Origin of the sequence: Vibrio sp. 1557, from assembly GCF_033340175.1 — a bacterium.
In the GTDB taxonomy this organism is placed as follows: domain Bacteria; phylum Pseudomonadota; class Gammaproteobacteria; order Enterobacterales; family Vibrionaceae; genus Vibrio; species Vibrio alginolyticus.
The window spans coordinates 173,015-288,357 of the sequence record NZ_JAWOVZ010000002.1 but is presented as its reverse complement, the minus strand read 5'-3'; the positions used below and the strand labels follow the sequence as shown (position 1 = coordinate 288,357).

Here is a 115,343-nt window from a genome sequence, read left to right as displayed (position 1 = left end):
TAAAACTGTTGGTGCAGGATTTAACAGAGTGGAATTTACAGGTGGTGCATTCGCTGCAAACAGAAATATAAAGGATTTCCAGAAGAACATTAGAATGCCAATGGAGATGCTTCGCTTTAAAGAAACACGATACAGGTGGTATGAAGATGCAGATAAATACACCTACTACACGCTAGAAACTCTTAATGATGCGGACATTGCTGTCTGGAATGACGTTGGGTTCTACGAAAAAGTCGACTAACACCCTACCTAGTTACACATAAAATGACACATACCACTAACCGCCTTCGGGCGGTTTTTTTACTCCCACTCGCATTCAATTAAGTTTTCTTATATTTTTCTTGCAAGATAAAAGTAAGTTTACTAATATCTTGGCAAGTAAGTTTTCTTACTAACGATATCAAACGACTTACCCCAGCAGCTGGTGGGGCGAATAACCACTGCACCGGAGCGTTTCTGCCTATGTCTGTCTTACGACGAAAAGTGAAACGGTGACCGGAAGTGACTATCCAAGGATGGGAACGGGAATGCCCTTACTAAGGGCACAACCTAAAGCCTTTCTGAGCAAGGGTTTTAGGGTGTGGATAACCAATCTTGAGGAACGAATCATGAGCCAAGAAGCAGGCAACCTAAGCATAGAAGACCGTACAACCAACTTTCCCAAATTGATGCAAGAGCTAGATGGCGGCGTCATCTCCAACGTTATTGGCCTTGCACTCTCTAACGTTTCACGCGCTGTTTCGTACAGCGATAAACAAGGCGAAGTAAAGCTGAACCTAAAGCTCAAGCCAATGGGTACCAACAACGAAATGGTAGAAATCACCGCCAATATGTCGGTGAAGGAACCTAAAACGGGCTTTGGTGCCAAGAGTGAGGACTTTCAGTACACCTCTATCGCCTACGTCGGCAAAGGCGGAAAACTCACCTACGACCGACCAAAAGAAGACATTCACGGCCAAGCCGTTATTGAAGAAGGTCAGCTTCGCGAAGTGCGCGGCTAACCCAGTCCACCAGCAATCACTCTAAAGAGAGAACACAGAAATGGATAAATCAGCAATCCAACAGATTCAAGAATCAGCGAATGCCCCACAGTTCTTAGAACAGTTACAGAAGGCAGGTTTCCCTGTTGCAGCTCTACCTGAGTCATTCGATTTACATGACTTAGAGAAGTACATGCCAAACCGCAATCAATTCCGCGGCTTAATGCGTACCGCTAACATCGATGAGTTCGTACGCTATCACGAGCATTACCAAACTGAAGGTAACCAATGCTTTATTGACGCTGAGCAAATGGCAGCAATGACCATCTTTGACCTTGGAACTCATAACTTCCCTGGTCACTGTAAGCACCAGGCTAAATTGGTGTTGCGCCAAACGGCTGCATTTAAAGCGCTCATCAATATGGATGAGAAAAAGAACAACCAAAAACAACTGGCTGAATGGGTCGAAGACTACAGTGAATTTGTTCAGGTGTTCTCTACTACTGGTGAGCTGATTGAAAACTCTGTGGCTTCAGCTGCTATTCGTAACATGAAATTCGAAGCGAAGGCTGGCCGTGAATCGAACGTGGATGATTTTAGCCACCACCAATCTGAGTACGAGTCCATTGCCGTTCGAACTAAAGAAGAATTCCCAATGCCTGCTGTCTTCAAGTTCACCTGCATCCCGTACTTAGGCTTAGCAGAGCGCACCTTTGAAATACGTATGAGCACTATCGGCAATGAAATCCTAGTGCTACGCATCAAGAAGCTTGAACAGCACGAAGAAGAAATGGGCGAAGAGTTCCAAACCAAACTTCAAGCCTGCTTTAAAGACGGCGAGATCGAGATTGATACCTTTATCGGTTCGTTCTCCAGCTAATCACGTTGGCGGTGACGAACGTTGCCGCCAGCTTTCAGAGCAAGATTTGGTTTAGTTCAGCAAACGAGGAAAGCGATATGAAAGAGTTACAAGAAATTGTCAGCAACAAAGTTAACGACATGGTAAACAGCGGTGTTGTAGAGAAAGCTATCGAAGACGCCGTTAGTAAGTGCATCACCAAAGTACTTGAAGATCAGTTCCGTTCCTACGGGGAACTGAGCAAACAAATGGAAAAAGTCATTCAAGACAAGCTACGAATCGACCCTGATAGCATTTCTATTCCAACTTATGAAGACCAAATGATCAAAGTGATGAATAGTACTTTGAACAAGTTCATTACCAGCGAAGCAATGGTTCGCTTTGAAAAAATGGCAGAAGATAAGTTCGGAGCACTTCCAACTGAAATGCCTGTTACTGACTTCATCAATAATATCGTTGAGTACTGGCGTGATGGTGATGACTTCGACAAACAAGATATGTCCGAAGAAGCCGAAGTGCAGCTCGAAGCTAGCCCATATGGTAAGAGCTCATTCACACTAAAAATCAACAGCGGAGAAGTCACTCCACGTTACTCTTCTTATGCACGAGCAGAGGAAGAAGTCGAACTATACATTATCGATGGAAAGATTCGCTGCAACCACTCTTTCGATCCTTACAAAACCCGTGATGTTGAGTCATTTATCTACCGCTGCTACGCGCAAGGTGTGGTTCTGACTGGTCTAGCTGACTTCAACGAGTCTGACTGCAACCTAATCATTAAAGAGAACGAGTGGGATTAACGGCTAAGGGAATCACTTCGGATGGCACTTACCAAGGAACAATACATCGAAGCACAACGCATCGTTGGCTCAATACAGGGTAATGGAAGATCAAAAGCGGTGGGAAGGTACTTGCTTGAACATCCAGGCAGAAACTCAACCTATCAGATTAGTAGTGATTTGGGCGTCAAACCTCAAGTGATTTGCAAAGCCGTCTACTACCTGCGTGGTAAGGGGTTAAAAATCAAATCTGAACCTCGATCTATTTATCCTTACTACGAACTAACTATGGACGAGAAGGACAAGGTGCCAAGCAAGAAAACGCCTGTAAAAGGCGCTTCTAATTGTGAAGGCTTCCGCTTTGTCAAAAAAGCCCATCCGTTCAAGCCAAATGTTTTATTACCGCAATGGAGAGCGTGAAATGTCAGAGAAGAAAAAGCCAAACGAACACTTTGTTAAGCGTCACTTAACCAACAAGCTCCAAGCACAAGGCATCTCTGGCCACCAGCTGGATGAAGCCATCGAACGTGGCATTCAGTACTACCACTACGGTATTTACGACAAAGCAAACACCATCCAATGCTGTGTTAACCATGCACTGCAATATGTAAAAGGAGAACTTACTCATGGCTAATGCAACTTTCCAAACCGAACTGGGCGCGGTGACAGCAAAAGGCCCCTACTTCAGCTTTATTCAAGGTCGTGAAGTTATTCAACTGACCTTCATCAAACCAGAGAACGAAGAGAACGGCTACGGGGTATGTAAAGAGTTCCCGAGTGATATCAGTCTATCACCCGAGTTCATGACCGACTTCGCCGAGCAATCAGTAAACCTGCTTTAGCCTCTCGGCCAAAGTTCATTTTGTGTAGTTCGCCTATGCCCCATCTCTTGATTAAGGGGCATTGCAGGATTTTTATTTTCATTATTTATTGGAGGTTTTACCGATGAGAACATTTACGGTGATTCAACTCGAGCCTAGTCGCTGGGTTAAAGAAGATCTTTTGATGGATTTAACAGGGATGTCCACCAATGAAATCAAAGACTATCGTCAGTTTCGCTGGATTGAAGGTGTTCACTTTAAAAAAGCATCCGGTAAGAGTAGTGGTGGTGGCAAAAGTTTTAAGTACGACCGTGTTGCCATTGATGAGTTTTCAGCAAGAGAAAGGGTTGCGTAATGAACACACCAGAAGGTGTAGAAATCCGCGGTAAGTCTATCCGCATTAGTTTTACTTACCGCGAGATGCGTTGTCGGGAGACGCTAAAAGGTTGGGAAGTCACCAAAGGCAATCTCAAAAAAGCAGGTCATCTACGCGCTTCTATACTTTCTGAAATTTCATTAGGCACATTTGATTACTTATCTCGTTTTCCCACTTCAAAGAAAGCGCAACTCTTCGCGACGCCAGAACAAAGAGGTAAGAACCTAACCGTTCGTGAGTTGTTTGATGACTATATTCAACTGAAGCAAACCACAATGGCCTCACAGTCACTCTACGTATTGAGTACGACAGCAAGAGCATGCTGCTTGTTTGTTGGAGAAGAACGTACTATCTCAACCATTACGATCATGGATGCACTAAAGTGCCAAAAGTTAATGGTCGACTCCCCTACTCGCACTGGCGCATCACGGAGCGCAAAGACGATCAATAATATGATCAAACTTCTGCGCCGATGCTTTGACTTAGCGGTGAAGTCAAAGTTTATCGACGACAATCCATTTCTGCATGTGGAGTTGCTTAGTGGTGGCTCTGGTGAACCGGACCCACTAGAGCTAGATGAATTCCACCAGCTAATAGAATCAACGACCAACTTGCAGCAGCGGAATATGTTCACCTTGGCCATTTATACTGGCATGCGAACTGGTGAACTTTGTGCATTAGCCTGGGAAGATGTTGATCTAGATAAAGGGACGATCGAGATTTCTCGTAATGTCACGATTGAACGAAAATTCACAACACCCAAGAATAAGAAGTCAGAGCGAACCATTCACTTACTTGAGCCTGCACTCCTCGCCCTTAAATCTCAAAGAGAGCTAACCATGTTTAGCCCGGTTAGAGATATTTTTGTGGAAGTAAAAGGATCAAACACCTTTCGCCAGGAAAGCGTTCGGTTCGTGTTTATTCCAGAACGTCGCAATGGCCAAGCACCCAGTGAAACCTACAAGACGACAACATACAATCGACTATGGTCACGCGCACTAAAGCGAGCTGGTATTCGCCATCGCTGCTCATATCAATCTCGACATACCTACGCTTGTTGGTTGATCACCAAAGGCGCAAACCTGTCATTTATCGCAGAACAGATGGGACACAAGAGCACGATGATGTTGGAACGCGTTTACGGCAGGTTCATGAAGTCACATTCGCATGAACAAGTCGAATACTTAAATGGGATCATGGCTTCAAATAAATAAGGCTATTCGGCTTATGATGTGCATTTCAATGTGCGAAACAGAATTACCCCATTTCAATTTATAACCATTACCCCAAGCAGGACATTTCTTCTTTTCATAACACATGAACCTTATGTGTTAAGTTGACTATTAACCTGAAAGTGGCATGATTAATCTTATTATGACGATATGATCCACATTTATCTAAGTCCTTCTGGTATTTAAGCGATAAACCAGATGGTTACATTAGATGTATCCATATTTTCATCTTGGAAAAATGCGGACATCGTCGACTGAAAAAACACTGTTATAAAAATTTATTGAGGTTTCGATGTTGAAAGAAAAACCAAGAATGGGGGCATATGCTGATTCAGATGGCTCATACGAGCAAGTCTTGAGGTTACTTACACCTGTTGTCGATCCCGGTGATGATGTAATCGTGGAGCAGTTATTTACTGGTTATGGTGAAATAAAGCATGCAAAGTTGACCTTTTATCCAAATGATGATGTTTTCTTTCCTGAAAAATCTTATATTCTCAAGGGATTATATGAGAAAGAAGCAAACCTTTGGGCATTCGGGAAGGATAAGCATAAATTTGAAAATACAGGTGTCACGTTTGATTTTGGTGGTATGAAAACAGACTCGTGGGATGAAAGCACATTATTCTTTGACGTTGGCGGTGATGATTCGCTACAAATACTTACAGAAACAAAGCAGGATGAGGCTCCTTTCAAGTATGTTCTAAGAACAAAGAAAGATCTAAAGCCTGGATTCTATTCGTTAGAATATTATTTTACGTATTTTAATGGTTCTTCTTGGAAGTCTTCGACCCGTAAAATTGACTTTAAAGTAAGAAATTTCCTCGAAAGGCATGATGTAATGATTGGTAGCATTGCTATAGCTGCATCAATTTCTGCGTTAGTTAGATTTGCGGTTTTACCCTTAGGTCAATGGCTTTGTAGTTTCATGTAAGCATTTTTATAACAAAGCGTTTAAGACGGATTCCCAACGCTTGGCGCTTTCAGTTCAAAGATATGCATCAGTGTTTATGGCATAATGTCTTGAGTGCAGTGGTAGCGCTGCTCACCACTTAACGCGGCGTTACTGAATTTCAATCCTAAATTGAAATTGTCCAATTTTGAGTTTCGATACCAGCAGTTCGACAGTAAGACCCAGTGGTGAATTACCAGTAGATGTGTAAGAGCGAGTATAAGTCACTACAATTAACGCTCAGCTCTTCACACACGAACTTTCATCCGTATAACCATAAATAATTCTTAATTGTCCCACCAGCGCCCCACTTTAGTCTAGGCGTGATAGCTACTAATAAAAACAATCACTTATATCGTGGGTGTATATACCACGCAAATCTATACTCACGTTATCGAGCGCGGGGCTGGTGGTGTGTTGAGTCCATTATCCAGCCTTTAGAAAAACAAAGCCACCTCGAAAGGTGGCTTTGTTTTATAACTCTTTATTGACGAACACCGAGTTTCACATTGCCTTTTGAATCAAACCAAAGTGCTTGCGAACGGCGACGTCCTATTAGTATCGGACCATCGTCATAAAAGAGAAAGTTCTTCCAGTGCTTTTTAAAAATAGACCATTTCGTTTCGATGACATTGTACTTCTCGTAGCAAAAGTAAACGGTTACATCGTCTTGCCAATCGATATGTGCCTCAGCTTCCACTGGCATGTCAGGATCGTCCGACTCCCACGCAGCCATCCAATCCACAGTTTCAGACCAATTCGCCTCATTCATTGGCCAGTCTTGGGAACTAAGTCTATCCATATCAGGGCTTTGAGCACTGATATTTTCTTTCCAAAATTGTGCTGAGCGGGCTTGGCTCATCGGCTTAATAAAAGCCAAATCTTCTTCTGGCACAGGCATCGACTGATGCGTAAAAATCCATTTTCTTTGGTATTCGTCCAAAGGCAAATAAGACATTCAGTCTCCTTTATTACGATTTCAGCCAACCTTTCTCTGTGGCTTCTTCAATCAACTCTTTCGCTTTGTCCCATAAGGTAACAGAGCCAAATTCAATTCGTTTATTAATGGTAAGTGCTTGTTCGCGTGAGACACCATGTTCCTTCCAACTCTGACCATTATTATGGTAGTTCAAGAGCATTGGAATTAACCGATCGAGTGCTTTTGCATACTTAGCATCATCGGTCTGCGCGGCTTCAAATTCATGCCAAAGCGCCAATAGCTCTTGCTCCTGATCGCTGGGTAACATACCAAACAAGCGCTCTGCGGCTCTGATTTCTTTTTCTGCTTGCTCTTGAGACGCAGCAGTATCATAAACAAAGGTATCGCCCGCGTCGATCTCTACTACGTCATGTATCAATAACATTTTCATCACTCGGCAAATATCAACAGGTGCATTCGCATGCTCTTCCATCAATATTGCCATCAGTGGGACATGCCAACTATGCTCACCACTATTTTCGAGGCGCCCTTCAGCACTTTTAACTCGAGTTCGGCGCAAAATGCTTTTGAGTTTATCGAGCTCGATTACAAGTGCTAACTGCTTTTCCAATCGTTCCATACTATCGCCCTTCTGGCTGCCAATTCGGATTAATAAGCGACGTTAGAACGTGGTCTTGCCACTCACCATTAATCAAAAGGTAATCTTTTGCATACCCTTCTCGGTTGAACCCTACATGCTCTAGCACAGATTCACTGCGTTTATTGTGAGGCATGTAGCCAGCTTGAATACGATGCAGTTTCTGAACGTTAAACATGTAGTCGCAAGCCATGGTTAATCCACGACGCATATAACCATGCCCTTGCGCTTTTTCAGCGAGAGAATATCCGACGTTACAAGAATAAAAAGGAAAACGACTCAAACTACTAAAGGATATCGTACCTAGCATTTCACCCGAAGAGGCTCTGACTAAAAGGCAATAATACCCCAATCCCATTCGATGCAGCTCATTGAGCTTGATAAGCTTTTGCAACCAACCGTTCACTGAGAAAAAAGCCTCTTCACGTTTCGGTTCAAACGGTTTCAGGTATTCTCGGTTGGCTTGAAAATATTCGGCAATCATATCTGCGTCAACGATTTCAGCGGTACGAAGAAGCAAGTCACCGTCCAACTTATGAACGGCGATAGATGAGCTGTTATCTTCCATTACAAATGATTAATTCCGTCTTTTCGTTCAATTCGATTAATTCTTACGTATACCGTAATCACGCAGTTTATTAGCGATTGAGGTATGCGATACATTCAAGCGCTTAGCAAGCTTGCGGCTTGATGGGAATGACTGATACAAACGTTCCAGAACTTGAGATTCATAATCACGCATGATCTCATCCAAAGAACCGTCGATGTTAAGCGTTGCACTACCAGCGCCGACTGACTGAGGCTGAGGTAAATTGAAGTGATCCGCGTTTAGTATATCACCATCCATTTCCGTGAGCGCTCGAAGAACCATGTTATCCAGCTGGCGCATGTTTCCTGGCCACTGATAATTTGCAAGGGCATCAACTAGACCATCATCAAACTCTGGCTTATCAATCCCAAGCTGTTGAGCATGTTTCGCCACAAACAACTCAAGCAATGGTGCAACGTCGTTTGAGCGCTTACGTAACGGAGGAATGCTGAGCGTAAGTACGTTGAGACGATAATACAAATCTTCACGGAACATTCCTGCTTCAGAAAGCTCGGCAAGGTTATGTTTTGTTGAAGCGATGATACGAACATCGACATGCATCTCATCTTCTGCACCGACACGACGGAAATTACCATCCTGTAGAAAACGTAACAGCTTGATTTGAAGGTGCGAACTCATTTCACCGATTTCATCAAGAAATACCGTGCCGCCATTTGCTTGCTCAAAGATGCCTTTGTGGCCTTGTTCATGATTGAATGAACCCGGCGCATGACCAAAAAGTTCGGTTTCTGCTACATCGTCAGGCATCGAAGCACAACTCAAAACTAGGAATGGCTTGCTCGCGCGGCTAGAACGGCTGTGGCAAGCTTTAGCAAGCATTTCTTTACCAGTCCCCGTTTCGCCCTCAATCAACAATGGTTGGTCAAGCACAGACAGCTTTTTAGCTTGGTTCATTAGTGCTTTATGACGGTTCGATATACCAACAAAGTGCTCAAAACCCAGAGGATTATGCAGCGGTAGTGCTTCTTCAATTCTGGCAACTTGCTGACTAGAGCGAATCGTCATTAGAGTACTCGCTAGAGTCGAGTTTTGCGCTTCGTCTCGGATATAAACGGGCATCAACTCTAGAACATAGTCCAAGCCATCAATCACAAGGTTTTCCCGCGTTCGACCATTAACACCTTCAGACCAACGAGAGAAACGAACACTTGGTAACAAAGCACCGATTTGAGTACCAATCACTTCTTGCTTGTGAAGGCCAAGCAATGAAAGTGCAGACATGTTTGCCATGTCTACGGCACCTTTAAGATCAATGGCAAAAACCGGATCGGGCAAGTTATCAACTAACGAGAGCAGCTCCGTATTGTGGCGCTCCATCGGCATAAACTGGATTTTACGTACGTCTTTCACCCCCGGAATACGGCGGATTTCAGCCATCAGCTCACTAAACGTATCAAAATCAATATCTGGGCAATTCAAATAGATAATACCGCTAATATCGATTTCGATACCACGCAAGTCGATGCTTTTAGACGCTAAAATATCGAGCAGTTCTCGGGTCAAGCCGAGTCGATCTTCACATAAGACTTCAAGACGCACTTAAAATATCCCAATTCACAACTGTCAGGAAAAGTTGACAGTAGTTTCTATCATGCTTGGAATGGCGTCAAGCAATCCTATCCATCAAAGTTGATATTCGTTACGGTTTCATCGTAATTGATGCAACTTTCGCCGCCACTGCCTTGCGTATGGTGCCCAACTTAACCTGACGGTCAGGATACCAGGGTAGTGGACGCAATAAGGTCATCGCTTTCAAGCCCAAACGTGCCGTTAGAATACCAACACCTAGTCCCTGCCCCGCACGAGCAGAAACTTTGCCAGCAAGATCCATCGACATCAAATCCATACTGGCATCAATAGCGAGCTCACTGGCACCAGCCGCCGCCATATTGACAAATACCGCTCTTAGTAACTTGATGCGAGATGCATAACCTAGCTCTACCCCATATACCTTGGAGAGGTTGTCGATCATTTTGAAATTTCGCCAAGCCACCAGCAACATATCAGCGGCAGCCAGAGGGCTCACGGCGACTAGGGCCGCACACTCGGTTGCGTGCTGTGATACGATTTTCGTTGCCAACTTGTCTTGTTGGCTCACAACCATCGAGTCATACATATCAAGAATTTCAGCGTCACTATGAGCAGGGTTAATACTGTTCTGCCAACGATCAAAGCCCGGATTCTCTGCCATCACACCACTTTGTTCTGCTACGGTTTCGCAAAAGGCTTTCCCTTTCCCAACGCTCTCACTATTAACAAGTGCTTCTGCTTCTTCTTGAACACTAAAATGATTTCGTAGTTTTCGCAGTTTCCAAAGCTCTTTACCCATAGCTCCTAAACCAAGCGAAGCGATCGCAGCAATAAACCCCGTCCAGCTTAAGGCTAGCCAATCAGAAGCCTGAATTGCGGTTATAACCGAGTCCACCGCTTGCCAGCCAACCAGACCAGCAAAAGTTGCAAATGCGCCAGTCGCGAGCCATTTTCTGCCCGATTTTGGACGAATGACATGCTCGAGTTGCAATTCCTGTTCGGTCTCCTGGTGCGCTTCTTTAACTTCAACAGGTACAAATGTTTCTTTTTCGCCGAATGTTTGCTGCGCCGTCAACTCCGGTTGATTCGATTGCTGCTCTTTTTCCATTACCTTTTCAGAGAAAACTTGTTTTTGCTTCAACTCACTCATTTCAATTTATCTCCAATCAGGTAATCCAATGCTTTGTCTAAGCGTATGTGCTTCATTGGCTCATCATTCGGTGAGGGCATCGGACGAAACGACGTAAAATCAAACCCGTTGTTTTGCCAATACGCTGCATTTGGTAGCTTTTTCGGCACCTCTCCGGGAAACATAGTCATCGGCTCACCACCCAATGTTGTTCCTTGTAACGCCGGGATGGTCTTATCTCCAGAGGAAATAAACCCCGTCGTGGTTGCTTGGATGGAAGCGATACTCATGCAGCTCATCTCAATATTCTCGTAGGCTGCCGTTTGCCACGCTGGATGCACCATTTGTTGGAGCAGAGACACCAAATTTGGGTGCTGATCGGGCGTGATATGATCCGCTTTTGTAGCAGCAAACAACACTTTGTCGATTTTTGGTGAGAACAAACGACGCAAAAAGCTACTACGACCATAACGGAAGCTATGCATGATCTGTTCTAGCGCTTGGCGCATGTCGTAAAACGCTTCATCACCAGCATTGAGAGGCTGCAAACAATCCACCAGTACAATCTGGCGATCGAAGGTCGCAAAATGATGCTTATAAAACGCTTTCACGACTTTCTGTTGGTATTCCTGAAAACGGGCTTCTAGCATCGCTAAGTTACTGCCCTTGGGCGCTTTGCTTTCTGAATCAACACGACACGGAAAAAACTGTAGCACCGGCGCGCCTGCTAGCTCACCAGGTAATACAAAGCGGCCAGGCTGAACCCAATGAAGGCCAGCGTCTTTACAGGCATGAAGGTACTCTGTGTATGTGTGTGCAACTTTCTCAAGTAGTTTCTCATTCACTTCTGCATAGAGGTCCACTTTCTCTAGTTCAGAAAGCCAAGCTTTGGCTAAATCGCCACGCTGGCCTTTAAGTGCATCAAACTGAGTTTGCGACCACGTTGCAAAGTCCATGTCCAATAAAGGCAGGTCGAGCAACCACTCTCCTGGATAGTCGATAATATCAACATTTAAAATTGCGGTTTTACTCAACAGCTTTTTCGTGGTTTTATTTGGTTTGTACTTGAGCGCTAAGCGAATCTCACTCACATCACGTGTCGGTACTGGCCACTGAGGTGGAGTAGCATGAATTTGGCTCATCGCCTCATCGTAAGCAAAGCGTGGCACCATCATATTCGATTGAGGCTCACGTTTCGCTCCAATAAGGCGCTTATCTCTAGCCGCAGTCAAAAGAGGCAAATTGTCATGGGTTGCAGTATGAAGAAGCTGATTCACTAATGACGTGATGAATGCCGTCTTACCGGCACGAGAAAGTCCGGTGACAGCAATTCGAACATTAGAGTCCATACCTCTGTTGATAAAGTCATTAACTTCTTTCTTTATTCTCTTCATTACGCTTCTTTATCTTACTCCACTTTAAAACAACGTTGTCAGCGACTTCGAATTTCGAGCTATGAATACTGTTCTATCCCGAATCCTATGAGTTTAACTTTATATACCTTAATAAAAGATGAACAAAACATCCGGCTTAATGCTGTGTTAAAAAAGAAAAGCCCCTGAGTGGTTCAGAGGCTTACTTAATCTACAGCATTAGTAACTCTATATGCGCTGATTACTATGTTAAACAGGAACCCGCTTTCTTTAAGCCTAGTCGTCTTCGATTAACTTATAGATAACAAATAGAGCGATTTCTAAAATCAACCACAACACACATGTGATGGTCACGTACTTTTCATCAAAGATGCTGATACCGTGAAGAATCAAGTCATAGCCAACAAAGCCACCTATCACTACAGCAAGAATAATTTGTAGAATCTGAATAAAACGAGGCATGCCGTCTCCTAATTATTGTTCGCATAACGTTTGATTGCTATGCCTAAAGGTTTATATCCTTAATTATATAGACAAAAAGTGCAGGTTTCGCTGCACTTTTGTCAATTGTTTGCTAGGTAAATCAGCACCTTGTCACATTCTCTCTACTGAGACGCAGCAAGATTGCCCTTTGCCTTATGCTTCCATCTCTTGAATTTTCACTTTCCAAGTGTCTGGACCAATTTGGTGCGCGTTAACACCATTTGAGTCGACAGCCACTGTTACTGGCATATCTTCAACTTCAAATTCGTAAATCGCTTCCATACCTAAATCTTCAAATGCGACAACGCGAGCTTTCTTGATCGCTTTCGCCACCAAGTACGCAGCGCCACCGACAGCCATTAGGTAAACCGCTTTGTGATTCTTGATAGATTCAACCGTTGCAGGGCCACGCTCAGCTTTACCGATCATGCCCATGATGCCGGTCTTTTCTAGCATCATGTCGGTGAATTTATCCATACGCGTAGATGTTGTTGGGCCAGCAGGACCAACGACTTCATCACCAACTGCATCGACAGGGCCTACGTAGTAAATGAACTTACCGTTTAGATCTACGCCTTCAGGTAGACCTTCACCGTTATCTAGCATGCCTTGAATACGTTTATGCGCAGCATCACGACCAGTCAGAATTTTACCTGATAGAAGAACCGTTTCGCCTGTCTTCCACTCTTGTACTTCTTCTTTAGTAATTGTGTCTAAGTTTACGCGACGCGTATTTTCGCCCGCTTCCCAAGTGATATCTGGCCAATCTTCTAGTTTAGGTGGTGCTAGCTCTGCTGGGCCGCTACCATCAAGCGTGAAGTGTACGTGACGAGTCGCCGCACAGTTCGGGATCAAACAAACAGGCTTAGAAGCCGCGTGCGTTGGCGCAGTTTTGATTTTAACGTCGACAACAGTCGTCAAACCGCCAAGACCTTGCGCACCGATACCAAGTTTGTTCACGCGATTGAAGATATCCAAACGAAGCTCTTCTTCTGCGTTTTGTGGACCACGGTCGATAAGCTCTTGAATATCGATGTGTTCCATTAGAGATTCTTTTGCCAATACCGCTGCTTTTTCAGCCGTACCGCCGATACCAATGCCAAGCATGCCAGGAGGACACCAGCCCGCCCCCATAGTTGGTAGCGTTTTTTCTACCCACTCAGCAATATCGTCAGATGGGTTTAGCATCACCATCTTAGTTTTGTTTTCGCTACCGCCGCCCTTCGCAGCGATCTGAATTTCAACTTTATCGCCCGGTACCATGTTGATATGTACGACGGCAGGCGTGTTGTCTTTGGTATTAATACGTTTACCAGCAGGGTCCATAAGTACTGACGCACGCAACGGGTTATCAGGGTTCGTGTACGCTTGTCGAACACCTTCATCTACCATCTGCTGAACCGTCATGTCGGTCGAATCCCATTGCACGCCCATACCGATGTTGACGAAACACGTCACAATACCAGTATCCTGACAAATTGGACGGTGACCTTCTGCGGACATTCGGGAGTTAATTAGGATCTGAGCAATCGCGTCTTTCGCGGCTTGACTCTCTTCGCGGTGATAGGCTTTTTCAAGAGCTTGAACAAAGTCTAGCGGGTGGTAGTAAGAAATATACTGTAGCGCATCAGCGACACTGCTGATCACATCCTGCTTGCGTATTACCGTCATTACATGCCTCGTTATAGTTATGCTTCCATTATTGGCTTAGCTTCAATCGTGTTTGTTGAGCTTATTGCTCTTTTGAGCTTCGTTTTTTATAAACAATTGTCGAACGGCTGATATCGACACACGAAATGCTGAAGTTGCCTACTTGTAAACCATCTCAAAACCCTATGAATAGAGGGAGTTTGGCTACACAGAGGAATATGATACTCTTGCTGCCCATGACATGCCATGCAGTGAACGATCTCTTTGTCACAAATTACACAAATGAACAACATGGACAATCAATTCATTGATTTTAAAGCGTTGGAATACGCACCAGAGTTTGCTCTTCACCTTTTTTCTCGCATTCAACACCTACCTTGGGCGATGTTGCTGCGTTCTGCATCAAAAACGCATATCGATAGCCGCTTCGATGTGTTGGTCGCCAACCCGATTGCAACGTTAGAAACCACTGCCGACAACACACAAGTTGAAACGCCATCGAATGCCTATTCAACTCAAGATGACCCATTCACGCTGCTTCATCAATTGCAAGAACAGTGGCTTCCTCACGTAGAGTTAAATAAAGAATTGGATTTGCCTTTTGTTGGTGGTGCGCTCGGTTACTTCAGTTACGATTTAGGTCGCCGCGTAGAAACGATGCCAGAAGTGGCAGAAAAAGATCTCAACACGCCGGATATGGCGGTAGGTCTGTATGAATGGGCCGTTGTTGTTGACCACAAGCTTAAAAAAGCATGCCTAGTTGGTCAGAATATCGAGCAAGCTTGGCAGTGGTTAAACGAGCAAAAAGCAGAACAAACCGTTGACTTCGCTTTGTCTGGTGCTTGGCAGTCAAACATGACGAAAGAGAGCTACGCTACTCGCTTTGACAAGGTGCAAGAATACTTGTTGAGCGGTGACTGTTATCAGATAAATTTGGCGCAGCGCTTTAACGCACCGTATCAAGGCAGCGAGTGGCAAGCGTATCTGAAATTGGAGTCCGCCAACCAAGCGCCATTCTCAGCGTTTATCCGTATGCCTGAGTCTTCGATTTTGAGTATCTCTCCAGAGCGCTTTTTAGAGCTCAAAGATCGCGTCATTGAAACAAAACCAATCAAAGGTACTCGCCCACGCAGCGAAGATCCAACGAAAGATAACGCTAATGCCCATGACTTGCAGACAGCGGAAAAAGATCAGGCAGAAAACCTGATGATTGTCGATTTGCTGCGTAATGATATTGGTCGAGTTGCATCACCGGGTAGCGTCCACGTGCCAAAGTTGTTCGATATTGAAAGCTTCCCTGCCGTGCATCATTTGGTGAGCACCATTCGTGCAAATTTGGATGAACAATACGCTCCTGCGGATTTGCTGCGAGCGTGTTTTCCAGGCGGTTCAATTACGGGAGCACCTAAAGTTCGCGCAATGCAGATTATTGAAGAACTGGAGCCGTATCGACGCAGCGCGTATTGCGGCAGTATTGGCTACATTTCACGCCATGGTCGTATGGACACCAGCATTACTATCCGAACTCTTGTAGCGGAAAAAAACAAACTTTACGCTTGGGCTGGCGGCGGCGTCGTGGCAGATAGCGATTGCGCCTCTGAGTATCAAGAAACGTTGGATAAGCTTTCAAAGATTTTGCCAGCGCTGCAATCGTAGGTTTCAACAGCACACAACGCCGCTTTAATGCTATTGACGAAAACAATCTAAAACGCCTCCAGAACGGATAATGCCGCTCATTTAACAGCGAGTGGCATATTTCTGTATCTCATCACCCTGCACAGCGACGAAGGAGCGTGATACAGGTTCTTCTATTCAAGCACTTTGTGGTCAAATTTGTTTCATTACCCGCTCATCGTGTTGCTACTAGATTCTTAGTCTCGCCAAGGCTCGCTAGAATGACCCAAAAAACATCGTTAAACGAGCGGCATTATCCAGTTTGGTGCGTTTTTTTGTGTGTTTTATTTGCATGTACTTTAGCTTTTAGCCGTTGGCCAACAAACATACTTTTTAAGAGGCAGCGTCTACTGCTCAAGCCACTTACACATAATCTGTTCGATATCGGTTGCGGTGTACGGCTTAGTGAGTATGTCGTCCATGCCTGAATCAATGCACTTTTGACGCTCTTCGATGGTAGTGCCAGCGGTTAATGCAATAATAGGATGAGTAAAGCCACGCTCTCTCAGATACATCGTCGCCTCATAACCATCCATTTCTGGCATTCGGCAGTCCATGAATATCAGTTCGTAGTCTTTACTTTTCACCGCTTCTAATGCTTCTTTTCCGTTGGCTTTTAAATCAGGTGTAATGTCGAGTTTTTTCAGCATTTGAGTAACAATGACTTGATTCATTCTGATGTCATCAACCACTAATATTGAGCGTCCTGCTAAATCGCTTCGCTCTATAGTGACCAATTCCCCCTCTGCTGTGCCTTGTGCTTGCCCTTCCTCAAGAGGAATAGCAACTTTAAAAGTTGTCCCTTTGCGCTCTTCACTCTCAAAGCTAATTTGACCTTGCATCAAATCCACGAGGTTTTTACAAATCGCGAGACCTAAACCTGAGCCTTCAAAGCTGCGTTTCGCCGAGCGATCAACTTGGACAAATGGGTCAAAGAGTGACGGCTGTGCTTTTATTGGGATGCCAATACCAGTGTCTTCAACCTCAAAATAAGCCGTGCCGTTAAGCCATTCCACACGTAACACGACACCACCCAAGTGAGTAAACTTAATCGCGTTTCCCACCAAGTTAACCAAAATTTGTGTAATGCGCTCTAAGTCACCGACTAAAAATTCAGGGATCCCCAGCTTTTTGTCGATAGAGAAATGGATGCGTTTTTCCGCAGCCTTAGCTGCAAATACACCCATGATGGCTTTTTCAAGCTCCTCCCAGGCAAAAACTTTATGTATGATTTCCATCATACCGGCATTCATCTTACTGAAATCAAGAAGATCATTAATGATAACTCTCAATAAGTCCCCTGATTGAGTCAAATTGCTCAAGTATTGACGCTGCTCTTCTTCTAATTGGGTTCGACTCAATAACTCCGCACTACCCAATACGCCATTGAGAGGAGTTCGCAGCTCATGGTTAATCATGGCGACAAACTCCTTCGTCGCTTTCTCTGATTCCTCAGCCCGCTTTCTCAGCTCGACCTCTCGCTCTAAACTTAAGTGTCGACCAATAACACCATGAACTAAGTCAGACACGAGCTCCATCTGTTTGGAAATAAAAGACTGATCGATTTGATCTTGCAACACAGAGAAAATCAACTCCCCAACCGTTTCCCCATCAATGATAACTGGCAAATGCAAATTCTCTCCCTGCCAATTAGGAGTGGTGAAAATCTCGTTGTTATGACGAAGCTGTAAGTGACCAAAGTGATGACGACGTAATGAGCTCAGCTTTGTAGCGTCAAGAAACAAGTAAGCCGCAGAAATGATCGAGTTAGAAGTGAGCTGCTCAATAAAGCTCGCTATCATTGCTTCATCGAACGTGCTCGATAAAAAAGTACGACCGAACTTAATCAACGTCGCATCAATTTGCTCTTCAAACTCAAACTTACGCAGATCCTTTTTAGATTTCAGCTCTAGCTTTTTCAATGCAACACTGAGTTGCTGGTTGGATTCATATAACTCTAAGCTTTTCTGTTCCAACAGCTGCTCAGCTGCTTTTCTTGATGCAACTTCTCGTTTGAGTTTCCTTTCTAATGAGGAACTTCCCGTCATATTGTTCTTATTGAGCCTCTAACCAAAAACGTACTTTGCTGCCATCTTCTGACTGGTTTTGATGTTTGATATGAACTACCTCACCAAAATGTGCAGCACAGCCTTTTATCAATCCTAAGCATACGTGAGACATACATCTTGCGCTGTGGTAGTCAAATACCAATTGGGATTGGTTTTCACTAATGAAATCAAATTGCGGAGGGTTAGCATCAGGATAGAGCTTCTTAACTTCGACATGAATAAAGTCTTCAACATGGCGAACAAATTGAAACGTCGTTTCACACTGTTGCAAACTGGCGTGACTAGGAATGGAGCGAAGTAAATTCAAAAAGACGCACTCTCCAAACACTTCTTGCAGTTGCTCGGGGGGAACACCAGATACTTTACTGAGATTCACGATCAACTTAACCAAGTCTTTGTGATCGTAACTACCAACAGCGGTGTAAACACCTTCATCGTTAGAAAGATCGAGAACTTGGTCTAACACATCAAGACCGAATTTCTCTTCCACTAACTCCATGAACTCGGTGAAAATAATCCCTTTCATTGGTCAATGCTTGCCCTATAGTGACGTCCTAAAATAAAGAATGGTGTATAACCTTATAAGTTTCAAATTAATATGTTCAAGCAGAGTGAGACACACAACACAAAGAGGGAAAGTGCTGGCGAGTGTTTTAATGCGAATGCTTTATTTGGTAACCAGTAACGATAACGCCATACGCTTTGCCGTCTTTGAGTATAATAAATAATGGTTAGGCACGATAAATAAGGACCCAGTTTGGTTATCGACAAAACTCATTTACTACAGAACTTTCAATTTCGGCTTCCAACGGGCTACCACAAAGAGTCCCTTGCACGACTGAAATGGATGAAAGAAAAGTCCCTGAGAGATGCGGCAGTCTTAATCGGTTTTGTGGAACGCGATGACGGGTTACAAGTCATTCTGACTAAGCGCGCAGCCCACTTACGCCATCATCCGGGACAAATCAGCTTTCCCGGTGGCAAATATGAGCAGGAAGATATTCAGCTCGTGAATACCGCTTTAAGAGAAACCAAAGAAGAAGTTGGGATAGAAGATGAGCATATTCATGTGTTTGGTCAACTGCCTACACTACCAACGATTAGTCAGTTTAATGTGACACCTTTTTTGGCTTTTGTTTCTCCGGAATATAAAACGCATATTGACCCAAATGAAGTAGAGTCAGTTTTTGAGGTTCCAGCCAACCATATTCTGAACCCCAAAAAATTGTATAGCACCAAATTTGACCTAAAAAGAAGCAGTCATCGTGTATTTGCTATCCCATATAGACAGCATTTCATCTGGGGCATGACGGCACAAATTATCGAATCAATGCAAAAACATATTATTTCACATTAAACAGTTGTTGATATCGGTGCTTTTATAGGCGCGATCATTATGCGCATCAATATTAATAAAACGTTGCTTCATAAACATTCATTCACATTAGATTAATTTTCCATTTTCACCGCAAACGCTTGCGGTGAAATAAATTTATACAAACAGCCCTATTGATAAGTTTTTCTAATTTTACTCATTAGCAGAAATCACGAGTAGCACATCATTTTCGTGATAAAAAGCAGGTTTTTGACATATCATTCAATAAGCGTAAGCAATAAATGATTTAGATCTAATTTTCCTAGTGTAAAATCTTGCAAAATTACTCCCGACTTATTTCCTGTTCCCAAAATGAGTAACTAAAAAATGAATACAACTACTTCTTCGGTTTCTACCGCACAATCGTCTAGTAAGTTTTCTTACAAAGACTTTACCTGGTGTCTGTCCCTTTTTGGTACGGCAGTAGGTGCAGGTGTACTGTTCCTTCCTATTAAAGCAGGTGCAGGTGGCTTCTGGCCATTAGTAATCCTAGCCCTAATTGCAGCACCAATGACTTGGTTCGCACACAAATCTTTAGCTCGTTTCGTTCTTTCTGCGAAAAACCCTGAAGCGGACATCACCGACACAGTAGAAGAGCACTTTGGTAAGACTGGCGCAAACCTTATTACGTTCGCTTACTTCTTCGCTATCTACCCAATCGTACTTATCTACGGTGTTGGTATCACAAACACAGTTGACTCTTTCCTAGTTAACCAAATGGGCATGGAATCTATTCCTCGCTGGCTACTTTCTGGTGCACTTATTGCTGCAATGACAGCAGGCGTAGTATTCGGTAAAGAGCTTATGCTGAAAGCAACTTCAGCAATGGTTTACCCTCTCGTGTTCATCCTACTAGCACTGTCTGTATACCTAATTCCTGGTTGGAACACTTCAATGATGGAAGTGTCGCCTGACTGGGGTGCAATGCCAGCTATCGTTTGGCTAGCAATCCCTGTTATTGTGTTCTCTTTCAACCACAGCCCAATCATTTCTCAATTCTCTAAAGAGCAACGTCGTGTATACGGTGATGACGCAGTTAAGAAAACTGACACTATCACTGGTGGCGCAGCAATGATGCTGATGGGCTTTGTTATGTTCTTCGTTTTCTCTGTTGTACTTTCTCTGTCTCCAGAGCAACTAGCAACAGCGCAAGAGCAAAACATCTCTGTTCTTTCTTACCTAGCAAACGTGCATGAATCTCCACTGATCTCTTACATGGGTCCATTGGTTGCTTTCGCAGCGATCACCTCTAGCTACTTTGGCCACTTCTTAGGCGCGCACGAAGGTCTAGTTGGTCTAGTGAAATCTCGTTCAAAATCACCAGTAAGCAAGATCGAGAAGATGTCTCTAATCTTCATTGTAATCACAACTTGGATCGTTGCTATCGTTAACCCAAGCATCCTAGGTATGATTGAAACAATGGGTGCACCGATGATTGCGGCAATCCTATTCTTGATGCCAATCTTCGCAATGCAAAAAGTTCCTGCGATGGCTAAGTACAAAACTTCAGCACCTGTGCAAATTTTCACAGCAATCTGTGGTCTTGCTGCAATTAGTTCTGTAATCTACGGCGCTCTTTAATCATCTCTGCCCAGTGCAGTATGATTAATCCAAAAATATAACGATAAAATTAAGCCTCCCAACTCCCCTTGGGAGGCTTTCTTCTGAGGTAATCGATATGATTAGTGTTTTTGATATCTATAAAATCGGTGTTGGACCTTCAAGCTCACACACTGTAGGCCCAATGAAAGCGGGTAAAGAGTTTATTGATGATCTTCGTGCAATGGGAAAACTGCGCGACATCACTAAAATCACCGTTGACGTTTATGGATCACTATCACTGACAGGGAAAGGTCACCACACAGATATTGCTATCATCATGGGTCTTGCAGGCAACACTCCTGAGAAAGTTGATATCGATTCTATCCCGGGCTTTATCGCTCGTGTAGAAGAAACTGAACGCCTTCCTGTTGGCATGCACTGTCACACAGTATCGTTCCCACGTGAAGGTGGAATGAACTTCCACAAAACAAACCTAGAGCTACACGAAAACGGCATGCAGATCCACGCTTGGATTGATGACGAAAAAGCGTACTCAAAAACTTACTACTCTATCGGCGGTGGTTTCATCGTTGATGAAGAAAATTTCGGTAAAGAAGCTGAGAACCCAGTAAAAGTACCTTACCCGTTTACAACGGCAGAGGAACTGGTTAACCAATGCCACGAAAGTGGATTGTCCATCAGCGCACTAACCATGAAGAATGAGCATGCGCTTCATTCAGATGAAGAAACTCGTACTTATTTCGCGAACATCTGGCGCACAATGCGCGAGTGTATGGATCGCGGTATGAATGAAGAAGGTATTTTGCCTGGTCCACTACGCGTGCCTCGTCGTGCAGCAGCACTTCGCCAGCAGCTACTTACTTCAGAAAAGACGACAAACGACCCAATGTCTGTTGTTGATTGGGTAAACATGTTTGCTTTCGCAGTAAACGAAGAGAACGCAGCAGGTGGCCGCGTTGTTACAGCACCAACTAACGGTGCGTGTGGCATCATCCCTGCGGTACTGGCTTACTACGATAAGTTCATCCAAACTGTGACTGAAAAAGATTACATCCGTTACTTTGCGGCTTCTGGCGCAATCGGTGGTCTTTACAAGCGCAACGCGTCTATCTCTGGTGCTGAGGTTGGCTGTCAGGGTGAAGTTGGCGTGGCATGTTCTATGGCAGCAGCAGGCCTTGCTGAGCTTATGGGTGGTAGCCCAGAGCAAGTGTGTATGGCAGCAGAAATCGCGATGGAGCACAACTTAGGTCTAACGTGTGACCCAGTTGCAGGTCAGGTTCAGGTTCCATGTATTGAGCGTAACGGTATTGCGGCAGTAAAAGCAATCAACTCTACTCGCATGGCACTACGTCGCTCTTCAGCTCCAACTGTTTCTCTAGATAAGGTTATCGAAACCATGCTAGAAACAGGTAAAGACATGAACGCGAAATACCGCGAAACATCTCAAGGTGGTCTAGCAATCAAAGTGATTTGCTAACACGCCTTTCTGAATACCAATCAAAACCCGAGTTTATGCTCGGGTTTTTTATACCTAAAAAATCCAGGAAAATGCGTTATCAGGACAAGTAAAAAAAACCTAAAACGTTGAATATATCCAAATATTATGGATATCTCAGTAAAAAATCACATCTCTTCCCTAGCTTTATTGATAACGTAGCCAAAAATTAAACTTGGAGCACATCAACACATGATTAGGTTTGAAATTGGAAACCAAATCTGCGTTTGCTTGTCCGAAAACGAAATATCTCTAGAGCTCAATCAGTCACTCCACCACTCCATTCCTGTCAACCCAAATGAGTACGCCATTCTGTCAACTATCGCCACATACGGCAGTTTAAATACGCCGATTAGTCAGCGGTTAATAGAAAGCAAAATCACTCAACAATACAAAATGACACTGCCTGAAAATGGCTTTAAAAACGCGGTGGCCGCTCTAAGAAAGAAATTTCGCAAGCTCACGGAAGAACACTTAACCACTAACAAAAACATTATCGAAAACATTCACCGGACCGGATACTTCATCCCTTTTACTATGCAAAACAACCACCAGAATGGCATCGAACATCAACAGAAGATCAATCAATACACAACCAATAGTCTTCGAAAAGCACTTCGTATTTGCCTGCGTAATAAAAAGATCTATTCAGAAGCGATGTGGGTTGTGTTGATCACTGCGATCATTTTCTTTGCTATCTGTTACTACGCGATAAACAGCATCGTTAAACATAATTATCTGGATAACGCCTTCGAAATTGCAGAGAGCCTTTCCCGCAGGAGTTGCTTTGCTAATGAAAGCGAACTGAAGTCACTATTTGATAATGTGAAGTTGGTGGAATCGAGCATGATGCTAGATCGTTTCAATATTCGATGCTTAGTCACTCCAGAAACCGTTGTCCCTGTCAGCAAAAAAGCCTTTGAAGAGTGGAGTAACAATAACAATTACACCACCCAATCATTTGACTTAAATAACGCAACCGTTTTGGTTCGTGTTAAAAACATTAACTTATCCGACAATGTTGAAAATCATATTTCACGTTTTTTTCTTTCTGGTATGAAGCTATCAACGAATACCGGAACGTCGTTAGAGATTGGTAACACCAATGAACGCTTTTTCAATTATCACGTAAAGAATAGTGGCTATAAAGAGGTGTATTACATCTCTGGACCGTTTCAAAGTATCATTCTACTGAGCTTACTTTTTCTCATTATACTGCGTCACCGCTCCCTACAAGCCTTTATGGCTTACTTGTGCGCAATTCGACAATTCAAAATAAAACTAGAACCGATTTATAACACTTCGGCACAAAAGATTGTGCACTACGAAGCCCTCTCCCGGTTTAAGGTAAAAAATACGCAACGGTTTATTGAAACACTGATCCGCAATGGATTGCTGCTAACTCATACCTTGCTGGTGATTGATTCCATCTACACCAAACAAAAAGCGTTGCCCATCCCTATCAGCATTAACGTTTGTCCTTCTTTGCTGCGAGGGCGTAACTTTTCAATCCTATATAGAGAGCTATCTAATCGGGATTGCCGTTTGCTGACAATCGAAATCACAGAAAATGCATCGATGTACTATACCTCTGAGATTTATGGCAATGTCGCGAAACTAAAAGCTCTGGATTGTAAAATCAGTATTGATGACTTTGGCACCGGTAATAATAATGTGGCGCTTATCAGCAAGCTGAATCCGGACTATCTCAAAATCGACCGAGAATTTGTTATTGGCCTAAAAACTGATGATAAAAAGATAGAAACCTTGCGTCAGTTAATTGCTATGGGCAATACGTATCGCTGCACGGTCATTGTTGAAGGCGTAGAAACGGCAGACAGTGCTCACTTACTCACAACATTGGGCGCATACATTCACCAAGGTTATTATTACCCTCTTCATTGCTAGCTTTTCTTCACTCGGTTAGTTACTTAAAATAGATTTAATACTCTATAAAAACTCGTGGTGGCATAACGGTATGCCGCCAATTTGTGATTGAGCGATGATTGCGATTAAACCCACCAAACTGAAAGATTTTTCAAGTTTGATGCAATTGGATGTGCAAGAAGAGCAAAAAGGATTTTTTACACCGTTTGAAATGGCTTATCAAAAACGTAGTAAGTCAGAGGCGTTCTTTACGATTTATTCTGATGACCTATTAGTAGGCTATCTTGTTATCGATAAAGGTTTCTCCCAACATGCGCCGTTTGCTAAACGATACGAACTGGAGCTTAAATACTTGATGATTGATCAACGTTTCCAACGTCAAGGGGTTGGGAGTGAGGCATTGCGTAAACTGTTCCTTTATGCGTATACCATTAACCCTAAAAGCACCTCTCTTTGCTCCACTGTTCCACAAAGTCAGCAATACGCTATGAGTTTTCTTGATGCGTGCGGATTCATTAATACAGAGGAAACAACATTGGGTGATAATGAAAAAGAATGGATTCTACGACACCCATTAAGCTAGCAGGCGAAGCATAATCAAAATTGGGGCATTCAGATACAACAAAGGCAAGCTTCTCGCTTGCCTTTGTTTAATGCTCAATGGAAAGTGACTTATTCACCTTTGTAAATACAACCCGCTGTGCACGTTTCTTTGATTTCTACTTTACTTAGCAGTGGTAAGCTTGGCTTAAGCTGCTGCCAAATCCATTTTGCTAATACTTCGCTAGTCGGGTTCTCTAACCCTTCAATGTCGTTTAGGTAGTAATGGTCTAAGCGATTGTAAATTGGTTTAAATGCAGCTTTGATCTCTGCAAAATCCACTACCCAACCTGTATGTGGATCAACTTCACCTTCTACATAAAGACGAACAAGGAAAGAGTGTCCGTGCAAACGACCACACTTGTGACCTTCTGGTACGTGTGGCAAATGGTGTGCTGCTTCGAACATAAACTCTTTGTATAATTCTGTTTTCATCTTGATTCTCAGGCTTTAAAAAGACAGGCAATACTAAGGAATTCGCTGCCAAGAGACAAGCGTTACCCCATACAAGCGTAGCAAAAACTTCCGCTGGTTCCTGGCCTCTTTGCTATCACTCACACCAGAGCGCCGTATTTCTGTCACGCGCCAAACATTTGATTACACAGCACTCACATCACAATTACATATCCCCAACATGTGTGGGGTCACAATCATTCATTTCGTTGTTCGCAGTGCGCATTTGTGCACATTAATATTGTGCAGTTCGTTCCAATTACACTTATAAATTTATGCGCTCAACTATCACTTTTAAGCTCTTACTGGCGTTAATTGCTGTCTTCAGCTGCGTTCTAGCTGCCTCTACGGCTTACCAATACCATCAACAAAAAACCTTAATCAATGATGTTCTTAGTGAACAACTCCATGATAAGGCTAGCAATTATTTCGATAGCCTAAATATGATGATGCTTACGGGCACCATGTCGCAAAAAGAAACCTTACGTCAAAAGGCCCTGACCCAAGAAGGCATTGAAGCAGTTCGCGTGTTGCGAGCTGATACTGTGACCAAACTTTACGGACCTGGGCAACAAAACCAGCAGCCTGTCGATGATATTGATCAACGAGCGTTGAATGGTGAACTGGTGATTGAACCAATCTCAGCCGATTGGGGCAAAGGGTTAGTAGTCGCACTACCAATGAAATCGAGCGAAAATTACCGTGGCACCAACTGCGTTTCTTGCCACGTTGCACCAGCAGGAGAAGTGTTGGGCGCGATTCGCTTGGAATACAACATGAACCACGTCAATTCAATGATCAGTAAACAGGCAATGTTTGCGATGGGAATAATGGCCGTAATCGCATTTGTGGGCTTCATCATAACGATGAGTTTGATTCAGAAAATCATTGTACGACCAATTCAAAGAACGTCGAAATTCATGTCGAATGTGAGCCATAGCAAAGATCTATCTCAACGACTTATGCATCACCAACAGGATGAAGTGGGCCAACTTTCTACTTCAATCAATTCATTCATGGATACGGTCTCCGAAAGCTTAGAACGTGTGCAAGACACCTCTCACTCACTTGCCGACTCCGCGAGTAAACTAACTGCTGTCGCGCAGTCCACAGATAAAGCGGCCAATAACCAACAGCTAGAGACCAACGAAGTACAAATTAATATCACCGATATGTTGCAGCAACAAACTGCGGTTGAGGACTCGACTAATAATGCTACTGTTTTGGTCAATCACACCGTTGATGTCGCCACTCATAGTGCAAGCCAAGCACACAATGTAAGTGAAGACATCAAACAACTAGTAAGTAACATTGATACCGTACGGGAAAAAATCAGCTCTCTAAACCAAAGAACCGAAGAAGTGTCGTCCATTCTTGTGGTTATTAAGGGTATTGCAGAACAAACCAACCTGCTCGCGTTGAATGCTGCTATTGAAGCCGCCCGTGCCGGAGAGCAAGGACGCGGTTTTGCGGTCGTCGCGGAAGAAGTGCGTAACCTGGCTTCTAGGACGGCTGAAGCCACTGGTAATATTGAACATATCATTTCTCAATTCCAGCAAGGAAGTGAAGAGTCATTAACTTCTGTTGATACCGTCTGCCAGTTTGCTCATCAACGCTCTGTCGATGTCGAGGCACTATCAGCCACAATGCATAACGTTGTTGACGAGATGCGCCAAGTTCTCAGGCATGCAGAAGATATCCAAAACCAGACGCAAACCACATCTGATGTAAGTCAGCATATTCAATCTAAAATAGATGTGATCACACTGCATGCTAACGACACATCGCAATCAGCATCGCACACGCGTGATATTAGTGTTGATTTAGAGCATCTATCCGAACGTTTAGAGCAATTACTAAACCAATTCACACTTTCAGAGCACAAAAGAGTGAATAAATAGAGAGATTCTCCCCATCAAAACGAATATAAAGGTTGATGCGAGCGAATTGACAGGTAATATGTCTCGTTGAATCTGTAAAATGCTACCCAACTCAGCGCTTAGCTTGTTTTTTGAACAAAAATGTTATTAGACAAGTACTTTAAGTAAGCGTTGAGTTGAATTTTTACCTCAATGGAGAATATTGAAAACATGACTTACGCGCCTGTATCAGACGTATTGAAAGGTCAGCTAGCAGTAGACAGCGAAGTGACTGTTCGTGGCTGGATCCGTTCACGTCGTGATTCCAAAGCTGGAATCTCTTTCCTTGCCATATATGACGGCTCTTGTTTCGACCCGATTCAGGCCGTGGTCCCAAATAATCTTAATAATTACGAAGACGAAGTATTAAAGCTAACGACTGGCTGCTCTGTTGAAGTAACTGGTAAGATTGTTGAATCTCCTGCAAAGGGTCAAGACTTCGAACTTGCTGCCACTGACGTTAAAGTGGTTGGTTGGGTTGAAGATGCTGAAACTTACCCAATGGCAAAAACTCGTCACTCAATCGAGTACCTACGTGAAGTTGCGCACCTACGTCCGCGCACAAACGTAATCGGTGCAGTAGCACGTGTACGTAACTGCCTATCTCAAGCAATCCACCGCTTCTACCACGAGCAAGGTTACTTCTGGGTATCTGCGCCGTTGATCACGGCTTCAGATGCTGAAGGCGCTGGTGAAATGTTCCGCGTATCTACGCTAGACATGGAAAACCTTCCTCGCACTGACGCTGGTAAAGTGGACTACAACGAAGACTTCTTCGGTAAAGAGACGTTCCTAACCGTATCTGGTCAGCTAAACGCAGAAGCTTACGCTTGTGCGCTAAGCAAAGTTTACACTTTCGGCCCTACTTTCCGTGCTGAAAACTCAAACACAAGCCGCCACCTAGCAGAATTCTGGATGGTTGAGCCTGAAGTTGCGTTCGCAGAACTGGATGATGTAGCGAAACTGGCTGAAGACATGCTCAAGTACGTGTTTAAAGCGGTGCTTGCAGAGTGTCGTGATGACCTTGAGTTCTTCGCTCAACGCATCGACAAAGAAGCAATCACTCGTCTAGAGCAGTTCGTTTCTTCTGACTTCGCGCAGGTTGACTACACTGACGCAATCCAGATCCTTCTTGATTCAGGTCGTGAGTTCGAATTCCCAGTTGAATGGGGTATCGATATGTCTTCTGAGCACGAGCGTTTCCTTGCTGAAGAACACTTCAAAGCACCTGTAATCGTTAAGAACTACCCGAAAGACATCAAAGCATTCTACATGCGTGCTAACGATGACGGTAAAACAGTTGCAGCGATGGACGTTCTAGCACCGGGCATCGGCGAAATCATCGGTGGTTCTCAGCGTGAAGAGCGCCTAGACATTCTAGATGCACGTATGCGTGAAGTGGGTATCGATCCTGAACATATGAGCTGGTACCGCGACCTACGTAAATACGGTACAGTGCCACACGCAGGCTTCGGTCTAGGCTTCGAGCGCCTAGTATCTTACGTAACTGGTATGGGCAACGTTCGTGACGTGATCCCATTCCCACGTACTCCTCGCTCTGCGAACTTCTAATCACTTTTTAGTGATATTGAATTAAAAAGACCTCCCATGTGGAGGTCTTTTATTTTGTACGAATGATTTTCTAGCAACCGGTGTATGCACTCTAGTTGTTATCTTCGTCGTCATCCTCATCTGCTCGCGCTGCGTATTTTACTCCAACCACACACAAGCCAAACATCACAAATGGGATAACGGCAGCAGTGTATTCCGTCCAAACCATATGAGAAAAAGATTTCGCCAATATCAAGTGTGCAAACACCAACAAAAATGCGCTAAAAATAGCAACACCCATCAACCTAAGTTCATGCTTTACCAACTGCTTTTTCATTCCGGCTCCTAACCTAAATGGTTGTCTGCCCATGATTGAAACACAGCTTCGGTATCGTCCACTGATACAGTTTGAGCAAAAAACAGGTAAACAGTTGGCTAATGAAGTAATTCTCCGACCGTCTTCACGGCTTGTTCTAATTCATCATTTACAGGTAACGATGTATTAAGCCTCAGGTAGTTCTCATAATTTGGAGCGACAGAAAACAACTGACCAAATGCTACAGTGATGTTCGCTTCCAATAACTTTTGATAAATCGCTTTTCCGCACTTTGTTTTCGGCAGTTCTATCCAAAGAAAATAGCCGCCTTCCGGTTGCGTGTAACGAATCGATTGGGGAAAGTACTTATCAACCAGTTCAATAAACGCCAATTGCCGCTGCTCAAGATTCTTTCGCAGTTTTCTAAGATGGCTATCATAACTATCGTTTTGCAAGTAATGCGCGATACCCTGCTGGATTGGTGCACTGCCTGACAACGTCGAGATAAGTTGCAGCTTTTGAAGTTGCGCATTGAAGCGTTTGTTTACCACCCAGCCCAGCCTATAGCCAGGGCAAAGGCTTTTTGAAAATGATCCACAATGCAATACGCGCTCTTGTGTATCAAAAGCTTTAAGTGAGCTTGGCTTTTTTTCAGAAAAATAAAGCTCTGAATACACATCATCTTCGATCAAGTACACATCGTATTTGTCAGCCAGTTCGACGATACGCTGCTTCTGCCCGTCACTTAATAAGGTTCCTGTTGGATTGTGAAAGTTAGTCATTAACCAACATGCGCGAACATCATTGTCGGTAAAAGTCGCTTCAATTTGATCCACTGAATGTCCAGTTAACGGATCCACCGTTATTTCTATCGCCTTTAGACCTAAACGTTCAATCGCTTGAAGTGCGCCATAAAACGTCGGTGATTCAACTACAACAGTATCTCCAGGCTGGGTCACGGCCTGAAGGCTCAAATTCAACGCTTCTAATGCGCCAGAAGTAACGACAATATCATCATGGGTAAACACCATACCTTGTTGGATGTACCGTTGAGCAATCAAACGGCGTAGAGACTCACAGCCCGGCGGCAAGTTATCCAATAACGTCTCTGCCCCCATTTTCCTGCCTGAGCTGGCTAGGTTGCGGTTTAGCGCTTCTAATGGGAACAATGCAGGGTCTGGAAACGCGGAGCCAAACTTCACCGCATTCGGTGAGGCCTGATTTTTGAGGTAGTCGTAAAGTTCATCGTTGATGCTGGAGCGATAAACGGAAGTGGCTGGAGAACTCGGTTCGAAGCGGTCCAACTCCGCAGTCACAAAGTATCCAGACTGAGGTTTCGCTGCGACCCAACCTTGTGCTTCGAGCAGCTGATAAGCTTGTAATACCGTACCTGCGCTGACAGAATGGTTTCGGCTTGTTACACGCACTGATGGCAGCTTTTCCCCTGCTCTCCATGTATTTTGCTGAATCTGCGTTTTGAACAGCTCAGCCAGTTGACGGTATCGGTTCATGTTTCCCTCATTTCACTTACAGCCGCACCATAGCATACTTCGCGCCAGCATTCTGATATGGGAGTATTCAATTTAGCAACGTAATTTATCAAGTTTATCAATAGATATTTCAGCCACGAAGTGAGCGTTTATATCCCATACTTTGACCGTTACACACATATTGCCTCACATCTTTGCAATACCTAAAAGCCAAGGTTTTACGTTGGACTGAGTGCGTTAAACTCACTTCGAGCTACTGTCTTTAAATCAGGAGGAAGCGATGAAAGTTTTTACAATGGACGATCTCTCGTATCGCGGAAAACATAAAGGTGTACACAGTTGGGACCATCCTGGCAGTACCACCCCTTATTATTGGCATCCTGATTGGCTGCATATCGCTGAAGATGCTTTGGGTGAACACAAAAAGGCTGATCTTGAAGTCCCTGATGGGGAAACAGCGACAGAAGAGCATGCAAAAGCGGCGATTCTCAAACACTTGAATGACGAGTAGTTTAGGCTCTATCACCGTTCAAGAATAGCATTAGGTAGGCGAATCCATCGTTGTATGCTTTAAACACAAATAAAGCTAAAACCTGCCAAATAGTAAATTCTTCTGAATGAGAAGTACGCATCTTCTATAGCGTTCAAAGGGCAAAATAAGTCGATTGTTATCACATCAATTTTCATTACATCTGTTACATTTAAATAGTAATGGTGATGCACACCTCAACTCATGGATTATGAGAGAAAACAATAATGGCGAAATACAACGAAGAAGATATTAAATACAAAGGTGAATCCAACGGCGTACATTCTTGGAGCTCTCCTTCCGGCCAACCTTATTACTGGCATCCAGATTGGTTACACGTTGCAGAAGATGCGACGGGTACGCATCCGAAGCAAAAACTTGAAGTTGAAAAGACAGAAGTACCAACCGAAAAGCACGCATTAAAAGCGATCTTAAAGCATATGAACGACTGGGCGACTGAAAAACTTTCTTCTAACCCTGACATCGAAACCAATGCGGTTGAGTCGGAAATCAATCTGAAGAAATAACCCCAACCGATATCCATACTTCTAACAGTAAACGCTCCACCTTTGGTGGGGCGTTTTTTGTCTCAAAAAATCCTCACTAGACAACTATAAACGCGTTAACGCAAAGCACTGAATTGAAACGATTGGGATGTGTGCAAAACTTCTCCAACCATGGCATAAATGCCCTTCAAACTCTGTGCCTACCAAACGTTTTCATGGCAAAAACTTTAGTTATGTTAGAATTCTGTTTCAAATCGCAACTTTTTTAGGTTTTCTTTTCAGTAACGGTTGTAACCAATATTGCTGAAAGGTATAAATGTTAGCACACCCCTTCGATTAACATGGATGAAGATTATGTTTGAAAAAGTAGTTGCCGCTCCGGCTGACCCTATTCTTGGCCTTACTGAAGAGTTTAAAAAAGATGCTCGCGCAGAAAAAATTAACCTTGGCGTAGGTATTTACAAAAACGAGCAAGGCGAAACTCCCGTTCTTGCGACAGTAAAGAAAGCTGAAGCAGCACTTGTTGAAACTGAAAAAACCAAATCTTACCTAACCATCGAAGGCACAGCAGAGTACGGCATTGCAGTGCAAAAACTGCTTTTCGGCTCTGATGCAGAAATTGTAAACGAAAAACGCGCTAAAACAGCTCAAGCTCCGGGTGGTACTGGTGCACTACGTGTTGCCGGCGAGTTTATTAAACGTCAACTAGGCGATGTAAAGATCTGGATCAGCAACCCAACATGGGCGAACCACAACGGCGTATTTACTGCTGCTGGTATCGAAACGGCACAATACAGCTACTACAATGCTGAAACAAAAGACAAAGACTTCGATGCGATGCTAAATGATCTGCAATCTGCATCTGAAGGCGACATCGTGCTTCTACACGGCTGCTGTCACAACCCTACAGGGATCGATCCTACGGCTGAAGAATGGGAAACATTGGCGAAACTTGTCGCAGAGAAGAAATTGCTTCCTCTGTTCGACTTCGCCTACCAAGGCTTTGCTAAAGGTGTGGAAGAAGATGCTGCAGGTCTTCGTACTTTTGCTAAATACAACAAAGAAATCCTAGTCGCGAGCTCTTTCTCGAAAAACTTTGGCCTATACAATGAACGCGTAGGTGCCTTCACGTTAGTAGCTGAGTCAGAAGAAGTCGCAACAACCGCTTTTTCTCAAGTTAAAGCCATTATTCGCTCTATCTACTCTAACCCACCTGCACACGGCAGCGCTGTCGTGACTCACATTCTTGGCAACACCGAAATGCGTGCGGAATGGGAAGCTGAAGTAGCAGAAATGCGTGACCGCATTCAAGAAATGCGTGAACTGTTTGTAGCGACACTAAAAGCAGAGGGTGTGGACGCAGACTTTAGTTTCATCGAACGTCAAAATGGTATGTTCTCTTTCTCTGGTCTTTCTAAAGAGCAAGTTAACCGCCTTAAAGAAGAGTTCGGTATTTACATTGTCGGTTCTGGCCGAATCAGTGTTGCTGGTATGACGAAGTCAAATATGGGCCCTCTATGTAAAGGCATTGCAGCGGTTTTATAATCGACTGTCGCATACTTTATTAAAAGGAAAGGTCAGCATAAGCTGACCTTTTTTGTTTTAACTTAACGCCAAAAACGAACCCGTCCGATCTAGTAGACAAACTTCAAACTCAGCCCTACTTCATTGACGTAATCTGAGCTTTCACCGCTGTAATCAGTATCTCTAAACTGATAAAAAAGACCAGTGCCGATGACTTTATGCCATTGGTAGTTAAGACCGATCTTAAAATTGTTCTCATCAACGATATCACTACGGTTCAACTCCACTTCAGCTGTCGCAATAAGCTTTTCACTGAGCAAGTAATTCACCCCAACAGTTACAGCTTGAATCAATTCGCTATCGGAAGACAACGTATTATCCGTTTTGTCGTCCGTCGCTTTCGCTTTGATTGCGCCTATTCCATATATCCCGTAGATATCGAATTGCTCTGTAACTCCATAACGGTAACCACCACCAAACAAAAGGCGGTCAATGCGAAGAGTAAAATCATCCGGATGGAAAAACTGCGCTGAGTAATCAACATTAAACAACCAGTTCTCAGTAAACAAATAGTTACCACCGAGTCCAACTGTGGTCGCATTAGAGTTATCTAACCATTCTTCGTTTGTCGTTCCGGCACCAACATCCAAATGAATGTGTTCGTACCCAAATTTTTCTGCTTGGTCCATGACCGCTGCGCTTGATATCGCCGGCAAAGCAGCTAAAGAAACAAGCAATAAATTTCTCATCATTCGACTTCCTTTCATGAGAATTATCTAAACACTGTATTCCATCGCCTGAGCTACTTGGCTCAAGAAGAATAGCTTAATCTAAAGACGTGATAACGATCTGAAACAGCCAAAGATCTAATCAGTCATCACGAAGAAAACATATCGACGACGTCTTTTTCAATTGAGGTGACCATATAGTAGTAAAAATGAAGCTCCCTTATCGTGCGATATGTCAGAATCTTATGACTGAGCACGAAAATCGCGGTTCAGATAAGACTCTGTTTTAAAACTAAGTTAAGATTACTTTATTATTTGCGAACTAAAAGGCGCCTTCGATGGATGCAGAACTTCTCGAGATTTACAACTTTCTCGCCAAGTATCCCCCGTTCAATGAACTCCCTGAAGAAACACTAAACAAGGTGACAGAGAGTGTCGAAATCTCGTACTACCGAGAAGATACCCCCATCATCCATTTTGGAGACTATATCCAAGATTTATACGTGGTGCGAAGCGGTGTTGTTGAAGTTTATCGACGCAAAGGTGAGCTGTATAATCGCCTTGACGAAGGTGACCTATTTGGCCAGATGGGCATGCTCACCAATAACAAAGTCCGCTTTCCGGTAAAAGCCATTGAGGATACCCTGCTCTACTGTATTCCTGGTGACATTTTCCAAGAAATTTACGATAACTTTGATTCCTTTGCGGATTTTGTTGAAGTTGAAAATAGCGCTCGTTTACGCCAAGCCATTTCAGAAAACAAAGACGCCAATGACCTGACGACATCGAAAGTGAAAACCTTGCTGACTGGCGATGCTCATACGATTGATCGTGGTCAGACAATCCAGCAAGCCGCGCAGCAAATGGCGAATGACAACGTATCGGCTTTACTTATCGTCGACCCAGATTTCGTTCGTGACGAAGACGATCCACAGTCCCCAGTACTTGGTATCATTACTGACCGTGATTTGTGTACCCGTGTGTTAGCTGAAGGTTTGTCCCCACAGGACGATGTGTCTAGTGTGATGACCACGGAGGTCATGTCTCTTGACCACAACGCTTACATCTATGAAGCAATGTTAACGATGCTGCGTTACAACGTACATCACCTACCAGTGGTAAAAAACCAATTACCAATCGGTATTATCGAAACAACCGACATTGTTCGTTATGAATCTCAGAATTCGTTGTTGCTGGTGAGTAGTATTTTCCAACAACAGACTATCGAAGATTTAGCAGTTGTTGCCGAAGAAGTGAAAAGCAGCTTCGTGCGTCTGGTCAATGAAGATGCCAACTCTCACATGGTGGGTAGCGCGATGTCGGTCATTGGCCGAAGCTTCAAACAGCGTCTGCTAGAAATGGCAGAAGAAGAGCTTGGCCCACCGCCAATTCCTTATTGTTTCCTTGCACTTGGCTCAATGGGGCGAGATGAGCAACTGTTGGTGACTGACCAAGATAACGCCATCATTCTAGATGAGACCTATCAAGAAGAGAAACATGGTAAATACTTCGAAGCCCTAGCAAAATACGTCAGCGATGGGTTAGATGCCTGCGGCTACAAATATTGCACAGGCGATATTATGGCAACCAACCCACTGTGGCGCATGACTCGTTCAGAGTGGGAAGAGTGTTTTGCTGACTGGATTGATAACCCGAACCCGAAAGCACTACTCAACGCCTCCATCTTTTTCGACTTGGATGGCGTCTATGGCCGCTTAAAATGGGCAGAACAGTTAACTAGCTTTATTGTTCGTCGCGCTCGAAAGAACAACCGCTTCTTAGCGTGTTTGGCTCGTAACGCACTAAACAGAACACCACCTCTGGGCTTCTTTAAAGACTTCGTGATGGAAAAAGATGGCAGACACAACAACTCCATCAACCTCAAACGTCGCGGTACTGCTCCTCTGGTCGACTTAATTCGCGTTCACTCTCTGGCGGTTGGTTCACGTGCACAGAACTCGTTTGAGCGTCTTGACGACATTATTGATGCTGGCATTTTGCCAAAAGGTCGAGCACAAGACTTAAAAGACGCGTTAGAATTTATTTCCATGGTACGTATTCGTCACCAAGCGACGGATGTGGAACTAGGCATTGAGCCTGATAACAATATCGAACCGGAAAACCTCTCTGAGTTTGAACGTCGCAACCTAAAGGATGCATTCCAGATCCTAAGCAATGGTCAAAATTTCCTTAAGTTCCGCTACCAAGCGAACAAGAGCTTTAAGTGAGGTTTAGCATGATTAAAAAGCTCTTTCAGAAGCCAACCATTCAGTGGCCAACGAAGTTTGAACAAAAGCTGGAGATGGCGAAGGATGAGAATTTAATTGCGTTTTATAGCAACAAGCCGCCTGCTCCAGAAACACCGTTATCTGAGGTGGAGTTCGTGGCGTTAGATTTCGAAACGACGGGTTTGAATCCTGAAAAACATGACATCATTACTATTGGTTTGGTGCCGTTTAACCTGAAGCGAATTTTCCTACGTAACTCGCGTCATTGGAAGGTACGTCCACAGCGTGCACTCGATGAAGATTCAGTCATTATACACGGTATTACTCACAGCGAATTGATCGATGCACCTGACTTAGGCGATATCTTAAGCGAGCTGCTACCATCCTTAAGCGGGAAAATCATTGTTGTTCATTACCGTCGTATCGAGAGAGAGTTTCTGGATAAAGCGCTCAAAAGCCGTTTAGGGGAAGGTATTGAGTTTCCTGTTTTAGATACGCTGCACCTCGAAGAAACGATTCAACAGAAACGTTCCGGCTCTCTCTGGGAGCGTTTAAAAGGGAAAAAACCAGAATCGGTTCGGCTAGCGCAATCTCGACGCCGTTATGGGCTGCCAGACTATACGCCTCACCATGCATTAACCGATGCAATTGCTACCGCAGAGCTACTGCAAGCGCAAATCGCCCATCATTACAGTGAAGAGCAACCCATCAGTGAGTTCTGGCTGTAGTATACTTCACGCTTAATAGCGATCAAAAAAGGAGCCAGATGGCTCCTTTTTTACTTAGGTTGAGACAAGATTACAGCTTAAAGCGTTGAATCTCTTGTTCAAGTTCGTGTGATAGCTCAGACAGGTGAGCAGCTTGTTCTGCTGCTTGATGAGCTTCGACTGACAACTCGTTAGACACGTCACGAATACCTTCAGTGTTACGAGTGATCTCAGTGGTTACCGATGCTTGCTCTTCTGCTGCTGAAGCAATCTGCGTTGCCATATCACTGATACGCTCAACAGCAGTGTGGATTTGCGTCAAGCTCGCTGCAGCCGCATTGGCATCATCAACACTGGTATCAGCTAGACGACGACTGTCACCCATAATACCGACCGCTTTGGCTGTTGTGCCTTGTAGCATCTCGATAGTTTCTTGAATCTCTTGCGTTGAAGCATGAGTACGTTGGCTCAATACGCGGACTTCATCTGCAACCACAGCAAAACCACGGCCTTGCTCACCTGCACGTGCCGCTTCGATCGCCGCGTTAAGTGCAAGTAGGTTCGTTTGCTCTGCAATGCCTTGAATCGTTGATAGAATCGTATTGATGCTATTTCCGTGTGCTTCTAGCTCTTGAATCACATCAGTAGCAACTTGAACTTCTTGCGCTAAGTTCTGAATAGAGCCTTGCGTTTGAGTTACTTGGCTTGAACCGTGTGAACAAGCTTGAACCGCTTCTTCTGAGTTACTTGCCGTGCTATCAGCATTACCTGCAATTTCTTGTGTCGCTGCTGCCATTTCGTTCACGGCCGTCGCCACCATGTTGATTTCATCTTGCTGGTAAGAGATACGCTGACTACGCTCCTCAGCTTGCTGTGCTGTCGTGCGTGCTTGCTCTGAAAGCGCAGAAGATACGTGGCTAAGCTTAGTAACCATTGTGTGCATGTTGCCAACAAAACGGTTGAAGTTTTCCGCCAGTTTACCTACTTCATCATCACTGCGTGGTTCTAGGCGTTGCGTTAAGTCACCTTCGCCAGATGCAATTTCTTCCAGTGCATTTGATACGCGGTTCAAGTCACGGAACAAGAAACCAACTAGCCAAGAAACTGCAAGAATAACCACAATCGTGATCGCCACAGCAGTGAACAATAGATCTCGTAGCAATACCGCATGACCTGCTTCTTCTGTTGCGCGATCCATTTCAATCGCAAACATCCAATGCGTACCAGGAACTTTATTGAAGTAGTAAAGCTTCTCTTTTCCTTTGATTACCGTATCTTCGATACGACCTTCATCGGCGGCGCGCTCAATTGCCTCTTCTGAAAAATCTTTTAGAACACTGGTGATAGGCTTAAGCGTCAAGCTTTTATCTGGATGCGCTAAAAAGGTGCCTTCATTCATGTCGATTAGCATCGCATGCGCGTTTTCACCTGCATCTAAGTTAATCACATCGCTGATAAGCTGATCGATCAGTACGTCCGCACCAACAACACCAACAAACTGACCATTTTTCATTACTGGCTCAGCAATGGTCACAAGTAGTGCATTCGTGATTGCGTCTTGATATGCGGCTGTGATGATTTGCTTACCCGCTGCATCAGCATCCTTGTACCAAGGACGTGTGCGAGGGTCATAATCAGCACGGTTACGTTCCGGATGAGAGCGGTACATATCACCGTTTGGTGTACCAAGGAAGATGTCATCGAAGCCACCAGCCTTGCGAGCTTGTTGTAGGAAAGGAACAACGTCTTGCTCGGTCGAGTAGTCGTTGAACGCAGTGGCAATATCTTTACGGATATTGACCCAATCAGAAATTCCCTCTGACGCAGTAGTACTAAGACTTTGCGCACGTGAATAGACACCTGAACGAGTCTGATCAAATAATTGACCAGCCGACAACCAAGTAAGTGCTGTTGCCATCACAACAACAGCAGAAAGGCTTGCGCCTATAAGCTTTTGTTTTAATGATAATTTCATATTTATAGTTTTTTGAGTTGGGAGAACAGTTAAGGTGCATGAATATTACACACTTTTTTACGACTATTCACTAATTTTTAAAAAACAAAATAGCACATTAACTCTTTGTAAAATATGAAATTTCATGTGTCATTTTTTTGTCTCGAGCGTCATAAAAACCGCACAAAAAAAGCCAGCAAATTGCTGGCCTTTTGATTAATTGTTAGTCAGACGGTTTTATAAAATGCCGAATTACTGACGCTCTGTTCTCATACCCATCAATAAGCTCACACACATTGCAAGCAGAATGAAGGTAAATGGCAGTGCTGTAGAAATGGCACCAGCCTGAAGAGCTTGAACCGCCTCGGAGCCACCAATCCATAGCAGAGCAACCGCAATTGCACCTTCCATGAATGCCCAGAAGACACGTTGAAGTACAGGTGCATCAACTTTACCACCTGCAGTGATACTGTCGATAACAAGTGAACCAGAGTCAGAAGACGTAATGAAGAACACAAGTACCAACACAACAGCGATGATAGAAAGCATGCTACCAAATGGAAGAACATCAAACATTTGGAACATAGCAAGTGATACGTCAGTCAAGCCATTTGTGCCCAGCTCACCTACTTTATCAACAACTTGCTCGATCGCCAGGCCACCAAATACAGACATCCAAACAACGGTAACCGCAGTTGGAACCAGTAGAACTGCTGTGATGAACTCGCGAACGGTACGGCCGCGAGAAACACGCGCGATGAACATGCCTACGAATGGCGACCATGAAATCCACCAAGCCCAGTAGAATACTGTCCAGCCTTGGAACCAAGCTTCGTCCGTACGACCAAACGGGTTACTTAGTGGGATGATATTCTCTACATATGCCATAAGTGTGGTTGGAATCGAACCTAGGCTCGCCGCCCAACCGATAAGACCAACAAGGAGAAGTAGCAAGAACGCCACAACCATGTTGATGTTACTAATGACTTTAACACCACCATCGATACCGCGTACGACTGAAACAACAGCAAGTAAAGTCACCACGGTAATAACGACGATTTGCAGACCTAGGCCTGGCTCAACACCAAATACGTGATGAATACCACTTGCTGCTTGCTGCGCACCTAGACCTAGGGATGTAGCAAGACCAAATAAAGTCGCAAGCACAGCCAGAATGTCCACAATGTGGCCAGCCCAACCCCATGCACGATCACCCAGAAGTGGGTAGAAGATCGAACGCATAGATAGCGGTAAACCTTTGTTGTAGGCAAAGAATGCTAAAGAAAGTGCTACAACACCGTAAATTGCCCATGGGTGAAGGCCCCAGTGGAACATCGTTGCACCCAGTGCCAATCTCGCGGCTTCTGGTGTATTTGCCTCAACACCAAGTGGCGTTTCATACCAACCGGTGAAGTAAGCGACAGGTTCTGCAACACTCCAGAACATTAAACCGATACCCATACCAGCTGCAAATAGCATTGCAAGCCATGACATAAACGAGTAATCGGCAACAGCGTCTTTACCACCTAGTCGGATCTTACCCATTGGTGAGACGATAAGCGCCAAACAGAAAATAACGAAAATGTTACCTGCAATAATGAACAACCAATCGAATGAACCAATAATTTTCCACTTCAGCCCATCAAGTGCCGTCTTTGCGGTATGTGCATCTAGAACTAATGCAGCGACAAGAAACAGCGCAATTAAACCTGCACTAATACCAAAAACTGGGTTATGAACATCAAAACCCCATTTTTGAACGTTGTCCTGACCTACCGTATAGTCGGTACTATCGATACTGTACTTATCTATACCCTTTGTCATCGTTCCTCTCTATTTTTGTAGTGTTTTTACGTACCAAACAAAAAAATCTTTCGAACACGATACGTTTTGCATTCCGTGAAGGCGCAAGATCCTATCATTTGACACGTTTTTGTCTATCTTTTTGCTATTAAAAAATCCAATAACTTACTTTTCACTGTGTGATTACGGCCTTTGATAGAACAAATCACTACTACAATAGTTAGACCACAAACATTTATTGCTATAATAATTTTAGCTCTTCTTATTTTGTCGAAAAGGCGCGACAAAATGGTATTGAGGACACGGCGTAAAATTGTAGAGGTAATTTTTGATTTCCCCCCTTTAAATAAGGGCGCATTTAAGTTAGTGTCGCCTCGATAAATGTTCCCTACAGACTGGATGAATAAATTGGAAAAGTACGAAGAAGTATTGGTCTCGATTCGTCAGATCATCCGCGCTATTGATTTACATTCTAAAAAGCTGAGCAAAGAGTCTGGATTGACTGCTCCACAGTTGATTTTGATGCGCGCTATCAATGACTTAGATAACGTGACGATTAAACAGTTGTCTAGCCACACTAACATGAGCCAAGCGACCGCAACGACCATTCTAGATAGACTAGAACGAGGCCAGTTTGTTGAGCGTCAGCGCAGTGTTCAAGACAAGCGTAAAGTGCATGCTGTACTTACGAGCAAGGGCCAAGAAGCCTTAAAACAAGCACCAACGCCGCTGCAAGAGCACTTCATTAATCGATTCCAAAAATTGGAAGAATGGGAGCAATCCCTTCTACTATCTTCCGTTCAACGCATCTCGACGATGATGAATGCAGAGGACATCGATGTTGCTCCAATGCTAGAGCTTGGTAGCATTACCAAAGCCGATTAGTTTCGCTCCCACGTGCTCGCTTTTTGCGGGCACTACTCTCCTACTCAGTCAACCCAGTTTCAAACGCATATTTTGCTAACTCTGCCGTCGAATGTAAGTCCAACTTGTGCTTAATGTTATGGCGATGCGTCTCTACCGTTCGATAACTAATATTGAGTAAAGTGGCGATTTTCTTGCTGCTGTTTCCTTGAGCAACTAATTTAAGTACCGCTTCTTCCCTGCGGCTGAGAGGATTCGTTTTTTGCGTGGCAGGCACCACTTCTTGGGTAAAGAGTGTTTGTGTGACGGATTCACAGAAATACGTCGAGCCTTGGTTAACCGTTTTTATTGCTTGCACCATTTTCTCGGCCGAGATTTCCTTGAGCATATATCCTACGGCACCAGCTTGCATGACCTTCATGATGTACTCGCGATTATCGTGCATGGTCAACATAAGTATTTTGCTCTCTGGGCGAGCTTCTTTAATCACACCAGTCGCTTCAATACCGTTCATTATTGGCATGCTGATATCCATCAATATGACGTCCGGTTGCAAGTGCTTTGCGACCTCTATCGCTTCCAAGCCATTGCTTGCTGTACCCACCACTTCGATGTCAGGCTCTAACTCCAAACGAGCCATGAAGCCATCCAATACCACTTGATGATCATCGACAATCACTACACTAATCGGTTTATCCATAAACTATTTCATCCAAATTAAGCAGCACAGTAATCTCTGTTCCCAAGCCAAGCTCACTCATTAGCTCAAATTCACCACCGATGAACTCTACACGCTCTTGCATGTTCCTTAACCCAATCCCTTGTTGGTGCACTGCTTGGTTAACCACAAATCCAACGCCATCATCACGTATGAGTAATTGCAGCATATTGCCCATTTTTTGCAAAGTAACCGTTACTTTTTTCGCTCGCGCATGTTTTTCAATGTTATTCAAAGACTCCTGAGCGACGCGATATAGCGTCGTTGCGACTTCCGAAGTCAGTTTGTGCTGCTGAGTATCGAAATTGCTCTCGATATCAATCCCGGAATGGGAATGAAAATCCTGTAGCAAGGTCGTCAGTGCTGCTTCTAAACCGATATCATCGAGGGCGCTTGGACGGAGCTGATGAGAAATATGCCGCACCTCATTTATCGCGGTGACGAGCGATCGTTGTGATTTATCTAAGTGGGATTTGAGTTTTTCGTCTTCAAGTCTATGACTCATTAAGTCTAAATGACATTTACTGGAGACTAACAACTGATTGATTCCATCGTGCAGTTCTCGCGCTAAATGCTTTTTCTCATCTTCTTGGAACATCACGGTTTTATGTGCCAATTCTTTCAGGTTCTTATCAGCGAGGCGATGCTCGTGCAGATTGATCGCCAAAGTGAGAACAATGATTACAGCAACGGTCACCGCTAAGATCACGACGACTGAGAAAAATGTCGTTTCGATATTTTTGTTCACTGCCGCGCGCATATTGGCGACTTCTCGGCTGACATCCTCAATATACAGCCCAGTCCCTATCATCCATTCCCACTTATCGAGCCATGCAGCGTAACTAAGCTTAGGGACGACTTCACCTGTAGATGGCTTTTGCCATAGGTACTGATGAAATCCACCACCTGATTGCGCTTGATACAATAAAGCTTCGATTAAGCGATCGCCATTTTCGTCTTCAAGATAGAGTAAGTTTTCCCCGACAAGCTCCGGAAGAACTGGGTGTACAAGGTTGGTACCATATTTATCATAAGCAAAAAAATAGCCGTCCGACCCATAACTCAAACGATTTAAAATCGCTTTCACACGCGTTTTGGCAACACTCTCTTCTAAAGTCGGATCGTTGTAGATGTAAGAAATGGAGTCAAAAGCGACGTCGACCGTATCTTTCAGCGCCGCTTCTTTTGATTGGATCAGGTTTTGATGAAAGATCTCTACCTCCCTTTTGCCAAGGGTCTTGGTTTGATAGATAGAGATCCAGCTGATACTCGCTGACACCAATACCACGGGTATCAGTGTCAGCAGAATTAACTTTGCTTTGAGAGGCATCCCTTCCCTCCATGAAACGCTGCCTTTACAGCTTACTATCTTAGCAGTACAAACGAATCGATTGTGTCTGCATAGACATAATTAACAGCTTAACAACTTGTCTCAAAAGGTAAAAACTCTCAGTTCACAAAATCTCTTTATTATCGAGTGATTAACTCATACCGTAAAAACCTGGGAAAAACAGCAAAGACGCCAACACAACAATCTGAATCGCGATGAATGGCATCACACCTTTGTAGATATCACGCGTAGTAACCCCTGCTGGAGCGACACCTTTTAGATAAAACAAACTAAAGCCAAATGGCGGTGTGAGGAACGACGTCTGCAAGTTCATCGCAATAAGAATCGCAAACCACGTCATATTAATGCCCATCAATTCAGCGACTGGCGCAATAATTGGCACGATGATAAAACAGATTTCAACGAAGTCGATAAAGAAACCTAAAATCAGAATCACCACCATGGTAATAATAAGGAATCCCCACTTTTCACCCGGCAGTTCTAACATCCACTCTTCAACTAAATAATCACCACCGGTGTAGGTAAATGCCATTGAGAAGGCGGTCGCACCAAGTAAGATCGCAAAGACCATTGCGGTTACCTTAACTGTCTCTTTTGATGCATCATAAATCATCGACCAACTAAACTGTTTATACAATAGCGATAAAATTATCGCACCTGCACCACCCAGTGCCGCTGACTCTGTTGGTGTTGCAATCCCTGCAAAGATGGAGCCCAATACCACGATGATCAATGCTAAAGGTGGCAATACAGCTTTCAGTGCGGTGAGCACTTCTTGTTTACGACTGATCGACTCATCACGCTCTATCGCCTGTGCGGCTTGAGGGTTCAACTTCGCGTAGATGAGAATATAGATCACATAGGCGCCAACAAGTGTAATACCGGGCCAGATCGCAGCTTGAAATAGGTCCCCTACCGGTACGCCAAGTACATCACCCAACAAGATCAACACGATAGAAGGTGGGATAATTTGGCCCAACGTGCCAGACGCACAAATAGTCCCACACGCTAAACCTTTGTCGTAATTGTACTTTAGCATCACAGGAAGAGATATTAAGCCCATCGCAACAACTGATGCGCCTACCACACCCGTTGAAGCTGCAAGCAATGCGCCAACTAACACGGTAGAAATAGCGATACCACCGCGAACGCCACCGAACAAACGCCCCATTGATTCTAGTAGCTGTTCAGCAAGCTTCGTTTTCTGTAGCACTAGCCCCATAAAAACGAACAGCGGTACGGCCATTAGCACCGTATTTTCCATAATGGACTGAATTCGATATGGCATAAAAGCAAACATCTCGATGCCTTCAGCCCAAACACCAAAAATCAGCGCGATACCACCAAAAGTAAAGGCAACGGGAAATCCCAATAGAAGCGCAAAGAGCGCAACAAAAAACATCACTATACCGATCATAATGACTTCCTTTTACGACTTACCGTTATTACCGGCATAGATGAGATGAGGGTTGACAATTTTGTTGATTGAATGAAGTAACAATCCAATACCACTCACCGCCATAAAGAAAAATGACAGCGGAATCATCGCTTTGATAATCCAACGATATGGTAAGCCACCTGGGTCACCAGACGTCTCGCCTAACGCGTAACTTTCCTTAGCGAAATCAACACCAAACCAAGCTACCAGTAGGCAAAAAGGGAATAAGAAAAATAGTGTGCCTATGATGTCGATGATGGATTGTGCTTTGTAAGATAAGCGTTCATAAAAAATGTCGACGCGAACATGGCCACCGGACTTAATTGCGTAAGGCACACCAAGCAAGAACACGGCAGAGAATAGATGCCATTCCATTTCTTGGAATGCGATAGACACATCATTAAACACGTAACGCATGACAACGTCGTACACAACGTTTGCTAACAACAAAATAAACAGGATGCTGGATAACCATCCGAGAAAATCGCTAAAGCGGTTAAATAATCGCTCAATATAAATAAGACTTCTCATTCCGAACTCCGTGGAACGTTTAGATGCGCTCCGCTATGGTGCGGAGCATTCATTATGAAGTTTTCTTGGGCTTCGATAGCAGGCTAAACCTCTCGGCATCGCCTGCTTCACAACGTTATTGTTGAGCTTGACTGTTTAAGTACGCTCGGTGCGAAATATCTGACCATGGTCGAACTTGATTCATATAGTTCGCTTGCGACTCTTGAATCTCTTTCGCCAAAGCATCTTTTTCTGCATGTTCTTTCAACAAACGATCGTTTGCTTCTCTCAACGCAGCTACTACTTCAGGTGGGAAATCTTTTACTTCAACATTTGGGTATTCAGACTTAATAGATGCCCAGTTTTTGCCGCTTTCGTGTTTCGATTGCGTGTACATATCGTAAGCGGCCGTTTTCATGGCTACTTGCAAAATCGCTTTTAGATCATCAGGTAAACGATTCCAGGTACGCTTGTTAACGAGGAACTGAAGCTCAGTCGCTGGCTCATGCCAACCTGTGTAGTAGTAAGGCGCGATTTTGTGGAAGCCCATACGTAGATCCAGCGATGGACCAACCCATTCCAAGGCATCAATCGTGCGACGCTCTAGAGAAGTATATAGCTCACCAGGGGCGATATTCGTTGGCTTGGCACCTAACTCAGCCAAAATCTCACCAGCAAACCCTGGGATACGCATTTTCAAACCCTGTAAGTCCTCGACGGACTTGATCTCTTTTTGGAACCACCCGCCCATCTGAGTATCGGTATTACCGCCAGGGAAAGACATCAAGTTATGTGGAGAGTACACTTTTTCCATCAGCTCCATACCACCGCCGTAGTAAAACCATGCATACTGCTCAGTTGGCAACATACCGAAGGGCATAGAAGTGAAGTAAAGTGTGTTTGGAACCTTACCCTTCCAGTAATAAGACGCTGAGTGACCCATGTCATACTGACCCGACTTAACCATATCAAACACCCCAAAAGGCGCTTTATGCTTGTTTGCGGAATCAATGCGGATTTGCAAACGTCCGTTGGACATCTCTTCCGCCATTTTGGCCATGTTTTTTGTGGTATCACCAAAAATTGGGAAATTAGGCCCCCAAGTTTCAGCAAGCTTTAAACGATAGACTTTTTCAGCAGCGTTTACAGAAGTCGCTGCGAGTGCCATCGCGGCAGCGACAGCGGTTGTTTTGAGCACTCGTTTTAAAGATTTTTGGATTAGACTCATCGTTCACGTCCTTTATCACCAAGGTTATTGTTGTCATCCATTTCATTAGGATTGGCTGTATTCGGTATAAAAGATGTAACAATGTTGTCTAATGCGAAATGGGCATGAACACGGAAGCGAGTAATTCATCAATAAGGCATTAGCCTAAGGTATTACGTACAAGTACGTAGGACAATCGTCATGACAAAAGACTGTTAATAGCAAAATCAATAAATTATATTTTTATCTATGAATAAAAATAAAAGACAATACGTACGTATTTTTCTGCCAAAAAATTTACATAGTATTTAAGAAAATGTGACAAACCACTTATTGGTAGTGTTAAAGTCAGTACTTAATGCATTATTTCCAATACCAAGATAAAAAAATACCTCGGCATCGGCCGAGGTATTCAATCCAGAACGGTAGCGGTAATTAAACTGCTTTGTAGATAACTTTGTTACCTGCTAACTGCTCTTTTTGAACTAGGTTTTCTTCAAGAAGCTTCTTTAGTGCGCCAGTAGCCCATGATGCCGCTTTAGTATCTTCTTGACCTGCAGCTAGACCGATGCCTTTAGGGTTAATACCTTCAGCATTCGCCATAACGATGTCTAATACTTGTTGTTGCTTAGGAGTAAGGGCAACATCAACTGTTTTCACTGCAGCTACTTTTTTATCAGCTACTACTTTCTCCGCAACAGCTTTTTCAGCAACAGAAGGTGCTACTGCTTTTTCCGCAACAGGCTTCACTGCTTTAGGTGCTGCAGCTAAGTTTGCTACTGTCGCTTTAATGCGTTTTTGCAGTTTCATCTGCACTTTACGCTTATGAGCAAGTCTCATTGAATATTTCTCCAGTTCACTGCATCTCAGCAGGGATGAAAATTTGAAGCGCGTTTTATACCAAAATTCACAAGCAATTTGTAGGTTTTAGCGGCGAAACGCGATGAAAAATGCGCTCAAAGCATAGAACGTCTACTATTTAATCAGATATTTTATGAACGGATTTATTGAATACTGGGTATAAAAACAGAGGTTTGTTTTATTTTAAATGCAAATCAATGCACATAAAGCTACCCACTTATTTTTGGACAAGTATTCGATGAGGTTATAAGCATGGAAACGCTGCACCTAACAAATTCACATTTCAAACCCGACTCCCCTATCAACAGAATACTTTTGTTGCTCGTTGCACTCATCACTTTGTTTTTGGTTGCCATTTCTCCGGGATGGAAGCAAGCCATGTTGTCGGTCATTTTGATGTCTGCAATCGTTGGTTTCGCCATCTTGATGATTAAGAAAAGCCAAGTCACTTTTACGCTGACAGCTTCTCACTTTCAGCAACACCTTTTTAAAGGGGGTTGGGTCGTCCGATGGCGAAATATTGAGTCAATCGGTATTTGTAGCTACCAACAGGAAGGGTGGCACCAACCGCTACCTTGGATCGGTATTCGTCTAAAACACTACTCACCCTACTTAAATTCAATCTGCCCTCGTATAGCGACAGAAATTCTCCTCAGCCAGCGAGCACTGCTTTACTTGGGCGCGAAACAAAATCAGTGTGAAGATAAGTTTGAGGATATGGTGCTTGACCCTAAACCGTATATAAACAGAGATGGGATTGAGTACAAAGGTTTGTTAGCGATGCTCGCCAACCGGATGAAGTATCAGAGAGGTTTCTACGGCTACGATCTATTTATATCAGCAAGTGATCTAGATCGTGAGGCTGAGGACTTTGTGGGACTGACTCGGCGATACTTAGCTGCCGCCGAGCCAGAATAATGCTTAGTACACGCACTTTTAGTAAAGCGGCATCTCGTCAGCAACGAACGGGTTAGTTTTACGCTCGTGACCGAAAGTCGATTGAGGGCCGTGACCAGGGACAAACGTGACATCATTGCCTAAAGGCCACAATTTCTCTTTGATAGAGCTAATCAACGTATTGAAATCGCCTTGTGGGAAGTCAGTTCGACCAATGCTACCGTTAAACAAAACGTCACCCACAAACGCTAAACGCGCTTCTTCGCTGTAAAGCACAACGTGACCAGGTGTATGACCAGGTGTATGGAATACGTTCAGCACTTGATTACCGAAAGTGACAGTGTCACCCTCATTTAGCCATTGGTGCGGTTCAAACGCTTCTGTCAGCGGGAAACCAAACATTTGGCTCTGACCTTCCAAACCTTGCAACCAGAAGTTATCTGCCTTGTGAGGACCAACAATCTCTGTACCGCCAAGCAGTGCAGACAGCGGCTCCGTGCCACCTACGTGGTCCAAGTGACCGTGTGTTAGCACGAGGTTTACCACGTCAACACCCAGCTCTTTGATAAGCATAGCGAGCTGCTTTTCATCGCCGCCAGGGTCAACCACAATGCCTTTCATGGTTTCGTCACACCAGACAATAGAACAGTTTTGAGAGAAAGATGTTACTGGAACAACTTGGTATTTCAGAGCCATAGATAACCTATACCGAATAAATTTGCGTGAAAACTGCCGCAACTATGACACTAAGGCCTAGCGACTTCAAGCTTTGAACTGTGGGTAATCGACGACGTTCTGAGACTAGAAACCTTGTCTCAACTGGCACTACCAAGAACGAACAGCACCCGTATCGATATGAACAAAGTTACTGCCTGGATAATAACCCACGCCACCGGCTTTTAGGCTTAATGCAGCATCACGAACTGCTGAAAGCTTCACACCGTCTAAACGGAAATCAATGGCCTTTCCTTCCATGTGCATGCTCTTTTTCGCTACACGAGAAGACCCGTTGCGCAGCGAGGCATTAGTGGCAGGAGAACGGTAACCTGAAATGACGATCACCTCTGCTTCTGTACCAATTAACTTTTGAATTTGGCTTATTTGATCGAACAAGCGTCGATCCATGGGATGAACCTCATTTCGTCGATGGTCTCGACAAAACTCATTCAGCCTTTGAAGTTCATCATTAATGTATCGTTTTCCATCGAAATAGCATGTTTCGAGGATCTCTCCAGTATTAAGGTTGTTCATCGCCAGCGCACGTGGCTCGTCAGGGAGTGAAGCCCAAGAAAATGATGGCAGGGCAGACGCCAACACCACACCACCAGCGGTCATTTTAAGGAAATCTCGGCGGGAAAAGTTACGACTTACCATTTCAAAATACAGTGCTCAACAACTAGACAAGTCGTGGACATTAACCAAACACATTTGTCACGTCAAACGCATAAAACACTCCATCTTGATTTTCAGATGCAGTAATTATTGATTAATTATTGAACTAAAAGAGAATTCTTCGTTTTGTAAATTTTCCTTAAAGATTTCAACTGCGGTGATCGTACTTATAGATATCATCACGGTAGTAAAGCGTTCCCTCTTCCAACCATGCTGTTTGATAAATGATGTGTACTTGAATGCGCTCTCCCAAAGGAACTGACGTGTTAGACCGACGAGAACTTTCTCGCTTTTTCGCTAAACGTTCTTCCAACCCCTGAGTTTTGAACAGAAGTTCTGCTAACTGGTCTGCATGTTCGACACGGACACATCCTGAGCTGAATGCGCGTCTGTCCTGTTCAAACAAGTTCTTACTTGGCGTGTCATGCAAATAAATAGCTTGTGGGTTAGGCATATTGAACTTGTACAATCCCAGTGCATTTTGTAAGCCCGACGCCTGTCGCATACGATAAGGAAATGTTCTCGGATTCACCGTTGCCCAATTGATGGTTGTAGGGTCAATAATTTCGTTCGAAGTCCAAGACCGAATGATTTGAATGTTATGGTTAATCAAATACATCGGATTACGTTTTACTTTAGGAATAATGTCTTTAACCATGATAGTCCAAGGCACGTTCCAAGTTGGGTTGAGAATAACTGAATCCAGTGCTACCGACATGATGGGCGTTTTTCTTGATGCTCTCCCTACCACGACTTTAGACTCAAACAAGGGTTGACCGTCATGCCAATACGTGACTTCGTATCCAGGCACGTTAACAAAGACAACATTATCCCTTTCTTTCGACCAAATTCTTGAACGCTCAGAATTCAACGCCAGCAGATGCAATCTCTCTTGAGGAGAAAAGTTGATCCATCGAATGGTATTCGGGCCGATAACGCCATCTTCTTTCAAACCATGAATACGCTGGAACTCTTTTATCGCAAGCTCTAATTGTTCGTCATATTCTTCAGTGACTAAATCCAAGTAAGAAACATCTACGCCTACGATCTCCACTCGCTCAATCAACAGGGGTCTGTTTTCTAATATATCGCCAACACGTGCTAGCCCAGTTTGTTGATAGGCAGGATATTGGTACTGAGAATGTTCCGATAGCGAAGAATAGGCGGAGTAGAAAGCATCATCTGTTTGTAATGGAGACCGGAGACTTGCCAAAAACTGACCAAGTTTGCCAACCGTAATCTCATTACTCAGAACCGATAAAGTATCGATGCTAGGAGCGGGTAACGTAACATGGGCTTTGTCTGTAAATAGCCAATTAATCCCTTCTTCGGGGAGTTGCTCAAGATAACTAAGGTACATCAAGAGTGAGTCTGTCATCACTAAATCGAAATCGAGATTATCTCCCTGCCACCTTACTTGGTTTATCCGGTGAAGTTGATTTTCGAATTCATCGGTGACATCCGCAAGTGCAACCAGGTTTACTTGAAAAAGAAACTGCTCAATATCACTTTCATTTTCCCAGTTCAAACGGTAATTGGTGCTTTGATACAGTTGATCAATCACCTCTGGATAATGGATCATTTTTTCTACAGACAGCTTTTGTACCGCTCCCTCTTGCTCGACTTGCGCTGAAGCTTCGAGAGAAACGACGGTGGAAAAGCTGCAAAACGGCACCAGAAGTGCCGTCATGATTAAAACCCTAGCAAACACTGAAATGATCCTTGCGCTACTTGCCATAATAAAAAGTATGGCAAATATCTCACAGCTTGCAGGTTTAAAATTAAGAATCTGATGCCGAAAACGACAACAAAATTCTCAATAAGTGCTTACTCGATGATCTTTCTAGATAATTCTCGACCAATGGTTATCCCATTGCACACCACTTGCAAAGGTATTTTTTGACTCTTCAGGCCTTTGCTCTACCACTTTTCCCGCGCCAGAACTGACTCGGAATTCATCACCGTAGATCACAACACCAGAGGCGTCTGGTAACGCACTTAGCTCTACCAATTTGCCAGTAGATTTAGACCATATACCATAACAACTGCCCGGAGGCGAAGTGGCTAAGATCCATTCATCGGTTGCTGCAATACTCGCAACGTAGTGATTGAAACGCGCCCACTCTTCAGGCTCGGCTTGAAGATCTTGCATTTCACCACCGCGTGTGTGCATGGCGATTAAAGCTGGATACTCGTCCGGCTCACCACGATATTGCTGACCACAAAGCACGGTTTCCGCACCGTCATGGGCTAAGTGGCGAATACTCAACTTATGATCCGGTAAAGACACTTGATCCAGTAACTCACCTTCCTGTGAAAGGTAACTCAGGCTCGGTCTCATGCTATCAAGATTGAGAGGTTCACGACCGTTAGTGTGTACGCCACCGACGCCAATCGCCAATGCGCCATCAGGCATCATGATCACTTCATGAGGGCCAAGGCCAAAACCCGTTAACTCATCGATTTTTTGATATTGCTTCTGCACATCATAAACACCAATGATCCCACGACTTGTCCCCCTCTCCCCTTCTGTGGCAAATAGCAACGTGCCATCATGGGAGTAAACGCCATGCCCATAGAAATTGCGATTTGGTTTTGCCAACTGCAGTTTGATCATCTGCTCTGAGCGATAATCAAACACCATGAAGAAAGTACCTGGTCGACGACCAAAGACTACGGCGTGGCCTTGTTGGTTTGTTGCCACACCATGTCCACGCTCAGGAATCGGCAATGAAGATAGCGGCATACCATGCTCATCCGCCACCACCGCTGCATATTTATCTCTGCCAATGATAGCGCAGCCGATCAACGCAGGCTCACGTGAGCTTGTTGAGGCACAACCAAATGGCATCATAGGTGTAGCTGCTCCGAATAGAGCAGCTTTCAGTAAGTTTCGGCGGGTTTGATCAGTCACCATCGGTTGCATTAAATCCTATAACCACGCCAAGCTCGATCGCCACCTCTTCGTGAATCAGGTACTTCAATTGCTCTAGCTTGTTGTATTGAGCGAGCACCATGCGATAGCCTTCTTTTGTTTGTAGTGCAGCAAACAAGCTCTTATCCTCTGGCCAAGTTTCTAACGCCATTTCAAATTGATGAACGACACGGTCTGCGAGATCTGCATGGCCTTGCTCTCTAAGTAGCGCATCTAGACCATTCCCGTTAGCAAAGTACAACGCTTCCATCCCTTGAAGGTTGGCTTTTAAGTTTGAAAGCGAGGTCTCTGAACGCCACGATTCTGAGAAATACGGGCGAGGCTTACCAATCTTCGCTAGCGGTCGGCTCAACTTCTTCATGCTGTATTCAAGCTGATTCGAGAGCAGTGAAATGTACTCAGATTCCCATTCCGTCATCTCTAGCGATTTCCAAGGGTTCTCTGCCCAAGAATCCGCGATGATCTGCGCTTTGTTATCGAGGTTTTCTGCAATCGCTACGCCTGTCACACAAGTATTGCTGTTGCTAGATAAGGTCGACGCTTTATCGTAAAGCAGCCATTCCAGAGCCCCTAAACCTTGCACGGTGACACTTTGGGTGGAGATATCTTCTGCACTCCAAGCTTGGTCAGATTTCGTCAATACAGACATTTTACGACCAGTAGTGTTCTTTTTATCTGGCCAAAACTGAACATTCCAGCTTTGCTCCAGCGCCGTAGCAGGGCCACGTTCTTGACCTTGTAATGCCATCCACGCAAGCATCGTTTGATGCCACTGCTGTTTTACTTGTGCATCATCTTTCGACTCTGATGCGCAGTAATCTGCGAAGCGTTGTTCAAGTTCTGTGGTTTGCGCTAAAAACGTCTGAGCTGATTGAAACTCAACCTCGTACACGCTTTGAGAAATATGACTTGTACTCTCAGGCTTGGCTGAGCTCGAACCGATGGTCGATTGGCAACCAACCAAACTTAACGTTGCGGCAATCGCACTCACTAACAGTGTTTTTTTCATGGTTGCTTCCTTATAGAGAGTTCAGAAACGCAATGAGAGCATCACGTTCTTTTTTGTTCAGAGCTAAAACATTTTGTTTCGCCGTTTCAGCTTCGCCGCCGTGCCACAACACCGCTTCCATCAGGTTACGAGCGCGGCCATCATGTAGAAAGTAAGTGTGTCCGTTTACTTCTTCGGTATAACCAATGCCCCATAGCGGTGCCGTTCGCCATTCACGGCCGTTTGCTAAGTATTCCGGACGGTTATCGGCTAAGCCTTTACCCATGTCATGCAAAAGCATGTCTGTGTATGGGTGGATAAGCTGCTCAGAAAGCGCTGGTAACTCTGGTCGTTTCGCCGTTTTAACACTGGTCTTGTGGCAGCTTTCACAGCCAGACGCAGCAAAGATTTGCTGACCAAGTTTCACGTTAGGATCATTGACGTTACGGCGAATAGGTACGGCTAAGTGTTGGCTGTAAAACTCTACGAAGTCGAGAATATTTTCACTCACCTCTGGTTTGCCGCCATTTGGCATGTCGTCACAAATGCTTTGTTTCGAGGTACAGTTTTCATTTGGGAATAAATGGCTCGTAAGACCCACATCACCATTAAATGCTGCTGCATTTTGCTGCATTAGCGTCGGTTGTCCTGCTTTCCAGCCAAAACGACCAATCGAGAAGTCGTCCTTCTCAATATCCCACACCTTATTGACTTTGCCTGAGATACCGTCTTTGTCGGCATCTTGTTCATCAGCCCAAGCAAGTAGCGTTTCGTCGGGAATACTCTCTAACAAACCAAGGCCGATCATTGGCGGTGCCACGCGTGCTGAGAACTCGGTATCAGGGTGCATATCGCCGTAACCCAGATCGGTAATGTTCAAATGAGGTTTTCTTAGCGTCACCGTCGTACCGTCTTTAAATTTCACTGGGACATCGGTGTAAGTGATTTCGATTTTGCCTTCTGGCGTTTGATCTTGCAGAGCGAAATCTTGAAGCTGGCCACCATAAGTCGGCTCAGGTATGCCGCCATCTTTGATGTAAGCTTTCTTTTGTTCTGGCGTCATCGCAGGAATGCTTAAGCGCACTAACATAGACACGGCATGTAAATCATCTTTCTCTGGCGGATGACCACGACCGTCTTTGATGTGACAATTCTGACAACCATTGGTGTTAAAAAGCGGGCCTAGGCCATCACGAGCGTCCGTTGACGCTGGCGCTTGTACCCAAGGGTTACGGAAAAAGCTGTTACCTACGCTAAAGTCGAGGCGTTTGCTCATTGGCAAGTTAGCAGCAGGAAGAGAATAGGCATTCGCGCCGTCTTTTTTAACACTGGTTTTGCCACCAGACTTAACATCATAAGCCATGGCAGAAGAAGAAAGGATCGCGGCTAGCGCAGAAATTAGGTATGGCTTCATATCATTGCTCTACATAGACAACAAGGGTGATAACAACGAGCTCAAACGTCAAAAGGGCTCACAAAGAGCCCTTATTTATTATGGTTTTCTTATTAAAACTCGTGGTCAGCAGTATCAGGGCTTAGGCTGTCGATGCCGACAATGCTTGCCGCGCGCTCAATCGCACCGGTTTGTGCTACCAACGACATGATGGTGTCGTTTACTAGCGCGTTGCCTTGTGCGTTACCCGCTGCAATAAGTTGGTCAAAGTGCTGGTTGTTCTTCTCTGCAGAAGTCACTAGCTCACCAACTTGGCTACGTGTTGTATCAAACTGCTTTTGAATTTCGGTCGCTGCTTTCTTGTCTTTTTGAGCAACAAGGTCAGCGATACTTGGACCAGATAGCTCTTTGCCGTTTACACCTTTGTATGTACCTGTGTAAACGTTGTAGATGCCTTGCTCATTGTAGTAGTGAGAGTTGTGCGTGTTGTCTGAGAAACAATCGTGCTCGTCTTCAGTTGAGTTCGCTTCTAGTGCCACCTTCATGCGCTCGCCCGCTAGCTCACCTAGAGAAAGAGAACCCATGCCGAATAGCATCTTACGAAGACCATTGTCCGCTGAGTCGTTCAGTAGCTCTTCACGGTAGTTACCTTTTACTTCAGCAGACCACTGCTTTTCCATCCACTCAAGGTCTTGAACCAGTAGATCAGCGGCTGCTTTTAGGTACTCTCCACGACGATCACAATGGCCATTCGTACACTCAGAACCCACAACGAAATCAGTGTAAGCGCGTTGACCTGCGCCTGCGTTAGTGCCGTTTAGGTCTTGACCCCAAAGCAAGAATTCAATCGCGTGGTAACCTGACGCAACGTTTGCCTCAGAACCGCCTACTTCGTTTAGATCTGCTAGTAATTCTGGCGTAATCTTTGAAACGTCCAGTTTAGAAGCACCAATCTGTAAGCTAGTGTTTGCGATGATGTTTGCAGCCGCGCCTTCGTTACCCAATTCGTATTGGTAATCAGCCGCTACGTAGTCGATCAGACCTTCATCAAGTGGCCATGCGTTTAACTGACCTTCCCAATCGTCAACAATCGCGTTACCAAAACGGAAAACTTCAGACTGTTGGTAAGGAACGCGAGAATCGAGCCAAGCTTGTTTTACTTCTTCAAGCTTTTTCGCTGATGGTGATTGTAGAAATTCGTCGATTTTTACGTCAAGCGCTTTCGCTGTTGTTACTGAATCAGCAAACACAGCATGGGCAACGTCTGCGTAATGTTCGACTACTTGTTGTTTAGTTACTGTGGCAGCAACGGTAGAACCACTGGCAATGAGGAGTGATGCAGCAATAGATTGGACTAAAACTTTTTTTGCATTCATCTGAAGCATCCTTGTTGAGCTTTTCAATTATCGTATTGGTAGTGCTAATTATTCTTATTTGCACTTTAGTCTCGAGATAATACAAATTTACAATTTATTTGCAACTCCAGATACAAAAAAACCTCATAAAAATGAGGTTTTTCACAGGCTTTATTGTCAGTTTTATCTTTAGGATTAAACCTTTAGGTCATGTTTTCCGTGAGAGACTTTTGCCTTCAGATAATTTTCGTTGCCATCTTTGATATGTGCAGAGGTATTGACAACCTCGCCAATTTCAATTCCGTACTCAGATAACTCACGAATTTTCTTAGGGTTGTTCGTCACGAGGCGGATCTTATTCACGCCTAAAGCTTCTAGCATTTGTGCTGCTTCTGTGAAATCACGCAGGTCATCATCAAAGCCCAAATGGTTGTTAGCTTCGTACGTGTTCATGCCTTGGCTTTGTAAGCGGTATGCATCGATCTTATTGTACAAACCAATACCACGACCTTCCTGACGGAGATACAAGATGATACCACCGGACTCGCCCATGCGATTGATCGTCTCTTCTAGTTGCTCACCACAGTCACAGCGTGAAGAGTGAAACACATCGCCTGTCAAACACTCAGAGTGCATACGAACTAAAGGCATGTCCTGAGTTTGGTCCGCTTGTTTAAAGATAATAGCAACATGCTCTTTGTCTGTCTTCAGACCATGGAAAGACAGAATTTCGGCATCAATGTTACTTTTTGCCCCGACTTTAAAATCTACTCTGGCACGTACTTCCGCCATATCTATACTCACTCGATTTATTGCTTGATGCGCTTGATGCGTTTTCGTTATTGCATTCATGGGATTTACTCGTTGCTCTTCAACTATGGGGACTGATACCGCATTTTGCAATATAGAGATCACAATTGAGGGCAGTTATCCACTCAAGACAGCAAAAGAGAAACACTCTCCAACTGAACAATTGTTATATTATAACAATTTAAAAAAACTACAATAAAAAACCCCAGACAAATTTTGTCTGGGGTTTCAAGAAGGTCGTTTGGTCTATCTTTTAATGGGTCTGACTGCGCTTCCAAACGGCGAGTTCAATCCAAACTGCTTCGAGTTCTTGGATTTCCTCGTCGGTCAACACGGCGAGCGTTGAAGTAACTTGAGGCAGGTTCGGTGATTGCAATGCACGAATCTGCGAATAGAAGTCTTTTTTAAGTTGTAATATAACTGAATCCACTGCGTGCACCTATTTCGTTCTTTTATTACTTATCCAGCTCAAAATTTTTATTTTCTTTATACTGGAAACTTCATAAATTCGGAAAAATGATAACATTCTGCTTGTTAAGTGCACAATTTATTTTTAATAGTGGAATAACGGTCACATTAATTACGCTTCACCATTCGGATCGAATATAAGACAAAAAAGATCAAAAATAGCACAGGAAAGATCCACAACAGCGCCGTGGAATAATTTAATGGTGGTTGGTACAGAACAATATTCCCATAACGAGCAACTAGATAGTCCTTTATTTCTTGATCTGAGCTGCCTTCATTGGCCATCGTATACACTTTCAACCTCAGGTCTTTAGCCGCTTGTGCATTAGACTCGACAAGGTTTTGGTTTTGACACTGCGGGCAGCGTAATGCCTTGGCTAACGAGGTTGCACGCTGTTGCACTTCAACGGAATGAAATTCAAACAGATCAACATTCTGTTCTATATCCGCACTTCTCGTGAAAGGAGAAAATAGTATAAATAGGATGAAAGTGAGGAGAAGATTATTAAATCGAAACATTCAAGTATCCTGAAAATATATCGTTCCATTTATCTGCCGTTAGCTCTCCACGATATTTGATCAATATACGACCATTTGGATCAATCAAGTAAGTTTCCGGCGTTCCGATAACACCTAGCTCCACAGCGAGCTTTCCATTAGGGTCACTAATTACTTCAATATATGGATTTCGTTTAGAGCTCAAATATTCACGAGCGGCTTGTTTTTGATCTCTATAATTCAGCCCAATAATAGGCACACCGAGTTCTGCTAACTGCAATAATTCTTCATGCTCTCGTTTGCATACTCCGCACCAAGATGCCCAAACATTCAATAATTTATATCCGTCGCTTTTGAACAACTGCTCAGAAACCATGTCATCAGAGATCAGAGAAGTAGAGCGAAAATTAGGTGCATCTAAATTTCGTTGTGGGGACAATTCAACATGTGGTCGCTCAGACAAAGCCACCGCAGTTACTACAGCAAACACGGCAACAGCCACAAACAGACCTGCGAGTTTAAGCGTATTTCTCGATCGCATTGATAGCCTCTCTCCTTTTCTTTAGGCCTGTTAATAGCGCACCAAACACAGCTAATAGCCCGCCAGACCATATCCACCAAATACCTGCGCGGTACTGAACTTTAATCGCATAAGCATGAGTGTCGACTTTGTCACCCAATGTCACGTAATAATCGCCATGCCATAGTGAACGAATCGCAGGCTCGGTCATGTTCATTACTCGCACAGGGTAATGGCGCTTCTGCGGGTTGAAATTGAGTATGCGGCCATCTTTCAAATGCAAGGTGATCTGTCCTTGTTCCGCGGTATAGTTCGGCCCCACCAGCCATTCGATACCATGATAATCGATAGTGATACCCGCCCTTTGTTGAGAACTGCTGGGTTCGACACGTAAATTGTATTCATAAGAGTAGTGACTATTGAAAACAGCCCCACTCACCGCCAGTGCAAAACCGATATGTGCCATCACGATTGGCATGAGTTTACGCTTATTGGAGCAGCGAAACAGCATAACGAGATGCGCCACAATCACCCAAGTAGCCAACGTTATGGTTAACAATACTTCGAAATGCAGTGCATTCACTGAGAACATAAACCCGATCCCAGAGACTAGAGATAACGCGATACTGATCGCGATATCACCGCTTACACTCGGAACTGTGCCTTTTGTCCATTTCAGCACTGGCATGAATGCTAAGGCAATCAGAGCCAGTATGCTTAATGGGAAGATCAGACTATTAAAGTAAGGTGCGCCAACTGAAATGTTCCCTAAACCGAGCAGTTGATAAACCATCGGATAAAAAGTGCCAAGAAAAACGATGGCAGTCGCAATAACCAGCAGCCCTTTGGCGATATAAGCAGTGTAAGCTCGGCTCGCTAGAGATTGAAGTTTGAAACGAGGGAGTTGTTCTCCTCGCAAAATCAGTACGCCAAAAGTGATAATGACAAGCAAGCTCAATACACCAATCAGCACCAAACCTTTAGTTGGGTCCACCGCAAAAGCGTGCACTGAAGTCAGCACGCCAGAGCGCACCACGAATGTCCCTAAAATGCTTAGGCTGAACGTAGCAAACGCCAGTGCATAGGAGCTCCAAATTGCGCCTCTGTTACGTGTTGCGACAACACCGCTGTGCAACAAAGCAGTACCAGTAAGCCAAGGGAGTAGAGAAGCGTTCTCCACAGGGTCCCAAAACCACCAGCCGCCCCACCCTAGTTCATTGTACGCCCACCATGATCCCACCAAGATACCCAACGTGAGCGTTCCCCATGCAAAAAACGCTGCGCTTCGAGCGACCACATACCAATCGCTCATCGGTTGTTTACCCAATAGCGCCGCTAATGCAAAAGCTAATATTGCTGCGTAACCGACATAACCGAGATAAAGCAATGGTGGATGAATGATAAGCCCAACATCTTGCAGCATAGGGTTTAGATCTCGCCCTTCCGACGCCAATACTTGGGCATACTCGAACGGGTTAGAGGTCATTAACGTGAACCATGCAAACGTCCCAATCAGAACGTTCATGATTCCTAAACAGTCACAAGTATATTGGGCATTGAGCGGTGACTTAAATGCAATAAACGACGCCCATAAACTCAGGGTGACGACCCAAAACAACATGGAGCCTTGGTGCCCACCCCAAGCGGCAGCAATTTTGAACGCCACGGGAAGTTGACTGTTGGAATGCGTAACAACATATTCCAACGCGAAGTTGTCTTGCACGAAGCAGACGATCAGAAGTGCTAAACAAATGATGGAAGCTAAGCTAATGATGTGGGACATAGCGACTTGATGCGGCAATGTCGCCTTCTTACCCATAGCACGACGTAGCCAATGCAGAAGCGATGCACAAGTCGATGTTACAGCCACCAATATCAGTAAGAAGAACCCTAGCTCAGCCTCCATTTTTCCCCCTTACACTATGGTCATTTGACCGGCATAGAGAATGAAAGTACGCAGCATAAGTACGCCAACCAAGCTCAACGTCGTGACCACAAAAACGTAACTGCCTTTGTGGCGCACTTCTGAAGGCGTTAACCAATTGAGAGTCAAAGGCGTTATCATGCCGATGAACACTACGCCAACCCAGAACCATTGAGCCCAGAATCCACTCGAAATAGCATTCCAAGCCGCGACTTCGTTCTGACCACCGCTGAAGATCAGTCCAGTAAAGAATGTCACTAAGACAAACAACTCAAACAACACTACTGGGCGTTCAAATCCGTGCACCCAAGACACACTTGGGCTGCAGGTCGACTCTTTAAACACCAAGATGCCGAACATCAAGCATGCTGCTGCGCCCGAGGACAAACTAGAGAACAGGAACAAGATTGGCAGTACTGGATTGTTTAGCATTGGGTAAGTCTTCAACGCAGACAATAGAAAGCCAGTGTACGCTGCAAGCACGATGGCTAAGAAGCCCAAGAACAATTCAATTGCGTTGTTGGCTTTCCCCGCCTTAATCAAAATGCCATCGGCAAAATCCAGCAGTTTGCTTGGTAACTTCCCTTCACAGAAGCTGATGATTTGATGGCGGAAGATAACGCCAATCCAAACAAACAACACGATCATGTACACTTGGAACAAGATCACGCCCATCGACATCACAGACGTTGGGTTGTAGTAGATCATGATCTTCCAAAACTCTAAAGGCTTGGTTAAATGGAAAATCAAAATTACCAACCCAGCAATGATGCCAAATGGCGCAAGCCAAGCCATCGCTTTCATGATGCCGTTGTTTGCGGGATCACCTTCAATCACTTTGCGTTTTAAATAGATAGAAATCATCACCGCACCTGCTGACATCCCAGCAAGGAATAAGTAAATCGCGATGATCCAATCCCAGACTAACGAGTCAAAGTGGAATGCACTTTCGAAGCCGTTCATGATGACACCTCCCCTTTGCTATGCGGAATTTTGTACAGTTTAGGTTGCGTACCTAAATGCGATTTATCGCGATAGACAACATGGCTTTCGATAGCTTTGCTCACCTCGCTAGTTGGGTCATTTAAATCACCAAAGATGAGTGCTTTTGTTGGGCAAGATTCCACGCAAGCTGGCTGCTTACCTTGCGCTAGGTTGGTATCACGGCAGAAGTTACATTTATCCGCAGAGTGATCGACTGGATTAAAGAAGCGCACTTGGTAAGGGCAAGCAGCAAGGCAATAACCACATCCGACACATTTCTCTTTGTGTACATCCACGATGCCGGTCGCTTCATCTTTGTATGCAGCGCCTGTTGGACAAACGTATACACATGGTGGGTTATCACAGTGCTGACAGGATTCACGAGTAAACTGGTATTTCACATCTGGGAACTCGCCAATCGGTTCACTGCGATGAATTTTAAGTCGCGTTACGCCTTCAGGGACTTTATTTACTTCGCGACAAGCATCGGTACAAGCGGTACAGCCAATGCAGGCATTTTCATCATGAACCATACCCATGCGTTTCGCTTGTTCACGGTTGCTGGTATAAAGAGAGGAGCTAACAACGGAAGTGCCTGCAACGCCTGTAGTTAAAATCAACGCGCCGCTGCCGGCTAAAAAGTTTCTTCTCGAACATTTCATGCTATCTCTCCTCTTCTTTGGCAAGTTCAGGTTCGACGGCAAATTCAGAGTGACAATCCACACACTGCTTGATCAGTTGTTTTCTGTCGTACGACAACGCTTTGGTTTTCGCTGTGTGTACATCGTGGCAATTTGAACAAGTGAGGTTTTTGGCGTGCACATCGTGCGTCCAGTGGCTTTCTCTCAGTTGTGTCGGTGCATGGCAATCCACACATCGGCTGTTGGCTTTAAGAATCATGCTTGGATCAAGGAACACTTTGTCGTGTACCTCTTTCGATTGCGCGGCAGAAAACTTAATCACATCAGGCGCGCCTTCACGGTGATCAGGGCCGATGTTGCTATGGCAGTTAGTGCAATTGAGCTGCTTACCTTGACTCAATAACGCTTGCGAATCATGCGATAGATTCAGAGTCTCTTTGGCGTCCTTATGACATTGAAGACACTTGTAGTCTCGGTCACGGATCAACTCGACTTGATGACGCTCAGCTTGAGCACCTTCAATCGGCTCTGAAGAAGTCGCATGGGCGGCGATGGAGAAACCATAGATGGCAAAGACGAAGAGAAGTTTCAGCATTGTCTCTATGGTCAATTTTATATTGCCCATATTGTTCTTTCCTTAGCTCGACAATAATTGATAACTATTCTCAATTATTTATTTGAGCGACAATTAATTTCCTCTGAAGATATTTTCTAGATCTTCAAATGACATCAATTCTTATTTCGGAAAGCCACAACGCTAAACCTATATTTATAATACCTCTATTATTCATAAGGGGTAGAAACACCTGCTCAAAAAGCGAACTAAATCACCCTATTTTTAAAAAGGTTAAAACCCCAAAGCATTGTAGAACAATGACTTAACAACTACCACTTTAGAGGTATATAAATTCAAACATGACTGAGATCACTGGTGTAAATTGATCTAAAACAAGACAAGATTCACTCACTATTTCATCTATCCAATTAAGCAATATTATTAATCGTAGATCTCCAGTTCTTATTTGGAATAGCTCCTCACAACGCTGCTAATAAAAACGAATATGGAGATAACACTGTGAGCATAAAACACTGGATGAGCGCACCTATTGCGGTTGCGACCTTATTCGCCAGCCAATTATTTTTGGTTGGCGCTCCGTTAGCGGCAGAAGAGAAGGATTTTATCGATCCTCGAAATGACGCCTTTGAACAGAACCATCCCGACCAATACCACTCTTGGAAAGCAACATCCGAAAGTGAGCACATAGAAGATGCTCTAAGTGAAGACCCAAACATGGTTATCCTGTGGGCAGGTTATGGCTTCGCGAAAGACTACAACAAAGCGCGCGGTCACTTTTACGCACTTGATGATGTTCGCCAAACCTTACGTACTGGCGCACCAACCGACGAGAAGTCCGGGCCTATGCCGATGGCGTGCTGGAGCTGTAAAAGCCCAGACGTTGCTCGCGTGATTGATGAACGTGGTGAAGACGGTTATTTCGAAGGTAAATGGGCACGCTTAGGCTCAGAAATCGTCAACCCTATCGGTTGTTCCGATTGCCACAACACGGGCTCTGAAGCCTTCAAGAAAGGCGAACCCGCGCTGGCACTGACTCGCCCATACGTCGAGCGTGCTTTTGATACTATTGGTAAAAACTTTGATGAACAGTCTCGCCTAGATAAGCAAGCATCGGTCTGCGCTCAATGTCACGTTGAATACTACTTCACCGGCCCAACTAAAGCGGTTAAATTCCCATGGGATATGGGCACCACCGTTAATGACATGGAGAAATACTACGACGCGTTGAATTTCAAAGATTGGACGCATGCCGTATCTAACGCGCCGATGCTAAAAGCACAACACCCGGGTTTCGAAACTTGGAGAGCGGGTATTCATGGTAAAAACAAAGTGGTGTGTGTGGACTGCCACATGCCTAAAGTGACCAAAGAAGACGGTACGGTGTACACAGACCACAAAGTGGGTAACCCATTTGATCGTTTTGAAGACACCTGTGCGCAATGCCATACCCAAACTAAAGAGCAGCTACAAGGCATCGTCTCGACTCGCAAAGCGCAAGTACTGAACATGAAGCTAACCGCCGAGAAGCAAATCGTAGCGGCACACTTTGAAGCAGGCGCAGCGTGGAAAGCAGGTGCAACAGAAGCAGAGATGGAACCTATCCTACAAGATATTCGCCATGCACAATGGCGTTGGGACTACGCGATTGCTTCTCACGGTGTCCACATGCATGCTCCTGAGGTAGCACTAGAAGTACTTGGTACTGCAGTTGACCGCGCTGCTGACGCCCGTACCAAGTTGGTTCGCTTACTGGCAACCAAAGGCATTACTGACCCTGTTCAAATTCCAGATATCTCGACCAAAGCGAAAGCACAGCAAGCACTGGGCATGGATATGGATAAGATGAACGCAGACAAGAAACACTTCCTAGAAACGGTGGCACCAGAATGGGATACAGCAGCAGCTGAACGCGAAGCCACATATTAGTCTAACTTGCAGAGGTTAGTTTATAGATACAACAAGGGGCGTACTGAACGCCCCTTTTCTTTCTTTATTATCTTTATCTCTTCATCCTGATTCTATCGAGAGACAAAAATCGAATGTACTAGCGACGAGGAAGCCTAGGTCTAGGTTGAATATTTGGACGTGCTTTAGGTATCTGCACATTTGGACGAGCAACTGGACGCTGGATCTTCGTTTCCGGTAATGCTTTTCTTTGTTGAACCTTTTCTTTCACCGCCTTGCCTTGTAAAGTCGCTGGTTCAATATGCTCCGGACGATTCTCCCATTGGGTTCGAATCTCTTGCTTTTGCTCGTCAGGCAGTGATTGCCAATGATCGTCAAGTTGGCGTTTCATGTTATCGATATTGGCGGACATATCGTCGTCTTTCCAATCTTCGACTTTGTCTTTGATGGATTGCTGTTGGTCTTCATCTAAACCATTCCACCACTCTTCCAGTTTCTCTTTGTATTCATCGTCGTTATCGCAACAGCCCGGATAGTAATAAATCCAGTAGTCGTCATGATCGTACCACCACGGGTCGTAGTAACCCGATGAATAATAAACCGTAGAGGAAGAGCCAGAATGATCGGAAGAGCTACAACCCGCCAGCACAGAGCCGCACAGCAAAACCAATATGCTTAGTGCTTTATTTTTCATTCGTTGCCCACCTTTCTCTCTATTGCTTGTTAAATTGTACGCTTACAATAGCTCTTTTGCTTTGTTAATAGAGTTAATGATTTGCACCCTATCTAAATTTGGATCATTAGAATCTAATAATATTACCCAGGCATCAATCGCTTCCTGAAATCGGAATGACAGAAAATGATCATTTGCGATCAAAGACAAAGCGGCTTCATTGTGCGGTTCTATCTGCAAAGCTTGCTCCAAAAGCAAGCTAACTTCTTGCGTCATTGATTGCTGGTGAATGTAGTACAAGGTCGTCGCCTTTGCAGCAAGTTGCGTGGCACTGACTGGCTCAGTCAGTTGGATCGCGTAATCAAAACAAATCAGCGCGCCATCAAATTCCCCCTCTAGCAGGTAGCCCTGCCCGAGTTGGAACCACAATTCAGCGTTGTTCGGATCTTCACGCAACTGGTCTTGAATCTCTTTCATGATGTCACGAGCAGTCATCATTCGTGACATTTCCGCTTGTATTGGTTTAGGCGGTGTTTGATGCAGCAATAAGAAACTGGCACTCGTCACGACAAGTACTAACAGGCAAAAGCCAAACCATTGAGCAGGTTTAACTTTTGATGCACTCAGTGATAAGAGTACGATAAACAACCCCATCAGAGTGATGGCAGCGAAAAACCAAACAGACATAACACGTCCTGTAAACAAAGATAACGTCAGTGTACGCATTTCTTACTTTAAATGCGTTGATACAGATACAAAAAAGCCGAGCAACTAAGGGCTCGGCTTTTCATATCAGGATAACGATGTAAGATTACTCTTCGTTACCTTCCTCTGCATCATCAGCAGCTGGAGCTTCTGAAGCGTCTTGCTGCGTATTTTCGCCTGTTGACTCTAACGCTTCTGCATCTTCATCAGCAGGCAGCTCTTCATCATCAACTTCTTCAATACGTTGCAAACCAACAACTGATTCATCTTCCGCAGTACGGATAAGCGTTACACCTTGTGTGTTACGACCAACCTGGCTAACTTCACCCACACGAGTACGTACTAACGTGCCAGCGTCGGTGATCATCATCATTTCATCACCTTCAACAACCTGGATAGCACCAACTACCGGGCCATTTCGCTCAGAAACTTTGATAGAAACTACACCTTGAGTGCCACGACCTTTTGTCGGGTACTCGCTAAGTGCTGTACGTTTACCATAACCGTTTTCTGTAACCGTTAGGATATCGCCTTCGTGCGAAGGAACAATAAGTGATACAACTTGGTCATTTTCAGCCAGTTTCATACCACGAACACCAGAGGCGGTACGACCCATAGGACGAACACCTTTAAACTTGATCTCTGGCTGACCATTCTCATCAAGAACTGGTTTACCATTTTCATCAAGTACTGGAATCTCTTCTGCTTCTTTAAAGCGAACCACTTTACCCGCTTTAGAGAACAGCATGATTTCGTTTTCGCCGTTAGTGATATCCACACCGATTAACGAATCGTCTTCACGTAGGTTCACAGCGATTAGGCCGTTTGAACGTACGTTTGCAAACTGGTTCAACGGCGTTTTCTTAACCGTACCGTCACCTGTTGCCATGAAGATGAATTTGTCTTCAGAGAATTCATCAACACGTAGAATCGCGGTAATGCGCTCACCTTCTTCTAATGGAAGGATGTTCACAATTGGCTTACCACGCGCAGTACGGCTCGCTAGAGGCAATTGGTAAACTTTCAGGCGGTATGTCTTACCACGAGTAGAGAAACACAAGATGTTATCGTGGGTATTCGCCACTAGAAGACGCTCGATATGGTCTTCATCTTTCATCTTAGTCGCACTCTTACCTTTACCACCACGGCGCTGTGACTCGTAGTCGCTCAGTACTTGGTACTTAACGTAACCACCGTGAGATAGAGTAACCACAACGTCTTCACGTGCGATCAGCTCTTCCATGTCAATATCATGGCTCGCAGCTGTGATTTCTGTACGACGAGCGTCACCAAAGCCGTCACGAACCGCTTCAAGTTCTTCACGGATCACTTCCATCAAACGCTCAGTGCTCGCAAGGATATGCATGAGTTCAGCGATTTCTTCTAGAAGTGTTTTGTATTCGCCAAGAATCTTCTCGTGTTCTAGACCTGTTAGTTTATGTAAACGTAGATCTAGGATAGCTTGTGCTTGTTGCTCAGTCAGGAAGTACTGACCATCACGAATACCATATTCAGGCTCTAGCCATTCAGGGCGCGCAGCATCTGTACCAGCACGCTCTAGCATTGCTGAAACGTTGCCTAAATCCCAACCACGAGCGATAAGACCCGCTTTTGCTTCAGCCGGTGTAGGTGCCTTACGGATAAGCTCAATGATTTCATCAATGTTAGCAAGCGCTAGAGCTAAACCTTCAAGGATATGAGCACGTTCACGCGCTTTACGCAGTTCGAAGATAGTACGACGTGTCACAACTTCACGACGGTGATCAACGAAGCACTTCAGCATATCTTTTAGGTTGAATAGCTGTGGCTGGCCATTGTTTAGGGCCACCATGTTGATACCGAAAGTGGTTTGCAGCTGAGTCTGAGCGTAAAGGTTGTTTAGAACTACTTCGCCCACAGCATCGCGCTTACACTCAATAACAATGCGCATACCGTCTTTATCTGACTCGTCGCGCAGTGCACTGATGCCTTCTACTTTCTTATCTTTAACTAGCTCAGCGATCTTTTCGATCAAGCGAGCTTTGTTCACCTGGTAAGGAATTTCAGTGACGATAATGGTCTCTTTACCATTCTTCTCCACTTCGATGTCCGCTTTCGAACGCATGTAGATTTTGCCACGACCTGTTTTGTACGCGTCTACAATGCCTTTACGACCGCTGATAAGCGCCGCCGTTGGGAAATCAGGACCAGGAATGTAATCCATTAGTTCATCAATAGTGATTTCTTCATTATTGATGTATGCAAGACAGCCATCAATCACTTCGCCAAGGTTATGAGGCGGGATGTTGGTTGCCATACCTACTGCGATACCAGAAGCACCGTTAACCAATAGGTTTGGAATTTTAGTTGGAAGAACCGCTGGGATCTGCTCAGTACCGTCGTAGTTTGGTACGTAGTCTACGGTTTCTTTGTCTAGGTCAGCCAATAGTTCATGGGCAATTTTGGCCATTCGAACTTCGGTGTAACGCATTGCCGCAGCAGAGTCGCCATCGATCGAGCCAAAGTTACCTTGACCATCGACCAGCATGTAACGAAGCGAGAACGGCTGAGCCATACGTACGATTGTGTCGTACACAGCACTATCACCATGTGGGTGATATTTACCGATTACGTCGCCGACAACACGGGCTGATTTTTTATATGGTTTGTTCCAATCGTTGCCTAGTACGTTCATCGCGAATAAAACGCGGCGGTGTACTGGTTTTAGGCCATCACGCACATCTGGAAGAGCACGACCCACGATGACTGACATCGCATAGTCTAGATATGAACCTCTAAGCTCATCTTCAATGTTTACGGGCGTGATCTCTTTAGCTAAATCGCTCATAGAGCCATTATCCCTCTATTATCTGATCGTAATTACGATACGTGTAAGGTGCAAAAATATAACACACAATTCATCACTTCGGCATCACTTTCCCTCTCCTTTTATCAGGTTGTGAGCTTGGTTATGAATCAAATGTCGAGAATTTGCACACTCATCCCATATCTTTCTGATTAGTGGTTATATTTCGGTCAATATTGAGCAAAATCGGACTCTTTACGCGGAAAAGCGATGTAAATTCCTTTAACTACACAACGCGAAAATGCAGGTTTTAGAGTTATTGTCACTGGCACCAGTTCAAGGATGAACCAAAAACAATAGTTAGCGCTTTACAAATTACAGGCACCTGTCTCGATTGCCGCGCCAGTGAACTCTGTCATTGTCCCTTAACTAAGCACATCGAGGTTGTTTGGGTGTAAAACGTTGGAGTATACTGGCGCCCTCTAAAGGACTCAGATTGAATGCAATAAAACCAATTATGACTAAAGCACAAAACGTCGACCCAAGTGAAATTAAGAAATTCGAGGACATGGCTTCTCGATGGTGGGATTTAGAAGGCGAGTTTAAGCCGCTTCATCAAATTAACCCACTTCGTTTGAACTATGTACTTGAAAAAGCAAATGGCTTGTTTGGCAAGCGCGCACTTGATGTCGGCTGTGGTGGTGGCATTCTTGCTGAAAGCATGGCAAAAGAAGGCGCTATTGTGACGGGGCTTGATATGGGTAAAGAACCATTAGAAGTCGCGCGACTACATGCATTAGAAACAGGTACTCAACTGACCTACATTCAGAGCACAATAGAAGACCACGCTATAGAAAACGCAGGAACTTACGATGTCGTGACTTGTATGGAGATGCTTGAACACGTTCCAGAGCCTCTCTCCGTTATCCGCTCTTGTGCTGCACTAGTCAAACCCGGTGGTCACGTGTTTTTCTCAACTTTGAACCGAAACATTAAGTCGTACTTATTTGCTATTGTCGGTGCTGAGAAGCTTCTTAAGATTGTTCCTGAAGGCACTCATGAGCACGATAAGTTTATCAAGCCAGCCGAAATGATGAAGATGATAGACCAAACTGACCTGACGGAAATGGGCATTACTGGGCTTCATTACAACCCTCTAAATGACAGCTACAAACTCGGTCGTAATGTAGATGTAAACTACATCGTTCATACTAAAAAATACTGAACGCTATTAAGTTAAAAAATGAGTTTTGTGATTGACATTTTTTAAAGAAAATGAATCGGAAGCGGTAGCACATAGTTGCCGCTTTTTTTGTCTTTTTATGGCTAAAATTCGTGCTCTAGATTCCATTTTGACCAAGCTATTTTTCGTAGATAAAAACGGCCAAAGATCAAGGAAAATATTTTTGCATGCGGTTATTTCTAAACCGATCTCGAAACCGTACTTTTAACCATTCAAGTCTGCCCTTTTCTCATCGGTTAGTGTTCACTTACTGATTTTTTTCATTTTGTCAGTTATCCACAAGTCATCCCCGATCTGTACCTTGATAAATCAGTGTAATAGCACTATCTTGTAACCCGCAAACAAATGAACCCCTATATGTTGTGTTTAAGCGACAATATATAGATAGACTTTGATCACAAAGCCGCCGCAAGCTTTACTCATATTGCACATAAACAAACAAAAATACGGCTTTTATCAGTTTTCTTAGGGAAATAAAGCAGAATGAACCAACAACTTACCGTCACCAAGCGTGATGGCCGTAAAGAAAGTATCGATCTGGATAAAATCCACCGCGTTATCACTTGGGCTGCAGAAGGTCTAGATAATGTTTCGGTTTCTCAAGTAGAACTTCGCGCTCACATCCAGTTTTACGACGGCATCACAACGACAGATATTCACGAGACAATCATCAAGTCTGCGGCAGACCTGATCTCTGAAGAGACTCCGGATTATCAATACCTAGCTGCTCGCCTAGCGGTATTCCATCTGCGTAAAAAAGCGTATGGCCAATACGAGCCACCAACGCTTTATGATCACGTGTCTCGCCTCGTCGATATGGGTAAGTACGATCAACATATTCTAGAAGACTACACAAAAGCAGAACTCGACGAACTTGATGCGTACCTCGACCATAAACGCGACCTAAACTTCTCATACGCGGCAGTTAAGCAGCTAGAGGGTAAGTACTTCGTACAGAACCGTGTTACGGGCCAAATTTACGAAAGTGCTCAGTTCTTGTACATCCTTGTAGCAGCGTGCTTATTTGCGAAATATCCAAAAGCGACACGTCTTGATTACATCAAACGTTTCTACGATGCGACATCGACATTTAAGATTTCTCTACCTACGCCAATTATGTCTGGCGTGCGTACCCCTACTCGCCAGTTCAGCTCATGTGTTCTGATCGAGTGTGGAGACAGTCTTGATTCTATTAACGCAACAGCAAGCTCAATTGTTCGTTATGTATCTCAGCGCGCTGGTATTGGTATCAACGCAGGTCGTATCCGTGCATTAGGCTCAGAGATTCGCGGTGGTGAAGCATTCCACACTGGTTGTATTCCGTTCTACAAGTACTTCCAAACAGCAGTAAAATGTTGTTCACAAGGTGGTGTACGTGGTGGCGCAGCTACTGTGTTCTACCCAATGTGGCACGGTGAAGCACGCTCACTAATGGTACTTAAGAACAACCGTGGTGTTGAAGAAAACCGTGTTCGTCACATGGACTACGGTGTTCAGTTAAACAAACTGATGTACCAACGTTTAGTTGAAGGCGGCAATATTACGCTATTCTCACCATCTGATGTACCTGGTCTGTACGACGCATTCTTCGAAAACCAAGAAGAGTTTGAGCGTCTATACGTGAAGTACGAGAACGATCCTTCAATCAAGAAAGAAACGGTTAAAGCGATTGAAATGTTCACTCTGCTAATGCAAGAGCGTGCATCAACGGGTCGTATCTACATCCAGAACGTGGACCACTGTAATACTCACAGCCCATTTGATTCTGAAGTCGCTCCAGTTCGTCAGTCGAACCTATGTTTAGAAATCGCACTGCCAACGAAACCATTAACTAACGTTGAAGATGACTCAGGCGAGATCGCACTGTGTACGCTTTCTGCATTCAACTTAGGTGCTATCAAGTCTCTAGATGATTTCGAAGAGCTATCCGATCTTGTTGTTCGTGCGTTAGATGCACTGCTTGATTACCAAGATTACCCTCTACCAGCGGCATACAAATCGACTATGAACCGTCGTACGCTAGGTGTTGGTGTGATTAACTTTGCTTACTACTTAGCGAAGAATGGCGTGAAATACTCTGACGGTAGCGCGAACGGCCTAACTCACCGTACGTTCGAAGCAATGCAGTACTACCTATTGAAAGCATCTGTAGCACTGGCGAAAGAACAAGGTAAGTGTCCTTCATTCGACGAGACGAACTACGCGAAAGGCTTACTGCCGATTGATACGTATAAGAAAGATATCGACCTAATTTGTGACGAAGCGCTGCACTACGACTGGGACAGCCTACGTAAAGAAATTATGGAGCACGGCCTACGTAACTCAACACTGACTGCGCTAATGCCTTCTGAGACTTCTTCTCAGATTTCAAACGCAACTAACGGTATTGAGCCACCACGTGGTTACGTTTCAGTAAAAGCTTCGAAAGACGGTATCCTGAAGCAAGTTGTACCAGAGTTCACAGAACTTAAAGACAGCTATGAACTGCTTTGGAATATCGGTTCGAACGACGGTTATCTACACCTTGTGGGTATTATGCAGAAGTTTGTTGACCAAGCTATCTCTGCTAATACTAACTACGACCCGTCACGTTACGAGACTGGCAAGGTTCCAATGAAGAAACTACTTCAAGACCTGCTAACAGCGTATAAGTTTGGTGTGAAAACGCTTTACTACCACAACACTCGTGATGGTGCGAAAGATGAACAGAAAGACGCTGTTCAACCACAAGATGACGATTGTGCTGGCGGCGGTTGTAAGATTTAATCTTCCCGTACCTAGCGAACCCGTAAAGACAGACTATCGATAACCTCCCCCTTACGGGGAGGTTTAAAAGGAATTGAGGCATTATGGCTTACAGTACTTTTAACCAAAAAAAGAATGACCAATTGAAGGAACCAATGTTCCTAGGTCAATCAGTAAACGTTGCACGTTACGACCAACAAAAGTTTGAGATTTTCGAAAAACTTATCGAGAAACAACTTTCTTTCTTCTGGCGTCCAGAAGAAGTAGACGTATCTAGCGACCGTATCGATTACAACAAACTGCCAGATCACGAGAAGCACATCTTCATCTCTAACTTGAAGTACCAAACGCTTCTTGACTCTATCCAAGGCCGCAGCCCTAACGTGGCACTGCTGCCGCTTGTGTCTCTGCCAGAACTAGAGACTTGGATTGAGACTTGGTCTTTCTCTGAAACGATTCACTCTCGTTCTTACACACACATTATTCGTAACATCGTGAACGACCCTGCGGTGGTGTTTGATGATATCGTTGAGAACGAGCACATTCTGAAGCGTGCAAAAGACATCGCGCACTACTACGACGATTTGATTCAAGCGACGAATGATTACCATCGCTACGGTGAAGGTGAGCATGTCCTTAACGGTGAAACGGTTAAGGTTAGTCTGTACGATCTTAAGAAGAAGCTGTACATCTGTCTGATGTCTGTTAACGCATTAGAAGCTATTCGTTTTTACGTAAGTTTCGCATGCTCTTTCGCTTTCGCAGAACGCGAACTAATGGAAGGTAACGCGAAAATCATCAAGCTGATCGCTCGTGACGAAGCACTTCACTTAAACGGCACGCAGCACATGATCAACCTGCTACGTAACGGTCAAGATGACTTCACTTTCATGCAAATCGCAGAAGAGGCAAAACAGGACTGTTTTGACCTATTCAAAGAAGCGGCTGAGCAAGAAAAAGAGTGGGCAGAGTATCTATTCAAAGATGGCTCTATGATCGGTCTAAACAAAGACATCCTAAGCCAATACGTTGAATACATCACAAATATTCGTATGCAAGCGGTAGGTCTACCAGCAGCGTATCCAGAAGCAACAACCAACCCAATTCCATGGATTAACGCTTGGTTGTCTTCAGATAACGTTCAAGTTGCGCCTCAAGAAGCAGAAATCTCTTCTTACCTTGTGGGTCAAATTGACAATGAAGTTCGCGCAGATGACTTCGAAGGATTCGAGCTGTAATGGCAACACTCAAAATCAACAAACTGATCAGCATTGAATCCAACCCTTCCAATACGATTTTGGAAACAATGGAGCAAGCTGGCCTATTACCAGAATACAACTGCCGTGATGGGCACTGCGGCGCCTGTCGCTGCAAATTGGAGTCTGGTGAAGTGGAGTATGTTGGTTTTGCCATGGCTTACACACAAAGTGATGAAATATTACCTTGTATCTGTAAAGCAAAATCAGATTTGTCACTTAGCGGCGTTAACTACGCGATGAAAGAAAAGCAGCGCGCATAACGTTGACTCGACGGTATAAAATGCAAAAGCCAAGGCAATCACCTTGGCTTTTTTGTCTCTGTGTTTTGTCTCTCAGACTACTGTAGAGAGCTTTGGTTATAAAGCACTGCTCGGGAGGTGCATCTCTTTAACTTTCTCCAAAAATGCATAATGCGCAAACATCGGTTTACGTTCTAGGTAGCGACGCAACAAGTCTAGTGCTGCCGTGCTGATCACTTTAACTTGATCACTGCGCTGATACTTTTTCGAGAGTTTATATAACGCTCCCCACTCGCCTGACGGTGTCGATAAAGCGACGGAAAAAACACCCTCTTCAATATGGCCAGTAACGAGTGATAAATCCGTCCCACACTTCTCTCGCGTAGCACCAGCCAGAGCAAACGTTTCCGCTAATGGATCTCCGCTGTTGGCCATCGCTTGAGTCAGGCTCGGTAGTATCCAACCATGCCCTAGTTGCTTTTCAGCGTTTTCATCACCGTTTAGCCAGTACGTTAAGTATCCTCCGCTACTTTTTTCGGAGGTCGACACTGTTAGTCCTTTATCGACCAACAACTGGCCGACATTTTCAACCATAGGTAAATCAATACTAACGGTATTACTCTCAAGGTGTTTATTAATTATCTGTACGAGTTTCAAACGCTGTTCAAGCTGATCTGAAAGACCAAAAAGTTTCACTTCAATAAAAGGCAAGTAAGAGCGATACCCTAGCTCATAGCCTTGAGGAAGTTTTAGCTGATCTAGCTTATCTGAAATACCGGATTCAGACAGACCAAACGTGTAGATTCGACTACAACATGAACCTTGAACATCGGGAAACACTCTTCTCAGATCGGGAAGAATTTGCGTCTCTGCCATGAGCTTAAATTCACTTGGTACACCCGGTGTGAAATAAAAAATGGCATCATTAATCAGCATTTTGAAACCGCAAGCAGTGCCTATCGGGTTGTCCAATATCTCTGCCGTTTCTGGCAGCATTGCTTGCTTTAAATTACTGTCCGGCATAGGGATGCCACGTCGAGCATACAAACTTTCTAGATGCTGCAACCACTCTTTGAATAGCACCAGTTTACAATCGGCGGCTCTCGCGGCGGCGGCAGCACTCATGTCATCCGTTGTAGGGCCTAAACCACCATTAACAATAACCACATCGTTGTTAAAGCTGAGCATTAAAAACTCTTCAACCAAACTCGATAGGCTATCACCAACCGTTGAGCGCTTTGTTAAGCCAAATCCATGTTGATAAAACAGGCTAGACAACCATGCCGCATTAGTATCAACAATATCACCGTGGAGGACTTCCTCACCAGTACTAAGCATTGCTATTTTCACAACTGACTCCTGAACGTAAGCACAATCCTATTTTCGTTATAGCGCTTATTTTTCTTTTTATTTGGACAAATCTCGCCGAGGTTTGTTGGGACTAAATAAGGGTCAAGTGTTTAAATGATTGATGTTTTGAGGGATAATTACGAGCCCGAACATACACCATTAACTCGGAGACCTTTGTGTCAAAATCATCCATGTTCAAGACGACTCTAACAGGCCTTTGCTTGGCTTCGTCAGCGCTTGCGCACGCAAGTCGCTATGACCTAAACCGTCATACAGAGTTTTCTTACACACCTGATTGCTTGTCAGGTTACTGCGAAACGACGACTCTGTACACCTTCGAGGCTCAAAATCGCGGTGTTATGTATGAACAGAATAATGATGATTCGCTAAACCTTGACGCAGGGCTTCAGCCTAAACATCTCATCATCCCTCAAGATAAAGACTGGGATTATCTGATGGGTCAAACCTACACCATTCTAGGTCTCAGTATCGCGACCGTAGGCATGATGACTTTTCTTCCAGAAAGTATCACCAAATGGGACGAAGAAGACCGAGACATGAGTAAGTTGGGGCAAAAGTGGAAAGATAATGTCTCTGACGGCCCCGTTTGGGATCGCGATGAACATGTCCTCAACTACATCATGCACCCATATTTTGGCGGCGTTTACTACACGGCAGCACGTCACGCTGGCTATAATGAATTTCAGTCGTTTTTGTACTCCGCAACTATGTCGACGTTCTTTTGGGAGTATGGCGTGGAGGCGTTCGCAGAAGTACCATCTTGGCAGGATATTTTTATCACACCATTCTTTGGTGCTGTTGTTGGTGAAATGATGTTAACGGCTGAGCAAGACATTATTGCAAACGGCGGCGAAGTTATGGGTTCTGAAACCGCAGGTGATGTTTCGCTCTTCTTCTTAAACCCTGTTGGACATATTCATTATTGGGTAACTGATGCATGGGGCGGTAGTGCAGAACTACAATTCAATTCATCACCTTGGTTTGGAAACCAAGATGTTGCAAAATTCGCCATGGACGCAGGCGCAAACTACGACAGTCAATTTTATGGTATCGAGTTAAAAGTAACCTTCTAATCCTAAGTTGATACTCGGTAAAAAGCAGCCTTACGATGGCTGTTTTTTTGTGCTCTGAACATTGTTTTAATTATTTGCATCACGAATTAGTGTTAAAAATTGACTTTCATCAAACATTACCCGCCCTTAGCACCTACACTAAATAAAAGGATTTATTCCAATAACTTAAGTAGCACGTTTATTCGTACTGCGTCCAAACCTTGATTCCAGGAGGGGACATTATGAACACCGTATTTATTGTTAATTTTGTCGGACAAGCGTCACCCGCCACGATTAAAGAGCTCGCTGCAATCACACACGAAAACGGCGGGAAATGGCTGATCAGCAAAGTAAACTTTATCGAAGACCAAGTTGCAGGTGTCATCAAAGTAGAGCTTCCAAGAGAAAATGCCGACATCGTTAAACAGGCGTTCTCTTCTTGTCAGACTCTTGTTGTTAGGTTCGTCGACTCTGAGCCTCACTCATATCGTGAAGACACTATCTTCCAACTTCGTTTAGATGCCAACGATAGAGCGGGTATTGTGAATGAAATTACTCACGTTCTCGATAATCAAGGTATCTCAATTTTAGATATGGATTGTCAGCGTGTATTCATTGCTGGAGGCGGAGGGGTAAGCTCTAGCTTATTCAGCGCTAAAATGGCGATAAAACTACCTAGCGAGCTAGAAATTGAAGACATAGCCAATGAGTTAGAATCTCTGAGTGAAGACACTCGTGTAATTGTAGAAAGCTAACTGCATACCTTTAACGCTTCCCCAATAAAAAGAGCAGCAATTCAGCTGCTCTTTGTCGTTCTAATACTCAATACGTTTTATTTCACTGACCACTGAGACAGTGAACGTTTGAAATCAGAGTAGTCAAATTCATTCAGTTTTTGAATGTCACCATTCGAGCGTTGACAGTAGACCGACGGCATACGTAGACCGTTAAACCAGTTCAGTTTCACCATGGTGTAACCGGCACTATCTAGAATATGCAGACGCTGTCCTATCTCTAGAGGCTGTTCGAAGTTCGCCACGCAGAACTGGTCACCAGCCAAACAAGAGCACGAGCCGATCACATACTCATGTTCACCATTTTCAGATGCTTCAAGAATTGACGCTGGCTCATTGTAGATCAACGTATCTAAGCGGTGAGCTTCTGTGGCTGAATCGACAATCGCCGTCTTCTTTACGTTCTCTACGATATCAACCACTGTTACAACGAGATCAGTGGTCTTAGTAATTATCGCTTCACCCGGCTCTAAATACATTTGTACGCCGTGTTTCTCTGAGAACGCTTTAAGTGCTAACCCCAACTTCTCGATATCGTACCCCGGCCATGTGAAGAACACGCCGCCACCCATGCTTACCCAGTCCAGCTTATCTAGGTACTCGCCAAACTGATCTGAAATAGCATCGAGTAAGCCGATAAACGCATCCACGTCTTTGTTCTCACAGTTCATGTGGAACATTACGCCATCAATACCATCAAAAATTTCCGGTTTGATGTGATCAGCCTGAACACCAAGACGAGAGAATTGACGCGCTGGGTTTGCTAAGTCTTGCCCTGCATAGCTCACACCTGGGTTTAGGCGCAAGCCAATCGATGCTTTGCCTTCGACAATATGACGATAAGCCGCTAGCTGTGACTGAGAGTTAAAGATCATCTTGTCACAGATGTCCGCCACATCGCGAACGTCATCTTCGCTGTAACCCACACTGTATGCGTGTGTCTCACCACCGAACGTTTCGTAGCCAAGCTTCACTTCAAACGGGCCAGAACTTGTTGTTCCGTCTAGGTAAGGCTTGATGATGTCGAATACACCCCATGTTGAGAAGCACTTCAGTGCTAATACAAGCTTCACACCAGAGATGTCTTTTAGCTGTTTTGCTTTCTCTAGGTTCTCAATCAGCTTGTCTTCATTGATCATGAAGTATGGCGTTTTTAGTTCGTTTTGTTGCATTTTGATACCTTACGTCTCTTCGCCTTAGCAAAGACACTATAAAATCGAACAAAGCCGACGCAAGTGCATCGGCTTAAACGTACAAATAAGAGTCGCTAAATTCTTACTTCAATTTATGGATAACAGGTTGTCCTGGCTCCAGTTCTTGAACATGCCAATCTAGACCAATAGATGGCATGGTTTCTAGGAATGGGTCTGGATCTAGCTGCTCCATGTTGAACACGCCTTTGTCTGCCCATTTGCCACGGAAGAACTGCAAAGCCGCAGTGATCGCTGGTACGCCAGTGGTGTATGAGATAGCTTGGTGTTCAACATCTTCGTATGCGACTTCGTGATCAGCGTTGTTGTAAATAAATACACTGCGCTCTTTACCATCTTTCTTACCTTGAACCCAAGTACCGATACACGTTAGGCCAGTGTAGCCTGGCGCGAGTGATGTTGGATCTGGTAGTAGTGCTTTTAGCACGTGCAAAGGTTGAACAACCGTACCGTCATGAAGCGTTAGTGGATCTGGGCTGAGTAGACCGATGTCGCGCATCACATTGAAGTAGTTTAGGTAACGGTCACCAAAGCCCATCCAGAATTCGATGCGTTTCGCCGGGATGAACTCTTGCATAGATCGAACTTCGTCATGCGCCATTGAGTACACTTTGTGAGAACCACAATTCGGGAATTCAAACTCAAGCATACGTGAGTGACAAGGTACTTGTTTCCACTCGCCGCTTTCCCAGTAGAACGAATCGCCTTGAATCTCAAGCATGTTCGTTTCTGGATCAAAGTTAGTTGCGAACTTCTTACCGTGGTCGCCTGCGTTTACATCCATTACGTCGATAGTATCGATTTCATCGAACAGATGCTTCACTGCGTATGCGGCAAACACCGATACTACGCCCGGATCGAAACCAGCACCAAGAATACCTGTAATGCCCGCTTCTTCAAACTTCTCACGGTAACCCCACTGCCAATCGTAAGCTTGAGGTACTTGTTGGCCTTCAGAGCACAAATCAACCGCAACAGATGTATCAAGGTATGACACTTTAGCTTGGTAACATGCTTCCATAATAGACATGTTCACCCAAGGAGGACCTGCGTTGATCACTAAGTCAGGTTGTACTTCTTTAATTAAAGCAACTAAAGAATCTACGTCGTCCGCGTTTACCGCTCGCGCTTCTAATTTCTTAGTTGAATCTTTCAGATTGTTTTTCTTCTGAATCGATTCGATGATTTTCTCACACTTACCTACGGTACGTGATGCGATTGTGATATCACCCAGAACGTCGTTGTTTTGTGCTGCTTTATGTGCAACTACCCAGCCAACGCCGCCTGCACCAATCTGTAGAATTGCCATAGTTTTCCGTTACCTTTGTTAAACTAGCTCTGCCGCTAGCGTATTGATTTTTGAGAGCAAAGATTCAAAGTCCGCCGTCGTCAGACACGGGTTCAAAATCGTAAATTTCAATGCAGTTTTATCGTCGACAATGGTTTCACCCAATACCGCGATACCGCGTGTTAACGCTTCTAAGCGCAACGTTTTGTTCAGTTCATCAAGATCCGCTGATTCATGTGTCGCGCGGAACAGAACCGTAGATAGTGATGGTTCAGCCAACAACTCAAAGTGTTTGTTATCTCGAATCATGTCCGCCACTTCAAGCGTCTGTTCAAGCAAATGATCATACATATCGCCTAGGGCTTTTGGCCCTACGCTTTGCATCGTCATAAACACTTTGAGCGCATCAAAACGCTTAGTTGTCGCAATAGACTTATCCACCAAGTTCGGTAGTTCGTCGTGTTCGCGGTTCAAGTAGTCTGCATGGTGAAGCAGGAATTTAAAGTTAGACTTGTCATTTACCAATAGCGCACCACAACTGATGGTTTGGTAAAACAGCTTATGGAAGTCTACGCTGATGGAATGTGCACGCTCACAACCTTTCAGACGTGTTTTTTGGCTACTTAGAATCAGAGCTCCACCGTATGCACCGTCAACGTGCATCCACATGTCATGTTTCGCTGCGATATCGGCGATAAAGTCTAAGTCATCAATAGCACCGTGGTCCGTTGTACCCGCTGTACCAACAATGGCAAATGGGATCAAACCTTCTGCTTTGGCCTGATTGAGAACTTCGTCTAATTTAGTGACATCCATCGTTCCATCGGCATTAGCATCGACGGTCATGACCGCTTTTTCACCCAATCCCATCCAAGAGGCTGATTTTTGAACCGTGAAGTGGGATTTTTTCGAACATACAATACGTAGCTTGTCTGCGTATTCAGGAAGGCCAAGCTTTTGAATTGAGTGTGCACTGAGTTTGTCAGCAATCCAATCTCGCGCAAGCATCAAACCCATTTGGTTACTTTGCGTACCGCCGCTCGTGAAGATACCGTCCGCTTTTTCACCTAACTCATATTTATCGCATAGCCAGTTCACAACTTTCTGTTCAACATAAGTCGCTGATGAAGCTTGATCCCATGAGTCCATCGACTGGTTCAAAGCCGCAATCATTGCCTCTGCCGCAATCGCTGGCATCAACGGTGGAGTATGTAGGTGAGCAATACAATCTGGATGTTGAGTAAAAATTGCGTTTTTCGCGACCAGCTCAGCAGCATCGTCGATAACGGTTTTAAGAGGCGCATTTCCATTATCAAGATCAACGTCGTGAATCGCTGCTTCCAATGCTTTTGGATCCATACCTGAATACGGTGCAGTCACTTGTTCAAACACTGACTTCATTACCGTAGTAGTGTGATTCATCACCGAAGCAAATTCATTGCTGCCCATCTCTCCAGTGTGGATGAAATGCTTCTTCCATTCATCTTGTGGCTGAGTTTCGATGTGACTACCGCCTGCGGCTAAAATCGCGTCTTCAAATACACGTAAAGCAAAGTCGATTTGTTCAAACGAGATGATAAGAGGAGGAAGGAAACGAATTACTGCGCCTTCGCGTCCACCTTTCTCAACGATCAAGCCACGCTCAAGTGCTGCACGTTGAATAGAAAGTGTGAGTTCACTATCCGCTTGAGGTTCACCAAATTTATTGAGCTCACCGTCTGGATTTTTAATCTCCACGCCTAGCATCAAACCTTTGCCACGAACCTCTGCGATACAGTTCACACGCTTTTGAATACTTTCAAGGCCGTAGCGCAAGTACTGACCCGCAATATTGGCATGCTCAACAAGATTATCACGCTGGATAATTTCTAATGCTTTCGCACCAGAGACCATAGCTAGCTGGTTACCACGAAATGTACCTGTGTGCTCGCCCGGCTTCCATGTATCATGTTGCTTGTTGATAACCAATAGCGACATTGGTAAGCCACCACCAATTGCTTTTGATAAACACAGAATATCTGGAACAATGCCCGACTCTTCGAACGCGAAATTGTAGCCAGTTTTACCAACACCACACTGGATCTCATCGAAGATCAGTAAGATACCGTGTTCATCACAAATACGACGTAACTCTCGTAGCCAGAATGCTGGCGCAGGAACAACACCACCCTCACCTTGCACTGGCTCCACGATAATCGCGGCAGGCTTCATAATGCCTGACTCATCATCGTTTAAAAGACGATCGATATAGCGAATACTTGCTTTCGCACCTTCATCACCGCCAAGCCCAAAAGGACAACGCAGGTTGTATGGGAAAGGCATAAAGTGCACATCCGACATCAAACCAGTTCGACGAGCTTTCGTGCCTAAGTTACCCATCATCCCCATCGTACCATTAGTCATACCATGGTATGCGCCACGGAAGGCAAACATAGTGTTGCGACCGGTAGTCTGTTTCGCGAGCTTGATAGCAGCTTCAACCGCATCAGCTCCAGACGGGCCACAAAATTGGATAACGCTGTTCTCGCTTAACTCTTGAGGAAGAAAAGACTTAACGGATTGAATAAACGTCGTTTTTGCTGATGTTGCAATATCTAGCGTCTGATATGGCAGTCCTGAATCTAATTGTTCTTTCAGCGCTTGGTTTATTTCAGGATGGTTATACCCCAAAGCTAGAGTGCCTGCCCCCGCAAGGCAGTCTAGAAAGATCTGTCCACGCGTGTCTTCAACCAAGCACCCAAAGGCTTGTTTAATTGCGATCGGCAAACGACGTGGATAAGAACGTACTTCAGATTCATGCTCAGCCTGATCAATCAATACTTGATCTGGCGTTAAGTCATACGTTCCCTCAACGATAGGAACCTGAGACGAAAAAATGTTTGCGATATTGCTATCGACTTCAAAGGCAGTGCTCATACTACATAATCCCTTGAATTATAATAATTCTGTATCCTGTATTAATAATCATTAGAATGAAATTACAGGAGGTGTGAATACCCCTCCGCATTTGTCAGTGCATAAATGACAAATACAGATCATCCGCCACGATACTCGCGACTTTACATGTAAAAGGGATTAATCAAGGTTCTGTAATGCACCCGTTTTGTAAAACAGGACATTTCGGCAGTATGAAGCTGATTAGTGTGTGTTTATTCAAAGGTTTCAATGTTGGGTTTCCCATTAATATGCCGCGTTTACAGCATTAGTACCCCGTCTATCGACAAAAGGCTTTGCCGATACCTACCCTACGCAGTGTCACAATCAGCTTGAATGGTCACTACGCGTATCCCCCAGAGATCAAACGTTGTTAATTACGCTCCGAGATTGCGCGCGAATTTATCACAAAATAAAATCTTCTGGCAACGATTTTTCATATTAGTAACAGTGATGTAAATCACAACAAAACATACCCCATTGCAACTCACATGTTCATATTCATGAGCTATGCTTTTCTGCTTCTCTCAAATAGCTGTTATTTAAACAAATATTCTTGAGATATCATCACCTCATCTAAACAGAGGTTTAAGGTTGTGCTGCTTAATCGTAAAACATTCCTTTCTATATCCGGAACATTTAAAAAGATAGCATTCTCGTCACAGCTTTGCCTGGAGTAAGAGTGGTTATTCACCACAAGTGATGGTTTAAACATAGACTAGTAGGAATAGCTAAGATGTTTTGCAATGGCAGAATTAACAATCACTTGAGTCAATGAGACAAAGGGTTCGCTACTTAACGAAGTCTGTGACAGAAAAGAAGTTTGAGATTTTCAAAAAAATACGAAAAAGGCCTAACATTTTCATGTTAGGCCTTAAATCTGGAGCGACACACGAGGTTCGAACTCGTGACCTCAACCTTGGCAAGGTTGCGCTCTACCAACTGAGCTAGTGTCGCATTTAATATGAGATGGTGCCCCGGGCCGGACTTGAACCGGCACAACGCGAACGTCGAGGGATTTTAAATCCCTTGTGTCTACCAATTCCACCACCAGGGCACACAAATATTCTTTGTGATGCCTTTACAGAAAAGTAAAACACCATCTGATATCGCCAATGCCATATCAATAAAATTTGGAGCGACACACGAGGTTCGAACTCGTGACCTCAACCTTGGCAAGGTTGCGCTCTACCAACTGAGCTAGTGTCGCATTTTTCTCGAAAGCCATTCGCTCTCAAAAGAATAATGGAGGCGCCTCCCGGAGTCGAACCGAGGTCCACGGATTTGCAATCCGCTGCATAGCCACTCTGCCAAGGCGCCTCATTTGTGAATAAAGCTAAGCTTTTTCACCACCCTTTCGAGCCGTGCTCTCTTGGGTACGGGATGCATTCTACGGATTCGAGCGATCGAGTCAACACTATTTTTATTTTTTTAAATCGTTTGACTAGAATTTGTGCGAAAGACGATGGATTGCTTAGTTTTAATACTAAAAATCGCTTAAATACACTTGTTTATCATAAAACTTTGGCTACGCCTTACACTGTTGGCCGTGCGTTGCGTGCATTGAAGTATTAATAATCAGAAGACTCGCCTCTCTAAGACTCTCCAAGGACAAAAACAAGACTTAGATCACAAATAGAACTCTATCGAAGCAAAAGCCCCAGATACAAATTGCAAACATGGCCATTAGCAAGCATTGAAAAGCGAGAGAAGCCAAAAAATGCTGTAGATTGTCTTAGATACAAAAAAGCAGGCTATTAAGCCTGCTTTCTAACATCAGAATTTAATGGTGCTCTTCATTCAACAGATCGTCTTTCGCAGCAGCCAAATATTGAATCATTGACCAATATGTCAAGAAAGTTGCCACATACAAGGCCGCAAAGCCTAGCCAAACCATCCATTCATCGTAACGCCATATCAACACCCATAAGGCGAACATTTGCGAAACAGTTTTTACTTTGCCAACCCAAGATACCGCAACACTCGCTCGCTTACCGATTTCAGCCATCCATTCTCGCAATGCTGAGATAATGATTTCTCGCGCAATCATCGTTACCGCAGGAATGGTCACCCAAATTGAATGATAATGTTCCGTGATTAGAATCAATGCCGTTGCCACTAGCACTTTATCAGCGACAGGATCAATAAACGCGCCAAAACGAGAAGTTTGGCCAAGTTTACGGGCCAACATGCCGTCAAGCCAGTCAGTAAAACCCGCTACCCAAAACACCATTGCTGCTGCAAACGGTGCCCATGAATAAGGTAGATAAAAGACAACCACAAAAACAGGGATTAGGAACAGTCTAAGAAGAGACAGAATGTTCGGGATATTCAAACGCATTTTATTATTCTCTTACACATTGCGGCTTAATGTTGCGCGATTTTCCTTATTGTTTCAATGCTTGGAAAATAATTTCTGCTAAAGAGTGACTTATTCCCGGTACTTTGGCGATTTCTTCGACACTTGCACGTTTAAGTTCTTGTAACCCACCCATGTACTTGAGTAACGCCTGACGTCGTTTAGGGCCGATTCCCTCAATCCCTTCGAGTGCACTCGTACGTCTGGTTTTACCTCGCTTAGCACGGTGCCCCGCTATAGCATGGTTATGGCTTTCATCACGAATATGTTGGATAAGATGCAGCGCAGGAGCATCGCTTGGTAAATGAAACTCGTCCCCATCGACTGTAATCAGCGTTTCTAAACCTGGTTTGCGAGTAACGCCTTTTGCAATACCAATCATGATAGGACGCTTTGGCCAATCCCCCCAGTACTGCGAAATGATGTCATGCGCACGATTTAACTGACCTTTACCGCCATCGATAAAGATGATGTCGGGAATTTTCTCTACGTCCAATTGCTTCGAATAACGGCGCTCCAACGCTTGTCCCATTGCTGCGTAATCATCACCACCGGTAATCCCAGTAATGTTGTAGCGACGATACTCTTGCTTTACGGGGCCTTCGTTGTTGAACACCACACATGACGCAATCGTGCTTTCCCCCATCGTATGGGAGATATCAAAACATTCCATTCGAGCTATAGACTCCAACTTCAATGTTTCGCGAAGCGCATGAAAACGCTGATTAATCGTCATCTTGTGATTGATTTTGGTGGTAATCGCCGTTAGTGCATTCGTGTTCGAAAGCTTGAGATACCTTGCTCGAGAGCCAGTTGGCGACGTATGAAAATGAACCTTACGGCCTGCCACTTCACTTAACGCTTTCTGTATTGGCGCAATATCTTCTGCCAACTCTTGATTCAAAATAATACGAGAAGGAATTGTACGTGCTTCGTTATGGCTCAAATAGTATTGAGTCAGAAAACTATCGAACACTTCCTGCTGGCTTGTATTTTGTGGGATTTTCGGAAAATGGCTACGGCTACCAAGCACTTTGCCTTGGCGTATCATCAGGATATGGATACACGCGATACCATTCTCCTGAGCAAACCCGAGTACATCCATATCATCCATGCTGTCTTCTGAGACGTACTGCTGCTCTTGAACACGCCTAATCGCTTGGATTTGATCGCGAAATTTAGCGGCATCTTCAAAGCGCAATTGCTGACTGGCAACTTCCATTTTCTCAATCAACTGTTTGAGTACTTGCTGATCTTTGCCTTGCAAAAACATGCGCACAAAGCCAACCAACTCTGCATATTCTTCATCAGAAATGATGGTATTAACGCATGGTCCTGCACAACGACCAATTTGGTACATCAAACATGGGCGCGTTCGGTTGGAATAGACAGTGTCTTCACACTGGCGCACAGGAAATATCTTTTGCAGCAAATGCAATGTTTCTCTTACTGCACCAGAATCTGGGTAGGGGCCAAAATATTCACCTTTGCGCTTCTTGGCGCCACGGTGGATAGAAAGCCGTGGGTGCTTATGACCGCTAATAAAGATATAAGGGTAAGACTTATCATCTCGCAGCAACACATTGTATTTCGGCAAATACTGCTTGATGTAGTTATGCTCTAAGATCAGCGCCTCTGTCTCAGTGTGAGTCACCGTGACGTCTATTTTGGCGATATTACTGACAAGCGCGCGAGTTTTCTCACTGTCTACTTTTTTTCGAAAGTAGCTTGAAAGGCGCTTTTTAAGGTCTTTGGCTTTACCTACGTAGATTACAACAGCTTCGGCGTTGTACATTCTGTAAACGCCGGGCTGATGAGTTACTGTTTTGAGAAAGGAAGCCGAATCGAAGGGAGGATTCACGCTAAAGGGTCTCGGTGTCCAGCATTCCGTGGCGAATCGCTAAGTGAGTTAACTCAACGTCACCATTAATGTCCAATTTACTAAAGAGTCGGTAGCGATAGCTGTTGACTGTCTTTGGACTTAAATTAAGTTGCTCAGAAATATCCGTTACCTTTTGGCCTTTGGTGATCATAAGCATGATCTGCAATTCACGCTCGGATAAGTCTTTAAAAGGGTTCTCAGAGGCTGGAGAAAATTGACTCAATGCCATCTGCTGCGCAATCTCTGGCGAGATGTAACGCTGCCCACTATTAACTACACGAATCGCATTCACCATTTCGTCAGGGCCAGCACCTTTGGTTAAATAACCAGACGCACCTGCCTGCATCACCTTGGTTGGAAACGGGTTTTCTGTATGAACGGTAAGTACGATGATTTTCACATCAGGATTCACGCGAAGAATTTTTTTAGTGGCTTCCAAGCCGCCAATTCCTGGCATGTTCATGTCCATTAAAACGACGTCAGCATGATTACTGCGACACCATTTTACTGCATCTTCACCGCTGTCAGCTTCTCCTGCTACGTTCATTCCACGGACGTCTTCAATAATACGTCGTATCCCTGTGCGAACCAGCTCGTGATCATCTACAAGGAAAACATTTATCAAACTTGTATCTCCACACTTTGTATTGGTTCTGCACCCACATAACCATTATTTGTTAAATGTGGATATCAGTATGACTGCCTATATACTAACGTAATCGACAAAAAATTGCTTTCTATGAATATGTGCTGAAACGCAAACTTTAGCAAGAACTTATTCATAAACCACTCTATTATTTTAGAGCGTGATGAGCAGAACCGAAATCTAAGAAAAGACAATTAACAACATTAAGTACAATAAATCAAGTAACTAGGTTTCATATTGCCCAGAGAAACACGCTATAACTTAAAATGACACTGTCCCTCTTGCACCAAAGACTAACTTGTAATCACTAATTCCAGCAAAAATTTGAGACGCTTTCTTTACTGGTTATTTTTACAGTTCTTAGTGTTAAACTAACGTTCTTCAAGTTTTCTAAGGTTTCTCACATTTGAATATTCAACAAGGCTTCCTGCTAACTCGACAGGCACGAGACATCAAAGGTCAAACTCAAATCGAGCTGTGGCTTTCGACAGAAGCAGGTCCTACTCAGTTACTTATTAATGGTGAGAAGCCAGTATTTTTCATCGCTCAGAAACACTCAGAACAAGCAAAGACACTCGCACGAGAAAAAAACATATTCGTCGACATCCGCCTTTTGGATCTCAAAACGTTTGAACATACGCCTCTTGCTGCCTGCTATACCAATGTAACCAGAGACGCTCTCGCACTCAAAGACACATTCGCTCAAAAAGATATCACTACGTATGAAAGTGATATTCGCCTCGCCGAACGCTACCTAATGGAGCGTTTTATCAAAGGCAGTATCGAGTTTACAGGCAATGTGACTCGCACCAATGGCTACCAACGCGTCCAGAACGCAAAATGCCGTACGGGGCAATATGAGCCGAAGTTAAACGTTGTCTCGTTAGATCTAGAATGCTCTGAGAAAGGCATTCTTTACTCCATCGGATTAGACAGCGTCATGGATTCCCGCGTTATCATGATCGGAGAACCAGAACCTTCGGATACACCGATACAATGGGTCCAGGATGAAAAGGCGCTTCTAGAAGCACTCATCGATTGGTTTAAACAATTCGACCCCGATGTCATTGTCGGTTGGAACGTCATTGATTTTGACTTTCGCCTGCTACACAAACGAGTAGAATGGCACAACATGAAGCTAATGCTTGGCAGAGCAGACCAAGCCAGCTTTTTCAGAAGTTCATCTCAAAGCCAACAAGGGTTTATTTCCATTCCCGGGCGAGTTGTAATGGACGGTATCGATACGTTAAAAACGGCGACTTATCACTTTCGGTCTTGGTCATTAGAGTCTGTATCTCAAGAACTCTTGGGGGAAGGGAAAGAAATCCACAACGTTCATGACCGTATGGATGAAATCAATCGTATGTACCGCTCCGACAAACCATCGCTGGCTAAATATAACTTACAAGACTGCGTGTTGGTGAACAAGATTTTCAATCACACTCACCTGCTCGACTTTGCAATTGAACGCTCTCGCCTCACTGGTGTAGAACTGGATCGTGTCGGTGGCTCGGTAGCGGCATTCACTAACTTATACATGCCGCAAATACACCGCGCAGGCTATGTTGCCCCGAACCTACACCCAGAAAATTGGATTGCGAGCCCCGGCGGTTACGTGATGGACTCCATCCCTAACCTATATGATTCTGTTTTAGTATTGGATTTTAAGAGTCTATATCCATCGATTATTCGCTCTTTCTTGATTGATCCTATGGGTTTAGTTGAGGGGTTATTGCTCGATATTGGAAAAGAAGAAAATCAGGCTGTACCTGGCTTTCGCGGTGGGCAGTTCCATCGTACGAAACACTTTTTACCAGAAATGATTGAAAAGCTTTGGGCAGCACGTGATGTTGCAAAGAAGAACAATGAAAAAGCTTTTTCTCAGGCAATCAAAATCATCATGAACTCCTTTTATGGCGTACTGGGCTCATCGGGATGTCGTTTCTTTGATACTCGGTTAGCTTCTAGTATTACCATGCGCGGACATGAAATCATGAAGCAAACTAAGGTGCTGATTGAAGAGCAAGGATATCAAGTGATTTACGGCGATACGGATTCCACATTCGTGTCGTTGAATCGACCATACAGTCAAGTAGAAGCTGACGCTGTTGGAAATCAATTAGTTGATTACATCAACTCTTGGTGGCAAGAACACCTGCGTTCTGAGTACAACCTAACATCTATGTTGGAAATCGAGTATGAAACCCATTATCGCAGATTCCTTATGCCAACGATTCGTGGCGCAGAAACTGGCTCGAAAAAGCGCTATGCGGGTTTAATCGGTGAAGGAGAGCAAGAACGGATTGTATTTAAAGGGTTAGAAAGTGCCCGTACTGACTGGACCTCGTTAGCACAGAAATTTCAAAATACACTCTATAGCATGATTTTCCATGGTGAAGATCCAAGCGACTATGTCCGAGAGATGGTTGAGAAAACTAACAACGGTGAATTTGATGAACAGTTGGTGTATCAAAAGCGACTGCGCAGAAAACTGCATGAGTATCAGAAGAACGTCCCGCCACAAGTGCGTGCAGCTCGTTTAGCGGATGAGATAAATGCCAAGCTTGGCCGCCCATTACAGTATCAAAACAAAGGGCGAATTGAATACATTATTACCGTGAGCGGTCCTGAACCTTATGAGTACCTCAATAGCCCTATTGATTATCAACATTACATTGATAAACAACTCAAACCCGTTGCGGATGCGATTCTCCCTTTCATTGGGACGGACTTTGACAGGCTTTCAGCGCCACAAATGGGGTTGTTTTAGCCGATACGAAACTCTGTTTTCTGGTACTGTTTGACTAACCAATCACCAAACGCATCAATTAGCCCGATAACAGAACGCTTGGGAATCCCCCGGCCAGAAAGTAAAATTTCTAGCCGCTCGATCTCAAGCTGCTTTTCAGGATGATAAGTTAAGAATACCTTGCCACATTGTATAGGGTCATCAAACCAACGTTTATCTCGATACATCACCAAAGAGTATGACGCTCTTAGTAACTTTTTAGCAATCACTCGCTGGGCGGCCACCTGCTCTTCTATCGTCTTCGCTTGTACGATTTTTTTGCGATACACCGTAATCCAATCTTCCACATCCATATTCCAGTGCTTAGCAATTTCCCAACTTGGGACGTAATCACCAAAACAGTCTGCTAGATCATCACCATAAACACAGACACAGCAATGCTTAAGCATAAAACCCCAAGTGAAAATACTGTCTAAATTAGCTACTTCGCTCACTAAGGCTGTACGGACCGATACACCATTCACGTGAGGGTAACTCTGCTGCGCACGCCACTTAATTGTGTTGAGCAAAGTCGCGCGATTGTGCTCAAAGGATGATTGAGTAACGACAACCAGGTCTAAGTTCGACCTCCCAACGATCGCTGTTTTACGAGCAACACTACCGTATACATAAACGCTGTGTAAGTTTTGCCCCAGTCCACCTTTGAGACAAGCGATGACTTCCCTAATTAAAGGCGCAAACTCTGGTTGAAATGGTTGTTTAGGATCGATAACAGGCAGAGACATGACTTAAAACGTGTTCTCAGATGGTTCAAGAAGTTGGACTATATGTTCTCTTAGCCGACTCACTGAATCAAGTCCATTCAGGTGTTTAGTCATGGGAGTAACAACAAATTTCTGCAATGAATTTTAATGCTAGGCGGCTAACTTAGCGCTATAATCACCGAGTTTTGCTTAATAAGTATGAATAGGAATATACAATGCCAAAGGCAAGTGAAATCAAAAAAGGCTTCGCAATCGAGTCTAATGGTAAAACTCTTCTAGTTAAAGACATCGAAGTAACGACTCCAGGCGGTCGTGGCGGCGCTAAAATCTACAAAATGCGTTGTACAGATCTAAACACGGGCGCACGTGTAGATGAGCGTTACAAGTCTGATGACGTTGTTGAAACGGTAGAAATGAACAAACGTGCAGTTGTGTACTCATACGCTGACGGCGATGAGCACATCTTCATGGATAACGAAGACTACTCACAATACACATTCAAGCACAATGAAGTTGAAGACGACATGCTGTTCATCAACGAAGATACACAAGGTATCCACATTATCCTTGTTAACGGTGCTGCAGTGGGTATTGAACTACCATCTTCTGTTGAACTAGTGATTGAAGAAACTGACCCTTCAATCAAAGGTGCTTCTGCATCTGCTCGCACTAAGCCAGCACGCTTCGCTTCAGGTCTTGTCATCCAGGTTCCTGAGTACATTGCAACTGGTGACCGTGTTATCATTAACACAGCTGAACGTAAATACATGAGCCGAGCATAAGCATGTCTGATTTGATTTCTTACGACGACGTCATCGACGCAGCGTACGACATTTTCCTTGAGATGGCTCCAGATAACCTAGAGCCTGCTGACGTGATTCTGTTTACTGCGCAATTTGAAGATCGTGGTGCCGCAGAACTTGTTGAAACCGGTGATGACTGGGTTGAACATGTTGGCTTCGAGATCGATAAAGAAGTATATGCAGAGGTTCGTATCGGCCTAGTAAATGAGGAAAATGACGTTCTTGATGACGTATTTGCTCGTATGCTAATCAGCCGAGACCCTGAACATAAGTTCTGCCATATGCTTTGGAAACGCGATTAACGTTTCTTCATCATGAACAAAGATACCAGCCTAGTGCTGGTATTTTTTTATCTGCTGTTTTTGTTTAGCTGAGATATTTGTTTATCCAAAACACCCTGCTCTATATCGGCTTTAGATCCTTTTGTTATGTAACAGATAAGAAAAAGGCTTGCCGAATTGGCAAGCCTTTCTGATGTTTTGCTATCGATTAACGATGCTTGTTGCGTGCGCCTTGGTCACCAGCAGTCTTCTTCGGCTTACGACGAGAAGGGTTGTTGCTGCGACCTTTTGGTGTGTTAACACGCTCTTCATGGCGCTTAACTGCGCGACGAATTTTTTGGCTGCGTGCACGCTCACGTTTGCGTGACGTGTTGTCTTTGTTCAGATCAAGCATGGTTTCTTTCTCTGGACGAAGCTCTACAAGCTCACGCAAGTAGTTTACTTCTTTCAGGTCAAGCTCCATCCAACCGCCACGAGGCAGTTTCTTGTCTAAGAAGATGTCGCCGTAACGAACACGTTTCAGACGGCTAACGGTACACTCTTGCGATTCCCATAGTCGACGAACTTCGCGGTTACGACCTTCGTTGATAACAACGTAAAACGTGTGGTTCATGCCTTCACCACCCGCGTAAACAACATCTTCAAAGCGAGCTAAACCGTCTTCCAGTTCAACACCTTTTACTAGATTACGAACTTTCTGTTCAGTTACTTCACCGAACACACGTACTAGGTATTCACGTTCAACTTGGCGGCTTGGGTGCATTAAGCGGTTCGCCAGTTCACCATCCGTTGTGAAAAGTAGAAGACCAGAAGTGTTCGCATCCAGACGACCAACTGAAATCCAACGAGAGCCACGAATTTTTGGCAGACGATCAAAAACAGTACGACGACCTTCTGGATCGTGACGAGTACACAGTTCACCCTCAGGTTTGTAGTACGCAAGTACACGACAAATCACTTCTTCTTGAATCTTTGCAGAGACAATGTGACCATCGATACGAACTACGCTGCTCTCGTCTTCAAGTCTTTCACCAAGCTTAGCGACTACACCGTTCACGCTAACGCGACCAGATTTAATTAACGATTCAATCTCACGACGAGAACCGTGACCAGCACGTGCTAATACTTTTTGTAACTTTTCGCTCATTTATCTACCTATGTGTCGTCTTCACAGACGTCTAGACCAGGATTGGTCTGTATTTTGCTATTTACCCATTTCAGTGGGATTTTTCGGTCGGACATTATACGTAACTTTCTTAGTTAATGTAAGCTAAATCGGCGCCATTCTCCACACCAAAATTCACTTCAAAAATGACCGAAATATTTGTCCTATTCTGCAACTTTTTTACTACTTAAAGCAGGCATTGCTCAACGAGAATCCCACTAATATCGGTCTTCCTGAACCACTTTAACCACGCGGTACCTGATAAAATTGTCAGGGTTACAACAATAACCACTTGGGGTGTGTTTACTGTTCGTATTGCTAGAAAGCAACGAAAAATAAGCCGTCCCTGTTTGCTGCTAAGTAATACCAATCACCGCAGACAATGAGCGCTCATAGCAAAGCAAGGTCGTGGGTAACAAGACAAAAATTGTCTTTAAGTCATTAGTTCACATCAAAAATAACACTAATGCTATCGTGTACTCTGACTCTCTAGGTTCGCTCTGCACTCTCGGCGATTGGCATAAATCAGACAAAAAGGAATAGAACAATGTCTATGCTAAATCTCGACCTAAATTGGATTTTTGGGACATCTCAAGATGACGATATGACAGGCACAAAAGGCTCTGAAACAACCGATATTTTCTTCGGCTTCTGTGGTGATGATAAGTTTGTAGGATACGGAGGTAATGATATTGTCTTCGGTGGCTGGGGAGATGATACCTTGCTTGGTGGCCGAGGTAACGACTTTGTTTCTGGCGGCTTTGGAAACGATTTCCTATCCGGCGGATTAGGAAACGACAAACTCTTTGGTGGCTGCGGCGACGACACAATTTTTGATTATTCAGGCAACAACTACTTGAGTGGTGGCTGGGGTAACGACACGCTCGTTGTTGGTGATGGTGAATCAGTACTGAGCGGTGGCTGTGGAGACGACACCTTCGTGCTTACAAACCGCCTGGCTATTGGTGTACCTGATCAGCCAGTGTCTTCCAACGATATTGATGTTAAAGCCGACATTGTCGATTTTAATATTTTCCATGACAAACTTGTCTTTGATATGGGCCGAGACACTGATAACGATGGCATTCGAGATACGTTCTTGGATTCAGCGGATGATCTGACTTTATCTTACAATGAATGTGGCTGGGCAGTATTCTCAAGTGATGAATACAATGTTGAAGTGACACTAAACGGTGTGAGCTCTGCATACATCAACTATGCAGAACAAAATGGTATCGACATTTTCGATTTCGCTTAACCTCAATCAGTTAAGTTCAATGAGATATTCGATATGATAACAAAAATAGGAGGCGCGATGCCTCCTATTTTGTTTGACGGTGGTGTGCGTCTACTATTCGAATGGTGCAGGGTCACCAGATCCCAAACGAACCACAACAGGTTCACCTTCGCTAAAGTCAATTACAGTCGTAGGTTGTTCACCTAGGTAACCGCCATTAAGAATCACATCAACCGCATGTTCTAGTTTATCGCGAATATCCTCTGGATCAGATTCTGTTACGTCACTGCCAGGTAGAATCAACGACGTAGACATCATCGGCTCACCTAATGCTTCCAACAAGTCCAAGGCAATTTGATTGTCTGGAACACGGATACCGATGGTCTTACGTTTTGCATTCATCAAACGACGCGGCACCTCTTTTGTGCCTTTGAAGATGAAGGTGTAAGGACCTGGTGTGTTATTTTTCAGCAGTCGGAATGCAGAGTTATCCACTCGCGCATAGAGAGAAAGCTCCGACAAATCACGACACAGTAAAGTAAAGTTATGCTTATCATCCAGACGACGAATCTGACAGATTCGTTCCAGTGCCTGTTTGTTCTCCAACTGACAGCCAAGTGCGTACCCTGAATCAGTAGGGTAAACCACAACGCCGCCGTTACGAATGATTGCTACTGCTTGATTAATCAAGCGAGCCTGTGGGTTTTCTGGGTGAACGTAAAAAAACTGGCTCATTGTAATTCCTCATTATCGAGCCTCTCGGCTCTATATTTTTATGGGTTCTCGACTTCGTACTACTGAGTATTATTCAACGAAGGATCTATTCCCCAATCTTTCCAAACTGGTTCGACGCCAGCAGGCAACCATAGGTTCCTTCCTAGCTCCATCCACGGTGATGGGTAGTGAAAATCACTGCCTTGAGAGGCTAATAGTTTGTATTGTATAGCATAATCAGCCAAGTTGCGCCTTTCTTGTTGCGCTTGCTGTGGCTGTGCAACTTCCATCGCATCACCACCCGCTTCGACAAACGCTGCTAGAAGACGCTTAATCCACTTCGCTGTCAACTTATATCTACCAGGATGCGCTAATACCGCCATTCCACCAGCCGCATGGATAGCATCAACCGCATCCTTCATCGAACACCAATTCGGTGGTACATAACCTGGATTATTACGCGTTAGGTATTTTTTAAACACCATTTGCATGGTTTTTGCGTAACCATTATCTACCAACCATTTCGCGAAATGCGCTCTTGTCACTGGAGCATCACCGGCGATTTGCCTTACCTCTTCAAGCACACCTACTCGAGTTGCTTTTTGTAGTCGCTCTGCAATTAACTCAGATCGTGTTATGCGATGCTGCTTCTGCTGTTCTATGAGGGCAGATAATTGTTCATTTTCCGGATCGATATTCAGGCCGACAATATGAATGTCTTTGTTTTGCCAGACGGTCGATATCTCAATGCCATTGATGATTTTTATCGGCAAATTATTATCTTGAACGTATTGCTTAGCTAACGCCAAACCGTCAACCGTATCGTGATCAGTGATCGCCAAAACCTCGATATCAAAACTCAGCGCCCTTTCCACTAAATCTTTAGGTTCTAACCGACCGTCCGATGCAGTGGTGTGACTATGTAAATCAATTCTCATATTTTTATCGTTTTAATGCCGTTTTGGGGTTGACTTTTTACTCTCGCACTAGTTAACTAGTACACAAATACAAAGTACGTAATTTAAGGTTCACCATGTTACAAGAATTTAACCAAAACCAAAAAGCGAAAGTTGCGGTTTGTCTTAATAAGGCAAACTCATCAGATCTTGCTTGGTGGCGCACTTGGACTAGTTCTTGGTGGGCAAACGTATACTTCTAGTTTATAGAACCAAACGTTGTAAAGCCCGCTACTTAAGCGGGCTTTTTTGTTTTGTTGCTCATTTCACATTCAACTGCCTAAACATTAATCGAATATAGCCAACTCTAGATTGGGAGAACGTTTGCTTTATGCGACTATGTACGGCAGGAAGATTTAAACAGCTACAAGGAGGTCTTGTGAACAAGGCCATTGAAATTAAGAAACTTGGACAGCTTGAAGTGCTAACGGCTTCCGTCCCTTATACTCAAGACCCGACTCGCTTGTTCCACACACTATGTGAGAACAAAACTGACAGCCTATTGCTGGAATCTGCTGAGATCGATTCAAAGCAAAATTTAAAATCCCTGCTGATCGTAGATTCAGCGGTTCGCATTGTTTGCTTCGGCCATACCGTTAGCATGCACGCCTTGACCAATAACGGTAAAAACCTACTGTCTCACCTAAACCAGAACATCCGTGGTGACGTTGAGAGCAAGTTCGATGGCGAAACGCTAACTTTGCAGTTTAACCAGCCATGCGACACGTTAGATGAAGACTCTCGCCTACGTGAAGCCTCTTCTTTCGATGCGCTGCGTTTGGTTCAGCATAGTTTTGATATTTCACAGCAAGACAAACACGCAATTTTCCTTGGTGGTCTGTTTGCCTACGACTTAGTCGCAAACTTTGAGCCGCTTGGTAATGCCGAAGCAACAAATCAGTGTCCAGATTACGTTTTCTACGTCGCGGAAACATTGCTTGTTGTCGACCATCAAACGGAATCTTGCCAGCTTCAAGCGACGTTGTTTGTTGATGGTTCAGAGAAAACAGCGTTAGAGACTCGTATTGCAGAAATTAGCGCCCAATGTGCAGCGCCAAAACTGTTGCCGAGTGCAGAGCAAATAACAGATGTAACGGTAGAACCTAGCGTGTCTGATGCAGACTTCTGCCAAACCGTTCGCGACTTAAAAGAGTTCGTAGTGAAAGGCGATGTATTCCAAGTTGTACCGTCTCGTAGATTCACTCTACCTTGTCCTTCTCCACTGGCTGCTTATAAAGAACTGAAACAAAGTAACCCAAGCCCTTACATGTTCTACATGCAAGATGAGCTGTTCACTCTGTTTGGCGCATCACCAGAAAGCGCGCTTAAGTATGAAACCGATACCAACCAAATTGAAATCTACCCAATTGCAGGCACACGTCGCCGTGGTAAGCGCCCTAACGGCGAGATTGATTTCGACCTAGATAGCCGCATCGAACTTGAACTGCGCACAGACATGAAAGAAAACGCAGAACACATGATGTTGGTTGACTTGGCACGTAACGACGTCGCTCGTATTGCTCAAGCTGGTACTCGCCACGTAGCAGACCTTCTAAAAGTCGACCGCTACAGCCACGTAATGCACTTGGTGTCTCGTGTGGTTGGTCAACTGCGTGAAGACCTAGACGCCCTGCACGCATACCAAGCATGTATGAACATGGGTACGCTCACCGGCGCACCTAAGATTCGTGCCATGCAGTTGATTCGCGATGTAGAAGGCGCACGACGCGGTAGCTACGGCGGCGCTGTTGGCTACCTCACTGGTGAAGGCACACTCGACACCTGTATCGTGATCCGCTCAGCGTACGTTGAGAACGGCATTGCTCAAGTTCAAGCTGGTGCTGGCGTGGTGTTCGACTCTGATCCACAAGCGGAAGCAGACGAAACGCGCGGCAAAGCACAAGCGGTAATCTCTGCTATCCAAGCAGCGCATAAGTCACAATAAGGAATAGGGTTCAGAGATGGCTAATATCATTTTTATCGATAACTTTGACTCGTTCACCTACAACCTTGTGGATCAGTTCCGCTCGCTAGGTTACTCAGTCAAGATTTACCGAAACAACATCCCAGCAGAAACCATCGAACAAGCGGTAAACGAGCTTGAAAACCCAGTGGTTCTGCTATCACCAGGTCCTGGCGCACCGTCAGAGGCAGGCTCAATGCCAGAGCTTATCCAACGTATGAAAGGCAAAGTGCCAATGATTGGTATTTGTCTTGGTCACCAAGCGATTGTTGAAGCATACGGCGGCACCGTTGCTGGCGCGGGCGAAATCATTCACGGTAAGGTCTCTATGATGGAGCACCAAAACCATGCGATTTACCAAAACCTACCATCACCACTTGCAATTGCACGTTACCACTCGCTGGTTGCGACCAAGGTTCCTGAGAGCCTAACCATCACAGCAGAAGTGGATAACTTGGTAATGTCTGTTGTACATGAAGAAGATAAAGTTTGCGGGTTCCAGTTCCACCCGGAATCTATTATGACGACCTACGGAGCAACACTGTTGGCCAATGCCATTGAATGGGCACTTGAAGAACAAACTTCAGCGACCCCACTCACTGCTTAAAAAGCACTTGGCACATAAGAAATTTAGGAGAGGAAATATGGAAGCAATCATCAACCCTATTATTACCAAACTGTACGAGCAAGAATCGCTTACTCAGGAAGAGAGCCAACAGCTATTCGACATTATTATCCGTGGTGAACTAGATCCAATTTTGATGGCGTCAGCGCTGACTTCACTAAAAATCAAAGGCGAAACGCCAGACGAAATTGCAGGCGCTGCAAAAGCACTGCTGGCAAACGCAAACCCATTCCCTCGTCCAGATTATGATTTCGCGGATATCGTAGGTACTGGCGGCGACGGTCACAACACCATCAACATTTCAACCACTGCGGCGTTTGTTGCTGCAGCATGTGGTCTAAAAGTAGCGAAACACGGTAACCGCAGCGTTTCAAGCAAATCGGGTTCTTCTGACCTTCTTGATTCATTTGGTATCAACCTAGCTATGAGCGCAGAAGATACGCGCAAAGCGGTAGACGATATCGGTGTTGCTTTCCTATTTGCACCTCAATACCACGGTGGTGTGCGCCATGCGATGCCAGTGCGTCAAACCATGAAAACACGCACCATCTTTAACATTCTTGGCCCACTGATTAACCCTGCTCGTCCTAACATCGAATTGATGGGCGTTTACAGTGAAGAACTGGTTCGTCCTATCGCAGAAACCATGCTACAAATGGGTATGAAGCGCGCCGCTGTAGTACACGGCAGTGGTTTGGACGAAGTAGCAATTCACGGTGAAACAACCGTTGCCGAAATCAAAGACGGTAAGATCACAGAATACAAATTAACGCCTGCAGACTTCGGTCTAGAAGCGCACCCACTAGAAGCAATCAAAGGTGGCGATCCTGAAGAAAACAAAGCGATCATTACCAATATTCTGACGGGTAAAGGTACAGACGCACAGTTGGGTGCAGTGGCAGTAAACGTTGCTCTGCTAATGCGTCTATTCGGCCACGAAGATTTAAAAGCCAACACGCAACAAGCGATTGAGGCAATGAATTCAGGCAAGGCGTACCAATTGGTACAACAACTTGCCGCACACGCTTAAGGAATTGAAGAAGATGACTGACTTCAACACTCAGCAAGCTGACAACCTGTCTGAACACGTTTCTAAGAAAGAAGCAGAAATGGCAGAAGTACTGGCGAAAATTGTCCGCGACAAATATCAGTGGGTAGCAGACCGTAAGGTGTCTCAACCGCTAAGCACATTTCAGTCTGATTTGCAGCCATCGGACCGCAGCTTCTATGATGCTCTGAGTGGCGAAAAGACGGCCTTCATCACCGAATGTAAGAAGGCATCTCCTTCTAAAGGTTTGATTCGTGATCACTTCGACTTGGATTACATTGCATCGGTTTACAACAACCACGCAGATGCAATTTCAGTCCTAACAGACGAGAAGTACTTCCAAGGTAACTTTGATTTTCTTCCTCAAGTACGTGGTCAAGTCAAACAACCCGTTCTGTGCAAAGACTTCATGGTAGATAGCTACCAAGTTTACCTAGCACGTCATTACAGTGCTGATGCCGTGCTACTGATGCTTTCTGTCCTGAATGACGAAGAGTACAAAGCGCTAGAGGAAGCAGCACACAGCCTGAACATGGGTATCTTGACCGAAGTCAGCAACGAAGAAGAGCTTCATCGTGCCGTTAAGCTGGGCGCACGCGTTATCGGCATCAATAACCGTAACCTTCGCGACCTAAGTACTGATTTGAATCGTACAAAAGAACTGGCACCGACTATTCGCGAACTGGCTCCTAACGCAACAGTAATCTCAGAATCTGGCATTTATACCCATCAACAAGTTCGTGATTTAGCAGAATTCGCAGACGGCTTCTTGATTGGTAGTTCGCTGATGGCGGAAGACAACCTTGAACTTGCAGTACGTAAAGTGACGCTGGGTGAAAACAAAGTCTGTGGTCTTACTCATCCAGATGACGCAGCGAAAGCGTATCAAGCTGGTGCGGTATTTGGTGGCCTGATTTTTGTCGAGAAGTCGAAGCGTGCGGTTGACCTTGAAGGTGCTCGCTTAACCATGAGCGGTGCTCCTCTGAATTATGTAGGCGTTTTCCAAAATCACGATATCGATTTTGTTGCTTCTGTCGTGACCTCTTTGGGTTTAAAAGCGGTGCAACTGCACGGTCAAGAAGACCAAGCTTACGTAAACCAACTCAAAGCCGAACTGCCAGCAGCAGTAGAAATTTGGAAAGCTTACGGCGTGACTGATGCCAAGCCAGAACTGCTAGCAGACAACATTGACCGCCATCTATTAGATGCGCAAGTTGGCACTCAAACCGGCGGTACCGGCCAAGTGTTCGACTGGTCACTGATCGGCGACCCAAGTCAAATTATGCTAGCGGGCGGACTGTCGCCAGAAAATGCTCAACAAGCAGCGACACTAGGTTGCTTGGGATTAGATTTAAACTCTGGTGTAGAAAGCGCACCAGGCAAAAAAGATTCACAGAAGTTGCTCGCGGCATTCACCGCTATTCGCAACTACTAAAGCTGGATATCAGCTAAAAAATTTAAAGCTATTCGTAGCGAAAAATACGAGAAGGAATATAACGATGGCAAAACTGAATGCCTACTTTGGCGAATACGGCGGTCAGTACGTTCCGCAAATTCTAGTTCCAGCACTGGAGCAACTAGAGCAAGCGTTTATCGACGCGCAAGAAGATCCAGAATTCCGCAGTGAGTTCATGACGCTTCTTCAAGAGTATGCGGGCCGTCCAACGGCTTTGACTCTAACTCGTAACCTAACCAAAGGTACGAAAACCAAACTGTACCTAAAACGTGAAGACCTACTTCACGGTGGCGCGCACAAGACCAACCAAGTGTTAGGTCAAGCTCTGCTTGCGAAACGCATGGGTAAAAACGAAATCATCGCAGAAACAGGCGCAGGCCAACACGGTGTTGCAACCGCACTAGCGTGTGCACTACTTGGCCTTAAGTGTCGCGTTTACATGGGTGCAAAAGACGTTGAGCGTCAAAGCCCGAACGTATTCCGTATGAAGCTAATGGGCGCAGAAGTTATTCCTGTCCACTCGGGTTCAGCGACACTTAAAGATGCATGTAACGAAGCGCTGCGCGACTGGTCTGCAACTTATGAAGACGCGCACTACCTACTAGGTACAGCGGCAGGTCCTCACCCATTCCCAACGATCGTGCGTGACTTCCAACGCATGATCGGTGAAGAAACGAAGAATCAGATTTTGGCACGTGAAGGTCGTCTTCCTGATGCGGTTATCGCATGTGTGGGCGGTGGCTCAAACGCGATTGGTATGTTTGCTGACTTCATCGAAGAAGAAAGTGTTCGCCTAATTGGTGTTGAGCCAGCAGGTAAAGGTATCGATACTGACCAGCACGGTGCACCACTTAAGCATGGTAAAACAGGCATCTTCTTCGGTATGAAAGCGCCATTGATGCAAGATCCAAACGGTCAAGTAGAAGAGTCTTACTCGGTATCTGCTGGCCTTGATTTCCCTTCAGTTGGTCCACAACACGCCCATCTAAACGCAATTGGCCGTGCTGAATACGACAACGTGACAGACGATGAAGCGCTAGAAGCATTCCAAGAGATTGCACGTCATGAAGGCATCATCCCTGCACTTGAATCTTCTCACGCCGTGGCACACGCACTACGTATGGCACGTGAGAATCCAGAAAAAGAGCAATTGCTGGTTGTTAACCTATCTGGTCGTGGTGATAAAGATATCTTCACTGTACATGCCATCCTAGAAGAAAAAGGAGCGATCTAATGAGCCGTTATGAGAAGATGTTTGCGCGCCTAAACGAAACGAACCAAGGCGCATTTGTACCGTTCGTAACGGTTTGCGATCCAAACGCAGAGCAGTCTTACAAAATCATGGAAACACTGGTTGAGTCTGGCGCAGATGCCCTTGAACTTGGTATTCCATTCTCAGATCCGCTAGCCGATGGCCCAACCATCCAAGGCGCTAACATTCGCGCGTTAGACTCAGGTGCAACACCAGATATCTGCTTTGAGCAAATTGGTAAGATCCGAGCTAAATACCCAGAGTTACCTATTGGTCTTCTGATGTACGCGAACCTTGTTTACTCTCGTGGTATCGAGAACTTCTATGAGCGTTGTGCAAAAGCAGGTATCGATTCTGTTTTGATTGCAGATGTACCAACTAATGAAAGTGCCGAATTTGTTGCTGCTGCAGAAAAGTTTGGTATTCACCCAATCTTCATCGCACCACCAACGGCAAGTGATGAAACACTGAAGCAAGTATCAGAGTTAGGTGGCGGCTACACTTACCTACTCTCTCGTGCAGGTGTTACTGGCGCAGAAACCAAAGCAAACATGCCTGTAGGTCATATGCTCGATAGACTGAACCAATTTGATGCACCACCAGCGCTACTTGGTTTTGGCATCTCTGAGCCTGCACAGGTGAAACAAGCACTAGAATCTGGTGCCGCTGGTGCAATTTCTGGTTCAGCCGTGGTAAAAATCATTGAAGCGAACGTTGAGCAGCCACAAATTATGCTCGACAAGCTAAGTGAATTCGTTTCTGCAATGAAAGCTGCCACTCAAAAATAATTTCAGTTTGATATGACACAACAACGTCCGCTTAACATTATGTTTAGTGGGCGTTTTCTTACTATCGTGTTTATACCACGTCATTTTTTGTTCAACGCCCGCACTTTCCAAATCTATCTCAAGCAGAGCACTCAAAGAGTGTTAAGCTTGGGTAACTTAACTAACTCAATAAAGCAATGTGCAGTAAGGTTGCTACATGGAAGAAGTCAAAACACTGCTAGCCAAATGTCCTGTACTATCAGGGCTGCCAGATAAAGGGCTTAGTGAAGCAGCGCAAATGACTAAGGTTCGCTGCTTCGACGAAAAAGCACTGATTTGCAATAAAGGTGCGCTTCAATCTTCTCTTATGGTCATAGCTCAAGGTGCAGTGAGAGTGAACTCAATTAGTTCAAAAGGCAAAGAAGTCACACTGATGATTTTCGAAGCTGGTGGCTGGTTTGGAGACAATGTTTTTTCTCCCGGTATGCCTCGTATTTTTGGTGCGACCGCGCATTCTGACGTGACTGTAATGGAGCTTCCTGGAGATAAATTTCGCCAATTACTCGCCAAATACCCTCAAAGTTACCCCACTATACTCGACTTACTTAGCCGCCGCTTGTGGTCTGCTATTTCTGTTATCGAAGATGACGCGATTAGAGGAATTGAAGAACGAGTCGCCAAAAGGTTACTGCTGCTTGCAGAATACCAACTTAATCAAGCGATCGATACTCGACCATGCGTTGTCAGGGTAACAAGAGAACATATCGCTAACATGATGGGGCTAACTCGTCAGAGCGTACACAAGATACTAAAACGATTAGAAAGTATCGGGATGCTAGAGCTAAACTATGGCTCAGTAACCATTACCAATCCGAAACGCTTAGAAGAATACTTTAAAGAACTCGAGCAATAGATCCATTCAACAAACGGTAAGTATTGTCTAACGACAGCTAAAAAGCTTATGCATCTAATTGGTTAAGAGCACAACACCATTTGCGCTTAGGCAAGTGGCGCTGTGACACAAAAACCATTGAATTGACTAAGCTATATTCAATTCAGATTTCAACTCACGTTTCAAAATCTTTCTTGTCGCACTCATCGGGAGGTGTTCACGAATTTCGACATAACGAGGATATTTAAACGAGGCTAATTGCTCTTTACCCCACTTTTGTAATGAATCGGCGTCAATATATTCTTTTGGTTTAAGTACAACGTAAGCTTTTATCTCTTCGCCATACTCTTCATTTGGAATCCCTATCACCGCTACCATTGAAACTGCAGGATGAGTCATGAAAACTTCTTCAATTTCTCTGGGATAAACATTAAATCCACCTCGAATGATCAGATCTTTCATTCTATCGACAATAAATAAATTACCTGAACTGTCAAAGCGGCCCACATCACCAGTATGGAACCAACCATTTTGTAGCGCAGATTCAGTAACTTCTGGGCGGTCAAGATATCCCTTCATAACATTATGACCACGCACAACAATCTCTCCTTCTTCGCCTATCGGTAGTGCATTACCTTCAATATCGATAACTTTTACTTCGACACCTTGAACCGGTTGACCTACCGAGCCTGGTATGCGCTCCTGATCCAAATGATTAAAACATGCAATAGGACTTGTCTCCGACAACCCGTATCCTTCTAAGATCGGCACATTAAATGTTTCTTCAAAGGTTCGAAAGATTTCGGTTGGCAATGACGCACCACCGCTTACTGCAACACGCAATGACGAGGTATCAAATTGATGCTGCACATGAAGCAGACCGATGTACATCGTTGGCACACCAGCAAATATCGTCACCCTATGTTTTTCCACCAGCTCAAGAACATGTTTAGGCTCAAACCTAGGCACTAACACCAATGTTGCCCCGCCCAAAACACTAGCATTTAAGTGGACGGTTTGACCAAATGTATGAAATAAAGGCAAAGTTACTAAGTGAATATCATCGGCTTGGCTGCCCATAATGTTTTGTGCCACCAGAGCGTTCATTATGATGTTCTGCTGAGTCAGCTCAGCGCCTTTTGGTAAGCCTGTCGTCCCTGATGTATACAAAATCACACAAGTATCATCCGCATTACGCGGTATATAATCCGGCAACGGTTGGACATCGGCTATAAACGCATTGAGAGTTATTACACCATTCCAATAGCTTTGATCTTGAGATTGAGTCAGTACGACTATGCCTTCGCATGTATCGACTTGTTCAAAGGCTTTGACACCCTCTTTTGCCATTGGCAGTTCTTTCGTCCCTTCAAAGCAGAAATAAAACTTCGCTTTTGAATCTTCTAAGTGATACTTAATTTCTCGCGCTTTCAAAAGCACATTTAATGGGACTGCAACCGCGCCAGCTTTTTGTATTGCATAATAAACAAACGCGAAAAAAGGAATGTTTGGGCATGAAATCGCAACGCGGTCACCTGGCTTTACGCCTTTATTGATTAAAGACGCTGCGATCTTGCCGGCGATCGCATTAAACTGCGCATAATTTATCTTTTCAGTGCCACATATCAACGCCGTTTTATCTGGTTTACTCGCAGCATTTCTTTGTAACGCAGCAGCAAGATTCATCATAGTCTCTTCACCTCTTACTTGTCTTTCTCGTCTAATCAGCTCAGGAGCATTAACTAAGCAAGTTATCTCTAACACTGGATCGTCAGCATTTGAGTCTCACCAGTCATTACAATTTAACATTATGTTTACAACGCAATTAGAGCCAAGAATGTAAAGCAATTAACATTTCAGAAGGCAAATTAATAAAAGTGTGAGCTTGAAAGAGATGAATTGTTATAAATATCAACCCAAGTCACTAAAAACTCTGACTGCAATAGCAAATACAAAAGCGGTTAAAATTAACAAAAAGAAAACAAATAAAGAAAAATAAACTTGAACAATCCTAAGCGCGACCCTTATAAGAAAAATCAATAGCAAACGTTTGCTATTGAACAAAACTTTATCGTTCGTCAATAAAATATCGATTAATCCATCAATAATACCTTGCTGCATATTGCCAATTGTAAACGATAAGTGTAAAAAGCAAGGCGAGATAATTATCCGTAAATCCATTTATGGTTAGTGGGTAATTTTAGGATTTTACATTTTATTAGCACAGAGGTTATGGAAGTGTTAAAAGAAAAGAGTTTGCTAAACAACATTGGCGTACAAGTCGTAATCGCCATGATCGTGGGCACAGCCGTTGGTGCCATGATGGGTCATGATGCGACAGTGTTCGCTCCTTTAGGTGCTATCTTTATCAACTTAATCAAAATGTTGGTTATTCCTTTGGTCGCTGTAGCCTTGATTTCTGGCGCCGCTGGTCTTGGGAACAGCCAGTCAGCAGGTAAAGTTGGCATCGTCACTCTAGGTTATTTTGGTTTAACATCCGCTCTAGCCGTTGCGCTTGCACTATTTATGGGTGAAGTATTCCAACCAGGCATGGGTATCGACGTCTCTGGCGTTGAAGGCATGTTCTCAGCAGAATACGCTTCAAAAGGTGAACTACCTACTTTCTGGGCAACCATCACTGGTATGATCCCAACCAACGTTTTCCAATCACTAAATGAAGCAAACATCCTACAGATACTCGTTTTCTGTATGTTCTTTGGTATTGCGATTTCTAAGCAAGCAAAAGAACGTCGTGAACCAATCATCAATGGTGTTAACTGCATCGTTGACGCAATGGTTTGGATGATCAATAAAGTAATGATCATTGCACCTATCGGTGTATTTGGTCTGATGGCAGAAGCCGTCGGTACGTTCGGTTTTGGTGCGCTAATGGTGGTGTTTAAACTGTTCGTTGTTTACGTTGCCGCCATCCTAATCTTCGGTTTCGTTGTTTACCCAGCAATGGTGCATGTTTTCACGAAGACATCTGCGAAGAAATTCCTGTCTTCAATGAAGAAACCGCAAGCAGTTGCGCTTTCAACAGCGTCTTCTATGGCAACACTGCCTGTCACAATGGACACCTGTGAAAAAGAGCTGGGCGTAAAAAATTCAACTGCATCATTTGTTCTGCCTCTAGGCGCAACGATCAACATGTCAGGTAATGCGATTTACTATGGCTTGGTTGCTATCTTCTTTGCTCAACTGTTCAATATCGATCTAGGCATGGGCGCTTACATTGCAATTATCGTAACGTCTACATTGGGTGCGGTTGGTCAAGCGGGTGTTCCTGGCCCTTCTTTCCTAGTGGTTGCCGTGCTTCTTGCCGCTGGCATTCCAATTGAAGGTCTACCGCTGCTATTCGCTCTTGACCGTATTTTCGATATGATTCGTACAGCACTGAACATCACAGGTGATGCTGCATGTGCAGTTATCGTTGATGCGCTAATTGAAGAAGAAACGGCAGAAGCTGAGCTAAAAAAGCAAGAAGCCTAACCCTTTCTTGAATAGACCAAAAACCGCTCATAATGAGCGGTTTTTTTGTCTTTTCTTGCATTACGTAACTATACAAATAGAAACCGATGGCATAAATTTTTCAAAATGATATAAACCATTACAAAATATAACAAAACGTTAGAGCTAGGTTATATCATGAGTCTTGAGCAATCTTTGGAATATCTCACCAAAACAAATTTGCCGATCGAATCAAAGCAGCAGGCACTGGTTGACTCAGTTATTCTTACCCTAACGAAACAAAAACGAGATGCTCTTTTTCAACAGGTTGCTCTGTATCGAATAAAACTGCTTAAATCTCTCTTTCCTAAACACGCATCAAAAAGTCTTTCTGCACTATTTGAGTTAATGGATTATCGAGATTTAGTGCAACAGTATCCGACAGGTTTCTCCAAAGAGATTCGTTTACTTGAACAACTTGCCGCAGATTGTTACCCGCATTGGATGGTTTTCTGGTATCAATGCGAGATCGAAGCAATCAAGCAAAAATATCCTTCAAACGAAGCTGCGATTCCTACTCCGCTTCCGTTTGACGACCACAGCTATACTAGCGTGTTAATTGAAGATATCGCAGATTGCGATCTTGAGGTAATGCTGCCAAATCATGCAGCGTTAATGCCGATTTCCGAAGCGATCACACTGAGTAATCTTGAGCTTTTCGTCCAAACTGAACAATGGTTTGAAATCTTGCCTCTTTTATCACTCTCGCAAAAAGGGCAGCACTTTGCGCTCTTGCTCAAATCGTCATCTTCACCAATCTTGGTCTCCTCCGCTTTAGTGCAAAGCTGGCATCAACGAAATAACTGGCTCAGTTACTCACCACAGTTTAGTAACGAACAATGGCAGTTTTGCTTTCCTAATCATGGGTACAGTGTTCTCAATCAACTGGGTATTTTGGAGTGTCGTGCTCTAACTCCTGAGCACACTCTTGTTGGGTTTGATGCTCAGTTTCAATCTCATGTAAAGAACACTGAAGCGGTTTGCGAAGTACTGCGTCTTACGGTGGGAGGCAACATTCAACAAAAGCTGTATTTTTTGTATCTGGCGCAAAAAACTATGATGAGCGAGCTCTATAAAGCAGGCTATAAGCTCGGCTTTACCATTATTGAGCAAGTGTTTATGTTAAATTTCTATCAATCTATTGATTTAAGTGCCTACTTTCACTCAGGATACCGCGACATTAACGGTGACGGTACCAAGACATACCGCGGTTTCTGGAATTTAGGTATGATGGTTGAAGCATTTCAAGACATACAATTTCGCGACTACAAACATTGCGTACGAACAAAAAGAATGGATAAAAAGGTGAATGAGCATGCTTGATGTTCATTTGCACGGTCTCTTTTACCCAAAAGCAATGGCATTGTACGCGACTGTACTAATAGTATTCGCTTGGCTACTGTATTACTGCTATCGCCTAAAACAGAAGAGTGAATCAATCTTAGGCTCGCATCACGCGCCTTACATCGCTTATTCCAGCTGTATCATTGTTTGGATAAGCAGCAACGCCTATTTCCATACCGATTTATTGCCAGAATTAGGCTCTGTTGGTGGCATTTTTATGGCTAAGTTAGCGAACTTAGCGTCTTTTTTCGCCTTTGCGTTTGCATTCTATTTTTCTTGCCAGTTAACCGCAGATGTTAAAAAAACAGCGGTCAAAGTCTGGCAAAAAGTCGTCTTTGTCACACTAGCAACGTATTCACTGTACATCAACTTAGTGCCGAATCTTACTGTCGAAAATGTCACCATTAGTGGTCCAAGCCAGTTCGTCATTGAATTTGGCCCACATACCTCATATTTTTTCATTAGTTTGCTAGCTTTCGTGGTACTAACGCTGCTTAACTTGATTGCCATGCGCGCGAACAGCAGCAAACTCACGCTAGCAAAAAGCAACTATATGATCGCTGGCATTTTGGTATTCATGTTATCTACGGCAGTGATACACCTTGGAATGACGTATTTCCTTGGCGACTTCTCCCTAACTTGGTTACCACCAGCACTTTCAATCAGCGAAATGTTGTTTGTGGGCTATGCCCTACTTACCTCTCGCTTCTACAGCGCTAAATATCTCACGTACTTAACGGTAAGCGCGCTCTTAGTCTGCGCCATTTTTGTTCTGCCGCTAGGGGCGATATTTATTCCTATCTCTGAAGATAACCAATGGCTTGTTGCGGTACCTTTATGTGCGCTTATCGGTATCACTTGGCACTTGCTTTTTAAGCGAGTCAGTCGTTACGCTTCGTATTTTATTTATGGGAAACGACACACTCCCGTTCAGCAAATCCTTGGGTTAGAGGAAGAGTTTAAACGCTCAATAGATGATGCTATGCATCAGTTGGCATCGTTACTTAACATACCAAACAACAAGCTGCAGCTAGTCACTAGCAATTACACAGAAACGTTTTACGAAGAGTACCTGCCGTCAAGCAAGTCAGTTCTCGTGCTTGATGAGTTGTCTGAAGAAATTGATTATGCCTCCTCTTCTAAAGGGTCGATGAGAAAGCTCTACGAGCGCATGCGCTCAAGCAATACTGCGCTCGTTATGCCTCTCTTCGGTCGTGGAAAGTCTGTTACTCACTTACTAATTTCTTCACATAAAATAGATAATAAGCTGTTTTCTAATGAAGAAATCTCAGCTCTGCAAACGTTATTAGTTCGCATCCAGAGCACCATTGAAGCCGATAGAAAGGTACGCCAAAGCCGTGCGCTGGCTAACTCCATTGCACATGAAATGCGTAACCCTCTCGCTCAAGTACAATTACAATTTGAAGCTTTAAAACAACATATAGAGTCAAACGCCTCACTGGATACGCTAAAAAGAGAAATTGATAAAGGTGAAGCCGCTATACAACGCGGTCGACAACTTATCGATATTATTTTACGAGAAGTTAGCGACAGTTCACCAGAGCATGAGCCTTTAGCTCTCACTTCCATACATAAAGCCATCGACCAAGCAGTAAGCCGTTATGGTTTTGAAAACGATCAAATAATAGAGAGAATTAACCTGCCACAGGCACACGATTTTGTCGCGAAGTTAAATGAGACCCTGTTTAACTTTGTCATTTTCAATTTGATTCGTAACGCTATCTACTATTTTGATTCTTATCCCGACAGTCAAATTGAGATTCGTACCCAGACGGGGGCTTACGAAAACATTCTGATCTTCCGAGATAGTGGGCCAGGTATAGATAGCAGTATCTTACACAAGATATTTGATGACTTTTTCTCGTATCAAAAAAGCGGAGGCAGTGGCTTAGGTTTGGGCTATTGCCAACGTGTTATGCGCTCCTTCGGAGGACGAATAGAGTGCCAGTCTGAATTGAACGAGTTCACAGAATTCTACTTGTATTTCCCAGTCGTACCAAACGCACCAAAACCAGAGACATTAAGAGCACCGGACTTTGATAGCTGGAAAGCAACTCCATCACATTCTGAAAATCATTCAGCTCAACACGTACAAGTATGTAAAGATGCACCAACAGTGCTCATTGTTGATGACAAAGAGGTGCAACGCACCTTGGTACAGATGTATTTAAAAAGATTGGGAGTCAACAGCTTACAAGCAAATAATGGAGCCTCTGCGGTAGAACTATTCCACTCTCACAAGATTGATCTCGTTCTTATGGATGTCCAAATGCCGGTAATGAATGGATTTGACGCAAGCCAACGGATTAAGCAAATCACATCCTCCGTTCCAATCATTGCCTTATCTGGTGAGTCTGGAGCTAGAGAGTTGGAGCTAATTTCGAAACTCATGGATGACAGACTCGAAAAGCCCACCACGTTAAATGCACTTCAAGTCGTCATCCAAAGATGGCTACAGAACGAGAATTTTGCACCTTCCAACACTTTTTAATCTGCAAATATAGAATTGGCACTAGATGTGCATTATTGGAGTAAATCGAATTATCCAGAAGGTCAAGCAGGCTACAAAAGAGTAGCGTATGAGCTTGATAAGGAGATCGCCATGTTACTTCATCGACATACATACTACGGCCTGATTCATCATGGAATCAAAACACTGTTACTTGATCGCTTAGGCCACTATACAGAAGAAGAGTATCATCAATATCTGACCCTGATGACTGGTAAATCCACTTGCTTCACGATGTCTCTCGAAAAGCTAGAAGCAACGGTCGATAACTTACTGCGGGAAGGCTATTTAGAAGATGTAAAAACGCTTATTTCCCAATATCAACGTGTGGCTTAAGGTTTAAAACTCTCAACTTTATTGCCGCCTCATCGCGGCAATTTTTATTCCTTCCATTTGCTGTTTCGACGTGGAAGAAGCTTGCGGGCTGTACGATATACTAAGCGTTACTATTCTTACCTTAACTTCCTCAGTATTCACATCTTGTCAGATTCCGTTAGACTGTCTTCAATTCAATAATTAGGTAGATTTTGCCATCATGAAGCAGATCCTAGACTTTATACCACTCATCGTTTTCTTCGCTTTATACAAGCTGTACGACATCTACGTGGCGACAGGTGCACTGATCGTAGCAACAGCCATTCAACTTGTCGTCACCTACGCGCTGTATAAGAAAGTCGAAAAGATGCAACTAATAACATTTGTTATCGTCACTATCTTCGGTGGCATGACCCTTTTCTTCCACGACGACAATTTTATAAAGTGGAAAGTCACCATCATTTACGCGATTCTGGCGATTGGCTTAGCAGTGAGCCACGCATTGGGAAAATCAGCCATCAAAGGTATGCTAGGCAAGGAAATTACGTTACCTGACGCTGTTTGGGCAAAGATTAACTGGGCTTGGGTTGGCTTCTTCTCATTCTTCGCTGGCCTAAATATTTATATTGCTTACGAATTGCCATTGGATGTTTGGGTTAACTTCAAAGTATTTGGAATGTTGATCGCGACATTTGCCTACATGATTGTGACTGGCTTTTACATTTATAAACACATGCCAAAAGAACAAAAAAATAACTCATCCGATGTGTCCACTGATGATTAAAAACTCAGTTTTGCTATAATCCGCGACTTCACAGCGACCTTAGGGTCGCTGTTTTGCTCCATGTATCAGTAAACCGCTCAAACAACGTACCGTTTTCAGACCATTCTTGCTGCTGTAAACCAACTTTCTCTGGTCCGGTATCTGCGGTTTTTTAAGGACCTTTGGTTCTAGGTATTTACTATGTTGGCGCTTAGTTTGAGCGCCTTTAAGATTTAGGATGTCACAATGAGTCAAGAAATTAGCTCTCCGAAAGGTCAAATGCTGCTTCGTACCCTTGCAATGCCTGCAGATACAAACGCCAATGGCGATATTTTTGGCGGTTGGATAATGTCACAGCTCGACTTAGCAGGCGCGATTCTGGCAAAAGAGATCTCTTGTGGTCGCGTTGTCACCGTTTCGGTATCAAGCATTACGTTCAAAAAACCTGTTGGTGTGGGCGATGTCGTATGCTGCTACGGCGAATGCACTAAGATCGGCCGCACATCCATGAGTGTCGATTTGGAAGTATGGGTCAAACCCGTCAAAGCTCACGGTGTTGGCGAACGCTTCATGGTTTGTGATGCGACCTTCAACTACGTAGCCATTGACAGTGAAGGTAAACCGCGTCCGGTTCAGAATTAGTCAACCTACAACGCTAACAGTTAGAAAGGATCTCACATTTTCTGTTGTTCACTTGTGAGAGACACAAAAAAGGCGTTAAATTAACACTTTACCCTACCAATTAAGGAACTATGCTATGTGGTATGTCATCTTTTCACAGGACGTTGAGAACTCGTTGGAAAAACGCATGAGCGTTCGCCCACAACACTTGGATCGCTTACAAAAGCTACAAGACGAAGGCCGCCTTCTTACAGCTGGTCCGATGCCTGCGATAGATTCTGACAATCCTGGTGAAGCTGGATTTACGGGCTCAACTGTCATCGCTGAATTCGCTTCTCTAGAGGATGCTAAAGCGTGGGCAGAAGCCGATCCTTATGTAGCGGCTGGTGTTTACGATCATGTAATCGTGAAACCGTTCAAAAAAGTGTTTTAATTTATGAAAAAATTACTGTGTCTTTTCTTGGTATTTGGTGCTCTGGCTGGCTGTTCATCAACCGATGATAATCAGCGCCAACTTGAGCTTATGGCATCAAACCGAGCAGGAGTCTTGTCTGCGGGCCTCCCTTTAGAGTACGGTCCACTGCAAATAATGCGTGTCTCATCCAACAAAAATGTTGTAGAGATGATGATGATTTATAACGATGGCGCACTCGGTGCAAAGCCGTTAAATCAAGTACTGAATACCAGTATCTATACCTACTGCAGCAACCCAGAAGTTCGCAAGCAAATTGATATGGGCTTGATGTATCGTATTAAGGTACGTAATTCTCGCGGTCAGTTGATGGCAGATGAGTTGGTTTCCGCACAGACTTGTACTCAGGTGAAGTAGCTACAGTAATTTTTGTTGCTTTCGGCATGAGACGATGATTCGCTATTATTGGATAATCTGAAAACGAAAGTTAACAATTAAGAATAGAAAAACGGAGACCACAGTCTCCGTTTTTATTTGCTGCAACGATGTGTTACGCCAGCTCAGCACGGAGCTTCTTCGCCGCTGAAACCAGATTTGCCAATGCGGCTTCTGTCTCCTTCCAGTTTCGTGTTTTCAGACCACAATCTGGGTTTACCCACAAACGTTGAGCCGGAATTTTTTCTGCCGCTTTCTTGATTAAACCTTCAATCCATTCTTCCGTAGGAATGTTTGGTGAGTGAATGTCATAAACACCAGGGCCAATTTCGTTCGGGTAATTGAACTCTTCAAATGCTTTCAGCAGCTCCATATTTGAGCGAGATGTTTCAATGGTAATGACGTCCGCATCGAGTGCCGCAACCGAATCAATGATTTCATTGAACTCGCTGTAACACATATGAGTGTGAATCTGAGTTTCTGGTTTTGCACTTGCCGCAGAGACCTTAAACGCATTTACGGCCCATTCTAAGTACGCTTTGTGATCGCGTTTTTTGAGTGGTAAACCTTCTCGAATGGCTGGCTCGTCAATTTGAA

105 protein-coding genes, 4 tRNA genes and 1 other annotated feature (2 of these 110 running past the window's edge) are annotated in these 115,343 nt (G+C 44.3%); of the genes, 52 read left to right on the top strand and 57 right to left on the bottom strand.

Annotated features, from left to right (window positions below; all coding sequences use genetic code 11):
- From R7070_RS04540 to R7070_RS04495, 10 genes are all read left to right on the top strand, one after another.
- Positions 1–241, top strand: the end of a protein-coding gene (locus R7070_RS04540) for a hypothetical protein (RefSeq protein WP_276444932.1). 530 nt of this gene lie to the left of the window's left edge; 241 of the gene's 771 nt are visible here — the last part of the coding sequence; its start codon lies off the left edge, out of view; it ends in the stop codon at positions 239–241.
- A gap of 367 nt (positions 242–608) precedes the next feature.
- A complete protein-coding gene (locus tag R7070_RS04535) occupies positions 609–1,001 on the top strand; it encodes a hypothetical protein (RefSeq protein ID WP_014232330.1) in 393 nt (130 codons plus the stop codon).
- A 40-nt stretch (positions 1,002–1,041) separates the two neighbouring features.
- On the top strand, positions 1,042–1,860 hold the full coding sequence (locus R7070_RS04530; RefSeq protein ID WP_318141109.1) for a DUF2303 family protein: 819 nt from the start codon (positions 1,042–1,044) through the stop codon (positions 1,858–1,860).
- 77 nt (positions 1,861–1,937) lie between these two features.
- Positions 1,938–2,639, top strand: coding sequence for a hypothetical protein (locus R7070_RS04525; protein WP_318141108.1), 702 nt, complete (start codon positions 1,938–1,940; stop codon positions 2,637–2,639).
- A 21-nt stretch (positions 2,640–2,660) separates the two neighbouring features.
- Complete coding sequence (locus tag R7070_RS04520) at positions 2,661–3,038, top strand: hypothetical protein (protein WP_318141107.1); 378 nt, start codon at positions 2,661–2,663, stop codon at positions 3,036–3,038.
- Between the two features lies 1 nt (position 3,039).
- Entirely contained in the window at positions 3,040–3,252 is a 213-nt protein-coding gene (locus R7070_RS04515) for a hypothetical protein (protein ID WP_318141106.1), read from the top strand.
- Positions 3,245–3,460, top strand: coding sequence for a hypothetical protein (locus R7070_RS04510; RefSeq protein ID WP_318095487.1), 216 nt, complete (start codon positions 3,245–3,247; stop codon positions 3,458–3,460). Before R7070_RS04515 ends, R7070_RS04510 begins: the two co-directional genes overlap by 8 nt.
- 103 nt (positions 3,461–3,563) lie before the next feature.
- The gene (gene xisR, locus R7070_RS04505) at positions 3,564–3,794 is read left to right on the top strand and encodes an excisionase family protein (protein ID WP_020335512.1); all 231 of its coding nucleotides are present in this window, start codon (positions 3,564–3,566) and stop codon (positions 3,792–3,794) included.
- Positions 3,794–5,029 carry a site-specific integrase gene (locus R7070_RS04500; RefSeq protein ID WP_318141105.1) on the top strand — a complete coding sequence of 412 codons (1,236 nt, stop codon included), beginning with the start codon at positions 3,794–3,796 and terminating at the stop codon, positions 5,027–5,029. The genes xisR and R7070_RS04500 overlap by 1 nt, the downstream gene beginning before the upstream one ends.
- 310 nt (positions 5,030–5,339) lie before the next feature.
- The gene (locus tag R7070_RS04495) at positions 5,340–5,981 is read left to right on the top strand and encodes a hypothetical protein (RefSeq protein ID WP_318141104.1); all 642 of its coding nucleotides are present in this window, start codon (positions 5,340–5,342) and stop codon (positions 5,979–5,981) included.
- Between the two features lie 502 nt (positions 5,982–6,483).
- Here R7070_RS04495 and R7070_RS04490 read toward each other — a convergent pair.
- The 8 genes from R7070_RS04490 to R7070_RS04455 form a co-directional block, all read right to left on the bottom strand.
- Positions 6,484–6,957 (bottom strand): DUF2947 domain-containing protein, encoded by a 474-nt coding sequence (locus R7070_RS04490; RefSeq protein WP_017820440.1) that lies wholly within the window; start codon positions 6,955–6,957, stop codon positions 6,484–6,486.
- A 13-nt stretch (positions 6,958–6,970) separates the two neighbouring features.
- Positions 6,971–7,558, bottom strand: coding sequence for an HD domain-containing protein (locus tag R7070_RS04485; RefSeq protein WP_318141103.1), 588 nt, complete (start codon positions 7,556–7,558; stop codon positions 6,971–6,973).
- A 1-nt stretch (position 7,559) separates the two neighbouring features.
- Positions 7,560–8,144, bottom strand: a complete 585-nt coding sequence (gene rimJ, locus R7070_RS04480; protein ID WP_017820441.1) for a ribosomal protein S5-alanine N-acetyltransferase — start codon at positions 8,142–8,144, stop codon at positions 7,560–7,562.
- A 36-nt stretch (positions 8,145–8,180) separates the two neighbouring features.
- Positions 8,181–9,725, bottom strand: coding sequence for a transcriptional regulator TyrR (gene tyrR, locus R7070_RS04475; protein WP_017820442.1), 1,545 nt, complete (start codon positions 9,723–9,725; stop codon positions 8,181–8,183).
- 100 nt (positions 9,726–9,825) lie between these two features.
- The gene (locus R7070_RS04470) at positions 9,826–10,866 is read right to left on the bottom strand and encodes a YcjF family protein (RefSeq protein WP_005388274.1); all 1,041 of its coding nucleotides are present in this window, start codon (positions 10,864–10,866) and stop codon (positions 9,826–9,828) included.
- Entirely contained in the window at positions 10,863–12,239 is a 1,377-nt protein-coding gene (locus R7070_RS04465) for a YcjX family protein (protein ID WP_256900132.1), read from the bottom strand. Before R7070_RS04465 ends, R7070_RS04470 begins: the two co-directional genes overlap by 4 nt.
- Positions 12,240–12,494: 255 nt before the next feature.
- Positions 12,495–12,680 (bottom strand): hypothetical protein, encoded by a 186-nt coding sequence (locus tag R7070_RS04460; protein ID WP_005376906.1) that lies wholly within the window; start codon positions 12,678–12,680, stop codon positions 12,495–12,497.
- A gap of 174 nt (positions 12,681–12,854) precedes the next feature.
- Positions 12,855–14,372 carry a fumarate hydratase gene (locus R7070_RS04455; RefSeq protein WP_017820444.1) on the bottom strand — a complete coding sequence of 506 codons (1,518 nt, stop codon included), beginning with the start codon at positions 14,370–14,372 and terminating at the stop codon, positions 12,855–12,857.
- Positions 14,373–14,642: 270 nt separating this feature from the next.
- On the opposite strand from R7070_RS04455, the gene pabB reads away from it, so the two are divergent.
- Entirely contained in the window at positions 14,643–16,007 is a 1,365-nt protein-coding gene (gene pabB, locus R7070_RS04450) for an aminodeoxychorismate synthase component I (RefSeq protein WP_256900130.1), read from the top strand.
- 365 nt (positions 16,008–16,372) lie between these two features.
- Here pabB and R7070_RS04445 read toward each other — a convergent pair whose 3' ends face one another.
- Positions 16,373–18,073 carry an ATP-binding protein gene (locus R7070_RS04445; RefSeq protein WP_005376903.1) on the bottom strand — a complete coding sequence of 567 codons (1,701 nt, stop codon included), beginning with the start codon at positions 18,071–18,073 and terminating at the stop codon, positions 16,373–16,375.
- 7 nt (positions 18,074–18,080) lie between these two features.
- Positions 18,081–18,620: a heme NO-binding domain-containing protein gene (locus tag R7070_RS04440; protein WP_005388282.1), complete on the bottom strand. Its 540-nt coding sequence runs from the start codon at positions 18,618–18,620 to the stop codon at positions 18,081–18,083.
- A gap of 231 nt (positions 18,621–18,851) precedes the next feature.
- On the opposite strand from R7070_RS04440, the gene R7070_RS04435 reads away from it, so the two are divergent.
- The 5 genes from R7070_RS04435 to R7070_RS04415 all read left to right on the top strand — a co-directional run bounded on the left by R7070_RS04435 (position 18,852) and on the right by R7070_RS04415 (position 24,997).
- Complete coding sequence (locus tag R7070_RS04435) at positions 18,852–19,451, top strand: CoA pyrophosphatase (protein WP_005376901.1); 600 nt, start codon at positions 18,852–18,854, stop codon at positions 19,449–19,451.
- A 345-nt stretch (positions 19,452–19,796) separates the two neighbouring features.
- On the top strand, positions 19,797–21,050 hold the full coding sequence (locus tag R7070_RS04430) for an aromatic amino acid transport family protein (RefSeq protein ID WP_256900129.1): 1,254 nt from the start codon (positions 19,797–19,799) through the stop codon (positions 21,048–21,050).
- Positions 21,051–21,147: 97 nt separating this feature from the next.
- Complete coding sequence (locus R7070_RS04425) at positions 21,148–22,509, top strand: L-serine ammonia-lyase (protein ID WP_005376899.1); 1,362 nt, start codon at positions 21,148–21,150, stop codon at positions 22,507–22,509.
- 210 nt (positions 22,510–22,719) lie between these two features.
- A complete protein-coding gene (locus R7070_RS04420) occupies positions 22,720–24,435 on the top strand; it encodes an EAL domain-containing protein (protein WP_086046898.1) in 1,716 nt (571 codons plus the stop codon).
- Between the two features lie 94 nt (positions 24,436–24,529).
- Entirely contained in the window at positions 24,530–24,997 is a 468-nt protein-coding gene (locus R7070_RS04415) for a GNAT family N-acetyltransferase (protein WP_053304301.1), read from the top strand.
- An 89-nt stretch (positions 24,998–25,086) separates the two neighbouring features.
- Here the strand turns inward: R7070_RS04415 and queD are convergent, their stop codons facing one another.
- Positions 25,087–25,449, bottom strand: a complete 363-nt coding sequence (gene queD / locus R7070_RS04410; protein WP_005376896.1) for a 6-carboxytetrahydropterin synthase QueD — start codon at positions 25,447–25,449, stop codon at positions 25,087–25,089.
- A gap of 293 nt (positions 25,450–25,742) precedes the next feature.
- Between queD and R7070_RS04405 the strand changes: the two genes are divergently transcribed.
- Both R7070_RS04405 and asnS read left to right on the top strand, forming a co-directional pair.
- Positions 25,743–27,368: a methyl-accepting chemotaxis protein gene (locus R7070_RS04405; RefSeq protein ID WP_053304300.1), complete on the top strand. Its 1,626-nt coding sequence runs from the start codon at positions 25,743–25,745 to the stop codon at positions 27,366–27,368.
- Positions 27,369–27,557: 189 nt separating this feature from the next.
- On the top strand, positions 27,558–28,958 hold the full coding sequence (gene asnS / locus R7070_RS04400; protein ID WP_017636101.1) for an asparagine--tRNA ligase: 1,401 nt from the start codon (positions 27,558–27,560) through the stop codon (positions 28,956–28,958).
- Between the two features lie 91 nt (positions 28,959–29,049).
- Here asnS and R7070_RS04395 read toward each other — a convergent pair whose 3' ends face one another.
- Positions 29,050–29,274 (bottom strand): hypothetical protein, encoded by a 225-nt coding sequence (locus tag R7070_RS04395; protein WP_033905633.1) that lies wholly within the window; start codon positions 29,272–29,274, stop codon positions 29,050–29,052.
- Positions 29,275–29,372: 98 nt separating this feature from the next.
- The gene (locus R7070_RS04390) at positions 29,373–30,764 is read right to left on the bottom strand and encodes a PLP-dependent aminotransferase family protein (RefSeq protein ID WP_053304299.1); all 1,392 of its coding nucleotides are present in this window, start codon (positions 30,762–30,764) and stop codon (positions 29,373–29,375) included.
- Positions 30,765–31,023: 259 nt separating this feature from the next.
- Here R7070_RS04390 and R7070_RS04385 point away from each other — a divergent pair, with 259 nt between their 5' ends.
- The 3 genes from R7070_RS04385 (at position 31,024) to R7070_RS04375 (ending at position 33,323) form a co-directional block, all read left to right on the top strand.
- Positions 31,024–31,254, top strand: a complete 231-nt coding sequence (locus tag R7070_RS04385; protein WP_017636104.1) for a hypothetical protein — start codon at positions 31,024–31,026, stop codon at positions 31,252–31,254.
- 245 nt (positions 31,255–31,499) lie between these two features.
- The gene (locus R7070_RS04380; RefSeq protein WP_005376885.1) at positions 31,500–31,799 is read left to right on the top strand and encodes a hypothetical protein; all 300 of its coding nucleotides are present in this window, start codon (positions 31,500–31,502) and stop codon (positions 31,797–31,799) included.
- 333 nt (positions 31,800–32,132) lie between these two features.
- The gene (locus R7070_RS04375) at positions 32,133–33,323 is read left to right on the top strand and encodes an amino acid aminotransferase (RefSeq protein WP_064354121.1); all 1,191 of its coding nucleotides are present in this window, start codon (positions 32,133–32,135) and stop codon (positions 33,321–33,323) included.
- Between the two features lie 89 nt (positions 33,324–33,412).
- Here the strand turns inward: R7070_RS04375 and R7070_RS04370 are convergent, their stop codons facing one another.
- On the bottom strand, positions 33,413–34,054 hold the full coding sequence (locus R7070_RS04370) for an outer membrane beta-barrel protein (protein WP_064354122.1): 642 nt from the start codon (positions 34,052–34,054) through the stop codon (positions 33,413–33,415).
- 314 nt (positions 34,055–34,368) lie between these two features.
- Here R7070_RS04370 and R7070_RS04365 point away from each other — a divergent pair, with 314 nt between their 5' ends.
- Entirely contained in the window at positions 34,369–36,258 is a 1,890-nt protein-coding gene (locus tag R7070_RS04365) for a DUF294 nucleotidyltransferase-like domain-containing protein (RefSeq protein WP_033905640.1), read from the top strand.
- Between the two features lie 8 nt (positions 36,259–36,266).
- Positions 36,267–36,986 (top strand): 3'-5' exonuclease, encoded by a 720-nt coding sequence (locus tag R7070_RS04360; protein WP_081107483.1) that lies wholly within the window; start codon positions 36,267–36,269, stop codon positions 36,984–36,986.
- Between the two features lie 70 nt (positions 36,987–37,056).
- Here R7070_RS04360 and R7070_RS04355 read toward each other — a convergent pair whose 3' ends face one another.
- Together R7070_RS04355 and R7070_RS04350 are read right to left on the bottom strand one after the other, a co-directional pair.
- On the bottom strand, positions 37,057–38,940 hold the full coding sequence (locus R7070_RS04355; protein ID WP_005376880.1) for a methyl-accepting chemotaxis protein: 1,884 nt from the start codon (positions 38,938–38,940) through the stop codon (positions 37,057–37,059).
- A 231-nt stretch (positions 38,941–39,171) separates the two neighbouring features.
- Positions 39,172–40,743, bottom strand: a complete 1,572-nt coding sequence (locus tag R7070_RS04350; protein WP_005376879.1) for a BCCT family transporter — start codon at positions 40,741–40,743, stop codon at positions 39,172–39,174.
- Between the two features lie 387 nt (positions 40,744–41,130).
- Here R7070_RS04350 and R7070_RS04345 point away from each other — a divergent pair, with 387 nt between their 5' ends.
- Complete coding sequence (locus R7070_RS04345) at positions 41,131–41,607, top strand: MarR family winged helix-turn-helix transcriptional regulator (RefSeq protein ID WP_005376877.1); 477 nt, start codon at positions 41,131–41,133, stop codon at positions 41,605–41,607.
- Positions 41,608–41,647: 40 nt separating this feature from the next.
- On the opposite strand, the gene R7070_RS04340 is transcribed toward R7070_RS04345, so the two are convergent.
- From R7070_RS04340 to R7070_RS04315, 6 genes are all read right to left on the bottom strand, one after another.
- A complete protein-coding gene (locus tag R7070_RS04340; RefSeq protein ID WP_005376875.1) occupies positions 41,648–42,286 on the bottom strand; it encodes a response regulator in 639 nt (212 codons plus the stop codon).
- Positions 42,279–43,634, bottom strand: a complete 1,356-nt coding sequence (locus tag R7070_RS04335) for a cache domain-containing protein (RefSeq protein WP_005386831.1) — start codon at positions 43,632–43,634, stop codon at positions 42,279–42,281. The genes R7070_RS04340 and R7070_RS04335 overlap by 8 nt, the downstream gene beginning before the upstream one ends.
- A 151-nt stretch (positions 43,635–43,785) precedes the next feature.
- Positions 43,786–45,072 (bottom strand): TRAP transporter large permease subunit, encoded by a 1,287-nt coding sequence (locus R7070_RS04330; RefSeq protein ID WP_005376871.1) that lies wholly within the window; start codon positions 45,070–45,072, stop codon positions 43,786–43,788.
- A gap of 12 nt (positions 45,073–45,084) precedes the next feature.
- Complete coding sequence (locus tag R7070_RS04325) at positions 45,085–45,624, bottom strand: TRAP transporter small permease subunit (RefSeq protein ID WP_053306570.1); 540 nt, start codon at positions 45,622–45,624, stop codon at positions 45,085–45,087.
- Positions 45,625–45,739: 115 nt separating this feature from the next.
- On the bottom strand, positions 45,740–46,831 hold the full coding sequence (locus tag R7070_RS04320) for a TRAP transporter substrate-binding protein (RefSeq protein ID WP_017636112.1): 1,092 nt from the start codon (positions 46,829–46,831) through the stop codon (positions 45,740–45,742).
- Positions 46,832–47,245: 414 nt separating this feature from the next.
- Entirely contained in the window at positions 47,246–47,650 is a 405-nt protein-coding gene (locus tag R7070_RS04315; protein ID WP_005376863.1) for a hypothetical protein, read from the bottom strand.
- A 273-nt stretch (positions 47,651–47,923) separates the two neighbouring features.
- Between R7070_RS04315 and R7070_RS04310 the strand changes: the two genes are divergently transcribed.
- Complete coding sequence (locus R7070_RS04310) at positions 47,924–48,589, top strand: DUF2982 domain-containing protein (RefSeq protein WP_005376857.1); 666 nt, start codon at positions 47,924–47,926, stop codon at positions 48,587–48,589.
- Positions 48,590–48,607: 18 nt separating this feature from the next.
- On the opposite strand, the gene R7070_RS04305 is transcribed toward R7070_RS04310, so the two are convergent.
- The 15 genes from R7070_RS04305 to nrfB all read right to left on the bottom strand — a co-directional run bounded on the left by R7070_RS04305 (position 48,608) and on the right by nrfB (position 63,101).
- On the bottom strand, positions 48,608–49,264 hold the full coding sequence (locus R7070_RS04305) for an MBL fold metallo-hydrolase (RefSeq protein ID WP_005376855.1): 657 nt from the start codon (positions 49,262–49,264) through the stop codon (positions 48,608–48,610).
- A 129-nt stretch (positions 49,265–49,393) separates the two neighbouring features.
- Complete coding sequence (locus R7070_RS04300; RefSeq protein ID WP_256900127.1) at positions 49,394–49,942, bottom strand: DUF882 domain-containing protein; 549 nt, start codon at positions 49,940–49,942, stop codon at positions 49,394–49,396.
- A 166-nt stretch (positions 49,943–50,108) separates the two neighbouring features.
- Entirely contained in the window at positions 50,109–51,650 is a 1,542-nt protein-coding gene (locus R7070_RS04295; RefSeq protein ID WP_171346213.1) for a murein L,D-transpeptidase, read from the bottom strand.
- 153 nt (positions 51,651–51,803) lie between these two features.
- Positions 51,804–52,886, bottom strand: coding sequence for a DUF1513 domain-containing protein (locus tag R7070_RS04290; RefSeq protein ID WP_256900126.1), 1,083 nt, complete (start codon positions 52,884–52,886; stop codon positions 51,804–51,806).
- Entirely contained in the window at positions 52,867–53,904 is a 1,038-nt protein-coding gene (locus R7070_RS04285; protein WP_033905647.1) for an imelysin family protein, read from the bottom strand. The genes R7070_RS04290 and R7070_RS04285 overlap by 20 nt, the downstream gene beginning before the upstream one ends.
- Positions 53,905–53,914: 10 nt before the next feature.
- Positions 53,915–55,297 (bottom strand): di-heme oxidoredictase family protein, encoded by a 1,383-nt coding sequence (locus tag R7070_RS04280; RefSeq protein WP_005376848.1) that lies wholly within the window; start codon positions 55,295–55,297, stop codon positions 53,915–53,917.
- A 92-nt stretch (positions 55,298–55,389) separates the two neighbouring features.
- Positions 55,390–56,652, bottom strand: a complete 1,263-nt coding sequence (locus R7070_RS04275) for an imelysin family protein (protein WP_005376847.1) — start codon at positions 56,650–56,652, stop codon at positions 55,390–55,392.
- 174 nt (positions 56,653–56,826) lie between these two features.
- Positions 56,827–57,423: a GTP cyclohydrolase II gene (locus R7070_RS04270; protein WP_025767283.1), complete on the bottom strand. Its 597-nt coding sequence runs from the start codon at positions 57,421–57,423 to the stop codon at positions 56,827–56,829.
- A gap of 271 nt (positions 57,424–57,694) precedes the next feature.
- Positions 57,695–57,871 (bottom strand): hypothetical protein, encoded by a 177-nt coding sequence (locus tag R7070_RS04265; RefSeq protein ID WP_020480909.1) that lies wholly within the window; start codon positions 57,869–57,871, stop codon positions 57,695–57,697.
- Between the two features lie 146 nt (positions 57,872–58,017).
- A complete protein-coding gene (nrfF, locus tag R7070_RS04260; protein WP_005376841.1) occupies positions 58,018–58,428 on the bottom strand; it encodes a heme lyase NrfEFG subunit NrfF in 411 nt (136 codons plus the stop codon).
- On the bottom strand, positions 58,415–58,948 hold the full coding sequence (locus R7070_RS04255) for a DsbE family thiol:disulfide interchange protein (RefSeq protein ID WP_005376839.1): 534 nt from the start codon (positions 58,946–58,948) through the stop codon (positions 58,415–58,417). The genes nrfF and R7070_RS04255 overlap by 14 nt, the downstream gene beginning before the upstream one ends.
- Positions 58,926–60,833 carry a heme lyase CcmF/NrfE family subunit gene (locus R7070_RS04250; RefSeq protein WP_054577027.1) on the bottom strand — a complete coding sequence of 636 codons (1,908 nt, stop codon included), beginning with the start codon at positions 60,831–60,833 and terminating at the stop codon, positions 58,926–58,928. The genes R7070_RS04255 and R7070_RS04250 overlap by 23 nt, the downstream gene beginning before the upstream one ends.
- A 9-nt stretch (positions 60,834–60,842) precedes the next feature.
- Positions 60,843–61,814: a cytochrome c nitrite reductase subunit NrfD gene (nrfD, locus tag R7070_RS04245; protein ID WP_238952022.1), complete on the bottom strand. Its 972-nt coding sequence runs from the start codon at positions 61,812–61,814 to the stop codon at positions 60,843–60,845.
- Positions 61,811–62,497 (bottom strand): cytochrome c nitrite reductase Fe-S protein, encoded by a 687-nt coding sequence (gene nrfC / locus R7070_RS04240; RefSeq protein WP_005376833.1) that lies wholly within the window; start codon positions 62,495–62,497, stop codon positions 61,811–61,813. The genes nrfD and nrfC overlap by 4 nt, the downstream gene beginning before the upstream one ends.
- A 1-nt stretch (position 62,498) precedes the next feature.
- Complete coding sequence (nrfB, locus tag R7070_RS04235; protein WP_005376830.1) at positions 62,499–63,101, bottom strand: cytochrome c nitrite reductase pentaheme subunit; 603 nt, start codon at positions 63,099–63,101, stop codon at positions 62,499–62,501.
- 450 nt (positions 63,102–63,551) lie between these two features.
- Here nrfB and nrfA point away from each other — a divergent pair, with 450 nt between their 5' ends.
- A complete protein-coding gene (nrfA, locus tag R7070_RS04230) occupies positions 63,552–64,979 on the top strand; it encodes an ammonia-forming nitrite reductase cytochrome c552 subunit (RefSeq protein WP_318141102.1) in 1,428 nt (475 codons plus the stop codon).
- 118 nt (positions 64,980–65,097) lie between these two features.
- Here the strand turns inward: nrfA and R7070_RS04225 are convergent, their stop codons facing one another.
- The 3 genes from R7070_RS04225 to gyrA form a co-directional block, all read right to left on the bottom strand.
- Positions 65,098–65,652 (bottom strand): hypothetical protein, encoded by a 555-nt coding sequence (locus tag R7070_RS04225; protein ID WP_005376825.1) that lies wholly within the window; start codon positions 65,650–65,652, stop codon positions 65,098–65,100.
- Positions 65,653–65,694: 42 nt separating this feature from the next.
- Positions 65,695–66,318: a tetratricopeptide repeat protein gene (locus R7070_RS04220; protein WP_031778934.1), complete on the bottom strand. Its 624-nt coding sequence runs from the start codon at positions 66,316–66,318 to the stop codon at positions 65,695–65,697.
- Positions 66,319–66,442: 124 nt separating this feature from the next.
- Positions 66,443–69,163, bottom strand: a complete 2,721-nt coding sequence (gene gyrA, locus R7070_RS04215; RefSeq protein WP_005376821.1) for a DNA topoisomerase (ATP-hydrolyzing) subunit A — start codon at positions 69,161–69,163, stop codon at positions 66,443–66,445.
- A 475-nt stretch (positions 69,164–69,638) separates the two neighbouring features.
- Here gyrA and ubiG point away from each other — a divergent pair, with 475 nt between their 5' ends.
- The 4 genes from ubiG (at position 69,639) to yfaE (ending at position 74,628) form a co-directional block, all read left to right on the top strand.
- Positions 69,639–70,346 (top strand): bifunctional 2-polyprenyl-6-hydroxyphenol methylase/3-demethylubiquinol 3-O-methyltransferase UbiG, encoded by a 708-nt coding sequence (ubiG, locus tag R7070_RS04210; protein WP_318141101.1) that lies wholly within the window; start codon positions 69,639–69,641, stop codon positions 70,344–70,346.
- A gap of 501 nt (positions 70,347–70,847) precedes the next feature.
- Entirely contained in the window at positions 70,848–73,130 is a 2,283-nt protein-coding gene (gene nrdA, locus R7070_RS04205; protein ID WP_005376819.1) for a class 1a ribonucleoside-diphosphate reductase subunit alpha, read from the top strand.
- Positions 73,131–73,213: 83 nt separating this feature from the next.
- Complete coding sequence (nrdB, locus tag R7070_RS04200; RefSeq protein WP_005376818.1) at positions 73,214–74,347, top strand: class Ia ribonucleoside-diphosphate reductase subunit beta; 1,134 nt, start codon at positions 73,214–73,216, stop codon at positions 74,345–74,347.
- Positions 74,347–74,628 carry a class I ribonucleotide reductase maintenance protein YfaE gene (yfaE, locus tag R7070_RS04195; protein WP_005376817.1) on the top strand — a complete coding sequence of 94 codons (282 nt, stop codon included), beginning with the start codon at positions 74,347–74,349 and terminating at the stop codon, positions 74,626–74,628. Before nrdB ends, yfaE begins: the two co-directional genes overlap by 1 nt.
- A 96-nt stretch (positions 74,629–74,724) precedes the next feature.
- On the opposite strand, the gene R7070_RS04190 is transcribed toward yfaE, so the two are convergent.
- On the bottom strand, positions 74,725–75,957 hold the full coding sequence (locus R7070_RS04190) for a CinA family nicotinamide mononucleotide deamidase-related protein (protein ID WP_256900124.1): 1,233 nt from the start codon (positions 75,955–75,957) through the stop codon (positions 74,725–74,727).
- Between the two features lie 191 nt (positions 75,958–76,148).
- Between R7070_RS04190 and R7070_RS04185 the strand changes: the two genes are divergently transcribed.
- The gene (locus R7070_RS04185; protein ID WP_213963915.1) at positions 76,149–77,051 is read left to right on the top strand and encodes a DUF3943 domain-containing protein; all 903 of its coding nucleotides are present in this window, start codon (positions 76,149–76,151) and stop codon (positions 77,049–77,051) included.
- 221 nt (positions 77,052–77,272) lie between these two features.
- Positions 77,273–77,785, top strand: a complete 513-nt coding sequence (locus R7070_RS04180; protein WP_005376814.1) for a glycine cleavage system protein R — start codon at positions 77,273–77,275, stop codon at positions 77,783–77,785.
- 77 nt (positions 77,786–77,862) lie between these two features.
- On the opposite strand, the gene nspC is transcribed toward R7070_RS04180, so the two are convergent.
- From nspC to uvrY, 10 genes are all read right to left on the bottom strand, one after another.
- Positions 77,863–78,996: a carboxynorspermidine decarboxylase gene (nspC, locus tag R7070_RS04175; protein ID WP_256900123.1), complete on the bottom strand. Its 1,134-nt coding sequence runs from the start codon at positions 78,994–78,996 to the stop codon at positions 77,863–77,865.
- A 103-nt stretch (positions 78,997–79,099) separates the two neighbouring features.
- Positions 79,100–80,344 (bottom strand): carboxynorspermidine synthase, encoded by a 1,245-nt coding sequence (locus tag R7070_RS04170; RefSeq protein ID WP_132936799.1) that lies wholly within the window; start codon positions 80,342–80,344, stop codon positions 79,100–79,102.
- An 18-nt stretch (positions 80,345–80,362) separates the two neighbouring features.
- The gene (locus R7070_RS04165) at positions 80,363–83,239 is read right to left on the bottom strand and encodes a pyridoxal phosphate-dependent class III aminotransferase (protein WP_170897285.1); all 2,877 of its coding nucleotides are present in this window, start codon (positions 83,237–83,239) and stop codon (positions 80,363–80,365) included.
- A gap of 899 nt (positions 83,240–84,138) precedes the next feature.
- Positions 84,139–84,214: transfer RNA gene (locus R7070_RS04160), tRNA-Gly, on the bottom strand.
- Positions 84,215–84,227: 13 nt separating this feature from the next.
- Positions 84,228–84,314, bottom strand: a tRNA-Leu gene (locus R7070_RS04155).
- 77 nt (positions 84,315–84,391) lie between these two features.
- Positions 84,392–84,467 (bottom strand) — tRNA-Gly (locus tag R7070_RS04150).
- Between the two features lie 36 nt (positions 84,468–84,503).
- A tRNA-Cys gene (locus R7070_RS04145) sits at positions 84,504–84,577 on the bottom strand.
- A gap of 463 nt (positions 84,578–85,040) precedes the next feature.
- Positions 85,041–85,598, bottom strand: a complete 558-nt coding sequence (gene pgsA, locus R7070_RS04140) for a CDP-diacylglycerol--glycerol-3-phosphate 3-phosphatidyltransferase (protein ID WP_005394805.1) — start codon at positions 85,596–85,598, stop codon at positions 85,041–85,043.
- A 46-nt stretch (positions 85,599–85,644) separates the two neighbouring features.
- Entirely contained in the window at positions 85,645–87,477 is a 1,833-nt protein-coding gene (gene uvrC, locus R7070_RS04135; RefSeq protein WP_080773718.1) for an excinuclease ABC subunit UvrC, read from the bottom strand.
- Between the two features lies 1 nt (position 87,478).
- Entirely contained in the window at positions 87,479–88,123 is a 645-nt protein-coding gene (gene uvrY, locus R7070_RS04130; protein WP_005386783.1) for a UvrY/SirA/GacA family response regulator transcription factor, read from the bottom strand.
- A gap of 427 nt (positions 88,124–88,550) precedes the next feature.
- Between uvrY and R7070_RS04125 the strand changes: the two genes are divergently transcribed.
- Entirely contained in the window at positions 88,551–90,914 is a 2,364-nt protein-coding gene (locus R7070_RS04125; RefSeq protein ID WP_318141100.1) for a DNA polymerase II, read from the top strand.
- Here R7070_RS04125 and R7070_RS04120 read toward each other — a convergent pair.
- The gene (locus R7070_RS04120) at positions 90,911–91,678 is read right to left on the bottom strand and encodes a nucleotidyltransferase (protein WP_053306582.1); all 768 of its coding nucleotides are present in this window, start codon (positions 91,676–91,678) and stop codon (positions 90,911–90,913) included. The two genes, R7070_RS04125 and R7070_RS04120, sit on opposite strands and share 4 nt — an antisense overlap.
- Before the next feature lie 194 nt (positions 91,679–91,872).
- On the opposite strand from R7070_RS04120, the gene yeiP reads away from it, so the two are divergent.
- Complete coding sequence (gene yeiP / locus R7070_RS04115; protein ID WP_005376801.1) at positions 91,873–92,439, top strand: elongation factor P-like protein YeiP; 567 nt, start codon at positions 91,873–91,875, stop codon at positions 92,437–92,439.
- A gap of 2 nt (positions 92,440–92,441) precedes the next feature.
- A complete protein-coding gene (locus tag R7070_RS04110) occupies positions 92,442–92,762 on the top strand; it encodes an HI1450 family dsDNA-mimic protein (protein ID WP_005376800.1) in 321 nt (106 codons plus the stop codon).
- Between the two features lie 187 nt (positions 92,763–92,949).
- Here R7070_RS04110 and rluB read toward each other — a convergent pair whose 3' ends face one another.
- Positions 92,950–93,888 (bottom strand): 23S rRNA pseudouridine(2605) synthase RluB, encoded by a 939-nt coding sequence (gene rluB, locus R7070_RS04105; RefSeq protein ID WP_005376798.1) that lies wholly within the window; start codon positions 93,886–93,888, stop codon positions 92,950–92,952.
- Positions 93,889–94,453: 565 nt separating this feature from the next.
- On the opposite strand from rluB, the gene R7070_RS04100 reads away from it, so the two are divergent.
- Positions 94,454–95,164, top strand: a complete 711-nt coding sequence (locus R7070_RS04100) for a calcium-binding protein (RefSeq protein WP_005376796.1) — start codon at positions 94,454–94,456, stop codon at positions 95,162–95,164.
- 93 nt (positions 95,165–95,257) lie between these two features.
- Here R7070_RS04100 and R7070_RS04095 read toward each other — a convergent pair whose 3' ends face one another.
- Entirely contained in the window at positions 95,258–95,878 is a 621-nt protein-coding gene (locus tag R7070_RS04095; protein ID WP_005376791.1) for an L-threonylcarbamoyladenylate synthase, read from the bottom strand.
- Positions 95,879–95,937: 59 nt separating this feature from the next.
- Positions 95,938–96,795 carry an RNase RNM gene (rnm, locus tag R7070_RS04090; RefSeq protein ID WP_005386777.1) on the bottom strand — a complete coding sequence of 286 codons (858 nt, stop codon included), beginning with the start codon at positions 96,793–96,795 and terminating at the stop codon, positions 95,938–95,940.
- Positions 96,796–96,890: 95 nt separating this feature from the next.
- Between rnm and R7070_RS04085 the strand changes: the two genes are divergently transcribed.
- The 8 genes from R7070_RS04085 to R7070_RS04050 all read left to right on the top strand — a co-directional run bounded on the left by R7070_RS04085 (position 96,891) and on the right by R7070_RS04050 (position 104,837).
- Positions 96,891–97,016, top strand: a complete 126-nt coding sequence (locus tag R7070_RS04085; RefSeq protein ID WP_005376787.1) for a trp operon leader peptide — start codon at positions 96,891–96,893, stop codon at positions 97,014–97,016.
- Positions 96,963–97,066: a sequence feature (Trp leader region), on the top strand. Its footprint overlaps the gene before it by 54 nt.
- Before the next feature lie 126 nt (positions 97,067–97,192).
- Positions 97,193–98,758, top strand: a complete 1,566-nt coding sequence (locus tag R7070_RS04080; protein ID WP_033905669.1) for an anthranilate synthase component 1 — start codon at positions 97,193–97,195, stop codon at positions 98,756–98,758.
- Positions 98,759–98,774: 16 nt separating this feature from the next.
- Entirely contained in the window at positions 98,775–99,383 is a 609-nt protein-coding gene (locus tag R7070_RS04075; protein ID WP_085569788.1) for an aminodeoxychorismate/anthranilate synthase component II, read from the top strand.
- A 37-nt stretch (positions 99,384–99,420) separates the two neighbouring features.
- Positions 99,421–100,431 carry an anthranilate phosphoribosyltransferase gene (gene trpD / locus R7070_RS04070; protein WP_115386161.1) on the top strand — a complete coding sequence of 337 codons (1,011 nt, stop codon included), beginning with the start codon at positions 99,421–99,423 and terminating at the stop codon, positions 100,429–100,431.
- A gap of 13 nt (positions 100,432–100,444) precedes the next feature.
- Positions 100,445–101,884: a bifunctional indole-3-glycerol-phosphate synthase TrpC/phosphoribosylanthranilate isomerase TrpF gene (gene trpCF, locus R7070_RS04065; RefSeq protein ID WP_115386162.1), complete on the top strand. Its 1,440-nt coding sequence runs from the start codon at positions 100,445–100,447 to the stop codon at positions 101,882–101,884.
- Between the two features lie 64 nt (positions 101,885–101,948).
- Positions 101,949–103,139 carry a tryptophan synthase subunit beta gene (gene trpB / locus R7070_RS04060; RefSeq protein WP_005376781.1) on the top strand — a complete coding sequence of 397 codons (1,191 nt, stop codon included), beginning with the start codon at positions 101,949–101,951 and terminating at the stop codon, positions 103,137–103,139.
- Positions 103,139–103,945, top strand: coding sequence for a tryptophan synthase subunit alpha (gene trpA, locus R7070_RS04055; protein ID WP_085569785.1), 807 nt, complete (start codon positions 103,139–103,141; stop codon positions 103,943–103,945). The genes trpB and trpA overlap by 1 nt, the downstream gene beginning before the upstream one ends.
- A gap of 196 nt (positions 103,946–104,141) precedes the next feature.
- A complete protein-coding gene (locus tag R7070_RS04050) occupies positions 104,142–104,837 on the top strand; it encodes a Crp/Fnr family transcriptional regulator (protein ID WP_005376777.1) in 696 nt (231 codons plus the stop codon).
- 126 nt (positions 104,838–104,963) lie between these two features.
- On the opposite strand, the gene R7070_RS04045 is transcribed toward R7070_RS04050, so the two are convergent.
- The gene (locus R7070_RS04045; RefSeq protein ID WP_318141099.1) at positions 104,964–106,505 is read right to left on the bottom strand and encodes a long-chain fatty acid--CoA ligase; all 1,542 of its coding nucleotides are present in this window, start codon (positions 106,503–106,505) and stop codon (positions 104,964–104,966) included.
- 543 nt (positions 106,506–107,048) lie between these two features.
- On the opposite strand from R7070_RS04045, the gene R7070_RS04040 reads away from it, so the two are divergent.
- From R7070_RS04040 to R7070_RS04005, 8 genes are all read left to right on the top strand, one after another.
- On the top strand, positions 107,049–108,308 hold the full coding sequence (locus tag R7070_RS04040) for a dicarboxylate/amino acid:cation symporter (RefSeq protein ID WP_005376774.1): 1,260 nt from the start codon (positions 107,049–107,051) through the stop codon (positions 108,306–108,308).
- 156 nt (positions 108,309–108,464) lie between these two features.
- Complete coding sequence (locus R7070_RS04035; RefSeq protein WP_206225589.1) at positions 108,465–109,649, top strand: acyl-homoserine-lactone synthase; 1,185 nt, start codon at positions 108,465–108,467, stop codon at positions 109,647–109,649.
- On the top strand, positions 109,642–112,182 hold the full coding sequence (locus R7070_RS04030) for a hybrid sensor histidine kinase/response regulator (protein ID WP_005376772.1): 2,541 nt from the start codon (positions 109,642–109,644) through the stop codon (positions 112,180–112,182). Before R7070_RS04035 ends, R7070_RS04030 begins: the two co-directional genes overlap by 8 nt.
- Positions 112,183–112,293: 111 nt before the next feature.
- Entirely contained in the window at positions 112,294–112,536 is a 243-nt protein-coding gene (locus R7070_RS04025; RefSeq protein ID WP_318141098.1) for a hypothetical protein, read from the top strand.
- Positions 112,537–112,735: 199 nt separating this feature from the next.
- Complete coding sequence (locus tag R7070_RS04020; RefSeq protein WP_085569781.1) at positions 112,736–113,299, top strand: septation protein A; 564 nt, start codon at positions 112,736–112,738, stop codon at positions 113,297–113,299.
- A 225-nt stretch (positions 113,300–113,524) separates the two neighbouring features.
- Entirely contained in the window at positions 113,525–113,920 is a 396-nt protein-coding gene (yciA, locus tag R7070_RS04015; protein ID WP_005376768.1) for an acyl-CoA thioester hydrolase YciA, read from the top strand.
- Between the two features lie 115 nt (positions 113,921–114,035).
- Positions 114,036–114,332 carry a YciI family protein gene (locus R7070_RS04010; protein ID WP_005386727.1) on the top strand — a complete coding sequence of 99 codons (297 nt, stop codon included), beginning with the start codon at positions 114,036–114,038 and terminating at the stop codon, positions 114,330–114,332.
- Positions 114,333–114,335: 3 nt separating this feature from the next.
- Complete coding sequence (locus tag R7070_RS04005; protein ID WP_005386726.1) at positions 114,336–114,728, top strand: GspS/AspS pilotin family protein; 393 nt, start codon at positions 114,336–114,338, stop codon at positions 114,726–114,728.
- A 133-nt stretch (positions 114,729–114,861) separates the two neighbouring features.
- Here the strand turns inward: R7070_RS04005 and metE are convergent, their stop codons facing one another.
- Positions 114,862–115,343: the 3' portion of a 5-methyltetrahydropteroyltriglutamate--homocysteine S-methyltransferase gene (gene metE, locus R7070_RS04000; RefSeq protein WP_256900122.1), read on the bottom strand. It continues 1,801 nt past the right edge of the window; the window shows 482 of its 2,283 coding nt (coding positions 1,802–2,283); its start codon lies beyond the right edge, outside the window; its stop codon occupies positions 114,862–114,864.

What these genes read in the sequence shown, in the direction of transcription:
- R7070_RS04520 (WP_318141107.1), top strand. Translation starts at nt 2,661, where the DNA reads ATGGCACTTACCAAGGAACAATACATCGAAGCACAACGCATCGTTGGC.
- R7070_RS04370 (WP_064354122.1), bottom strand. Translation starts at nt 34,054, where the DNA reads ATGATGAGAAATTTATTGCTTGTTTCTTTAGCTGCTTTGCCGGCGATA.
- R7070_RS04085 (WP_005376787.1), top strand. Translation starts at nt 96,891, where the DNA reads ATGTTACAAGAATTTAACCAAAACCAAAAAGCGAAAGTTGCGGTTTGT.
- R7070_RS04100 (WP_005376796.1), top strand. Translation starts at nt 94,454, where the DNA reads ATGTCTATGCTAAATCTCGACCTAAATTGGATTTTTGGGACATCTCAA.
- R7070_RS04050 (WP_005376777.1), top strand. Translation starts at nt 104,142, where the DNA reads ATGGAAGAAGTCAAAACACTGCTAGCCAAATGTCCTGTACTATCAGGG.
- nrdB (WP_005376818.1), top strand. Translation starts at nt 73,214, where the DNA reads ATGGCTTACAGTACTTTTAACCAAAAAAAGAATGACCAATTGAAGGAA.
- R7070_RS04390 (WP_053304299.1), bottom strand. Translation starts at nt 30,764, where the DNA reads ATGAACCGATACCGTCAACTGGCTGAGCTGTTCAAAACGCAGATTCAG.
- R7070_RS04380 (WP_005376885.1), top strand. Translation starts at nt 31,500, where the DNA reads ATGGCGAAATACAACGAAGAAGATATTAAATACAAAGGTGAATCCAAC.
- R7070_RS04415 (WP_053304301.1), top strand. Translation starts at nt 24,530, where the DNA reads ATGATTGCGATTAAACCCACCAAACTGAAAGATTTTTCAAGTTTGATG.
- nrdA (WP_005376819.1), top strand. Translation starts at nt 70,848, where the DNA reads ATGAACCAACAACTTACCGTCACCAAGCGTGATGGCCGTAAAGAAAGT.
- R7070_RS04470 (WP_005388274.1), bottom strand. Translation starts at nt 10,866, where the DNA reads ATGAGTGAGTTGAAGCAAAAACAAGTTTTCTCTGAAAAGGTAATGGAA.
- R7070_RS04030 (WP_005376772.1), top strand. Translation starts at nt 109,642, where the DNA reads ATGCTTGATGTTCATTTGCACGGTCTCTTTTACCCAAAAGCAATGGCA.
- rnm (WP_005386777.1), bottom strand. Translation starts at nt 96,795, where the DNA reads ATGAGAATTGATTTACATAGTCACACCACTGCATCGGACGGTCGGTTA.
- R7070_RS04350 (WP_005376879.1), bottom strand. Translation starts at nt 40,743, where the DNA reads ATGACAAAGGGTATAGATAAGTACAGTATCGATAGTACCGACTATACG.
- R7070_RS04005 (WP_005386726.1), top strand. Translation starts at nt 114,336, where the DNA reads ATGAAAAAATTACTGTGTCTTTTCTTGGTATTTGGTGCTCTGGCTGGC.
- queD (WP_005376896.1), bottom strand. Translation starts at nt 25,449, where the DNA reads ATGAAAACAGAATTATACAAAGAGTTTATGTTCGAAGCAGCACACCAT.
- R7070_RS04275 (WP_005376847.1), bottom strand. Translation starts at nt 56,652, where the DNA reads ATGAATGCAAAAAAAGTTTTAGTCCAATCTATTGCTGCATCACTCCTC.
- yfaE (WP_005376817.1), top strand. Translation starts at nt 74,347, where the DNA reads ATGGCAACACTCAAAATCAACAAACTGATCAGCATTGAATCCAACCCT.
- R7070_RS04185 (WP_213963915.1), top strand. Translation starts at nt 76,149, where the DNA reads ATGTTCAAGACGACTCTAACAGGCCTTTGCTTGGCTTCGTCAGCGCTT.
- R7070_RS04440 (WP_005388282.1), bottom strand. Translation starts at nt 18,620, where the DNA reads ATGAAAGGGATTATTTTCACCGAGTTCATGGAGTTAGTGGAAGAGAAA.
- R7070_RS04010 (WP_005386727.1), top strand. Translation starts at nt 114,036, where the DNA reads ATGTGGTATGTCATCTTTTCACAGGACGTTGAGAACTCGTTGGAAAAA.
- R7070_RS04395 (WP_033905633.1), bottom strand. Translation starts at nt 29,274, where the DNA reads ATGAAAAAGCAGTTGGTAAAGCATGAACTTAGGTTGATGGGTGTTGCT.
- R7070_RS04490 (WP_017820440.1), bottom strand. Translation starts at nt 6,957, where the DNA reads ATGTCTTATTTGCCTTTGGACGAATACCAAAGAAAATGGATTTTTACG.
- R7070_RS04375 (WP_064354121.1), top strand. Translation starts at nt 32,133, where the DNA reads ATGTTTGAAAAAGTAGTTGCCGCTCCGGCTGACCCTATTCTTGGCCTT.
- R7070_RS04250 (WP_054577027.1), bottom strand. Translation starts at nt 60,833, where the DNA reads ATGGAGGCTGAGCTAGGGTTCTTCTTACTGATATTGGTGGCTGTAACA.
- R7070_RS04425 (WP_005376899.1), top strand. Translation starts at nt 21,148, where the DNA reads ATGATTAGTGTTTTTGATATCTATAAAATCGGTGTTGGACCTTCAAGC.
- R7070_RS04110 (WP_005376800.1), top strand. Translation starts at nt 92,442, where the DNA reads ATGTCTGATTTGATTTCTTACGACGACGTCATCGACGCAGCGTACGAC.
- R7070_RS04035 (WP_206225589.1), top strand. Translation starts at nt 108,465, where the DNA reads ATGAGTCTTGAGCAATCTTTGGAATATCTCACCAAAACAAATTTGCCG.
- ubiG (WP_318141101.1), top strand. Translation starts at nt 69,639, where the DNA reads ATGACTAAAGCACAAAACGTCGACCCAAGTGAAATTAAGAAATTCGAG.
- R7070_RS04045 (WP_318141099.1), bottom strand. Translation starts at nt 106,505, where the DNA reads ATGATGAATCTTGCTGCTGCGTTACAAAGAAATGCTGCGAGTAAACCA.
- R7070_RS04330 (WP_005376871.1), bottom strand. Translation starts at nt 45,072, where the DNA reads ATGATCGGTATAGTGATGTTTTTTGTTGCGCTCTTTGCGCTTCTATTG.
- yeiP (WP_005376801.1), top strand. Translation starts at nt 91,873, where the DNA reads ATGCCAAAGGCAAGTGAAATCAAAAAAGGCTTCGCAATCGAGTCTAAT.
- R7070_RS04020 (WP_085569781.1), top strand. Translation starts at nt 112,736, where the DNA reads ATGAAGCAGATCCTAGACTTTATACCACTCATCGTTTTCTTCGCTTTA.
- R7070_RS04495 (WP_318141104.1), top strand. Translation starts at nt 5,340, where the DNA reads ATGTTGAAAGAAAAACCAAGAATGGGGGCATATGCTGATTCAGATGGC.
- R7070_RS04300 (WP_256900127.1), bottom strand. Translation starts at nt 49,942, where the DNA reads ATGGTAAGTCGTAACTTTTCCCGCCGAGATTTCCTTAAAATGACCGCT.
- R7070_RS04225 (WP_005376825.1), bottom strand. Translation starts at nt 65,652, where the DNA reads ATGAAAAATAAAGCACTAAGCATATTGGTTTTGCTGTGCGGCTCTGTG.
- gyrA (WP_005376821.1), bottom strand. Translation starts at nt 69,163, where the DNA reads ATGAGCGATTTAGCTAAAGAGATCACGCCCGTAAACATTGAAGATGAG.
- nspC (WP_256900123.1), bottom strand. Translation starts at nt 78,996, where the DNA reads ATGCAACAAAACGAACTAAAAACGCCATACTTCATGATCAATGAAGAC.
- R7070_RS04290 (WP_256900126.1), bottom strand. Translation starts at nt 52,886, where the DNA reads ATGCAACCGATGGTGACTGATCAAACCCGCCGAAACTTACTGAAAGCT.
- R7070_RS04535 (WP_014232330.1), top strand. Translation starts at nt 609, where the DNA reads ATGAGCCAAGAAGCAGGCAACCTAAGCATAGAAGACCGTACAACCAAC.
- R7070_RS04165 (WP_170897285.1), bottom strand. Translation starts at nt 83,239, where the DNA reads ATGAGCACTGCCTTTGAAGTCGATAGCAATATCGCAAACATTTTTTCG.
- trpCF (WP_115386162.1), top strand. Translation starts at nt 100,445, where the DNA reads ATGACTGACTTCAACACTCAGCAAGCTGACAACCTGTCTGAACACGTT.
- R7070_RS04340 (WP_005376875.1), bottom strand. Translation starts at nt 42,286, where the DNA reads ATGGATAAACCGATTAGTGTAGTGATTGTCGATGATCATCAAGTGGTA.
- R7070_RS04530 (WP_318141109.1), top strand. Translation starts at nt 1,042, where the DNA reads ATGGATAAATCAGCAATCCAACAGATTCAAGAATCAGCGAATGCCCCA.
- R7070_RS04510 (WP_318095487.1), top strand. Translation starts at nt 3,245, where the DNA reads ATGGCTAATGCAACTTTCCAAACCGAACTGGGCGCGGTGACAGCAAAA.
- pgsA (WP_005394805.1), bottom strand. Translation starts at nt 85,598, where the DNA reads ATGCGTTTGAATATCCCGAACATTCTGTCTCTTCTTAGACTGTTCCTA.
- yciA (WP_005376768.1), top strand. Translation starts at nt 113,525, where the DNA reads ATGAGTCAAGAAATTAGCTCTCCGAAAGGTCAAATGCTGCTTCGTACC.
- R7070_RS04455 (WP_017820444.1), bottom strand. Translation starts at nt 14,372, where the DNA reads ATGACGGTAATACGCAAGCAGGATGTGATCAGCAGTGTCGCTGATGCG.
- R7070_RS04075 (WP_085569788.1), top strand. Translation starts at nt 98,775, where the DNA reads ATGGCTAATATCATTTTTATCGATAACTTTGACTCGTTCACCTACAAC.
- R7070_RS04280 (WP_005376848.1), bottom strand. Translation starts at nt 55,297, where the DNA reads ATGAAGCCATACCTAATTTCTGCGCTAGCCGCGATCCTTTCTTCTTCT.
- R7070_RS04255 (WP_005376839.1), bottom strand. Translation starts at nt 58,948, where the DNA reads ATGCGATCGAGAAATACGCTTAAACTCGCAGGTCTGTTTGTGGCTGTT.
- R7070_RS04320 (WP_017636112.1), bottom strand. Translation starts at nt 46,831, where the DNA reads ATGAGTCTAATCCAAAAATCTTTAAAACGAGTGCTCAAAACAACCGCT.
- R7070_RS04465 (WP_256900132.1), bottom strand. Translation starts at nt 12,239, where the DNA reads ATGAAGAGAATAAAGAAAGAAGTTAATGACTTTATCAACAGAGGTATG.
- R7070_RS04270 (WP_025767283.1), bottom strand. Translation starts at nt 57,423, where the DNA reads ATGGCGGAAGTACGTGCCAGAGTAGATTTTAAAGTCGGGGCAAAAAGT.
- R7070_RS04025 (WP_318141098.1), top strand. Translation starts at nt 112,294, where the DNA reads ATGTTACTTCATCGACATACATACTACGGCCTGATTCATCATGGAATC.
- R7070_RS04295 (WP_171346213.1), bottom strand. Translation starts at nt 51,650, where the DNA reads ATGACGGCACTTCTGGTGCCGTTTTGCAGCTTTTCCACCGTCGTTTCT.
- R7070_RS04305 (WP_005376855.1), bottom strand. Translation starts at nt 49,264, where the DNA reads ATGGCTCTGAAATACCAAGTTGTTCCAGTAACATCTTTCTCTCAAAAC.
- R7070_RS04180 (WP_005376814.1), top strand. Translation starts at nt 77,273, where the DNA reads ATGAACACCGTATTTATTGTTAATTTTGTCGGACAAGCGTCACCCGCC.
- R7070_RS04040 (WP_005376774.1), top strand. Translation starts at nt 107,049, where the DNA reads ATGGAAGTGTTAAAAGAAAAGAGTTTGCTAAACAACATTGGCGTACAA.
- R7070_RS04500 (WP_318141105.1), top strand. Translation starts at nt 3,794, where the DNA reads ATGAACACACCAGAAGGTGTAGAAATCCGCGGTAAGTCTATCCGCATT.
- nrfB (WP_005376830.1), bottom strand. Translation starts at nt 63,101, where the DNA reads ATGGGCAATATAAAATTGACCATAGAGACAATGCTGAAACTTCTCTTC.
- rimJ (WP_017820441.1), bottom strand. Translation starts at nt 8,144, where the DNA reads ATGGAAGATAACAGCTCATCTATCGCCGTTCATAAGTTGGACGGTGAC.
- R7070_RS04525 (WP_318141108.1), top strand. Translation starts at nt 1,938, where the DNA reads ATGAAAGAGTTACAAGAAATTGTCAGCAACAAAGTTAACGACATGGTA.
- R7070_RS04445 (WP_005376903.1), bottom strand. Translation starts at nt 18,073, where the DNA reads ATGACGGGAAGTTCCTCATTAGAAAGGAAACTCAAACGAGAAGTTGCA.
- R7070_RS04360 (WP_081107483.1), top strand. Translation starts at nt 36,267, where the DNA reads ATGATTAAAAAGCTCTTTCAGAAGCCAACCATTCAGTGGCCAACGAAG.
- nrfD (WP_238952022.1), bottom strand. Translation starts at nt 61,814, where the DNA reads ATGAACGGCTTCGAAAGTGCATTCCACTTTGACTCGTTAGTCTGGGAT.
- trpB (WP_005376781.1), top strand. Translation starts at nt 101,949, where the DNA reads ATGGCAAAACTGAATGCCTACTTTGGCGAATACGGCGGTCAGTACGTT.
- R7070_RS04120 (WP_053306582.1), bottom strand. Translation starts at nt 91,678, where the DNA reads ATGTCTCTGCCTGTTATCGATCCTAAACAACCATTTCAACCAGAGTTT.
- R7070_RS04515 (WP_318141106.1), top strand. Translation starts at nt 3,040, where the DNA reads ATGTCAGAGAAGAAAAAGCCAAACGAACACTTTGTTAAGCGTCACTTA.
- pabB (WP_256900130.1), top strand. Translation starts at nt 14,643, where the DNA reads ATGGACAATCAATTCATTGATTTTAAAGCGTTGGAATACGCACCAGAG.
- R7070_RS04385 (WP_017636104.1), top strand. Translation starts at nt 31,024, where the DNA reads ATGAAAGTTTTTACAATGGACGATCTCTCGTATCGCGGAAAACATAAA.
- asnS (WP_017636101.1), top strand. Translation starts at nt 27,558, where the DNA reads ATGACTTACGCGCCTGTATCAGACGTATTGAAAGGTCAGCTAGCAGTA.
- trpD (WP_115386161.1), top strand. Translation starts at nt 99,421, where the DNA reads ATGGAAGCAATCATCAACCCTATTATTACCAAACTGTACGAGCAAGAA.
- rluB (WP_005376798.1), bottom strand. Translation starts at nt 93,888, where the DNA reads ATGAGCGAAAAGTTACAAAAAGTATTAGCACGTGCTGGTCACGGTTCT.
- R7070_RS04095 (WP_005376791.1), bottom strand. Translation starts at nt 95,878, where the DNA reads ATGAGCCAGTTTTTTTACGTTCACCCAGAAAACCCACAGGCTCGCTTG.
- R7070_RS04220 (WP_031778934.1), bottom strand. Translation starts at nt 66,318, where the DNA reads ATGTCTGTTTGGTTTTTCGCTGCCATCACTCTGATGGGGTTGTTTATC.
- trpA (WP_085569785.1), top strand. Translation starts at nt 103,139, where the DNA reads ATGAGCCGTTATGAGAAGATGTTTGCGCGCCTAAACGAAACGAACCAA.
- R7070_RS04430 (WP_256900129.1), top strand. Translation starts at nt 19,797, where the DNA reads ATGAATACAACTACTTCTTCGGTTTCTACCGCACAATCGTCTAGTAAG.
- R7070_RS04310 (WP_005376857.1), top strand. Translation starts at nt 47,924, where the DNA reads ATGGAAACGCTGCACCTAACAAATTCACATTTCAAACCCGACTCCCCT.
- R7070_RS04325 (WP_053306570.1), bottom strand. Translation starts at nt 45,624, where the DNA reads ATGAGAAGTCTTATTTATATTGAGCGATTATTTAACCGCTTTAGCGAT.
- R7070_RS04170 (WP_132936799.1), bottom strand. Translation starts at nt 80,344, where the DNA reads ATGGCAATTCTACAGATTGGTGCAGGCGGCGTTGGCTGGGTAGTTGCA.
- R7070_RS04335 (WP_005386831.1), bottom strand. Translation starts at nt 43,634, where the DNA reads ATGCCTCTCAAAGCAAAGTTAATTCTGCTGACACTGATACCCGTGGTA.
- xisR (WP_020335512.1), top strand. Translation starts at nt 3,564, where the DNA reads ATGAGAACATTTACGGTGATTCAACTCGAGCCTAGTCGCTGGGTTAAA.
- R7070_RS04365 (WP_033905640.1), top strand. Translation starts at nt 34,369, where the DNA reads ATGGATGCAGAACTTCTCGAGATTTACAACTTTCTCGCCAAGTATCCC.
- nrfC (WP_005376833.1), bottom strand. Translation starts at nt 62,497, where the DNA reads ATGAAATGTTCGAGAAGAAACTTTTTAGCCGGCAGCGGCGCGTTGATT.
- nrfF (WP_005376841.1), bottom strand. Translation starts at nt 58,428, where the DNA reads ATGTTTCGATTTAATAATCTTCTCCTCACTTTCATCCTATTTATACTA.
- R7070_RS04285 (WP_033905647.1), bottom strand. Translation starts at nt 53,904, where the DNA reads ATGAAAAAAACACTGTTAGTGAGTGCGATTGCCGCAACGTTAAGTTTG.
- R7070_RS04355 (WP_005376880.1), bottom strand. Translation starts at nt 38,940, where the DNA reads ATGAAATTATCATTAAAACAAAAGCTTATAGGCGCAAGCCTTTCTGCT.
- R7070_RS04460 (WP_005376906.1), bottom strand. Translation starts at nt 12,680, where the DNA reads ATGCCTCGTTTTATTCAGATTCTACAAATTATTCTTGCTGTAGTGATA.
- R7070_RS04315 (WP_005376863.1), bottom strand. Translation starts at nt 47,650, where the DNA reads ATGAGACTTGCTCATAAGCGTAAAGTGCAGATGAAACTGCAAAAACGC.
- R7070_RS04420 (WP_086046898.1), top strand. Translation starts at nt 22,720, where the DNA reads ATGATTAGGTTTGAAATTGGAAACCAAATCTGCGTTTGCTTGTCCGAA.
- R7070_RS04405 (WP_053304300.1), top strand. Translation starts at nt 25,743, where the DNA reads ATGCGCTCAACTATCACTTTTAAGCTCTTACTGGCGTTAATTGCTGTC.
- R7070_RS04485 (WP_318141103.1), bottom strand. Translation starts at nt 7,558, where the DNA reads ATGGAACGATTGGAAAAGCAGTTAGCACTTGTAATCGAGCTCGATAAA.